The 115,343-nt window shown below is 50.5% G+C and carries 98 protein-coding genes, 1 tRNA gene and 1 pseudogene (2 of these 100 running past the window's edge); 49 read left to right on the top strand and 51 right to left on the bottom strand.

The annotated features are described in order from the left end of the window. Positions 1–396, bottom strand: the start of a protein-coding gene (locus tag OGY01_RS13215; protein WP_045440896.1) for an MFS transporter. Its footprint begins 846 nt before the window's first position; only the first 396 of its 1,242 coding nucleotides appear in the window; its start codon is at positions 394–396; the stop codon falls past the left edge of the window. 163 nt (positions 397–559) lie between these two features. Further along, positions 560–1,954, bottom strand: a complete 1,395-nt coding sequence (gene pheP, locus OGY01_RS13210; protein WP_045440895.1) for a phenylalanine transporter — start codon at positions 1,952–1,954, stop codon at positions 560–562. 385 nt (positions 1,955–2,339) lie between these two features. On the opposite strand from pheP, the gene OGY01_RS13205 reads away from it, so the two are divergent. From OGY01_RS13205 to OGY01_RS13195, 3 genes are all read left to right on the top strand, one after another. Then, positions 2,340–3,515 (top strand): coiled-coil domain-containing protein, encoded by a 1,176-nt coding sequence (locus tag OGY01_RS13205; RefSeq protein ID WP_045440893.1) that lies wholly within the window; start codon positions 2,340–2,342, stop codon positions 3,513–3,515. A gap of 613 nt (positions 3,516–4,128) precedes the next feature. Then, positions 4,129–4,707 (top strand): helix-turn-helix transcriptional regulator, encoded by a 579-nt coding sequence (locus OGY01_RS13200; RefSeq protein WP_048221898.1) that lies wholly within the window; start codon positions 4,129–4,131, stop codon positions 4,705–4,707. Positions 4,708–4,902: 195 nt separating this feature from the next. Then, the gene (locus OGY01_RS13195) at positions 4,903–14,241 is read left to right on the top strand and encodes an autotransporter-associated beta strand repeat-containing protein (RefSeq protein WP_286493208.1); all 9,339 of its coding nucleotides are present in this window, start codon (positions 4,903–4,905) and stop codon (positions 14,239–14,241) included. Between the two features lie 171 nt (positions 14,242–14,412). Here OGY01_RS13195 and OGY01_RS13190 read toward each other — a convergent pair whose 3' ends face one another. The 4 genes from OGY01_RS13190 to rclA form a co-directional block, all read right to left on the bottom strand. Beyond that, on the bottom strand, positions 14,413–15,180 hold the full coding sequence (locus OGY01_RS13190) for a putative bifunctional diguanylate cyclase/phosphodiesterase (protein WP_045440887.1): 768 nt from the start codon (positions 15,178–15,180) through the stop codon (positions 14,413–14,415). A gap of 102 nt (positions 15,181–15,282) precedes the next feature. Beyond that, positions 15,283–15,864, bottom strand: coding sequence for a helix-turn-helix transcriptional regulator (locus OGY01_RS13185; RefSeq protein ID WP_190284553.1), 582 nt, complete (start codon positions 15,862–15,864; stop codon positions 15,283–15,285). Between the two features lie 21 nt (positions 15,865–15,885). Then, positions 15,886–16,581: a flagellar brake protein gene (locus OGY01_RS13180; protein WP_048221901.1), complete on the bottom strand. Its 696-nt coding sequence runs from the start codon at positions 16,579–16,581 to the stop codon at positions 15,886–15,888. A gap of 649 nt (positions 16,582–17,230) precedes the next feature. Beyond that, positions 17,231–18,559 (bottom strand): reactive chlorine resistance oxidoreductase RclA, encoded by a 1,329-nt coding sequence (rclA, locus tag OGY01_RS13175; RefSeq protein ID WP_045440881.1) that lies wholly within the window; start codon positions 18,557–18,559, stop codon positions 17,231–17,233. A gap of 233 nt (positions 18,560–18,792) precedes the next feature. Here rclA and rclR point away from each other — a divergent pair, with 233 nt between their 5' ends. Further along, positions 18,793–19,647 (top strand): reactive chlorine-specific transcriptional regulator RclR, encoded by an 855-nt coding sequence (gene rclR / locus OGY01_RS13170; protein ID WP_048221903.1) that lies wholly within the window; start codon positions 18,793–18,795, stop codon positions 19,645–19,647. A 36-nt stretch (positions 19,648–19,683) separates the two neighbouring features. Here the strand turns inward: rclR and OGY01_RS13165 are convergent, their stop codons facing one another. The 4 genes from OGY01_RS13165 to OGY01_RS13150 all read right to left on the bottom strand — a co-directional run bounded on the left by OGY01_RS13165 (position 19,684) and on the right by OGY01_RS13150 (position 25,989). After that, complete coding sequence (locus tag OGY01_RS13165; RefSeq protein ID WP_286493207.1) at positions 19,684–22,827, bottom strand: CusA/CzcA family heavy metal efflux RND transporter; 3,144 nt, start codon at positions 22,825–22,827, stop codon at positions 19,684–19,686. Between the two features lie 11 nt (positions 22,828–22,838). Then, on the bottom strand, positions 22,839–24,131 hold the full coding sequence (locus OGY01_RS13160; protein ID WP_286493205.1) for an efflux RND transporter periplasmic adaptor subunit: 1,293 nt from the start codon (positions 24,129–24,131) through the stop codon (positions 22,839–22,841). Positions 24,132–24,208: 77 nt separating this feature from the next. Then, positions 24,209–24,556 carry a cation efflux system protein CusF gene (cusF, locus tag OGY01_RS13155; RefSeq protein ID WP_045440871.1) on the bottom strand — a complete coding sequence of 116 codons (348 nt, stop codon included), beginning with the start codon at positions 24,554–24,556 and terminating at the stop codon, positions 24,209–24,211. 50 nt (positions 24,557–24,606) lie between these two features. After that, complete coding sequence (locus tag OGY01_RS13150) at positions 24,607–25,989, bottom strand: efflux transporter outer membrane subunit (RefSeq protein ID WP_200010468.1); 1,383 nt, start codon at positions 25,987–25,989, stop codon at positions 24,607–24,609. A 195-nt stretch (positions 25,990–26,184) separates the two neighbouring features. Here OGY01_RS13150 and cusR point away from each other — a divergent pair, with 195 nt between their 5' ends. The 6 genes from cusR (at position 26,185) to OGY01_RS13120 (ending at position 30,770) form a co-directional block, all read left to right on the top strand. Beyond that, positions 26,185–26,868 carry a copper response regulator transcription factor CusR gene (gene cusR / locus OGY01_RS13145; RefSeq protein ID WP_045440867.1) on the top strand — a complete coding sequence of 228 codons (684 nt, stop codon included), beginning with the start codon at positions 26,185–26,187 and terminating at the stop codon, positions 26,866–26,868. Next, on the top strand, positions 26,858–28,309 hold the full coding sequence (locus tag OGY01_RS13140) for a Cu(+)/Ag(+) sensor histidine kinase (protein WP_286493204.1): 1,452 nt from the start codon (positions 26,858–26,860) through the stop codon (positions 28,307–28,309). Before cusR ends, OGY01_RS13140 begins: the two co-directional genes overlap by 11 nt. A 126-nt stretch (positions 28,310–28,435) precedes the next feature. Further along, the gene (locus tag OGY01_RS13135) at positions 28,436–28,762 is read left to right on the top strand and encodes a PcoE/SilE family metal-binding protein (protein ID WP_353622276.1); all 327 of its coding nucleotides are present in this window, start codon (positions 28,436–28,438) and stop codon (positions 28,760–28,762) included. A 381-nt stretch (positions 28,763–29,143) separates the two neighbouring features. Then, positions 29,144–29,635: a hypothetical protein gene (locus tag OGY01_RS13130; RefSeq protein ID WP_045440861.1), complete on the top strand. Its 492-nt coding sequence runs from the start codon at positions 29,144–29,146 to the stop codon at positions 29,633–29,635. A gap of 14 nt (positions 29,636–29,649) precedes the next feature. Beyond that, the gene (locus tag OGY01_RS13125; RefSeq protein WP_045440851.1) at positions 29,650–29,883 is read left to right on the top strand and encodes a membrane lipoprotein lipid attachment site-containing protein; all 234 of its coding nucleotides are present in this window, start codon (positions 29,650–29,652) and stop codon (positions 29,881–29,883) included. An 86-nt stretch (positions 29,884–29,969) separates the two neighbouring features. Next, positions 29,970–30,770, top strand: a complete 801-nt coding sequence (locus OGY01_RS13120) for an MBL fold metallo-hydrolase (protein ID WP_286493202.1) — start codon at positions 29,970–29,972, stop codon at positions 30,768–30,770. Positions 30,771–30,879: 109 nt separating this feature from the next. Here OGY01_RS13120 and OGY01_RS13115 read toward each other — a convergent pair whose 3' ends face one another. Together OGY01_RS13115 and OGY01_RS13110 are read right to left on the bottom strand one after the other, a co-directional pair. Then, entirely contained in the window at positions 30,880–33,324 is a 2,445-nt protein-coding gene (locus OGY01_RS13115; RefSeq protein ID WP_045440847.1) for a trimethylamine-N-oxide reductase 2, read from the bottom strand. A 21-nt stretch (positions 33,325–33,345) separates the two neighbouring features. Then, a complete protein-coding gene (locus OGY01_RS13110) occupies positions 33,346–34,440 on the bottom strand; it encodes a NapC/NirT family cytochrome c (RefSeq protein ID WP_286493201.1) in 1,095 nt (364 codons plus the stop codon). A 447-nt stretch (positions 34,441–34,887) separates the two neighbouring features. Between OGY01_RS13110 and uspF the strand changes: the two genes are divergently transcribed. Then, the gene (gene uspF / locus OGY01_RS13105) at positions 34,888–35,316 is read left to right on the top strand and encodes a universal stress protein UspF (protein WP_045440843.1); all 429 of its coding nucleotides are present in this window, start codon (positions 34,888–34,890) and stop codon (positions 35,314–35,316) included. Between the two features lie 148 nt (positions 35,317–35,464). Here uspF and OGY01_RS13100 read toward each other — a convergent pair. Both OGY01_RS13100 and OGY01_RS13095 read right to left on the bottom strand, forming a co-directional pair. After that, positions 35,465–35,541, bottom strand: a tRNA-Arg gene (locus OGY01_RS13100). Positions 35,542–35,580: 39 nt separating this feature from the next. Then, positions 35,581–35,760, bottom strand: coding sequence for a hypothetical protein (locus OGY01_RS13095; RefSeq protein WP_286493200.1), 180 nt, complete (start codon positions 35,758–35,760; stop codon positions 35,581–35,583). Positions 35,761–35,797: 37 nt separating this feature from the next. Between OGY01_RS13095 and fimW the strand changes: the two genes are divergently transcribed. The 4 genes from fimW (at position 35,798) to fimZ (ending at position 39,239) form a co-directional block, all read left to right on the top strand. Then, positions 35,798–36,391: a fimbria biosynthesis transcriptional regulator FimW gene (gene fimW / locus OGY01_RS13090; protein WP_045440839.1), complete on the top strand. Its 594-nt coding sequence runs from the start codon at positions 35,798–35,800 to the stop codon at positions 36,389–36,391. Between the two features lie 166 nt (positions 36,392–36,557). Continuing rightward, positions 36,558–37,283 carry an EAL domain-containing protein gene (locus tag OGY01_RS13085; RefSeq protein ID WP_284097051.1) on the top strand — a complete coding sequence of 242 codons (726 nt, stop codon included), beginning with the start codon at positions 36,558–36,560 and terminating at the stop codon, positions 37,281–37,283. 26 nt (positions 37,284–37,309) lie between these two features. Then, a complete protein-coding gene (gene fimY, locus OGY01_RS13080) occupies positions 37,310–38,014 on the top strand; it encodes a fimbria biosynthesis regulator FimY (protein WP_502873412.1) in 705 nt (234 codons plus the stop codon). A gap of 592 nt (positions 38,015–38,606) precedes the next feature. Continuing rightward, entirely contained in the window at positions 38,607–39,239 is a 633-nt protein-coding gene (gene fimZ, locus OGY01_RS13075) for a fimbria biosynthesis transcriptional regulator FimZ (RefSeq protein WP_045440834.1), read from the top strand. Between the two features lie 93 nt (positions 39,240–39,332). On the opposite strand, the gene sfmF is transcribed toward fimZ, so the two are convergent. From sfmF to fimA, 6 genes are all read right to left on the bottom strand, one after another. Then, positions 39,333–39,869 (bottom strand): fimbria assembly protein, encoded by a 537-nt coding sequence (gene sfmF / locus OGY01_RS13070; RefSeq protein ID WP_502873410.1) that lies wholly within the window; start codon positions 39,867–39,869, stop codon positions 39,333–39,335. Beyond that, entirely contained in the window at positions 39,862–40,869 is a 1,008-nt protein-coding gene (fimH, locus tag OGY01_RS13065; protein ID WP_045440830.1) for a type 1 fimbria D-mannose specific adhesin FimH, read from the bottom strand. Before fimH ends, sfmF begins: the two co-directional genes overlap by 8 nt. A gap of 4 nt (positions 40,870–40,873) precedes the next feature. After that, positions 40,874–43,495 (bottom strand): fimbrial biogenesis usher protein, encoded by a 2,622-nt coding sequence (locus tag OGY01_RS13060; RefSeq protein WP_286493198.1) that lies wholly within the window; start codon positions 43,493–43,495, stop codon positions 40,874–40,876. A gap of 7 nt (positions 43,496–43,502) precedes the next feature. Further along, positions 43,503–44,195 carry a type 1 fimbria chaperone FimC gene (fimC, locus tag OGY01_RS13055; protein WP_045440826.1) on the bottom strand — a complete coding sequence of 231 codons (693 nt, stop codon included), beginning with the start codon at positions 44,193–44,195 and terminating at the stop codon, positions 43,503–43,505. Between the two features lie 41 nt (positions 44,196–44,236). Further along, positions 44,237–44,770 carry a type 1 fimbrial protein subunit FimI gene (fimI, locus tag OGY01_RS13050; protein WP_045449483.1) on the bottom strand — a complete coding sequence of 178 codons (534 nt, stop codon included), beginning with the start codon at positions 44,768–44,770 and terminating at the stop codon, positions 44,237–44,239. A gap of 77 nt (positions 44,771–44,847) precedes the next feature. Then, on the bottom strand, positions 44,848–45,402 hold the full coding sequence (gene fimA, locus OGY01_RS13045) for a type 1 fimbrial major subunit FimA (RefSeq protein WP_045440823.1): 555 nt from the start codon (positions 45,400–45,402) through the stop codon (positions 44,848–44,850). Between the two features lie 574 nt (positions 45,403–45,976). On the opposite strand from fimA, the gene folD reads away from it, so the two are divergent. The 3 genes from folD (at position 45,977) to OGY01_RS13030 (ending at position 47,702) form a co-directional block, all read left to right on the top strand. Beyond that, the gene (gene folD, locus OGY01_RS13040) at positions 45,977–46,843 is read left to right on the top strand and encodes a bifunctional methylenetetrahydrofolate dehydrogenase/methenyltetrahydrofolate cyclohydrolase FolD (protein ID WP_045440822.1); all 867 of its coding nucleotides are present in this window, start codon (positions 45,977–45,979) and stop codon (positions 46,841–46,843) included. 1 nt (position 46,844) lies between these two features. Next, the gene (gene ybcJ / locus OGY01_RS13035; RefSeq protein WP_045440819.1) at positions 46,845–47,057 is read left to right on the top strand and encodes a ribosome-associated protein YbcJ; all 213 of its coding nucleotides are present in this window, start codon (positions 46,845–46,847) and stop codon (positions 47,055–47,057) included. A gap of 123 nt (positions 47,058–47,180) precedes the next feature. Further along, a complete protein-coding gene (locus tag OGY01_RS13030; RefSeq protein WP_200012255.1) occupies positions 47,181–47,702 on the top strand; it encodes a metal-dependent hydrolase in 522 nt (173 codons plus the stop codon). A 90-nt stretch (positions 47,703–47,792) separates the two neighbouring features. Here OGY01_RS13030 and cysS read toward each other — a convergent pair whose 3' ends face one another. Beyond that, complete coding sequence (gene cysS, locus OGY01_RS13025) at positions 47,793–49,178, bottom strand: cysteine--tRNA ligase (protein WP_048221915.1); 1,386 nt, start codon at positions 49,176–49,178, stop codon at positions 47,793–47,795. A gap of 172 nt (positions 49,179–49,350) precedes the next feature. Here cysS and ppiB point away from each other — a divergent pair, with 172 nt between their 5' ends. Both ppiB and lpxH read left to right on the top strand, forming a co-directional pair. Next, positions 49,351–49,845, top strand: coding sequence for a peptidylprolyl isomerase B (gene ppiB / locus OGY01_RS13020; RefSeq protein WP_003021875.1), 495 nt, complete (start codon positions 49,351–49,353; stop codon positions 49,843–49,845). 2 nt (positions 49,846–49,847) lie between these two features. Next, positions 49,848–50,570: a UDP-2,3-diacylglucosamine diphosphatase gene (lpxH, locus tag OGY01_RS13015; RefSeq protein WP_200041954.1), complete on the top strand. Its 723-nt coding sequence runs from the start codon at positions 49,848–49,850 to the stop codon at positions 50,568–50,570. 294 nt (positions 50,571–50,864) lie between these two features. Here the strand turns inward: lpxH and OGY01_RS13010 are convergent, their stop codons facing one another. From OGY01_RS13010 to OGY01_RS12995, 4 genes are all read right to left on the bottom strand, one after another. Then, positions 50,865–52,214, bottom strand: a complete 1,350-nt coding sequence (locus tag OGY01_RS13010) for a GntP family permease (protein ID WP_045440810.1) — start codon at positions 52,212–52,214, stop codon at positions 50,865–50,867. Positions 52,215–52,321: 107 nt separating this feature from the next. Next, positions 52,322–54,289: a xylonate dehydratase YjhG gene (gene yjhG / locus OGY01_RS13005; protein WP_200041953.1), complete on the bottom strand. Its 1,968-nt coding sequence runs from the start codon at positions 54,287–54,289 to the stop codon at positions 52,322–52,324. A 10-nt stretch (positions 54,290–54,299) separates the two neighbouring features. After that, entirely contained in the window at positions 54,300–55,205 is a 906-nt protein-coding gene (locus OGY01_RS13000; protein WP_144243052.1) for a dihydrodipicolinate synthase family protein, read from the bottom strand. Between the two features lie 4 nt (positions 55,206–55,209). Beyond that, on the bottom strand, positions 55,210–55,998 hold the full coding sequence (locus OGY01_RS12995; protein ID WP_045440798.1) for an IclR family transcriptional regulator: 789 nt from the start codon (positions 55,996–55,998) through the stop codon (positions 55,210–55,212). A 660-nt stretch (positions 55,999–56,658) separates the two neighbouring features. On the opposite strand from OGY01_RS12995, the gene purE reads away from it, so the two are divergent. Together purE and purK are read left to right on the top strand one after the other, a co-directional pair. Then, positions 56,659–57,168 (top strand): 5-(carboxyamino)imidazole ribonucleotide mutase, encoded by a 510-nt coding sequence (purE, locus tag OGY01_RS12990; RefSeq protein ID WP_045440795.1) that lies wholly within the window; start codon positions 56,659–56,661, stop codon positions 57,166–57,168. Continuing rightward, the gene (gene purK / locus OGY01_RS12985; RefSeq protein ID WP_045440793.1) at positions 57,165–58,232 is read left to right on the top strand and encodes a 5-(carboxyamino)imidazole ribonucleotide synthase; all 1,068 of its coding nucleotides are present in this window, start codon (positions 57,165–57,167) and stop codon (positions 58,230–58,232) included. Before purE ends, purK begins: the two co-directional genes overlap by 4 nt. A gap of 39 nt (positions 58,233–58,271) precedes the next feature. On the opposite strand, the gene OGY01_RS12980 is transcribed toward purK, so the two are convergent. Genes OGY01_RS12980 through OGY01_RS12965 form a run of 4 tightly spaced genes read right to left on the bottom strand, consistent with a single transcriptional unit; the run spans position 58,272 to position 62,926 of the window. Then, positions 58,272–59,165 (bottom strand): carbamate kinase, encoded by an 894-nt coding sequence (locus tag OGY01_RS12980; RefSeq protein WP_045440791.1) that lies wholly within the window; start codon positions 59,163–59,165, stop codon positions 58,272–58,274. 3 nt (positions 59,166–59,168) lie between these two features. Continuing rightward, entirely contained in the window at positions 59,169–59,978 is an 810-nt protein-coding gene (locus OGY01_RS12975) for an oxamate carbamoyltransferase subunit AllH family protein (protein WP_045440788.1), read from the bottom strand. Positions 59,979–59,989: 11 nt separating this feature from the next. After that, complete coding sequence (locus OGY01_RS12970) at positions 59,990–61,249, bottom strand: YlbE family protein (RefSeq protein WP_045440786.1); 1,260 nt, start codon at positions 61,247–61,249, stop codon at positions 59,990–59,992. A 9-nt stretch (positions 61,250–61,258) separates the two neighbouring features. Beyond that, positions 61,259–62,926, bottom strand: a complete 1,668-nt coding sequence (locus tag OGY01_RS12965) for an acyl-CoA synthetase FdrA (RefSeq protein WP_286493197.1) — start codon at positions 62,924–62,926, stop codon at positions 61,259–61,261. 316 nt (positions 62,927–63,242) lie between these two features. Here OGY01_RS12965 and allD point away from each other — a divergent pair, with 316 nt between their 5' ends. Genes allD through allE form a run of 3 tightly spaced genes read left to right on the top strand, consistent with a single transcriptional unit; the run spans position 63,243 to position 66,345 of the window. Further along, a complete protein-coding gene (allD, locus tag OGY01_RS12960) occupies positions 63,243–64,292 on the top strand; it encodes an ureidoglycolate dehydrogenase (RefSeq protein WP_045440781.1) in 1,050 nt (349 codons plus the stop codon). Between the two features lie 21 nt (positions 64,293–64,313). Further along, a complete protein-coding gene (allC, locus tag OGY01_RS12955) occupies positions 64,314–65,549 on the top strand; it encodes an allantoate deiminase (RefSeq protein WP_045440779.1) in 1,236 nt (411 codons plus the stop codon). Positions 65,550–65,559: 10 nt separating this feature from the next. After that, positions 65,560–66,345 carry a (S)-ureidoglycine aminohydrolase gene (gene allE, locus OGY01_RS12950; protein WP_045440777.1) on the top strand — a complete coding sequence of 262 codons (786 nt, stop codon included), beginning with the start codon at positions 65,560–65,562 and terminating at the stop codon, positions 66,343–66,345. Positions 66,346–66,423: 78 nt separating this feature from the next. Here allE and glxK read toward each other — a convergent pair whose 3' ends face one another. The 10 genes from glxK to allA all read right to left on the bottom strand — a co-directional run bounded on the left by glxK (position 66,424) and on the right by allA (position 78,272). Then, positions 66,424–67,572, bottom strand: coding sequence for a glycerate 3-kinase (gene glxK / locus OGY01_RS12945; protein ID WP_286493390.1), 1,149 nt, complete (start codon positions 67,570–67,572; stop codon positions 66,424–66,426). Positions 67,573–67,593: 21 nt separating this feature from the next. After that, positions 67,594–68,892 carry a uracil/xanthine transporter gene (locus OGY01_RS12940; protein ID WP_286493196.1) on the bottom strand — a complete coding sequence of 433 codons (1,299 nt, stop codon included), beginning with the start codon at positions 68,890–68,892 and terminating at the stop codon, positions 67,594–67,596. Between the two features lie 58 nt (positions 68,893–68,950). Continuing rightward, positions 68,951–70,312, bottom strand: a complete 1,362-nt coding sequence (gene allB, locus OGY01_RS12935) for an allantoinase AllB (RefSeq protein ID WP_045440768.1) — start codon at positions 70,310–70,312, stop codon at positions 68,951–68,953. A gap of 72 nt (positions 70,313–70,384) precedes the next feature. After that, positions 70,385–71,845, bottom strand: a complete 1,461-nt coding sequence (locus OGY01_RS12930; RefSeq protein ID WP_045440766.1) for an allantoin transporter — start codon at positions 71,843–71,845, stop codon at positions 70,385–70,387. A gap of 96 nt (positions 71,846–71,941) precedes the next feature. Further along, entirely contained in the window at positions 71,942–73,192 is a 1,251-nt protein-coding gene (locus tag OGY01_RS12925; RefSeq protein WP_502873409.1) for an MFS transporter, read from the bottom strand. A 68-nt stretch (positions 73,193–73,260) separates the two neighbouring features. Beyond that, complete coding sequence (glxR, locus tag OGY01_RS12920) at positions 73,261–74,139, bottom strand: 2-hydroxy-3-oxopropionate reductase (protein WP_045440763.1); 879 nt, start codon at positions 74,137–74,139, stop codon at positions 73,261–73,263. 98 nt (positions 74,140–74,237) lie between these two features. Further along, the gene (gene hyi, locus OGY01_RS12915; RefSeq protein ID WP_045440757.1) at positions 74,238–75,014 is read right to left on the bottom strand and encodes a hydroxypyruvate isomerase; all 777 of its coding nucleotides are present in this window, start codon (positions 75,012–75,014) and stop codon (positions 74,238–74,240) included. Positions 75,015–75,026: 12 nt separating this feature from the next. Beyond that, positions 75,027–76,808 carry a glyoxylate carboligase gene (gene gcl / locus OGY01_RS12910; protein ID WP_045440745.1) on the bottom strand — a complete coding sequence of 594 codons (1,782 nt, stop codon included), beginning with the start codon at positions 76,806–76,808 and terminating at the stop codon, positions 75,027–75,029. A gap of 84 nt (positions 76,809–76,892) precedes the next feature. After that, complete coding sequence (gene allR, locus OGY01_RS12905; protein ID WP_045440736.1) at positions 76,893–77,744, bottom strand: HTH-type transcriptional repressor AllR; 852 nt, start codon at positions 77,742–77,744, stop codon at positions 76,893–76,895. A 45-nt stretch (positions 77,745–77,789) separates the two neighbouring features. Then, positions 77,790–78,272 (bottom strand): ureidoglycolate lyase, encoded by a 483-nt coding sequence (gene allA / locus OGY01_RS12900; RefSeq protein ID WP_286493389.1) that lies wholly within the window; start codon positions 78,270–78,272, stop codon positions 77,790–77,792. A gap of 226 nt (positions 78,273–78,498) precedes the next feature. Here allA and allS point away from each other — a divergent pair, with 226 nt between their 5' ends. Both allS and mnmH read left to right on the top strand, forming a co-directional pair. Then, the gene (allS, locus tag OGY01_RS12895) at positions 78,499–79,425 is read left to right on the top strand and encodes an HTH-type transcriptional activator AllS (RefSeq protein WP_045440732.1); all 927 of its coding nucleotides are present in this window, start codon (positions 78,499–78,501) and stop codon (positions 79,423–79,425) included. 69 nt (positions 79,426–79,494) lie between these two features. Then, positions 79,495–80,589, top strand: a complete 1,095-nt coding sequence (mnmH, locus tag OGY01_RS12890; protein WP_286493193.1) for a tRNA 2-selenouridine(34) synthase MnmH — start codon at positions 79,495–79,497, stop codon at positions 80,587–80,589. A 54-nt stretch (positions 80,590–80,643) separates the two neighbouring features. Here mnmH and OGY01_RS12885 read toward each other — a convergent pair whose 3' ends face one another. The 6 genes from OGY01_RS12885 to ybbA all read right to left on the bottom strand — a co-directional run bounded on the left by OGY01_RS12885 (position 80,644) and on the right by ybbA (position 87,924). Continuing rightward, positions 80,644–81,303, bottom strand: a complete 660-nt coding sequence (locus OGY01_RS12885; RefSeq protein WP_045440727.1) for a methionine ABC transporter permease — start codon at positions 81,301–81,303, stop codon at positions 80,644–80,646. Then, a complete protein-coding gene (gene sfbB, locus OGY01_RS12880; protein ID WP_045440724.1) occupies positions 81,296–82,312 on the bottom strand; it encodes a virulence-associated ABC transporter ATP-binding protein SfbB in 1,017 nt (338 codons plus the stop codon). The genes OGY01_RS12885 and sfbB overlap by 8 nt, the downstream gene beginning before the upstream one ends. Before the next feature lie 62 nt (positions 82,313–82,374). Continuing rightward, positions 82,375–83,205: a MetQ/NlpA family ABC transporter substrate-binding protein gene (locus tag OGY01_RS12875; protein WP_200012250.1), complete on the bottom strand. Its 831-nt coding sequence runs from the start codon at positions 83,203–83,205 to the stop codon at positions 82,375–82,377. A 301-nt stretch (positions 83,206–83,506) separates the two neighbouring features. Continuing rightward, complete coding sequence (locus OGY01_RS12870; protein WP_045449479.1) at positions 83,507–84,640, bottom strand: porin; 1,134 nt, start codon at positions 84,638–84,640, stop codon at positions 83,507–83,509. Positions 84,641–84,826: 186 nt separating this feature from the next. Then, the gene (gene ybbP, locus OGY01_RS12865; RefSeq protein WP_200012248.1) at positions 84,827–87,241 is read right to left on the bottom strand and encodes a putative ABC transporter permease subunit YbbP; all 2,415 of its coding nucleotides are present in this window, start codon (positions 87,239–87,241) and stop codon (positions 84,827–84,829) included. Further along, positions 87,238–87,924 (bottom strand): putative ABC transporter ATP-binding protein YbbA, encoded by a 687-nt coding sequence (gene ybbA, locus OGY01_RS12860; RefSeq protein ID WP_045449477.1) that lies wholly within the window; start codon positions 87,922–87,924, stop codon positions 87,238–87,240. The genes ybbP and ybbA overlap by 4 nt, the downstream gene beginning before the upstream one ends. Between ybbA and tesA the strand changes: the two genes are divergently transcribed. From tesA to OGY01_RS12845, 3 genes are read left to right on the top strand one after another with little or no spacing between them, the layout of a single operon-like run. After that, the gene (gene tesA / locus OGY01_RS12855) at positions 87,895–88,518 is read left to right on the top strand and encodes a multifunctional acyl-CoA thioesterase I/protease I/lysophospholipase L1 (RefSeq protein WP_045449476.1); all 624 of its coding nucleotides are present in this window, start codon (positions 87,895–87,897) and stop codon (positions 88,516–88,518) included. The two genes, ybbA and tesA, sit on opposite strands and share 30 nt — an antisense overlap. A gap of 28 nt (positions 88,519–88,546) precedes the next feature. Further along, the gene (locus OGY01_RS12850; RefSeq protein WP_225760599.1) at positions 88,547–89,317 is read left to right on the top strand and encodes an SDR family oxidoreductase; all 771 of its coding nucleotides are present in this window, start codon (positions 88,547–88,549) and stop codon (positions 89,315–89,317) included. Between the two features lie 59 nt (positions 89,318–89,376). After that, positions 89,377–90,231: a co-chaperone YbbN gene (locus tag OGY01_RS12845; RefSeq protein ID WP_045440715.1), complete on the top strand. Its 855-nt coding sequence runs from the start codon at positions 89,377–89,379 to the stop codon at positions 90,229–90,231. A gap of 66 nt (positions 90,232–90,297) precedes the next feature. On the opposite strand, the gene fetB is transcribed toward OGY01_RS12845, so the two are convergent. Together fetB and fetA are read right to left on the bottom strand one after the other, a co-directional pair. Then, complete coding sequence (fetB, locus tag OGY01_RS12840; protein WP_045440713.1) at positions 90,298–91,077, bottom strand: iron efflux ABC transporter permease subunit FetB; 780 nt, start codon at positions 91,075–91,077, stop codon at positions 90,298–90,300. Next, positions 91,064–91,741, bottom strand: coding sequence for an iron efflux ABC transporter ATP-binding subunit FetA (fetA, locus tag OGY01_RS12835; protein WP_225760598.1), 678 nt, complete (start codon positions 91,739–91,741; stop codon positions 91,064–91,066). The genes fetB and fetA overlap by 14 nt, the downstream gene beginning before the upstream one ends. Before the next feature lie 227 nt (positions 91,742–91,968). Here fetA and OGY01_RS12830 point away from each other — a divergent pair, with 227 nt between their 5' ends. Genes OGY01_RS12830 through OGY01_RS12815 form a run of 4 tightly spaced genes read left to right on the top strand, consistent with a single transcriptional unit; the run spans position 91,969 to position 96,192 of the window. Next, positions 91,969–92,886 carry an SPFH domain-containing protein gene (locus tag OGY01_RS12830; protein ID WP_045440701.1) on the top strand — a complete coding sequence of 306 codons (918 nt, stop codon included), beginning with the start codon at positions 91,969–91,971 and terminating at the stop codon, positions 92,884–92,886. Then, on the top strand, positions 92,883–93,341 hold the full coding sequence (locus OGY01_RS12825) for an NfeD family protein (RefSeq protein WP_045440699.1): 459 nt from the start codon (positions 92,883–92,885) through the stop codon (positions 93,339–93,341). The genes OGY01_RS12830 and OGY01_RS12825 overlap by 4 nt, the downstream gene beginning before the upstream one ends. A gap of 20 nt (positions 93,342–93,361) precedes the next feature. Further along, positions 93,362–95,506, top strand: coding sequence for a PA5441 family protein (locus OGY01_RS12820; protein ID WP_284097041.1), 2,145 nt, complete (start codon positions 93,362–93,364; stop codon positions 95,504–95,506). Beyond that, complete coding sequence (locus OGY01_RS12815) at positions 95,476–96,192, top strand: DUF3142 domain-containing protein (protein ID WP_284097040.1); 717 nt, start codon at positions 95,476–95,478, stop codon at positions 96,190–96,192. Before OGY01_RS12820 ends, OGY01_RS12815 begins: the two co-directional genes overlap by 31 nt. On the opposite strand, the gene cueR is transcribed toward OGY01_RS12815, so the two are convergent. Then, a complete protein-coding gene (gene cueR, locus OGY01_RS12810) occupies positions 96,189–96,599 on the bottom strand; it encodes a Cu(I)-responsive transcriptional regulator (protein ID WP_286493192.1) in 411 nt (136 codons plus the stop codon). The two genes, OGY01_RS12815 and cueR, sit on opposite strands and share 4 nt — an antisense overlap. Positions 96,600–96,891: 292 nt before the next feature. Here cueR and OGY01_RS12805 point away from each other — a divergent pair, with 292 nt between their 5' ends. From OGY01_RS12805 to OGY01_RS12775, 7 genes are read left to right on the top strand one after another with little or no spacing between them, the layout of a single operon-like run. Further along, positions 96,892–99,039: a TonB-dependent receptor plug domain-containing protein gene (locus OGY01_RS12805; protein WP_286493191.1), complete on the top strand. Its 2,148-nt coding sequence runs from the start codon at positions 96,892–96,894 to the stop codon at positions 99,037–99,039. 2 nt (positions 99,040–99,041) lie between these two features. Beyond that, the gene (locus OGY01_RS12800) at positions 99,042–99,878 is read left to right on the top strand and encodes a heme/hemin ABC transporter substrate-binding protein (protein WP_284097038.1); all 837 of its coding nucleotides are present in this window, start codon (positions 99,042–99,044) and stop codon (positions 99,876–99,878) included. Positions 99,879–99,884: 6 nt separating this feature from the next. Then, entirely contained in the window at positions 99,885–101,222 is a 1,338-nt protein-coding gene (gene hutW, locus OGY01_RS12795) for a heme anaerobic degradation radical SAM methyltransferase ChuW/HutW (RefSeq protein WP_286493190.1), read from the top strand. Positions 101,223–101,234: 12 nt separating this feature from the next. Continuing rightward, positions 101,235–101,729: a heme utilization cystosolic carrier protein HutX gene (hutX, locus tag OGY01_RS12790; protein WP_045440686.1), complete on the top strand. Its 495-nt coding sequence runs from the start codon at positions 101,235–101,237 to the stop codon at positions 101,727–101,729. After that, a complete protein-coding gene (chuY, locus tag OGY01_RS12785) occupies positions 101,729–102,352 on the top strand; it encodes an anaerobilin reductase (RefSeq protein WP_045440683.1) in 624 nt (207 codons plus the stop codon). Before hutX ends, chuY begins: the two co-directional genes overlap by 1 nt. Before the next feature lie 51 nt (positions 102,353–102,403). After that, on the top strand, positions 102,404–103,396 hold the full coding sequence (locus OGY01_RS12780) for a FecCD family ABC transporter permease (protein WP_286493189.1): 993 nt from the start codon (positions 102,404–102,406) through the stop codon (positions 103,394–103,396). Further along, entirely contained in the window at positions 103,393–104,163 is a 771-nt protein-coding gene (locus tag OGY01_RS12775) for a heme ABC transporter ATP-binding protein (RefSeq protein WP_045440679.1), read from the top strand. Before OGY01_RS12780 ends, OGY01_RS12775 begins: the two co-directional genes overlap by 4 nt. Before the next feature lie 144 nt (positions 104,164–104,307). Here OGY01_RS12775 and OGY01_RS12770 read toward each other — a convergent pair whose 3' ends face one another. Beyond that, positions 104,308–105,042, bottom strand: a complete 735-nt coding sequence (locus OGY01_RS12770; protein ID WP_286493188.1) for a phage integrase — start codon at positions 105,040–105,042, stop codon at positions 104,308–104,310. Between the two features lie 24 nt (positions 105,043–105,066). On the opposite strand from OGY01_RS12770, the gene OGY01_RS12765 reads away from it, so the two are divergent. The 5 genes and pseudogenes from OGY01_RS12765 to OGY01_RS12745 all read left to right on the top strand — a co-directional run bounded on the left by OGY01_RS12765 (position 105,067) and on the right by OGY01_RS12745 (position 110,163). Further along, complete coding sequence (locus tag OGY01_RS12765) at positions 105,067–106,011, top strand: DNA adenine methylase (RefSeq protein ID WP_286493387.1); 945 nt, start codon at positions 105,067–105,069, stop codon at positions 106,009–106,011. Further along, positions 106,011–106,274: a hypothetical protein gene (locus OGY01_RS12760; protein ID WP_286493187.1), complete on the top strand. Its 264-nt coding sequence runs from the start codon at positions 106,011–106,013 to the stop codon at positions 106,272–106,274. Before OGY01_RS12765 ends, OGY01_RS12760 begins: the two co-directional genes overlap by 1 nt. Positions 106,275–106,282: 8 nt before the next feature. Continuing rightward, positions 106,283–108,913: pseudogene (locus OGY01_RS12755) on the top strand (replication endonuclease). A 258-nt stretch (positions 108,914–109,171) separates the two neighbouring features. After that, positions 109,172–109,576 (top strand): hypothetical protein, encoded by a 405-nt coding sequence (locus OGY01_RS12750; protein ID WP_023230948.1) that lies wholly within the window; start codon positions 109,172–109,174, stop codon positions 109,574–109,576. Continuing rightward, entirely contained in the window at positions 109,573–110,163 is a 591-nt protein-coding gene (locus OGY01_RS12745) for a hypothetical protein (RefSeq protein WP_286493186.1), read from the top strand. The genes OGY01_RS12750 and OGY01_RS12745 overlap by 4 nt, the downstream gene beginning before the upstream one ends. Positions 110,164–110,206: 43 nt before the next feature. Here the strand turns inward: OGY01_RS12745 and OGY01_RS12740 are convergent, their stop codons facing one another. Then, positions 110,207–110,482 (bottom strand): Ogr/Delta-like zinc finger protein, encoded by a 276-nt coding sequence (locus OGY01_RS12740; protein WP_286493385.1) that lies wholly within the window; start codon positions 110,480–110,482, stop codon positions 110,207–110,209. Between the two features lie 47 nt (positions 110,483–110,529). Then, the gene (locus OGY01_RS12735) at positions 110,530–111,591 is read right to left on the bottom strand and encodes a phage portal protein (protein WP_286493185.1); all 1,062 of its coding nucleotides are present in this window, start codon (positions 111,589–111,591) and stop codon (positions 110,530–110,532) included. An 88-nt stretch (positions 111,592–111,679) separates the two neighbouring features. On the opposite strand from OGY01_RS12735, the gene OGY01_RS12730 reads away from it, so the two are divergent. The 3 genes from OGY01_RS12730 to OGY01_RS12720 all read left to right on the top strand — a co-directional run. Next, complete coding sequence (locus OGY01_RS12730) at positions 111,680–112,168, top strand: hypothetical protein (protein WP_286493184.1); 489 nt, start codon at positions 111,680–111,682, stop codon at positions 112,166–112,168. 248 nt (positions 112,169–112,416) lie between these two features. Beyond that, positions 112,417–114,918, top strand: coding sequence for a copper-exporting P-type ATPase CopA (gene copA / locus OGY01_RS12725; RefSeq protein WP_286493183.1), 2,502 nt, complete (start codon positions 112,417–112,419; stop codon positions 114,916–114,918). A 99-nt stretch (positions 114,919–115,017) separates the two neighbouring features. Continuing rightward, a protein-coding gene (locus OGY01_RS12720) for a TraB/GumN family protein (RefSeq protein WP_048221929.1) crosses the window boundary here: on the top strand, positions 115,018–115,343 show its beginning. It continues 469 nt past the right edge of the window; 326 of the gene's 795 nt are visible here — the first part of the coding sequence; the start codon lies at positions 115,018–115,020; the stop codon falls past the right edge of the window.

Genomic DNA, 115,343 nt, shown 5'->3' with positions numbered 1-115,343 from the left:
GATATTGTTGGTCAACGCCAGCGTTGGCATGTAGCACAACGTGTAGCCAAACAGCAGACCAATCAGCAGTGCGCCGTTTTGCGCCACCAGCGCCTGCGGCACAAACCAGAGGATCGCAGCCCCAGCAAGGTGCATCACCGCCATCACCTTTTGCGAAGCAAAGAAGCGATCCACCAACATCCCCAAGACAAACGGCGACAAAATCGAGGCGATTGGTCCGGCGGAAAACGCATCACCAATCAGCAGAGACATGTTGTGCTGGCTCATCACCAACCCCAACGTGACAGACCAGCTTCCCCAAATAAAGAACTGTAAAAACATCATTAGCGAGAGCCTCGGCACCAGCAGTCTGTACCGTACGCTCTGTTTTCCACTACTTTCGGTTGTCGACACCATTTTTTGCCTCACCTTTAAAAAGTAATCGATTACAAACAGGTTCAAATAAAAAGTAATCGATTACAAAATAAAGATCCTGTGAAGCGATTCAGAACTGCGAGTTCAATCACGATAAAGATCGAGAGATGACCGATCTCATCATCAGGATGAGATCGGTTAGCGATTAGCGGGCTTTACGGCGCAGCAGTTTGAAGGCAACAAACAGGAACAGGATCCATGCCGGCAGCAGCATGGCCGACAAGCGCATATCATCCATGGTACACATCAGCACCAGGATCAAAGCAAGGAAGGCAATACACAGATAGTTTCCGACCGGATATAACAGCGCCTTGAACTGGGTATCACGCCCCTTGCGACGCATCGCCGCACGGAAACGCAGATGCGCCAGACAAATCATAATCCAGTTCAGCAACAGGGTCGCAACCACCAGCGCCATCAGCAAACTAAACGCTTTTTGCGGCAGCACGTAGTTGATCAATACCACCAGCGATGTGATAGCGCCGGAAAGAATCAATGAGTTAACTGGCACGCCGCGACGGCTGACACGGGTTAGAAACTTCGGTGCATTCCCCTGTACCGAAAGGCCAAACAGCATACGGCTATTGGAATACACGCCACTGTTATAGACCGACAGCGAAGCTACCAGGATAACGAAGTTGAGCGCTGAAGCCACCACGTTGCTGTCAAGATTATGGAAAATCATGACAAACGGGCTGCTGTTTGATTTCACTTCCACCCAAGGATACAGCGCCAGCAATACCACCAGTGAGCCGATGTAAAACAGCAAAATACGATACACCACCTGGTTTACTGCTTTCGGGATACTTTTTTGAGGATCCTGTGCTTCAGCCGCTGTAATGCCGATCAGCTCCAGTCCACCAAAAGAAAACATAATCACTGCCAGCGACAGGATCAAACCATTCCAGCCGGTAGCAAAGAAACCGTTGTAGCGCCAGAGATTATCGATGCTCGCATGTTCACCGCCGTTGCCGGAAAACAGCATCCATATACCAAAACCAATCATGCCGATAATCGCCAGCACTTTAATCAGTGCGAACCAGAATTCCGTTTCACCATACAGACGAACGTTGACCAGATTGACGGCATTGATAATAACAAAGAAAGCGGCGGCCCAAATCCAGGTCGGGACATCGGGCAGCCAGTACTGCATGTAGATCCCGGCTGCGGTAAGCTCCGCCATGCCGACCAGTACAAACATTACCCAGTAGTTCCAGCCAGACAGAAAGCCGGCAAAGGGTCCCCAGTATTTATAGGCAAAGTGGGCAAACGATCCGGAAACGGGTTCTTCAACCACCATTTCGCCCAACTGACGCATAATCAGAAACGCGATTATTCCGGCGACACCGTAGCCCAGCAGGACCGCAGGTCCCGCCATCTGAATTGCCGGGCCAATCCCCAGAAACAGGCCCGTGCCAATTGCGCCACCCAGCGCAATTAATTGAATATGGCGGTTTTGCAACCCCCGCTGAAGCGTCGGTTCATTAGTCGACGCGGCATCGGACACACTAGTGTCAGATGCAGTTGACGCGTTTTTCACGCCCTACCCCTGTGTGGTTTTTATTGAAGGGGCTTCTTTTAACATTTCAACCTGGTTGTCGCAAGGCGCAATCGTTTGGATACGCCGGGCTGCCTTAACTCAACGCGCCGGGGCTCAGGATAAAAAATCAGAAGTCATCGCTCACGAAAATCTTCAATACCAGAGTTCGCGCAGCTTGCGGACGATATAAAAGATGAAACGAGGCTTTGAACACCCGAACAAATGCGCGTTACTGCCGCTTTTTTATAATTACCGTGAATTATTCTGGACGAAAAGGCATCGCAGGCCACAGAATGCGCTTTACTGTTTTTCCAACATTTTCAAACGGGTGAACCCACTCTGGTATCGGTCACTCGTTTTTGAGCCACGCCAGGCAACGACTGTCATGAATAAGATCATTAAACGACTCGAAATCGTCAAAAGCGCCATCGAACTGGAAGATGAGGAGATTATTTTCCAGCAGCTGGCACATCTGAAAAATGAACCATTGGCAGTCATTCCTGGTGCGATAGTACAGGCTATCGAAGAGCGACGTTTCAACGATGCCCTACGCGAAATTTCCGGCTGGTTACAATCTCAGCGAGCGGTATCAACGTGGCAAGACCCTGGCATCGCAGCCAGTAAACTCGAGCTAAAAGCGCTCGAGTCACAACTGCGAGACCTTATTGATAAGCGCAACACACACATTCAAATCCTGGATGAATTTAACGACCTGTACCATCTTCGCCTCGGGCCGTTAATGAGCCGGATTCTGGAACTGCGCAAACAACTGGCCGCCAGCGCACTGCGCAAACAGGAAGCGGAGAGAAAACGACGGGAAAAAGATTATCAGTCCTGCCAGCACTATATTTCACAGGCCGTTGATCAACTGGCAAAACTCAAGCAGCACTGGGTGAACCTGAGTTCTGACTCCCGTGAGTCCGTAGAAACCCGTCAGCGTATTCAGCAACAAACTGAGCTTATCACCGCCCTGCTGGCAGAAATCCGTGAACTGGAAAACGATTTTTCTCGTCAGGACGACAGCGCTACCCGGCAGGCTCAGGAAGAGGCCAGCCATGAATATGATGAATACCAGGAACAACAGCAGGATGCTCAGCATCGCTTTACCCGCGATCAGCGGCTATCTCCGAATGAACGTAATGAGTTAAAACGCCTGTGGCGTCAGGCCAGCCGGCTTTGCCACCCGGACGTCGTGGCAGATGATTTAAAAGAAAAGGCACATCAGATGATGGTGCAGCTTAATCAGGCGCGACAAAATGCCGATCTGGCAGCCGTTCGGGCATTGCTTACCCAACTGCAAAGCGGCCTTGAACCAATGATGGCAAGTGACCGACTGAACGATCTGGAGCATTTACGCAGCAAAATACAGCAGCTCAGAGAGCAAATTAGTGCTCTGCTCAAAGAGATTACCGAACTGGAAGCTGAAAACGCCTGGCGCCTGGCCACTTCAGTGACGGATAAAGAGGCTTATTTTTCAGATCAACAACGGGCATTAACGGAGATCCGTAACACGCTGGAAGTACAGGTACAACAAGTGGAACAAGAGCTGTTGGCCAGTTGAGGATTCTCGGGTTGCGTGATGAACACAGTGGTGATGGCATGAGTGATTTGCGCATTAAGCACGAATAGCTCATTTTGACATTAAACTTTAAGATTTACATAAAACTAAGGATAAAATCATAAAATATAAATAATTAAAGACATTTAATTCAAATATGACAATATTTTCATCTACCAACAACCCTCATACTTTACTGCCCTGACGCTGGTTAAGAATTCTCTCACCCCCTTCCCTATCTATTAAGAACACTACATATCTTATTGAATTAAAAAGATTTTTATAAAACAGCCATCTATAACCCTAAGAATCCCCTGTCTTTGTCACACTGGCTGACAGGAAACCTCGACGATTCATAAGCGAAATCTATCAATCATCTGCTCAGAGGTGAAATAAACGATTTATCTTAAATTTTCACAAAGAGTAATATCTACTTTAAGAATAGTTAATTATTTAAATCAATACAGAGAATATCTGTTAAATCCGAATAAATAAGGATGCGTTCAAACCGAAGAACGGAATACGAAATTTAATTAACACTTCACGCGTCGTAAAAAACTCTTTTTTAGCATAAAAAAGAGGCGATTGCTTGCACCAAAATTTCAAGGAGATCGTTATGTCTAAGGCTGTTTTTTTGGGTGATTCAATTTACCCCTGGCTAGGCATGCGAGAAATCCTACGTGGCTCATCATTATTAATTGATATCGCGTACTTTTCCTCACAGACGCTTTCTGCCGTCAACAAGCTATCTCATGAAACAGATTGCATCATTATTAACCCCGGCAATTCAGATTTATTAAAATATGCCCGGATTATCCGCAATATGGCTTTACATCCCTCCACGAAAATTATCGTTCTGGCAGATGAAGTCACCTTCTCTATATTTCAAACTGTTTGCGGGATGAACATGCAGTTTCTGGATCAAGACGCCAGCCTTGATCAGCTACTGCATACAATAACTCGTATCACACAAAACAAAAAATCACGCAATATCAAAGAACTGAACAATAAAATTACAGCTAACGAATTCAACGTAATGATGATGCTTGCCCGAGGCTGGTCGCTGACACAAATCGCCGGAGCATCACAAAAAAGCGAAAAAACTATTGGAGCGTACAAAAGCAACATCGCCAGAAAACTCGGTAAACATAATACCCGGCTAAAGTACACCATCTCCCACTATAGCCAGTCGTAACTTACTTATTTAAGGATATTGATAACGGTTATTTTTTAAGAGGCTTACTTTCGGCTCTTTTTTTATTCCGCATAGCCCGGAAGGGGTCTCTATTTCCGAAAATTAATTTACCCGGTAGCACACCCGCGTGCCAACCATAGCCAACAACTCAACGTAATAACACATGCAATACAGAAATGCAGACGAGGGTTATATATGAACAAGGTTTACAGCATTATTTGGAACGCGGCGCTCGGTATCTGGGTTGTCGTTTCCGAATTAACCAAAGGTAAGAAAAAAAGCAGTTCGCGTAAAACTGTCGCGGTACTCGCGGCTACAGCCTTAATTAGCACCTCGCCACTCGTAGCGGCGGATGACATCGGCAACCATGATATTTCTGTCGATTATAATAATATTGTCATTCAACCTGGTACAAATGACGACGTTCACAATGATGGCTTCCTCTACCAGAACACCACTAACGGTGCGGTGTTAAACGTCACTGGCGCATTGCCGAAGATTGAGCAAGGCCAAACCGGCCTTGTCGAATCGGCGACTATTGAGCAGTTGCTAGAGCAAAAGAAAATCACCCTCACGGCGACCATTGGGGGCGTTACCACTCCGATTACAACCGTTGAAGAACTGGAAAAGTATTACTACAACCAGCCGACGACGACGCCTGCTCAGGATGACAAAATCACCGTCATTGACCCTGCATTACAAACCCCGGCAGATATGCAGGTCTACAACACCGATGAACTGGTTCACTATCTGACCGAAACCCCGTTAGAAGGCATTACGTTAAACACCTACGACGCAGCCCTTTCAAAAATCTATAACAACTTTGGCATTGCGCAGGCCAGCAACGGTTCGACGGCCAATCTGAACATTGGTAACGATCAGAAAAATGCCCGTGATGATGAAAACACCATCAAACTCCTGGCTAAAAACAGCTCGTTACTCGAAGCCAGCGGCGCAGATAGCAAGGTTAACTGGATATCCGACAACTACATCTCATTTGGCGCCGCCCCCGTTGTCCCGAATAAAAGCTTTAACGGTTCTCAGACAATGGACCAGTTCGGCAAAGTGTTGACGATCGATACCTACGGATACGACAGCGAAGGGAATGCGGTGAAAACCGGTACCCAGGAGTTCGATATCACCAATACCGAAGAGCTTGGCGACCTTAATGACTGGCTGCTGGGCGAAAGTGATACAACGGTCTTAAATGCACAAGGGAACAAGGTAAGCCAGCTGCAACTGATGCTGGACGCCAATCGCGCCACCATGTCGCTCAAAGATGTTGAAGACTGGTATGCGAAGTTGATTACCAGCGTTTTACAGTCCGATACGGTAACCGGCTCGGTTGACTGGGACTATAAAGTCTGGACTGATGGCGAGGGTCATACTAATAACGCCACGATCGGTAATACCGAGCTGCACGCTGTCTACGCACATGGCGCGGGCGCAACAGGCACTGTGACACAAGATTCTGTACTGGCGGTAGACGGCAGCATTAATGGCGTGATGAAAGGCACGGAAGGTGCCGTTATTACGAACCAGGGCTCCCTCAACGTACTACGTACTTCCACAGGCCACAGTCTGGCGATTGGTATGCTGGCGGAAAACGCTACGGCAACCAACACCGGTACCATCAACTCCGGCTTGTTCATCGATAAAGATGGGCGACAGGCTCTGAATAGCTACGGCGCTATCGGTATGCAGGGCAAAGGGGCCAGTACCGTTACCAACGATGGCATCATTAACCAGGCCATCACGACGAATAACTATGGCACCGCCTCAGCTGCCAACCCATGGGATACCAACACCACGGTAACAACGCCAATTACGCTGGCCATCGGTATGCAATTATCGGGGAACTCTACCGGGGTTAACAACAAAACCATCAATATTGTGGACGGTAACGCCAACGGTGCCTCTTTCGGGAAAGGCACAGCCTACGGCGTTGAAGTAACTGATGGCGCAACCTTCACTAACAGCGCTGGTGCATCTATTTATCTGGGCCGTGATGGTTCCAATACCTCTCAGGATGTTGCGATGGCTGGCGGGTCAAACCTTAGCGCCGGCATCCACGCGCGAGGGACTGGTACCGTGACTAACGCGGGAGATATTACCCTCGGTACAGGCGTACGTAATGCTGCAGGTATTCTGGTTGCTGGTGCGGCCGGGAATGTCATCAACTCCGGCAAAATTTCGGTTAATGGTAAGACATCCGGGCTACCAAACTACGGGATGTCGGTACATAACAGCGGCGCCAATGCGGGTCAAACTATCCGTAATGATGGCGAGATTAATGTTAACGGCAAGAATAATATCGGCATTCATGTCCGCGCAGACAGCACGGATGCCAAAGTGACCACCAGCCAGGCCGGTCAAATTACGGTGAACGGTGAAGGAGGAACCAATGAGCGAAACTACGCCATTTGGGTTGAAGGCTCCTCCAGCAAGCAGGCAGTTGCTGATATCTCTTCCGGCATTACGCTGAATGGTACCGGGGACATCGGCGTTCACGTTCGCGGTAGCGCAACGGCGAATATTAATAACGACAGTAGCCCTGTGTTTAACAGCACCGATCAGATAGGCTATTATTTGTACGGTGCCAATGCGGTCGCTAACATTGGCAAGACGGAGATGAATGATAATGGCCAGACCAATACCACTATCTTCCGTATTGCTGAGGGCGCTAAATTTGCCGGTAACAGCAATGATCCGGTAACCGGCACGGCTTCCGATCTTAAACTGACACTCAGCGGTAAGAATTCTGTTGGTGTACTGGGTACCGGGAATAATACCCTCGTTCAAACAGGTGAAGCGACGTTCAACGTCGGTGGTCAAGGCGCATCGGCCATTGTGATTGAAGGCGGTGCAAGTGGTAATATCAGCGATAAAACCACCATTAATTTGACCGGTGTCGAAACCACTGCCGGCATCGTCGACGGCCAGGCGCATAATTTAAACGGCTCCAACCAGGGCAACCCTGTCGAAACCACCCTCATCTCTGACGCCAGCATCACCTCCGAAGCCAGCGGGAACAAGGTTATCGCGTATGTAGCGAAAAATCTGGGGAATATTATTCTCAACGCGAAAGCACTGGTGGATCTCGACAGTATCGACAGCATCGGTGTCGATGTGCAACAGGGCGGACGTTTAACAAATAACTCGTCCAACGCTTTACATGTCAGTAACGGTATTGGCGTACGCGCCTCCGGCTCTGATGCGCAGATCAAAAGGCTCGGACAGATCAAGGTCGACGATGGTACCGCTGGCGTTCTGCTGACAAACGGTGCCGTACTGGACATTACCGCCGCGGCCGGTGACTCCATCATCACGAATGGCACCGCCGACGGTATTCGCCTGGATGCCGGTGCAGGCTCTCTGACAGCCAAAGGGGTTTCCATCAGTGCCTTGGGCACTGGCGCGGGGATCCAGAACGACGCCAACAGTAGCGACATTACGCTCAATGATGTCACCATTAATGCCAACGACGGCTCAGGTATCCGTACCAGCGTTGCGCTGAATGTAAAAGACGGTGCGGGCAATAAGCTGAATGTCACCGGCAGCGGTACCGGTTTTGCTTTTGAAGAACGCGACGGTAGCGCTGTGAAGGGCGATCTGAATATTGGTACGGGTTACACCGTGCTCGTCCATAACGCAGCAGGTAATGCCACAGGGAGCGGGATCCGCGCCAATACCAGTGGTAATGTCACCACCAGCGCCGACATTACCGTTCAGGACAGCACGGGTGATTCAGCCGTTATCGCGAAAAATGTTAACTCTCTGACCAACAACGGGAAAATCATCTCTAATAGCGTCAATGGTCCGGTGATTGATGCCAGTGGCGCTAACGGTAAAACCATTACCAATACGGGAACTATCCGCGCCGCCAGCGACACAGCCGTGGCAATTCAGTCCGGTAACGGCAATGACACCATCAATATCAACGGCGTTGAAACGGTAGGTGTCATCAATACCGGAGCTGGCACGGATACCGTTAACTGGTCGAAAGGCACCTTTGCAGGTGAGATGAATTTCGCTGGAACCAGTGGAAGCAATAAAGCCAATATCGGTAACGTCGAGCTGGGCAATACGCGCCATATCATCACCGCAGCAGGTGCAGGTAACGCCCTCACCTTTACAGATACGCATGGCACGGGTGCCAAAATTGGCAGCCTGGGCAGCGATAATCTGGGCACAGGCACGAATATCGGTACCGGTTGGGACTCACTCACGCTTACCGGCTCTCAGGCCGATATGCGCATCGTGGATCGTCTGACACTGGCGAGCGAAACGATCGCCGTTAATAACGGGGCAACGCTGCGCACTGGCGACCACGGTGAGTCCAGCAGTAATGCCGCCACCATTGGCGATTACAACATCACTACTAACAACGCTGCCAGCAAAGTCATCTTTGATACAACGGGCGACAATAACCAGGCTCAAATCTATAACGGCATCATCAGCGGCAGCGGGAATTTTGAACGTGCGGCGGGCGGCACTACGATCTTCACCGCCAACAACACCTATACCGGATCCACCACCATTGATCAGAGTGGCACGCTGCAGTTAGGTTCAGGCGGGAATACCGGGGAAGTCAGCGCAGTGTCGAATATTCTCGACAACGGCATACTCACCATTAATCGTGCCAATAACGTGCTGCTTAACGGCATCATTTCCGGTATTGGCGCGCTGCAGCAAATCGGTGGCGGGACTACGCGTCTGGGCGGGAACAATGCCTATAAAGGTGATACTACCGTCACGAGCGGGGCTCTGTTGGTTAATGGTAACCAGAGTGCTGCTACTGGCATAACCACTGTCAGCAACGCTGCCACACTGGGTGGTAACGGTGTGATCGGCGGTCACGTGGTGATGAACGATGCCTCGACAATCAGCGCCGGTGACGGTGGCGCAGGCACGTTATCCATTAACGGCAGTTTGCAACTCGGCAACAAAACAACCTCCGCCTTCGAGCTGGGTCAGGCCTACACGCCTGGCGGCAAACTGAACGACCTGATTAACGTTACGGGCGATCTGCAACTTGACGGTACGCTGGATGTCACCACTTCGCAGGGCGGTAATTTCGGACCGGGTGTATACCGTATTTATAATTACGGCGGCACGCTAGATAACCAGGGGCTGGATCTGGGCGCGATCCCGGACAGTCAGGATAAGAGCAACGTTTTTGTCCAGACCTCTATCGATAAACAGGTAAACCTGGTTAACGCCAATGGCGTCACCCTGCAATTCTGGGACGGTGCGACCGTCAGCCAAAGCCACGGCGCAACGGGTATCGAAGGCGACAGCAAAATTGACGGTGGCGATGGTAAATGGATGGCGATCGGCAACCAGGGTGATAACAACTGGACGACGGCAACCGGCGAAGGCAACGCACCATGGGCACAAAAATCTTTCGCCGTGTTCACGGGCAATGCCGGTACGGTAACCGTTGATAAAGCTGCGGGTGAAGTCAACTTCTCCGGGGCGCAGTTTGACGCTGATGGCTATGTCGTCAAAGGCGATGCGCTCAACGCCTATGCCACCACAGAAAATGCGACGCATGCGGGTCAAACACCCGGGACTGGTGAACTGCTGCTGCGCGTAGGGGCCGGCGGCGCGGGGCAAAATTACACCGCCACCATAGAATCCATCATCCGTGAAGCCAGCACTAGCGATAAGCTAACACTGGTGAAAACGGACCTTGGTCGTCTGATCCTGAGCGGCGACAACGAGTATCGTGGCGGTACACGAATTGATGGCGGTACGCTGCAAATTTCTTCTGACAATAACCTCGGACAAAGCGGCACAGGTCTGGAGATCAACAACGCTTCGACATTGCAATTAGGCGCGGATCTAAGCACCGATCGTACCATCACGCTGGGTGCGAATACCGATGCAGAAGTGTTTGACCTGAACTCACATCACTTCACCCCAACCGGAGATATCACCGGTGATGGCAAACTGAAAATCACCAGCAGTACAAGCGATGCGGGCAGTACCCTGACGCTCGACAGAGCAAACAGCTACAAAGGGGAAACCGAGGTCGCAGGTACGGGCAATGCTAACAATGTTACCGTCAACGTAAGCAAAACCGGCGCATTTGGTAGCAATGACAGCAGCACAGTTACCGTTAATAAAGGCGCGACAGTTAACGTTAGCGGGACGGATACCAGTCTGCAATCGCTCACCATGAACATTGCCGACAGCCTGCTAACCCTGGCTGACAATGTGACAGCCGCGAGCGCGAAGCTGAATCTGACCGGCAAAGCGAAAGCAGTATTAACTCAGGATTCCACTGCAGGTGACGCAACGGTTAACGTCGGGAAAGACAGTACGCTGGCGCTGGAAGACAACACCAGCGGCGGCAGTGCCGATGTGACCAACAGCGGATTGATGACCTTTGCTGACCTGGCGATGGCAGAAAACGCTGTCGTCAAAAACCAGGCTGGCGGTATGGTCGACATCAGCGCGGTAAACAGCGCAACGTCTATCGGTTCGCTGTCTGGCGCAGGTAACGTTGAGCTGGGTAATAAATCCCTGTCTCTGGGCAATCTGAACTTTGATGACACTATCAGTGGTGTCATCAGCGGGAATGATGGCAACCTGGTGAAAATCGGTACCGGCACGTTAACGCTGGAAGGCGACAACACCTATACCGGCACCACGGATGTCAATCAGGGCGTGCTGCTGGTGAACGGTAATCAGTCCGCCGCAACAGGTCAGGTCACCGTGAAATCCGGGGCTACGCTCGGTGGTAACGGTATTATCGGCGGTGCAGTCGATGTGCTGGATAACGCCCATATTACCGCCGGTGCAGCGATCAACAGCGTGGGTAAACTAACGACTGGCTCTCTGACGCTCAGTGATAACGCCCAACTGGATTATCAGTTTGGTCAGGCTTATACCCCAGGCGGGGCCTTCAACGACCTGATTGATGTGAACGGTGATCTGACGCTTGACGGTAAACTCAACATTGAGACATCGCCAGGCGGAAGTTTCGACGTTGGTGTCTATCGCGTCATTAACTACACCGGTACGTTAACCAACAACGTGATGGACATTGCTAACGCGCCGGAAGCTGCAGACAGCCTGTATGTACAAACCTCGGTGAAAAATCAGGTCAACCTGGTCAACCATGCAGGACTGACACTGCGCTTCTGGGACGGCACCGGCGGTGAGAATGGCGAACTGAAAAACAACGGCGTCATCAACGGTGGTGACGGTATCTGGCAATCCAGCCAGGGCAACGACAACTGGACAACCGATGAGTCCACACCAGAAGGCGCATTAAACGCACCGTTTACCGATGCCGCATTTGCTGTCTTCCAGGGGGAAGCAGGCAACGTTACCGTTGATAACAGCAAAGGCGACGTGATCATCAGCGGTGCGCAATTCGCTACCGATGGCTATCGCGTAGGTGGTGAAGCCATCACTACCGATACGGCCGATACGTTGATTCGCGTCGGCGATGGTACTGTAGACGGTATCAACTACACCGCGACCATCGACAGTGTGATTCGCGGAACCGGTGGTTTGAACAAAGGTGATCTCGGAACGCTGATCCTCACCGGTGACAATACCTACAGCGGTGGAACCACCATTACGTCTGGTACGTTACAAGTGGCTGGTGATACCAACCTCGGGGCGGCAGATACCGGGATCACCTTCAATGGCGGTACGCTGAAATATGGCGACGCATTTGATACCGCGCGTCAGGTCACTCTGGAATCCGGCGGCGGGACATTCGACACAAATGGGTATGATGTTTCTCTGCTGACGGAAGTCGAAGGTTCCGGTCAATTGACCAAAACCGGTAAAGGCATACTGACACTGACGCTGGACAATACCTACACCGGCGGTACGACTATCGAGCAGGGCGTGTTGCAACTGGGTAACGGCGGTAATATCGGCAGCGTACAGGGGGATATCGTTGATAACGGCATTCTCAATATCGATCGTGCCGATACGCTGGCATTAACCAGTAATATCAGCGGCGAAGGCCAGTTGTATCAAACAGGCAGCGGCACCACTGTTCTGCAAGGTTCCAATACCTACAGCGGAGCGACCCTGATTGCCAACGGCGTACTCGAGGCAGGTAATACCGATACCCTGAGCGCAGCATCACACCACTATGTTGCTACAGATACCGCGCTGAATACGCAGGGTTACAACCAGACGGTGGCAGGACTGGATAACGGCGGTGATGTATCGCTCCGTGGTCAACAGGTCGGTTCAACCATAACTGTCAAAGGGGATTACCGTGGTGAAAATGGTACGTTGCAAATTGCTGCAGCGCAGAACACCAGCGGAACAGGCATTGCGGATCGCTTGATTATCGATGGCGGTCAGGCCAGCGGCAGTACCCTGCTGGATGTTGACGGTTCCGGTCTGGGCGCTCCGACAGTTGGTGATGGTATCGAAGTGGTTACCGCGATCAATGGTGCAACTACCACGGCGCAAACCTCACAGGATGCATTCCATCTGGCCAGCGCGCACATGGCTGCGGGCGCCTTTGAGTACCAGTTGCATGCCGGGAACACACAAGGCCAAGGAGAAAACTGGTATCTGAGAAGCGAATACCGTCCGGAAACAATGCTGTACTCCGGCCTCGCCAGCGTCGTTCGTCAGGGAGACATCAGCCTGTTGGGTAACATGCACCAGCGAATGGGGGATGATGTTAAACCGGGTATTGATGAAGACAACCGCGCCTGGGCCAGAATGATCGGTTACTCCGGTAAAACCAAACTGGATGATGCGGCAGGTACGCAAACCAGTTCACATACCACGGGTATCCAGGTCGGCGTCGATATGTATGCCACTGAAAGCTGGAAAGCCGGTATGTATGCCAGCGTTCTCGACATTGACAGTAACGTTCAAGGGACGAAAACGGGGAGCAATGGTAAAGGCGGCAATATCGACGACAACGCATTTTACGTCGGCGGTTATGCTACCTGGTTCTCTGACGATGGTATGTACGTCGATAACGTCCTGCAGTACGGTAACCATAAATCCCGTCTGTCCGCATCAGGTAATAATGGTTCATATAGCGTGAGAGGCAATACCCTGACGGCTTCGACGGAAGTGGGTAAATCATTCCGTTTAGGCGCCAGTGCCTGGAGTCTTGAACCGCAGGCGCAGTTGATCTACCAATACAGCGACTTCGACAACAGTACGCTGGATGGCGAAACCAAAACGAAGGTTAATCTGGATACCGCAGATTCATTTACCGCTCGTCTGGGTGTGCGCCTGGTCGCCGACTACGATACCAACCATGGCAAATTCCAGCCTTATGGCCGGGTAAACGTCTGGCAGGGTCTGGGTTCAAAAGACAAAACGCACTTTAGCAACGCGGTCGCAACCACTACGCTGGAATCATCACAGCAGTACTCCAGTACTGAAGTTGCAGCCGGCCTGAGCTGGTCTATCGACAGGAATTTGCAGGTCTACGGTGAACTGGGAACCCAATTCAGCAATGGCAGCAATAAGTCGCAGGTTGAAGCCCCGGTGAATGCATCGATTGGCTTTAAGAAATCGTTCTAACCCAGCATAAACTTAGCCAGCCTCCTGTTTTCACAGGAGGCTTTTTATGCCCGCTGACTATCAGTTCTACAGGTATGGAGCGGGAAGTTAAAACGAATGTTGCGAGCAGGCCGGATAAAGCGTCAGCGCCGCCATCCGGTGAAAATCAGGGGGTAATGAGACATTGACAGGTTAACGGTTATTTTGCGTTAACAGTGCGGGGATCTCTTCGGCCATTACCGGAGGAGAAATAAGAAAACCTTGAATTTTATCACAGCCAATATGCTTCAAACGTTCTAACTGCGAGGGAGTTTCCACCCCTTCCGCCAGCACCTCAATACCAAAATTGTGTGCTAATGAAATAATACCTTCGACGATCTTTGTTGATCGGGTGTCCGGTTCAATTCCTGCGACAAATTCTTTATCAATTTTTAAGGTATCAAAAGGATATTTCAACAGGTAATTAAGATTAGCATGCCCGGTGCCAAAATCATCCAGAGCTAACTTCACCCCTATCGATTTCAACTCTGTCATATTTTTAGCTGCTATATGGCAGTCACGCAAAGGTGAGGTTTCCGTGACCTCTATTTGGCATCGGCGGGCCGGGAGTCCGCAAGCAGCAAGGTTTTGCCTGATACGTTGGGGTAAAAGGGGATCGCAGAACTCAAGTGCGGAAATATTTACTGATAACGAAAGGGGATCGGGCCAGGCTGCTGCAACGTCCCACGGAGGATTGGTAACCATATCTTCAATTGAAAATATATTGCCGCGGTCTTCCAGTAGCGTAATAAAAACATCGGGAGAAATCATGCCCATTTGCGGACTATTCCAACGCATAAGTGCTTCAAACCCGCTAATTTTCTGGGTGGGCAAGTCAAATATAGGCTGATAAACCATATAAAGCTGAGTGGTATTCACCGCCTTTTCAAGCGCATTTAGCAGCTCACTGGAATTTAACATCCCCCCTTCCCCCTTTGTAACCATATAAATTAAAAACCAGTTAAAGTCACTCCCAGGTTGTATCTACTTTTATGCGTGTGATATCAGAAAAGAACGGATAGGTTAGGGTAAAAAAGACAAACTATGTGTAAACCTGACAATCAACTTGTTCAAATCAGATGTATTGCTCAGCCCCAGTTTGGTGACGGCCTTCATCTTGTGAGCCTGAATAGTTTTATAATTCAGGCTAACTAACTCCGAAATTTCTCTGGCTGTATAACCATTTACCAGCAGATTCAGAATCTGCTGCTCTCTTTCGGTTAATCTTTTTTGCGAACGATACAGTCGGGGATTCCATTTCCCTACTGCTAACGTGGCTAATTGAGAAAAATCACGCAATGAAGACTTTTCAGTCAAGACAATCACTTTCTCAATATATAATAACTCAACACATAATTTCGCCACCAAACTATCGGCAACAATCACGATAACGTTATTATAAAATTTAAATCTGTTTTTATTCAAATACTGCACAATTGCGGAACATGGCTGTTCATTGTTAATGATATTAAAAACCATGGTTTGATGCTGGCCCAATGATGATTGATGCAACATGTCCTCAAACTGGTAGGTTTTGATCGGTACATGTTTGCTTGTCAGATAGGCGAACATACCGTTGCCTACAAAATTATCACTGCCACACATCAACATCCTGTTCACCATTCCTTATAAACTTCTGATCTTGTTACTCATTAAAAATTTGATGATTATTTTCTCAACTTCTGCCTCTTCACGACGGTTCCTGAAATCAAACCCGCATGAAATCTGATAGCAGGAATACAATTGATTATCCTCATCAAATTCGTTGATCATGACGACATCAATAACTTTTAAATCAAGCTGTAAATTTCCAAACGTATCAAAATCCAGAGAGGCACCTTTAATCACTGCATCTTTATAAAGAAAACGTGCATTCACATCTTTAACAATTAATGCGCAACCGCCCTGTGAGATGTTTTTTATCTTAAATGAGTAGTTTTCTCCGTTTTTGTAACGACCAAAACAGAAAAAATCATAGCCCTTCAAAAAAGAGAACCGCTGATTCTGTCGCTGCTGGGCAAAGAAAATCATATCCGGGATGGCATAAGATAATCCTGCCTCCGCACCTGCTGTCGGACTCTTTTCGAGTCTGGCGCTGAATTTGATAATCCCGCTATCGCTGTGCAGGATAAAGTATTGGACCTTTTCAGGGATGATGTCTTCGTGCCAGGAAATCATAAAGTGTTCAAAATCAATCTTTTCTAACTGCGTGATAACACTGCTGTTTTCACATAAGACTTCCAGCTTCGTCTTCTTGTGCAACTCCTCACGAAGGATGGCGATGATTTCAAACTTGTTTTCCTTGGCTAATCCAAAACTCATACAAAAACCCTTATTTCCATATTTAAGATATGTCTCGGTCTCAGTCTCGATTACCGACAAAACACGAGATCAGCATCCACCCCTGGTGCTTAATAACCTTAGTGGATTCCATGTCAAACTGTTGATGCGAACTTAAGTTTTTAACTATCTTTAATCTTACATTGATATGTAAAAACGTTTGATGAGAATTAATTCTAGCTGAAGCCAGGCCTAAAACCATGTGAAGTTGCGCATCAATAATAACAAAAAAGAATAAGAAACAAATCTATAATTCCATTTAGAGATAAAAATAACGTAAATTTAGCCGGGTATAATAGATAACAATGGGTGGGCAAGGCGGAACGACTAAGCTGAGCGCCAGCTATGGTTTAATCGCTGACAGGAAAATGGATGCTTACGGCGTTATATCATTAGCAAATGAAATAATCATGATGGATTATTTTAATAAAGCGAATGATTAATATTGCAGGCGTGTAAATAAATTTAACTTAAGTTAAAAAAGGCCAGCATTAAGCTGACCCCGGTAATTACCGTATTAAACTATAATGGCATACTATCTTACAGAGGGTATAACGTTAGAAAATAAGTACTACTGATTAATTTCTGTCCGGGCTGAATGCAAAATCCCCCTTAAGGCAGATCCCTGGATTTATGACTTTATGAGAGAAAAAAGATCGTTGAGTGATTCACTCATCGTCGGGTGCGTAAATATTTGATCACGCAATACGGTATAAGGTAACCCTGCATCCATAACGGTTTTGACGATATTAATCATCTCATGAGAGTCCGCACACAGTAGTGATACTCCCAATATACGTTGAGTGTTTACATCAATCACGGCTTTGAGGACGCCGCGTGTATCATCCATCACCCGCGCTCGTGGGATTGCCGCGACAGGTAACGTTACCACCTGGACCGTTGCCCCGCTGGCACGAGCCTGTTCTTCACTCATCCCTACACGAGAGAGCGGCGGCGTCATAAAAACGGAATACGGCACATTCTGGCGATCGCCTGAATTGCGTAAACCTTCGCCAAATAAGCTGTCGCGGACAATGCGGAAATCATCCAGTGAAACATAGGTAAATTGCAAACCACCGGTTACATCACCCATCGCCCAGATGTTATCTGCAGAAGTCCGCAGATATTTGTTCACAATAATCCCACCGCGCTCGTTCACATCCACCCCGGCGTTCTTTAGCTGTAGATGCTCAGTCGCGGGTTTTCGCCCTGAGGCAACCAGCAGCGCATCCACAGTTCGGAGACCTTCCGGCGTCTGTAGCTGCACCATGCCGTCATGGGACGATACCGACTGTACATTGGCGTTGAGAATTAATTCTACGCCCTGGTCACGCAAAATTTGGGCGATGGCCTCGGCGATATCCCGATCTTCACGCGGTAAAAACAGCGGTGCCGCTTCAAAGATTGTTACCTGGCTGCCAAAGTTGGCGAACATGGACGCGAACTCGAGGCCAATATATCCCCCGCCCAAAATACCAAGACGCTGTGGGCGCTGCGTCAGATTCAACAGCCCGGTACTGTCAAAGACTCCAGGAGTGTCGGACAGGCCTGCAATATCAGGAATAATTGACTGCGCGCCAGTATTGATAAAGATCTTCTCGCCGCGAACCTCGAGTGTTCCGGTCGGCTGAATCACCCGCACGGTATGGTTGTCGATAAACTCAGCGCGCCCTTCAATCACATCCACATTGTCCAGATCAGCGAGATTATGGAAGTTTTTATCACGCAAGAAGCTCACAACAGAGGCTTTACGCTGCATCGCTGCGGCAAAGTCATGCTGCAATTCAGCATCATGCACCAGGGTTTTGGTTGGAATGCAGCCGATATTGATACATGTTCCACCGTACATAGTATTGGACTGCTCGATGATAGCCACCTGCCAGCCCTTTTGTGCCAGGGCCGCCGCCAGCGTCTTACCCGCTTTACCAAAACCAATAATGATTGCCTGGTATTGATTCATGCCGTCTCTCCGCAAAGTCACTGTTCATTTGTTAATCCAAAGTATACGGAGCGATATGCCAGAAAAGCCTATCCATAACGCGATTGTTTTTGTCCAATCGTCTAAACAGCAATAAATAACTTACTCAGTCGATATATTGAAAATACACTAACTATTTGACATTAATAATTTAATATAAAAGTATGTTATTAGTGCTGCCATCCCCCAACAATAAAAATTGTTCAGGAGTCTTTATGGATACCCTTAGCCGATTACTGATGCTTAACGACCCGCAGGGATCTATTGATAAAAATTGCCTGCTCAGCAGAGACTGGCAATTGCCACACGCTGCGGGCGAATTGTCAGTTATCCGCTGGCACACCGTGACCCAGGGGGCTGCCCAACTGGACATGCCTGATGGAACCTCGTTTACGCTTCGTGCTGGTTCGATTGTGATCCTTGCGCAAAACTCAGCGCATCGGCTTTGCCAGTCTGGTGAGGAACAAACGCATATCGTCTGCGGCAGTTTACGGCTACCGCCCTCCTCTCGTTATTTTTTAACCACGCTGCCGGAAGCACTAATACTGGCACCGGATGAAAATAGCCACGTCGGCCACTGGCTCAGGGCGATGATTGTGCTACTTCAGGAAGAATCCTCAACCGACCTGCCGGGATCGGATGTGGTATGCAGTCAGCAGTGCGCAACGCTGTTCACACTCGCCGTTCGGCAATGGCTGACACAGGCTACGCCCGCAAAGAACGTACTAAGTTTGTTGTTGCACCCCAGACTGGGGGGCGTGGTTTTCCTGATGCTGGAATCGCCCGCGCATCCCTGGACTGTGGAAGAACTGGCACAACGCGCGCATATGTCGCGGGCTAGTTTCGCGCAGTTATTCCGCGAGGTCTCAAACTCTACGCCACTCGCGGTATTAACCACATTACGTCTGCAATTCGCCGCTCAGATGTTGTCACGTGGCTCTCAGCCACTGATTGTCATTGCCGAATCGGTAGGCTATGCCAGCGAGTCATCGTTTCACAAAGTCTTTCTCCGACAATTCGGTTGCACGCCGGGAGAATACCGAAAACGGGTAAAAGCGCTGGAGTCATAGCGCGCGCCCCGGTCAGAAGCACGCGCTTTCAGGACGCTATTTCTGAGAGCGATGTCGATGTAGCCACATCAGTTTATACGCCGCAGGAATGATAAACAGCGACAATAGCGGCGCGGTTATCATGCCGCCAATCATCGGCGCGGCAATACGACTCATGACTTCCGACCCGGCCCCTGTTCCCCACAATATTGGCAATAAACCGGCAATAATCACCGCCACGGTCATCGCCTTGGGACGAACACGAAGTACTGCCCCGTGGTAGAGCGCTTCATCCAGCTTATCCGCTGTAAAAGTTTGTGGATTTTCCAGAGCCGGTTCGGCTTCTATGGCGTGACGCAGGTACATCAACATCACTACGCCAAACTCAGCGGCTACTCCCGCCAGTGCGATGAATCCGGTTCCGGTCGCTACCGACAGATGGAACCCCATCCAGTAGAGGAACCAGATCCCCCCCACCAGCGCAAATGGCACGCTGGTAATAATCAGCAGCGCCTCTCCAACGCGACGGAATGCCAGATAAAGCAGCACGAAAATAATCATTAGCGTCATCGGTACCATCAGTTTTAGCTTATGGCTGGCTCGCTCTAAAAGCTCAAACTGACCGGAGAACGCCACGCTGGTCCCCGGCTTTAACTGTACATTTTCGGCGATCGCTTTTTTTAGATCGTTAACCACCGAGACCATGTCGCGATCGCGTGCGTCGATATAGATCCAACTGGTGGGCCGTGCATTCTCGGTTTTCAGCATCGACGGTCCGGAAACGACCTTCACATCCGCCACATCAGCCAACGTGATCTGCTGTTTCATTGGAGTCAAAATCGGCAGTTGACGCAACGTTTCAGGGCTATCGCGGAAGCTTTGCGGATAGCGCAGATTGATCGGATAGCGTGCAATCCCTTCAACCGTTTCCCCCACCATGGCGCCCCCCACTGCCGAGGTAATAAACAGCTGCACATCACCTACGGTCATGCCATAGCGCGCGGCCTTCTCACGGTGAATATCCACACTGAGATAGCGACCACCTTCCAGTCGCTCCGCCAGTGCCGAAGCCACACCTGGTACGGTTCTGGCCACTTCTTCGATTTGCTCAGCCGTGGCGTCAATATCTGACAACACGGTCCCCGACACCTTAATACCGATTGGGCTTTTGATCCCTGTGGAAAGCATATCGATACGGTTACGAATCGGCGGCACCCACAGATTTGCCAACCCAGGCAAGCGTACGGTTTTGTCCAGCTCCTCGATGATTTTGTCCATCGTCATCCCCGGACGCCACTGATCCTGTGGCTTCAGTTGGATCGTAGTTTCGACCATCTCCAGCGGCGCGGAGTCAGTTGCCGTTTCAGCCTTGCCGGTCTTACCAAACACGCGCGCCACTTCCGGAACTGTCATGATCAGCTTGTCGGTTTTTTGCAACATGTCCGCCGCTTGCGCCGCCGAAATCCCCGGCAGTGTTGATGGCATATACAGCAGGTCACCTTCATTAATCTGCGGTAGGAACTCGCCACCGACTTTATTAATCGGCCAGATAACCGTAAGAATCGACAGCACCGCCACCAGCAGGGTGGTCTTCGGCCAGTGCAGTACTTTCAGCAGTAGCGGATGGTAAATACGAATCAAGAAACGGTTGAGCGGATTACTACTTTCCGCCGGAATTTTGCCGCGGATCCAGAACCCCATCAGGATCGGGATCACCACGATTGCCAGAAACGCCGCCCCCGCCATGGCATAGGTTTTGGTAAACGCCAGCGGCCCAAAGAGCCGTCCCTCCTGCCCCTCAAGGGTGAAAATGGGAATAAACGACAGAGTAATAATCAGTAAGCTAATAAACAGCGCCGGACCAACTTCTACCGAGGCGTTAGTGATCACCTGCCAGCGTGTTACGTTATCCAGCTTTTCACCCGGATGCTGATGTTCCCACTCTTCCAACCGCTTATGCGCGTTCTCAATCATCACGATCGCGGCATCAACCATCGCGCCAACCGCGATGGCAATCCCACCAAGCGACATAATATTGGCGTTCAGTCCCTGAAAATGCATCACGATAAATGCAATACACAGGCCCAGCGGGAGAGAAATAATCGCGACCAGTGCCGAGCGGATATGCCACAAGAACAGAGCACAAACCAGCGCCACGACGATAAACTCTTCCAGAAGCTTGTAGCTCAGGTTATCAATCGCACGATCAATTAGCTGACTGCGATCGTATGTTGTAACTACCTCAACGCCTTCCGGCAGGCTGCTTTTTAGCGTTTCAAGTTTGGTTTTAACGGCAGAGATCACCTCACGCGCATTTTTACCTGAACGCAGAATGACGACTCCGCCAGCTACTTCGCCTTCACCGTTCAGCTCAGCGATCCCACGACGCATTTCCGGTCCGATTTGTACGCGCGCAACATCACGCAGGTAAACCGGCACGCCGTCTGCCCCTGACTTCAGTACAATGTTATTGAAATCATCGAGTGTTTGCAGATACCCGCTGGCCCGAACCATGTATTCCGCTTCCGCCATCTCCACGGAAGAACCGCCCGCTTCCTGGTTAGACGCATCCAGCGCAGACTTCACTTCAGACAAGCTGATGCCATATTGCGTCAGCTTCATTGGGTCAATAACGACCTGATACTCTTTGACCACTCCCCCAACCGAGGCGACTTCCGCCACGTTAGGGATGGTTTTCAGTTCATACTTTAAAAACCAGTCCTGAAGAGAACGTAATTCGGCCAGATCGTGTTTTCCGCTGCGATCCACCAATGCATATTCAAATATCCAGCCAACACCCGTGGCATCCGGTCCCATTTCCGCACTGACTCCCGCAGGCAATTTCCCCTGCACCTGGTTGAGATATTCCAGGACGCGGGAGCGCGCCCAGTAAGGATCAGTGCCATCTTCAAAAATGACATATACGTAGGAGTCGCCAAACTGCGAAAAGCCACGGACTGTTTTAGCCCCCGGCACTGACAGCATGGTGGTGGTCAGTGGGTATGTAACCTGGTTTTCAACAATTTGCGGGGCCTGGCCGGGGTAGCTGGTTTTGATGATCACCTGAACATCAGAGAGATCCGGCAAAGCATCCACGGGCGTGTTGATGATGGTCCACGTTCCCCAGATGCTGAGAAATAACGCCCCCATCATCACCAGAAAACGATTAGCTACCGAGCGACGGATAATCCATTCAATCATTTGTCATATCCTCAGTGTGCATGGGTCGCCGGAGCGGGCATTGCTGCGGCATCTGGCGCATCACTTTGCCGGGCCCGCATACGATCCAGCGCACCGGAGATATTCGCCTCAGAGTCAATTAGGAACAGACCGCTGGAAACGACTTTTTCACCTTCAGCCAGACCAGAGCGAATAGCCGTTAGCCCCTGAGATTCATGGAATACCGCAACCTGCTTCGGTACAAACCGTCCTTCGTTATCAACGGTGATCACCCGCTGCTCCGTGCCGGTATCAATCAGCGCTTTAGATGGGACAAGCAACATCGGTTCACTTTGCGTTTTCAACTTCAGATAAGCATTCATCCCCGGTTTAAGCGCCTCGTCAGGGTTATCAACCTGCAAACGTAGCTGGAGAGTTCGTGTGGTAGCATCGACGCTCGGCAGAATGCTCCACTTGCTGATGGTAAAGGGTTTATCAGGCCAGGCTGGCACGGTGATAGAAAACTGCGAGGCATCTTTAAGCAGCCAGGCGATAGACTCCGGGACCGACGCGCTGACCCACACCGGATCCATACCCTGAATTTTCGCCACAACATTGTCTTTTGAAATGTTCATGCCGGTACGCAAATCAAATGCGGTAATCACCCCATCAATAGGTGCTCTCAGGGTGAAGCGTGTCTGAATTCTGCGGGTAGATGTTAAACGCTGAATGTCCGCCTCTGGCATACCGGCCAGACGTAACCTTTCCAGAATACCTTCAACCTGTGTGGCGGTACCGCCGGTCTCACGTAACAGCAGGTATTCACTCTGCGCCTCAACCCAATCCGGGATTGTCAGGTCGATTAGCGGCGCGCCTTTTTTAATTTTGTCACCCACGGTGAGCGGATAGACCTTTTCGATAAAACCAGCGGAACGCGCCTGCACAATGACAAACTGATATTCGTTATAACTGACGTTTGCTGGAAATGTTTGCGCATACAGTAATGGCCCACGGCGCACAGGTTCCGTTTTTAATCCCAGATTCTGAGTCTGAGTCGGATCGATACGCACTCCCGGCGCAGAAGCGCTCGCAGTCTCTTCATCGGCATACTTCGGGATCAGATCCATATCCATGAACGGCGATTTACCTGGCTTGTCAAAGCGTGTATTCGGATACATTGGGTCATACCAGAACAGAACTTTACGGGCTTCTTTTGGCGAAGGTGACGCTGTATCGGCTGAAACGTTTGCTGATGAAAAATAGGTATAAACACCGACAGAAATAATCCCACCGGCAATCATGCCTGCGAGTATAAGCGCGGTATTTTTAATTTTTAAAGACGCCATAGTGATTTCCATTGCGCGAGTGTCTTACCCGTGTGCAAAACAACCCGGGTAAGAGCAGAAGAGACCTGCGGACTTCGTTATTTACTGATGTGAATATCTCGTAAGACAGAGAGATTTCCCTGCTGCACAAAAGTAAACGCCACTTTATCGCCTGGCTTAATATCATCAGCACGTGTATCTGAGACTTGCGTAAAACGCATCGTCATTGCGGGCCAGTTCACCGCCGGAATAGGCTCGTGTTTAATGGTGATTTTTTTATTTTCTGTATCAATAGATTCAATCACACCGGTTGCGCTAATTGTTTGTTCCTGTTGAGCCGTTGGCTCCATATTCATCATGGAACCATGCTGATGCTCATTTGCCTGAGCATTAAACATAACCACAGATAAAAAACTAAACAGAGCGGCTTTGGCGGTAATATTCATAAATCATTCTCCTGACAGTTTAATGCAACTTAAATATGACGAATATAGGGTTATTCCGCCCAACCGCCGCCTAAGGCAGCAAACAGTTTAATTTCATTAACCTGTTGGGCGTAATTAAGATCGAGCAGCGATTGCTGCGTTGCGAATAAAGAACGTTCCGCATCCAGCACCTCGATATAGCTCACTGCACCATTCTGATAAAGTGCTCTGGCGCGTTGCAAAGTGATCTGCAGGGACTCCAGATAGCGTTGCTGGGCGGTAATCTGATCGGCGAGGCTTTGACGTAACGCCAGCGCATCAGCCACCTCTTTAAACGCGTTCTGAATTTTTTGCTCGTAATTTACTACCGACTGTTGCTGGCGAATTTCTGCCAGATCGAGATTTGACTGATTACGTCCGGCGTTAAAAATCGGAATATCGATTTTCGGGACAAAGTTCCACATGCCGCTGGCGGCATTAAATAAGCTGGAGAGGTCGCTGCTGCTGGCGGATACTGAACTGGTTAGCGTAATTGACGGGAAAAATGCCGCTCGCGCAGCGCCAATATTGGCATTTGCCGCCATTAAAGCATGCTCAGCTTCCATAATATCTGGCCGCTGGAGCAGTATTTGCGAAGGGAGCGCTGGCGGCAACGTCACTGCTTTAATATCGCCATGGCTGCGCGACCGATCGTCTGGTAATTTTCCGTAGGTTCCGAGCAACAGCTGCAATGCATTATTCGCCTGCGCCAGTTCACCTTTACGTTTTGCGATATCGCTGCGCGTACTTTCAATCACGCCCCGAGCCTGTTCCAACGCCAGAACATTGGTGCTTCCGGTTAATAACTGTTTCTCGACAAAGGCGTAAGAACGCTGATAATTTTGCAGCGTTTCTTCCGCAATTTTCAGCTGCGCATAAGCCAGACGCTGATTGAAATAACTTTGCGATACATTGGAGATTAACAGGATATGCACCGCCCGACGTGCTTCTTCACTGGCAAAGAAGTTCTGCCGGTCGGCTTCACTCATATTTTTTAGCCGACCGAAAAAGTCCAAATCGAAACTGAGATTCAGCCCGGCCTCAAATTCCCGGTTAGTGCTGGTATCGCCTTTTAATTTTCCGCTATACGTGCCGCTGGAGCCTGCATTAATCTGCGGATAACGGTCAGCATCCGTCACGCCATATTGTGCCCTCGCTTCCTGAACCTTGAGGGTTGCCATGCGTAAATCACGGTTATTGAGCAGCGCCTCACCTATCAACGCCTTTACCTGCTCGTCCACAAAGAAGGTGCGCCACCCCGTATCCTGATACCCCGCTGGTGCAGAAACCAGCGTGTTCTGGCTTAAGGAGAATTGCTGCGGCACCGGCAAGGCCGGGCGCTGATAGTCCGGAGCCAGAGAACAACCGGCGAGAACAAAAATAGCGCTGAGGGTAAGAAGTTTAAATTTGCACATAGCTCTTCTCGTCCGGACCGGACTGATAACCGTAAAATGAGTGTGAATTTATCGACTTGTACCTTACCTAATTGACTCTGTTTAACCGGTGACAGGTAAATGACAAAACTGTCATTTTCCCAATAACTCATTGCTATCCGATCCGGCTCCTCTAGAATTGAAAACCCGCACAGCCAGTGCGTGAAGGAGAATGTGATGAAGATTTTGATAGTCGAAGATGAGAAAAAAACTGGCGAATACCTGACCAAGGGCCTGACAGAATCAGGTTTTGTTGTGGATTTAGCAGATAACGGTCTGAACGGATATCACCTGGCTATGACCGGCGATTACGACTTGCTCATTCTTGACATCATGCTGCCTGACGTAAACGGCTGGGATATTGTACGTATGCTGCGCACCGCCAACAAAGGTATGCCAATCCTTCTTCTCACTGCGCTGGGTACGATTGAACACCGGGTCAAAGGCCTGGAATTGGGTGCCGATGACTATCTGGTTAAACCGTTCGCTTTTGCCGAGCTTCTGGCGCGGGTCAGAACGCTGTTGCGACGAGGGGCTGCGGTGATTGTTGAAAGTCAGTTTCAGGTCGCGGACTTAATGGTTGATCTGGTCAGCAGAAAAGTGACCCGCAGCGGGACGCGCATTACCCTCACCAGCAAAGAGTTTACGCTGCTCGAATTTTTCCTTCGCCATCAGGGTGAAGTCTTGCCCCGGTCACTTATCGCTTCTCAGGTCTGGGATATGAATTTTGACAGCGACACCAATGCGATTGATGTCGCCGTTAAACGGCTGCGCGCCAAAATTGATAATGATTTTGAACCGAAGCTGATTCAGACCGTGCGCGGCGTGGGGTATATGCTTGAGGTACCGGATGGTCATTAAACGATTGCAACGCCCTTTTTCGCTGGCAACGCGTCTGACCTTTTTTATTAGTCTGGCCACTATCGCCTCGTTTTTCGCCTTTGCCTGGATAATGATCCACTCAGTGAAAGTTCATTTCGCCGAGCAGGATATCAATGACTTAAAAGAAATAAGCACCACGCTGGAACGCATTCTTAATCATCCCGACGAGCCGGAATTTCGACGACTGGAAACATTAAAAAACGTGGTTGCTGGATATTCAAACGTCATTATTTCACTTGAAGATGCCAATCAAAAAGCGATTTTCCATTCGCCAGGTGCGCCGGATCTCCGCCAGTTTATCGCCAGCGCTAAGCCGGATAAAAATGCCCATAGTAATAACGTCTTTTTATTATCCGGCCCAATGCTGCATTCACAGGAACATGCCCACGGGCAAAAAATGTCCTCCAACTGGCGAATGATTCGTTTGCCAATTGGCCAACTACCTGACGGAAAAGCAGCCTATACGCTGTATATGGCATTATCGATAGATTTTCATCTGCACTACATTAATGACTTGAAAAACAAACTGATTATGACGGCATCGTTGATCAGCATGATGATTATTTTTATCGTGTTGTTCGCTGTTTATAAAGGCCACGCACCAATCCGTAACGTCAGCCGCCGAATCCAGAATATTACCTCTAAGGATCTCGACGTCCGCCTGGATCCACAGGCTGTACCTATTGAACTGGAGCAACTGGTAGCTTCGTTTAACCATATGATTGAACGAATCGAGGATGTGTTTAAACGTCAGTCCAATTTCTCAGCAGATATTGCCCATGAGATCCGCACCCCAATAACCAATCTGGTCACGCAGACGGAAATTGCGCTCAGCCAGCCCCGCAGCCAAAAAGAGCTGGAAGATGTGCTCTATTCGAATCTTGAAGAATTTGGTCGAATGTCGAAGATGGTGAGCGACATGCTGTTCCTGGCGCAAGCGGACAATAATCAATTGATCCCGGAAAAGACTGCACTAAGTCTGGCGGATGAAGTCAGCAAAGTATTCGACTTTTTTGAAGCGTGGGCGGAAGAGCGTGAAGTCAGTTTGCGTTTTGAAGGCCGCGCGTGTTGGGTATCCGGCGATCCTTTAATGTTACGCCGGGCCATGAGTAACCTTATTTCTAACGCCATACGTTACACCCCAAAAGGCGAGTCTGTGACTGTGCGGGTGAAAGAGGCTGATGGGCAGGTACAGATTATCGTCGAGAATCCCGGCCCCCCCATTGCCGCAGAACACCTCCCCCGGCTCTTCGACCGCTTCTATCGGGTGGACCCATCGCGACAGCGTAAGGGCGAAGGTAGCGGTATTGGACTGGCTATTGTGAAATCAATCGTCACTGCTCATCAGGGCAAGGTCTCTGTGACATCTGACCCACGCGCCACCCGCTTTATATTGACGCTACCAAAACATGCGATTTAATCATCTGCAATGGCGCTGAGGCACCATTGCAGATTTATTCTCTGACACAACCGTCATAATCCTGTCACGTCGTTGAGCGTACCTGTTTATTATAATTCTCTCCGTCAAACCAAACCGGAGAATATGATGAATAAAATATCGTCTTTTTTAGCTATTGCATTTTTTATCTCAGCTGGCGTTAATGCGGCAGAATCTTCAGGAACCCATCAGCAAGCGGCAACGGCTCATCAAATGATGAATAACAGCGATGCTCCAGCCCATCAAAAAATGGCTCAGGCACATGAGATGCAGGCGTATAACAGCAAATCCAGGCAGACTATTGCTCCATCCTTCTCACAAATGAATGAACATGAACAAGCGATGGTCGTTCACCAGTCGATGAATAACAGCCATTCATATTCACATGAACTGCAGGCAGAAAAACACCGTGAACGTATCCCGACACAGGGATAATTGATACCAGTCTTTTGAAAAAAAAACCATAATAACAATAGGTTACAATCACAAAACCGCCCCTTCACAGGCTTGTCTATCAACAGGCCTGTATTTTCGTTTATCCTCACCGAATTATTAATGTCAATATTAATATTCTATTAAACTCCTCATTAAAAAGTAAAATAACACCTGAGACATAAACAACTTGTATAAAATACGTAAACATCCAGCTCATGATGTTGCTTTTATCAATAACAACAACCTTCCGATGAATATAAATTAGGAATCCCCCTGGTATGTTTTATTAATATTTAGTGGGAGACTGCTTCCGTCATAAACATGACGTAAAGAAAGTTAGTATTCCTATAAATAAATTCAATGATGATAGTGAGTAACAGAATGAAAAAACGTCTGCTGGCCGTCTTTGTCCTGGGTCTGACAACCGCCACCACTGCATGCGCAATTACTCCTGCAATGCAGAAAAAATATGAACGCTCGGGCTGTACGCAGATGAGCGAACTCAACGGCTGCGATGTTAATAAATCCTATGAGTGGAATCGTGATCATGGATTTATCGACAACACAGAAAACCATCAGAATCGACATCACCGACATGGTGAAGATCAGCCGCGCAATCATGATCAGGCCGGAATTTATGGCAAGTTCTCCGGGAATTACGTTGCAAATTTTGAGAATGGTCAGCGCAGTGTAGATATTCACATCGAAGACTCCACCGTCTACGTAAATGGTAACGAAGTGCGTGATATCAATACTTATAAAGATACGATGACCTTCCGTGTTGGGTATTCAACATACACCATTAAAGCGAATGGTCGTGGTAGCTGGATTGATCCTGATGCCGGTAACGCTGGCAAAATTGTGCGTGAATAACGGATTACACCATAATGAAAAAGCTGATATCCGCAATGGTCATCATGGCCAGCCTGTCAGGCTGTGCTGAACATCCGTACCTTTCTGCTGCCGCCGCTGGAGTCGGTGCTGCAGCTGTTGCTACGGCAATAGCTAACCACAAAAATCACGAAAAAGAGCATGACCGCCAGGAGCGTGAGCAGAGAGAAAACCAACATGCATGGCGGCATAATCACCATCATAACGATGATGACAACCGCTACTATTAACGCTGATTAATAGCAAAGAGCGCTGAGATCACAGCGCTCTTAAATTCCGCGCGTTACAGTATGGCGCTTTAACGCTGGAGTCAGCCATGGCTTTAACCATCACAGTGTTGCTGGAAAACAGGCGCGCTGCCGGTGCAGAAACAGCATTGCAGGCAAAACCAGGGCTCAGTCTGTTAGTCCAGGATGAAACGACCACAATTCTGTTTGATACCGGGCCGGACGATAGCTTTAAGCTTAATGCCGCGCTGATGGGCGTAGACCTGTCTCAATTAACGGCTACGGTACTCTCACACGGTCATTATGATCACTGCGGCGGCGTGTCCTGGCTGGCGGACAACACTCGCGTCATCTGCCATCCCCAAATAGCCTGTGAGCGTTATTCTGCAATATCCCTTTTTGGATATACCTCAAAAATCAAGAAATTATCACGCGATAATGATTACTCTCGCCTCAGTATGGAGTACACCCAGGAACCGCTATCCATCAGCGAACGCTTTCTGTGGTCTGGAGAGATAAGCGTTCCCACACCGCGAGCCTATGGTGTTATTCGTGAGCGCACCATGCGACAGGACTACATCACCGACGAAGGTGTATTGATTTATAAATCTGATCGCGGCTTAGTTATTATTACCGGCTGTGGGCATCGTGGGATAGAAAACATCGTACGCCATTGCCAAAATATAACCGGAATCACGAAGATCCACTCCCTGATTGGCGGCTTTCATCTACGTTGTGCTTCGCCGTATAAACTATGGCAAGTCCGGCAATTTCTGAATAAACAGAAACCAGAAAGACTCCTTGGCTGTCATTGTACCGGATCGTGGGGGCGCTTGTGGCTACCTGAAATAAGCGCACCTGCAACTGGGGATGTGATTGTTCTGGAGTAGATATTCATGACTGCAGATACAGATGCAGCAGCAAGAATGCGGCCAGAAAGATTAGGGCTTTAAAACGGGAACCTTGCGGTTCCCGTTTGACTTAGCAGCACAGGCGAACCTAGATGGTTACGATTTCAGGTTCATCAAATACGGTCAGTTTTGGTGCTTCGCCAGTATATTTTTCCGCGTATACCAGGCTTGTGTTCCCCGCACAGCCATTCGCCAGTCTTGAGGTTGGAATGTCCGCAGTCAGTACGTTAGCACCGCCATTTTTACAAATACCATTCTCAATATCAGGCCAGGCACCTTCGTGGATACAGATGATCCCTGGTTTGATCCCGTCGCTGACGTGCGCCCCGACCAGCACCTGTCCACGATCATTCCAGACACGCACCAGATCTCCCTCGGCGATACCTCTCGCTTTTGCATCATCCGGATGAATAGTCACCGGCTCACGATTTGCAATAGCGTATTCTTTACGCAGCGAAGCGTAGTTCAGCTGGCTGTGCAGGCGATGTGCCGGATGCGCCGTTAGCAGCTGTAGCTGATCCTTATCCGCAGACCCTTTCCACTCATCCGGTTCAATCCACGAAGCATGTGGCGGACAGTCTTTATATTTGTAGCCTTCAATAGTTTTCGAGTAGATTTCAATCTTACCGCTTGGCGTTCCGAGTGGATTCATAACCGGATCATTGCGGAAATCAGCATAACGCACATATTTGTTGTTCTTTTCGTTCTCACGCATTTCGATCAATTTATTCTGCTGCCAGAACGCATTGAACTGAGGCATGGCAACGCGCTGGGCACGGGCGGCTTTTTGCGCAACATCATAGAATTGCTTCAACCACGCCATTTCATCTTTGCCTTCGGTATAGACCGCTTTTCCGCCAGGCTTAAGCATTTCAGCGAGATCGGCAAACACATCAAAGTCATTACGTGCTTCAAACTGCGGTTCAATAACCTGCTTCATCGGCACCAGATGCTGGTTGCTGTAATCGCCGGTCATGGTCAGGTCGTTGCGCTCAAACGATGTAGTGATGGGCAGAACAATATCGGCATGTTTAGCCGCAGCAGTCCAGTAACACTCGGAGATAACAACCAGTTCTGGCTTCTGCCAGGCTTTAATTAAACGATTTGTATCCTGGTGATGGGTAAAGTTAGCGCCACCAGCCCACCAGATCATTTTGATCTCCGGGAAGGTCTGCTCTTTACCATTGTGCTGATATTTTCCACCCGGATTCTCCAGCGCTTCGACAATTCGCGCCACGGGAAGATTTGTCACGGCATCGGAAACCGCCCAGTCATTTCCAGCTGACGAACCGCCTTCCACTTTGGCCGAGATAGCCGGTAATACCCCACCAGTACGTGTCGGGTTCCCGCCATTGGAGTAATGATAGGAGAAGCCGAAGCCACCGCCTTCTGTACCAATTTGCCCCAGCATCGCCGCCAGTGTCACCAGCATCCAGTGTTTTTGCTCACCATATTGCTGGCGCTGAATCCCCCAACCTGCCATAAGCATGGTTTTGTTACTGGAGAAAATTTCCGCCAGCTTCTCCAGTTGTTCTGCAGGTACACCACAGACGCCTGATGCCCACTCAGCAGTTTTCTCAATATTGTCGCTCTTGCCGAGCAGGTATTCCTCAAATTGCGGATATCCGGTGGTGTATTTTTCCAGGAACGCTTTGTCATGGAGATTTTTCTTCACCAACGTATGTGCAATACCCAACATCATGGCGACGTCTGTCCCCATATGCGGTGCAATCCAGGTGGCATTATCACCAAAGAATTCAATTGTTTCTGAACGCATTGGATCGATAGCGATAACGCTTTTTCCTGATTTTTTCAGCAGATTGAAATACTCGAGTCCTTGTTCATCCGTACTGCTCCAGGCAATTTTTAACGTATTGAGCGGGTTCATTCCCCACAACACCACGACCTGGCTGTGCTCGAGTACCATTGGCCAGGTAGTCTGTTGTTCATATACCTCAACCGAGCCTACAACGTAAGGCATGATGACCTGGGCCGCTCCGGTTGAATAATCCCCGGTATGTCCGGCGTATCCCCCAGCCATACTCATGTAACGTTGCAGTAAGGTTTGCGCTTTGTGCAGCACACCACTGGAGCGCCAGCCATAAGAACCAGCAAACACTGAAGCCGGGCCATAGCTGCTACGGATCCGGCTATGTTGTTCATGAATGAGTTTCAGCGCCTGCTCCCAACTGACACGCACGAAAGGATCGCTCCCTCGTTTGCCATCCGCTTTACCTGGGTTTTCCAGATAGCTTTTGCGCACCATCGGATATTTCACGCGGATATTGGTATGTACCTGGTCGGGCGCGGTTTGCTGCAATGAGTTAGGCACCGTTTTAGGCAATGCGCCTTTTGAAGAAACAACTTTGCCGTCTTTAACTTCCACATACACCGCTCCCCAACGTGCAGCTGTCAGGATTGCCCCACCATTTTGGCCTTCAGCCCAGGCTGGCATCGGGATCACCGAAGAAATCGCCATAGTCCCGGTTGCCGCGCCAGCCGTCTTGATAAAGTCACGTCTTGTGAGTTTCATGATTTCTCCTGGTGTTATCGCTTATTTATTTATGTCTTTTGCGTTGTACTGGAAGTAACGGCTCAGGATATCCAGTTCGTTTTCACTGATGTTGGTGCGAGCGCCCATCCCTTTTGCCACTGAAGGCCAGGCATTGAGCGTAAAATGGTTCGCAGGAATAGGCGCATGGCAACCTGCGCAGTACACATTGTCGAGTTTGCGAGCGTAGTCCCACATTGGCTCACGACTGGCGAGAGCAGAACCACTCCACTCTCCCTGTAGAGCCACGTCCCGCCATGTATTACCGTAATCATCGGTTTTCCAGTCGGAGAGAATGTTAAGTGACTGCTGTCCCTTTTCACTTAGGCTGGCCAGAATTAAACGCTGACCTGCTGCGTAGTAAATCACCTGTTCAGTTCCCTGCATCTGGCTTCCACGGATCTCAACCAGCCGCGAGTTTTCTGTCGATTTCAACACCTGCATTTTTGTAGCGGGATAGACAGTTCCCAAATCACCGAGTGCGGTATTAGTTACGACATAAAGCTCTTTTGCCGTAGCAGGAGTGGAGGCCGACTGTGCTTCAAGTCCTTTGAGAGCGCTGTCATCCATTTTGATTTCAGGTGGGAAGTGGGCAACGCCCTTGTGGCAATCAATACAGGTTTGCTTTTCCTGAATGCCCATTTTATGCATTTTTTGGGCATCAGCGCTTTGCGCTTCAAGATCCATCGCGTCCATACTGTGACAGCTACGGCAGGTAGCAGAATCATTGGCTTTCAGCTGTGCCCAGACGGTTTGTGCCATCTCCAGTCGATGTTCTTCGAATTTTTCCGGAGTATCGATTTTTTTGGTAACAAACTGATGATAAACATCTTTTGTTGCTCGCAGCTTAGCGACGAGGAAATCCAGTCCACCTTCCGGAATATGACAATCCGCACATTCTGCCCGAATTCCTCTTTTGTTCTGAAAATGAACCGATCCTGTATATTCCTCATATGGTGCCTGCATCGTATGGCAAGACAGGCAAAATTCAGTGCTCGAAGTTTTATGCAATGTCCATTGCCCAGCTAAAACAATAACCACACCAAGAACAATGCACAGCAGCATCGTCCAGAGGATGGTTTTATTTATTTTTCTCATTTTAAATTCCCACAAGACACCTACTCTTTAATGGGTAGACAATAATTATACTAAGTCTATTACTTATTGATATTTATCAAGCGCAGAAGGAAATGAGAATCAGCATTCAGGCAAATTTGAAGACCGTCGCATATTTGATAAGAACAAAATAAAAATATATGGTTTAGTTAAAAATCAATGACTTAACAAGGATTATAAGTTTAATAATCTATTATTTAATAAAATGTCAGAGTAAAAGGCGGGAAAAGCAGCACTGAGATGAATATAAGCTCTGGACGTCATTCGTTATATAAAAAAATATACAATGAAATGATGTAAAAAAGAAAGAAGTTCGTCGCATTATTTTTCATAGAGATTTATTCACAAAACCTTGATCTGGTCACTTCTTATACAGAACATAAATTCGCTACACTCAATACAGAGGTAAACAAACAGGAGGTGGTGAATATGTATCGCTCAATTCTGGTGCCGATTGATATCTCTGAAGCCGATTTAACTCGCCATGTTATTCCTCAGGTAAAGGCGCATGCCAAGACCGCCAAAGTCCATTTCTTAGCTGTTATACCTACCGTACCGTTCTACGCATCGCTGGGGCTGGCCTACTCCAACGAATTTCCAGACAGAAGCGGCCTCCAGGCCAAGGCGACCGAAAAGCTGGAAGAAATAATTAAACAATTCAATATCCCCACCGGCAGGACTCAGTCCCATGTGGTTTATGGTCCGCCAAAAGATCAGATTCTCAAACTGGCGGAAGCAGTGGATGCCGAACTCATCGTCATCGCTTCACATAAGCCAGGTTTTAGTACCTATCTGCTGGGCTCAACGGCGTCAGCCGTGGTTCGCCATGCGAAATGTCCCGTACTTGTTGTGCGGTAATTCTGGCGGAGTAATAATCAAAAACGGGAGCCAGCAAGCTCCCGTTTTACATTCTTAATACATCCAAATATTTCCAGAAAAAGTAAATCGCAATCCGGCTGGTTTAATGCTGTGGATGCAACAGGAGTAAGGGGTGATTTTGTCGAAATGGTACGCCCTGTAGGATTCGAACCTACGACCTACGGCTTAGAAGGCCGTTGCTCTATCCAACTGAGCTAAGGGCGCATTGTGAAGTGATGACTTCATGCGGATGAAACGCGTGAATTATACGGTCAGTGCCTGCTGAGTCAATGCCTTTTGTTCTGGTTGCTGACGAAGTGTACGAATGTTGATTTTTTCCGTACATACACAGGTATCCAGGAAATCACCTGGTAAGAACTCAGGCACCGTAAAGCCTCGTTTAAGGTTAAATGTATTTAGAAAATTAATGATTTTGCTTAACATTCTCCTATCCCCTCCCCTGCGGTTTAGGACCTCTTTAATGTTAAGTATCGCCATCAAAGAAGAAAATAGTCACTTCGAACATGGACTGAAAATCATTATTACCCGCCTGGCAGCTCAGTGGCATCAGGAGATTTGCTTCTTACCAGTCGAAGATATCGATCGCGCGGATATCGCATTTATATCGCTGGACGAAGATTGGGCAAGCGCAGGATGTTACCAGGTTCCTGTCCACACCCGACGCCAGCATCGGGTCGTCATTTGTAATGAACACGATAAAGATAAACTGATGTTTAGGCCCTGCCTGTACATGCTGCCACTGATTTACCGGGAAGATGATGTCGAAGAGATAACCAGAAAAATGGTGCTCATTTTACAAAAACGCGCGCTCCGACACAGCGTACCAGCCACTGTCTGTCACTACTGTACCACCCGCAATTTTTCCATTGCAGAACGCCAGTTCTTAATGTTCCTGGCCAGCGGTTACACACTGGCTGAAACAGCGCACCTGCTCTCAATCAGCGACGTCCAGGCCAAAGCGACTCGTCGAAGTATTATGAAAAAGCTACATGTCAAAAACGATCAGCAATTCTTGAGATACATCAGGGCTAATCTGAGTTTTCTGCAAAACTAGAGAGTTTCTCATTGATTGTTTTTTTATTGCGAAATGTCTCATCAGTAATTAAGTATCGGCGCCTACTGTACCGATTTCTATGCTGCCACAATGCCCTATGTATATTATTTCCGGGGAAACAAAAGGACACACTCGGTAATATTTACTCAGCTCCCGGGGGGATATCGTGACACCGAGCCTGTTATTATGGAATGATAAATCTGAGCGTACTGTAGTTTCCTCAAAAAACAGCGATGCAACCCCTCTGCAATTCGCGCTCAAATGTGAGCCAATTGTAGATTTGTCTACCGCATGCCGCTACGGTTTTGAAGTTCTCACGCATCTTCCCGCCCACATAAACAGCGAAGAATATTTCACTCAGCTGTCCTTGCAGCGCAGACAGAACCTGTTCTTCCAACAAGTTACCAACGTCAGACACTTTCGACAGGATCAACATTACTCGTTGAATTTACCCATGAAGGCCTTGGCGGATTGGCCATTTTTTCATGCCCAAATTACGTCTTATCCTCCAGGACTCATCATTGAAATACAGGATCCGGAAACTTTTCTCTCTCTCAGCGCATGCCAACGCACAACTGTGTTAGACGCAATTCAACGCGTTGAAACCTGCGGTATCCCCATCTGGTTGGATGACGTTAATGAAGACCTGATGGCAGCATTCATCGCAGCTAAATGGCACCTGTCAGGTATTAAACTGGATAAAAATACCTTTTGGGCAGTGAGTAAAATTCCTGGCAAACTCCATCAACTCATTCAGATGGGGAAAAAAATTGCGGATCTGGTGATCATTGAAGGTATTGAAACCGAGAAGCATAAGAAAATTGCCCTTCAAGCTGGCGCAAATCTGGGTCAGGGATATTTATGGCCAGCAATCTATCCAGACAAAGCATAATAAAAACGGAAAGGAAACAGGAAAGGATGCGCAGGGAACGACATCGCCGTTTACGAAAGACTGACTGTACCCATCAATATCATCACTGTACGCCACAGGTTTTTGACAGGATTGAATATCTTGCACAAAAACTCAATTACACATTACCGGGCGATACTATATCTCAGGCGATTATCACAGCCGATTACTATCTCGCCTATACGCTGAATCGTTATTTATTTTCTGGTACACGCACTGCTGTCTTTCAGACTATTGACTCAGCCCAAAACTGCCTGCAGGCCCCAGGCTTTCGTCAGTTGGTCGTTGATATGGACGGCATTGTAAGTTCTTATTTCGATACCCTCGAATGCCTACGCCAACTCGCCAGACAGCGAAATGACATACAAATTTTTTTATTACTTGCCAGTGAAAACCAGAGCTTGAGGAATTTTATTGCAATGTCTGGGCCGTTTTATATCCTGTCACGTCGCCAGCATCTCCCAGACCTGCGTCACGCTTTATTATCTCCAACTTTTATTCGAGCAGAACGCATAAGTCAGGCTGACTGGGAGATGGTTTCATTACTATTACAAGGTACCTCCTTAAAGGAAATTGCTCATTTGCAGAAGCAACCGTATCACCGCATTATCTATCGACTGAATCAACTGATTACGCATCTGGGATTGCCTCATCGCCAACGTTTTTTGCATCTGATACATCGGTTGGATGTTACCTCCCCTCATTTTATTTAACATCTTAACTTGCTGTGATATAAGATTTTTTAAGAAATTACTTATTACAAACTAAGAAACAATGCGTTAATTTCACAATTTCTTAATATTTACAACTATTCCTGGTATTATGTTTACCGTGCATAATCAGCTAAGCCTTACGGATTCTGTGCTTAACTCGTCATAAATGAGCTTCATATTCTTCTTAACAAACCCTAAACAATTAGTGGGTTGTGTTGTTTTTAGTATTTAAAAAAATTTTTCAATCTGCCATAATTCAAATAGCAGGAAAATAATACCAATAGCCATTAACATACCCGAATCTTTCAGAATATCCTAACAGGCATTAATAAGTTATGTGTCGTAAGTCTTTTCCGAAAGAGCAGAGCAGGTATAATCACTACTGTCTTCTGATTATTTGCAAATTTTTCCTGGTGTGAAATGGATATTCCACAAACTCATTGTTCTGATAAAGAGCAACCGAATAAACAAGGATGAAACAATATTTATTCGGTTCTCCTCCAAGAACAATTGATGGCTATTTGACAATACTAATAACGCCTGATGTTTTATCAAAATCGCAAGATACACGAACAGTTTGAGGCATACTAAAATGAAACCAGCATCCGTTATAATTATGGACGAACACCCTATTGTCAGAATGTCTATAGAAGTACTGCTCGAAAAAAATAGTAATATCGAGGTTGTCTTGAAAACAGATGACAGCCGCGTGGCAATAGACCACTTGCGTACGTATCCTGTTGATCTGGTAATTCTGGATATTGAACTACCAGGTTCTGATGGGTTCACGTTACTCAAAAGAATAAAATCTCTGCAGGAGCAAACCCGGGTCCTTTTTCTGTCCTCAAAGTCTGAATCTTTTTATGCAGGACGCGCTATCCGCGCCGGAGCAAATGGTTTTGTCAGTAAAAGAAAGGATCTGAATGATATCTATAATGCGGTAAAAATGATTTTATCAGGATATTCATTTTTCCCCTCTGACACCCTTAACTTTATTAATAACATTAATATACGAAAAGGAGTTCTGAATGACATGCCACTTTCCAATCGTGAGGTGACGGTTTTGCGGTACCTCGCAAACGGCTTATCCAATAAAGAGATTGCTGAACAACTTTTACTCAGCAATAAAACCATTAGTGCTCACAAAGCCAATATCTACTCCAAGCTTGGCTTGCATACCATTGTTGAGCTTATCGATTATGCGAAAATGCACGAACTAATGTAATAACACTCCCGGCGAGATGTCGTTCGGGAGTGTATTATCAGTATGTGCCGTAAATAATTCGAGTTGCAGGCAGGCGGAAGGTAACAGGTTAATTTAATTATAGTTAATCATAAACGTAGCATCTGCCCTGGCGAGCCCTGGCTGTACCCCTTCCGCTAAAGCAATATAGTTTGCGAAAAAGGTCAACGTGGCATTGCCATTTTCGTCAATGCTCACAGCCTGACTGGCCTGTTCCAGAGGCAATCGCGTACGGTCGCTGTCGCGCAGCTCGATCGCTACCTTTTGCGCCATTACCGCATCATCCAGCGCCAGCAAGCTTGTTCCCGCCGCAGGGGTACCAGAAAAGGTTATTGACGCAGACCCAGGCGGACAACCCTCAAGTTTTAGCGTGAAAGAGACCGGTTGAGTGGTATCACCAGTGGTTTTCAACTGTTTTGTTGGCCATTTGCCCAATTCAACGGTTTTGTTACTGTCACTGGCAATCGCCACACAGGTAAAATCCACCACATTGCCACGCAGCTCAATATTGATCTCACCCAACGAAGTGTCCGCCCAACACTGGGAGCTAAATGACAGAACAGACACCATCACGATAAGTGTACGAATCACTCTTTCTCGCGCCTTAGTCATAGTCCACTCGCAGATATCCACGGGCAGTGAATGGCCCTTCTGTCGGTTTATTGCCCGTCACGCTGACCGGCCACGCCCGAATCCCAACGCTCGCAGCGGCGTTATCATCAAGACGAAACGGAATAGTACTGGACAGATTATTGGGCGTCAGTGGTACGCCACTGCTGTCAGCAACGATGAAGCCTAAATCCGGGTTATCCGATACCATCATCTGGCCGGAGGCTTTCTCAGCTTCTACGCGCATGGACAAATAGGCTTGTGCTGCCACGTTGGTGCATTTAATAGCAACCGTTTTAGTCTGCGGATTTATACCTTCCGGTCGATTACCCACCCCTGCCTTGCTAAATAGCGAGGCGCCAATATCGCCAAAGTCAAACTCTACAACCTGCCCGGCATTCACTTCGCAGTTTTGCGGTACTTCTACCTTCCCGCTATAGCTGATGGTGTAAACCGGTATACTCAGGGCATCACCGGTACTGGTCGTGACATAGACGCTGAACATAGTTTGCCGCGGGATCGGCACCATGTTAATGAATGAACGAATCACTTTTAATTTGAATACCAGTTTTGAATCCATCACACCAAACGGCTTCTGATTTGGCACGTTAGGGTGAGTCCCCATACGGATGTAATTACGCGGCGGATAAAATAATCCTGCGTGGCTGTCGGTAATACTCATTGCCCCCAGCAGGTAATCATTGAGTTTCAGATACTGGAAGCCACCTTCCGTGCTTTGGACAGGAAGTTCAGTCACATAGCTTCGATAGGTATAATCAACATGCGTTCCTGCCGGACAGGTTGCATTGACGCCAACCCAGCCGGATTTTTCCGGTAACGTCACCACCTGTCCTGGTCGATTATTACTGCTATTGAAGACATTCGACAGATCGTAAAAAACATCTGTTGGCGTGCCAGTAGAATTCTGGCAAACCGTTGCCGATGCCGAATTAGCCAATAGCAGTAAAGCGCCCCCCAGTAACAAACCCGTTTGTCGTCTCATTGTTTTAATCCTGTCGTCCCGACGCGCGTTCGCATGTCACATTAGTGAGCGTTACCGCCTGTTTCAGACTCTCTTCAGGCAAGGTATAACGCGCTGTGCAACGCGCATTTGCTCCTTCCCCCCATTGGATCAACAATTCCCCTTTCAGCGGCAGCCCGCTCAGGTATATTTGCCCATCTTCGCCCACCATGCTGGTAACACCGCTTATGGATTCACGTACCACCGAGCCGAATGGCACAGGTTTTCCGGCAAGCTTCGCCGTCATAAGTGCCCGCACGCCGATACGTGTATCAAACGCCGCACGAACCAACGCCCCCTGCGTCGGCACCACGCTGCTAACGTTATTTTCTACATCGGTATTGTTGTTCATTGAATTGGTATCGAGCGCAACACGGTTGTAGCGGTAGACGGTGGCATACGGCATAACCGCATAGCCGCGCCAGTCGGTTTGAACACCTGTCTGGTTCTCTATCCGTACGCCCTGAGCGCCCGGTGCTTTAATCAGGACATTGGTATCACCCAGCGGCTGGCTAAGGGTAATGCCGTCCGCATGTCCTACAACGCCGCCGGAAAGTTGCCAGTTATAGTCATGCTGATCGCGATCGTAGTTATATCCCACGCCCAAGGTGCCATAAGCCGCCTGCCAGTTCGCGCTGGCGCTTCCGCTATAACCATTGGTGCTGCTGTGTCCCTGATTCACGCTATAGCTCAGATTACGCCCATCCAGCAACGTACCGCCGATACCGCTCTGCCAGCTATTTTGTCCGTTGCTGTTGCGGTTCGCATTAAAGGTGGCGTAGGTACGATCGAGCGCGTTATCACGCGAGTAGCGTCGTCCGGTCAGCAAGCTGAACGGCACCGACATATTGAACGCCAGAATGCGATCGGTATCGGAGATCCCTACCGATTCGTTCCACGACCAGGAGAGCGAATAGCTAATTCCCTGCCAACCGCTGGCATATCCCAGTTGATACCAGGTGTTGGTATCTGAGGTATTCCAGTATGTTTGCTGGCTACCCGAAACATACAGCGACCCGTAATCCCCCAGATTCTGCGAGATATTGATCTGGAACCGGCCCTTTTTGCTGTAGCTCAAATTGTGATAGCTCTTCACTTCCGGAACTTCGTGGCGATTACCCTCGCTGTCGTATTCGTACTCATAGCCTTCCATACTGCGATAAGCCACATCGTCGAGGGTATAGAACCCACGCGTCGAATAGCGATATCCCAGCAACTGGAAGTTGGTACCAAAATTGTTCAATGACTTCGCGTACAGAAAACGCAGAGATTGTCCCTGATGCGTGCTGTCATCCGCCAGTTGGCTACGCGCATGGGTTAAATCGACGGAGACCGCGCCCCAGTCTCCCAGATTTCTCCCTGTTCCCAACACTACCGAACTGTAGCGTGACGCCAGTTGCGTACCACCATAGGCGGTATAGCCTTCAGGCAGCCCGGCGATTAGCGTCCCCTGGAAGAAGAACGGTGAATCCTGCTGGCTATTTCCACTCCGAAAATCCCCGGCGACCAGATCATACTTAATGCGCCCTTCACGCTGTAACAGCGGAACCGTGGAGTACGGCACCGTATAGCGTTGCTGACTACCATCTCTTTCATCCACCGTCACCTCAAGGTCACCGCTGGAGGACGTTGGGTTCAGATCGGTAATAGAGAAAGCTCCGGGTGACACATAACTTTGATAAATAACGTAGCCATTCTGACGAATGGTTAGCTTCGCTGCGGTACGCGCAATCCCGCGCACGGTTGGAGCATATCCCTGCAAACTGTCAGGATACATACTGTCTGACGAGTAAAGGCGCGCACCACGGAACCCGACGCTGTCAAAAACGTCATTGCCGGTGTTGCTGTCGCCCATCACCAGTTCGCCCTTTAGCGGAATAATGGAGCGCTGAAGCCATGTGCCTATATTTTTCCAGCTTTGCGAGTGGTATCCGTCACCTTTGGAATAGCTCCACGCACCATTGTTTCTAAGCCGCCAGGGACCATAATTCAGGCCACTCAACATACTTAAAAAATAGCTGTCAGAGTCACTCCCGCGGCTACCGGTGAAACTGTAGTTAACAAGCGCGGCGGGGATCCCCTCATCCCACTCATCTGGTGGAATGTAACCGCGTGCACTGTTCAACATCGAGGCCTGCGGCAGACTGACATTTAAGCGCAGAGTAGAAAAATCAAAGGTGATTTCGCTGCCAGGGATCGCCGCAGGCAAATTAATGCATGTGTTGTTTGGGTCCTGATTGAGTTCTGGAAACGCGGCAATATTGACGCCCAGCCGCTTAATCCAGTCGAGACCAAAGCACGGCATCAGCCCCCCGGATTTATCACCCGTCTTTTCCGTACTCGGTGCAAAATGAATATCCTGAGTGGCGATAAATTCATCATTGCGCCAGATATCTACGCGATAGACGCCTTCTGGCTGATGATTGCCTTTTTCAAAACGTGACAAATCCGCTACGGATGCCGTATCTGCAGATAAAAATGCAGGATTAAAATAGCTTTCTCCGTAGCTCAACATCGGAAAGAGCGCTGCCAGCGTGGACAACGCCACACCCGCCAGCGGTGGCGTAAACCCCGGTAACAGGCCAGGTAAATACGTTGTCTTGTTCATCGCTTTCTCAACGCACGCTAACCGTTTTGGCAGTGGTCACTGCGCCGTAATCATTGACCGTCTGGAACGTCACATTTCCCTGAGCGCCAGCGGGCAAAAGGATCTGCGTATCGTTCTTAGGTGCCACCATGACGTTATCAACCTTCGTTTTTCCTACGTTAAGGTTGACCAGCGTGACGTAATACGCCGACGGATTCGTGATTTTCAGGTGGTTGCCGGAACGAGAAAACTGCAGCATGCCGGGTGCATCTTCCGATATATGCGAAAGATTATTCGGTCGGACAAAGAGTTTGATACGCGACAGGATCGCCAGTTGCAGAACGTTTTTACCCTCAAGGCTGTTTTTATTTACCGACGGAATCGCCTTCACATTCATCCAGAACAGCGACTCGCGATCTTTAGGCAGCGGTTGACCGACATAGATGATACGCAGCGTATTTTCACTTTTAGGTTCGCTGACAAACAACGGTGGCGTGACAACAAATGATTTGTCTTTAACGCCAGCGCTGTTTTCAATCCATGAATTAACCAGGTAACGCTCTTTTGTATCGCTATTACTAATAGCCAGAGAAGTTTGTTTGGCTTCGGCAGGATAAATAACACGAGTTGCGCCTAATGCAATTCCCCCGGCAGCTTGTGCACCGGCAACTGAAAATAAGGCCAGTAAAATGATAACGCCTGATTTTAGATAATTAAACATAGCTACAAATACCTTTAGTGCGATTATCGTTGGGAGTTAAATCAGGGATACACCAACGTAAACCACACATCTGAACGAAGCGTTCCCGGCGTAATATGTTCCGAGACAGCCCGATAGCGAGCGGTGAAATGAAAAGTCATCTCTTGCGTTAAAATCGGAGCGTAATGAAGCGGCAGCGCATTCGGGATAATTTGCCTTTGCCCTTCATCAAATAATGCCAGACCGATCCCCGAAGCCGCAGAAGCATCGCCGCTGGCCAGGAAAACCTGCGGATCTTCTGCAGGAGTCACTCCGGCAAAGGCAATCCCAACATGGTCATAAACATCGGAACTGCACGACGTTAACCGCAGCGAAAATGGTACGCTGGTAGAGGCAAAGCTTCCCGGTTCGGCAAATGCATTCGTGCGATATTGCCCCATCTGCACCCGCAAACTCTGGCTGTCGGTGGCGACCGTACAAGCCCCGTTGACAAGCTGCCCACGCAGGTGAAGGCTACCGCTTTCCAGTATTACCGTCTGTGCAAACGCAGGCAGTACGCAGAGCAATCCAGCCAGCGCCATGCCTTTCCTTATCATCTGCCACATCCCTCTTCATCCCCGGATATTGCCTCATCCAGTGAGGCGATCATCTTCCTTGTGCAAATCAGAACGGCTTATTCGTACTTCATGATGAAGGTGGCATCAGCATTTGCCTGACCTGGCGTTGTGCTTGCTACAGTCGCTTTATAACGCGCAGAGAAACGCAGGGTGTTAGTACCTTCAACCAACGCCTGGGCAGTAGAGAAGGTCGCACCATCAGGCTTCAGTGCAGTGGATTTACTGTCAAGAATTTCGATACCTACGCCAGTCGCCGTGGTGCTGTTATCCGAGGAAGACACAGCCAACAGACTGTTGTTGGTGAGGTCCGACTGACCAGAGAATGCAACGGCAGCAGTAGCTGCAACTGTTGGGTCGCAGTCGTTCAGCACGATGGAGAACGGAATTTGTGCTGTGGTATCACCAACAGCAGCAAAGCTGGCGGTACGATACTGTCCTAAAGTAACAATCTGATCGGCTGACTGAGTACTTACCGCACAGGCTGCATTGACCAGTTCACCTTCAAAGTGAACGGTACCACCGCTAACACTTACCGGATCTGCCGCTACCGCTGACCCGGCAACTAACATCAGGCTGGCAATAACAGAAGAGGTTATTAATTTACGTTTCATGGAGTTCCCTTGAATTACACACATCCGGCTCCAGCATCCTGCGGGATCCGTTTGAATCATTATCGACATTAAATGTCAGGCAAATTATCTCTGCATCCTGTAAAGATATATATCGTAAAAGAATTAGCTAACCTTTTACTCCCACTATCCCGAGCCGTAAGTTCACTAATTTATCTTCACGAATATGACAATTCGTCACAGGGATAAATTAAACATTTCAATTAATGAAAAATACCTGCAAATCCTTTAAATGCACCTGGCTAATTCTTAATGGGATCCAGGAAAAATCTGTGTAAAAATACGTTGAATATACTCATAATGGGACGTAACAGTCTGGTTTCTTAAGCATTAACCATGAAAACATCAGGGTGATGAATTGTTTAATTAACGTTAATTTTAATTAGCACGCGCACTATTTATTCCGCTGGATCCTGTGTCTTGCGCCACCCTGCTCTCTGACAGTACTCCCGCAATCGCACGTAAAATCGCAAACGAAAACTGACAGCACGCCCCGCTTCTGACAAAATAGTCACATCCCCTTCGGTTTAACGTAACAGACGGAATCCTCTCTCTGATGGCAGCAAAGATTATTGACGGTAAAACGATTGCGCAGCAGGTGCGCTCTGAGGTTGCTCAAAAAGTTCAGGCACGCTTAGCGGCTGGATTACGCGCCCCAGGATTAGCTGTTGTGCTGGTAGGTAGCAACCCGGCTTCGCAAATTTATGTAGCAAGTAAACGCAAAGCCTGCGACGAAGTGGGGTTTGTCTCCCGCTCCTATGACCTGCCTGAAACCACCAGCGAGGCGGAGCTTCTTGAGCTGATCGATACGCTCAATGCGGATACCACCATCGATGGTATCCTGGTACAGCTGCCGTTACCGGCGGGTATCGACAACGTTAAAGTGCTGGAACGCATTGCGCCGGATAAAGACGTCGACGGGTTCCACCCGTATAACGTCGGACGCCTGTGCCAGCGCGCGCCGCGCCTGCGCCCGTGTACCCCGCGCGGAATAGTGACCTTGCTTGAGCGTTACAACATCGACACCTATGGCCTGAATGCCGTGGTTATTGGCGCATCAAATATTGTTGGTCGCCCGATGAGCATGGAACTGCTGTTGGCGGGTTGTACTACCACGGTCACCCATCGGTTCACCAAAGATCTGCGTCGTCACGTTGAACATGCTGACCTGCTGATTGTAGCCGTCGGCAAACCTGGCTTTATTCCCGGTGAGTGGATCAAAGAAGGTGCAATTGTGATTGATGTCGGCATCAACCGTCTGGAGAATGGCAAGGTTGTTGGCGATGTGGTGTTCGACGATGCGGCTGCGCGGGCATCGTACATCACACCAGTACCCGGCGGCGTAGGCCCAATGACTGTCGCAACACTTATCGAAAACACGCTGCAAGCGTGCGTTGAATATCACGATGTAAAGGAAGTTTAAGATGGCCACATTTTCACTGGGTAAGCACCCACACGTTGAACTCTGCGATTTGCTGAAGCTGGAAGGCTGGAGCGAAAGCGGTGCCCAGGCAAAAATTGCCATTAGCGAAGGGTTAGTGAAGGTCGATGGTGCAGTGGAAACGCGTAAACGCTGCAAAATCGTTGCCGGACAGACCGTCAGTTTTGAAGGTCACAGCATTAACGTCGTCGCGTGATCCCGAGTGCCGGATGCGGTTTACACCTTATCCGGCCAGTTTTCTCCATTGTCAGGTAACTGACTTCATCATCTCTTCACAGTAAACTTCTAACATGTTGTTTTCTCATTCGAAGTGAACCTCATGCCAACCATTATTACCCACGCTGCCGTTCCGATTTGTTTAGGTTTAGGCCTGGGACTCAACGTTATTCCACCACGTTTACTGTTCACCGGGATCGTACTGGCGATGCTACCGGATGCGGACGTCCTGTCATTTAAGTTCGGCGTCGCCTATGGAAACGTGTTTGGCCATCGCGGATTTACCCACTCGTTGTTGTTTGCCTTTGTCGTACCGCTGCTCTGCGTGATGATTGGCCGACGATGGTTTAAAACCGGCTTGATTCGCTGCTGGCTATTCCTGACAGTTTCACTGCTGTCGCATAGCCTGCTGGATTCAGTCACTACCGGTGGCAAAGGTGTAGGCTGGCTTTGGCCATGGTCAGATGAACGCTTCTTTGCGCCGTGGCAGGTGATTAAGGTCGCGCCGTTTGCGTTGTCACGCTATGCCACGCCGTACGGATATCAGGTCATTATCTCGGAACTAATATGGGTATGGCTGCCGGGATTGATAGTGATGAGTTTATTGTGGTGGCGCAGACGTTAAAAAGCCGGGTGGTGACTAACACCTTACCCGGCCTGAGAGCGGCTCATATTTTCCAGGCTGGATAAGCGTCATCGCCATCCGGCAATACGATTATTTACGACGCCAGGTGGTTCCCTGCGGACCATCTTCCAGCACAATCCCCATCTCGTTCAGACGGTCACGCGCAGCATCAGCTGCCGCCCAGTCCTTCGCTTTACGGGCATCTAAACGCTGTTGGATCAACGCTTCGATTTCAGCAACTTCACCGTCATCCGCCTGTGCGCCACTTTGCAGGAACACTTCCGGCTCCTGCTCCAGCAGTCCCAGAACACCGGACAGTTTACGCAGATGTGAAGCCATCGCGTTAGCTGCAGCCATATCTTCGCCTTTCAGACGGTTAACCTCACGCGCCATATCAAACAGCACAGAGTAGGCTTCCGGAGTATTGAAGTCATCGTTCATGGCTTCAATGAAACGCGCTTCAAAGGCTTCACCACCGGCTGGCGCAACGGATTTATCAGTACCACGCAGCGCAGTGTACAGACGCTCCAGCGCTGAGCGAGCCTGTTTCAGGTTCTCTTCGCTGTAGTTCAACTGGCTACGATAGTGACCGGACATCAGGAAGTAGCGAATGGTTTCGGCATCGTAGTATTTCAGAACATCACGTACGGTAAAGAAGTTGCCCAGCGATTTGGACATTTTCTCGCGGTCAACCATCACCATGCCAGAGTGCATCCAGTAGTTGACGTATTCACCGTCATGCGCGCAGGTGGACTGAGCGATTTCATTTTCATGGTGTGGGAACATCAGATCTGAACCACCGCCGTGAATATCGAAATGGTTACCCAGCTGTTTGCAGTTCATTGCCGAGCACTCAATGTGCCAGCCAGGGCGGCCCGCGCCCCACGGCGACGGCCAGCTCGGCTCACCCTCTTTGGACATCTTCCACAGAACGAAGTCCATTGGGTTACGCTTCACATCGACCACATCAACGCGAGCACCCGCCTGCAGTTGATCCAGATCCTGGCGCGACAACTGGCCGTAATGCGGATCGGTGGGTACGTCGAACATCACGTCACCATTATCCGCCACGTAGGCGTGACCTTTAGCAATCAGTTGCTCGGTGATTTCAATAATTTCAGCGATATGATGTGTCGCTCGCGGTTCGAGATCCGGACGCAGAATATTCAGCGCGTCGAAATCCTTATGCATTTCCGCGATCATTCTATCGACCAGCGCCACAAAGCTTTCGCCATTTTCATTAGCGCGCTTAATGATTTTATCATCGATATCAGTAATGTTACGCACGTACTTCAGCTTGTAGCCGAGAAAGCGCAGATAGCGCGCCACGACGTCGAAAGAAACAAAGGTACGCCCGTGACCAATATGACAGAGATCGTAAACGGTAATACCACACACGTACATGCCGACTTCCCCGGCATGAATAGGTTTGAATTCCTCTTTTTGGCGCGTCAGTGTATTAAAGATTTTTAACATCGAAGATTCCGTGTAGACGTGTGTGGATAACAAAGCCCTATAATACCTATAAATTGGCCTCGAAGCAGCACACTTTGCAAGGTGATCGAACCTTGCGGTTATGCTATAACAAGCCCCTATATGTGACCCTGACCAGGGTCGAAGCACTACTCTATCGGAACAGGATGCAAAAATGGTTACTTTCCACACTAATCACGGCGATATCGTAATCAAAACTTTTGATGATAAAGCGCCTGAAACAGTTAAAAACTTCCTGGACTACTGCCGCGAAGGTTTCTACAACAACACCATTTTCCACCGTGTGATTAACGGTTTCATGATCCAGGGCGGCGGTTTTGAGCCAGGCATGAAACAAAAAGCCACTAAAGAAGCGATCAAAAACGAAGCCAACAACGGTCTGAAAAACACTCGTGGTACGCTGGCAATGGCCCGTACTCAGGCTCCGCACTCCGCGACTGCCCAGTTCTTCATCAACGTTGCAGACAACGACTTCCTGAACTTCTCCGGCGAAAGCATGCAGGGATGGGGTTACTGTGTGTTTGCTGAAGTTGTCGAAGGAATGGACGTGGTTGATAAAATCAAAGGCGTTTCCACTGGTCGCAGCGGTATGCACCAGGACGTACCAAAAGAAGACGTTATCATCGAAAACGTGACCGTCAGCGAGTAATCGTGGCGACACTGTTTATTGCAGATCTTCACCTCTGCACGGAAGAACCGGCGATCACCGCCGGTTTTCTGCGTTTTTTATCCGGTGAAGCACGCCAGGCTGATGCGCTGTACATTCTTGGCGATCTCTTCGAAGCCTGGATAGGCGACGACGACCCCAATCCCCTGCATCAGCAAATCGCCGCCGCGATAAAAGCGCTGGCTGATTCAGGCATCCCCTGCTTTTTTATTCACGGCAACCGAGATTTTCTGCTCGGCAAACGTTTTGCCCGTGAAAGCGGCATGACCCTATTGCCGCAGGAAAAAGTGCTCGATCTGTATGGCCGAAAAGTATTAATCATGCACGGAGACACCCTGTGCACCGATGATACGGGCTATCAGGCTTTTCGCGCCAAAGTTCACCAACCCTGGTTACAAACTCTGTTTCTTGCCATGCCTTTATTTATTCGCCAGCGTATTGCCGCGAAAATGCGCGCCAACAGCAAAGCCGCTAACAGCAGCAAATCACTGGAGATCATGGATGTGAATCCACAGGCCGTCGTTGCCGAGATGGAAAAACATCAGGTTCAGTGGCTAATTCATGGTCATACTCATCGCCCGGCAGTTCATAAACTGACCGCCAATAAACAACCCGCTTTCCGCGTGGTTCTCGGGGCATGGCACACTGAAGGCTCAATGGTCAAAGTCACCCCAGACAATGTCGAACTGATCGCTTTCCCGTTTTAAATTATCGCGACCATTTGCTGTAACGTTTACTACACAACGTGATAATGCAAAGCAGAAGCGTCCTTCCACAATAATAAAAATGCCCTGTCGTGTTTAAGATAGTGCGTATGGCTGCTTCAGCATCAATATCCAGGCCCCCTCTTTTCCCAACGAAACGACAAAGACACCGACCGTTAAATCTGTGAGTTGGCATATAAGATAAGGCGACAACCAGAAGGTCTGAGTTTTGTCTTGTTGTTGTGAGATACAGGGGAGCCAGTAAACCGGCAAAGCGGTTCACTGGCGAACACACTATTATAAAATAATGCTGGCAACCAGAATAAACAGCAACCCGCATATGGATAATAGGGTTGACATCAGCGTCCATGACAACAGCGTCTCTTTGGTGGTCAGACCGAAGAAGTCTTTGATCATCCAGAAGCTGGCGTCGTTTACGTGGGAGCAAATACAGGATCCCGCACCGGTAGCCAGTGTAATCAAGGCCAGGTTGGTATTAGGATGTACCGCCAGCAGCGGAATGACCAGCCCGGCGGTAGAGATCGCCGCGACGGTGGCAGAACCCAGACAAATACGTAAGAATGCGGCTACGCCCCATGCCATCAGGATCGGGTTGATATCCATGCCCGACACCAGGGTGGAAATATACTGACCGACGCCAGAGTCGATGAGAACCTGCTTGAATGCACCACCACCACCGATAATCAGCAGCAGACCGGCAATACCCGCAATCGCTTTCCCGCAGGAATCCATCAGGTCAGGGATTGTTTTCCCACGGCCCAGTCCCATGGTATAGATCGCAAACAGCAGTGAAATCAGCATGGCGATCGTCGAGTTACCTAAGAACAGCATCACGTTGTAGAACAAGCCTGAGTCCGCGGCGCTTTTGGCATGGGCCATCTGGATGATAGTGACTACCGCCATCAGGATCACTGGCAGCATTGCCGTGAGAAAACTGATCCCAAAGCCAGGCATTTCGCTTTCGCTGAATCGGCGGGTTGCACCCAGGGAGGCAATATTACCCTCTTTTTTAAAGGCGTCCGGAATAATGCGCTGGCAGAATTTATTCAGCACCGGGCCGCAAAGAATAAAGGTTGGAATGCCGACAATAATACCGTATATCAATACCAATCCTACATCCGCACCATATTCACGGGCGATCACCGTCGGGCCGGGGTGAGGTGGTAAAAAACCGTGCGCGACCAGCAAACCGGAGAGCATCGGCACACACATAAACATCGGCGATATTTTGGCTTCACGGGCAATAGCGAATAAAATAGGTACCAGAAGGATTAAACCGACTTCAAAAAAAAGTGCAATACCGACAATAAATGCTGAACAGACTACCGCCCAGTCAAGTTTATTTTTCCCGAAATAATTCAGCATGGTCAGAGCTATTCTCTGCGCACCACCCGCGTCAGCCAGTAATCGACCGAGCATAACGCCGAATCCGAATATCAAGCCAATATGTCCCAGCGTACCGCCAAGACCAGACTCAACCGAGGTTACGACTTTATTCAGTTCCATTCCACTGGCGATGGCGACAGCAATCGAGACAATAATTAAAGATACAAACGTATTAAGCTTAATTTTTATAGTCAAAAGCAGGAGTAAGGCAATCCCTGCCACAACGATAATTAGCGGCATAATGTCCTCTCATTGTAGGGTAACGACCCCTAATAATCTGGCTACGCAAATGATTTATAACGCGTAGTCAAATTATTAAGGTGTCTGGATTTTTTTATTTTTTACTATCAGTTCTTATTAATATAATCTCGCAGCGCAGCACCGATTTTATTCACATCATAAATACAACCCATCCATGTGCCGCCGCTAACTGCCTGGAGCATTGCCCAAAGCCGGGTATCATCGGGCAGTTCAGGATCAGGAAGTAAATCCTGATGACTGAGTCTGGCGTTTAATATTGCTGTTGCCTCCTCCCTTGAGGGTAATTTTTCATCGTTACGGGTTCCGAGGAAATTGACTTCGCCCTGAAGCTCGCGGCAATCAATTTTAATTTCGATAATATCTCCAGTGCGTAATTTACCGACTGGTCCTCCGGCCAGCGCTTCTGGCCCCACATGACCTATACACGCGCCAGTGGAAACGCCCGAGAAACGCGCATCGGTAATCAGTGAAACATGCTTACCGTATGACAGGTGTTTCAGCGCGCTGGTAACCTGGTAGGTTTCCTCCATCCCGGTACCGGAAGGACCAACACCGATAATGACCAGAATATCGCCCGCTTTAATTTTGTCGTGCTTGATATCGTAAATTGCACTTTTCTCGGACAGATAGACCTTCGCCACACCTTTATGGTAATAGACTCCCTGATCATCAATCACCGATGGATCGATGGCTGTGGATTTGATCACTGACCCTTCCGGAGCAATATTACCCACTGGGAAGGTAATTGTTGAGGTTAAGCCACGTGCCTTCGCTTGCTGCGGCGACATGATCACCTCGTCAGCGTCGATCTGTTCTTGTTCGCGCAGTAGTTGTTTGAATCGCTGTCGGCGTTCTGAGTGCTCCCACCAGTCCAGGTTCTCCTTCAGTGTACTGCCGGTTACAGTCATAACGTCTTCATGTAGCAATCCAAGATTGCGCAAATGCAGCATCACTTCCGGCACACCGCCCGCCATGAAGGCATTAACAGTTGGATGGTAAATAGGGCCATTGGGCAGCACACTCACCAGTCGGGGCACCCGCTTATTGATGCGGATCCAGTCGTCAACGGTTGGGATATGGCAGCCTGCCTGATGGGCAATCGCCGGGATGTGGAGCAGCAGGTTTGTCGAGCCGCCAAACGCCGCATGGACAGTCATCGCATTCTCAATCGCTTTATCGGTGAGTATCTCCCGGGTGGTAATGCCTTGCTGGCACAGGTTCAACGCCGCCCTTGCGGAAGCTCTGGCGATCTCCTGCCACACCGGCTCACCAGAAGGGGCCAATGCCGAGTGCGGAATCGCCAGCCCCAATCCTTCGGCCACAACCTGCGATGTCCCGGCAGTACCCAGAAATTGACAGCCACCTCCGGATGAGGCACAGGCCTTGCAGCCGGCACGGCGTGCGTCCTGTAGTGATAACTCACCATTAGCAAAGCGTGCGCCTATAGTCTGCACCTTACCGTTATCTTCCCCATCTCTTGCAGGTAGCGTCGCACCACCAGGCACCAATACCGTCGCTTTATCATGCTGCGCGGCGAGTGCCATCATGGTAGCCGGAAGCCCCTTGTCACAGCTAGCCACGCCAATGACTGCTTTCACATCGGGCAGAGAGCGGATAAGACGGCGCATCACCATTGAGGCATCGTTACGGTACGGTAGCGAATCAAACATCCCGGTCGTGCCCTGCGTGCGTCCATCACAAGGATCGGAGACATACACAGCATAGGGCAAGGCACTGTTCGCTTTAATAACCTCAGCCGCCGCTTTCATCTGGATATCCAGCTCGTAGTGCCCCTGGTGCAGCGCCAGTGCAACAGGCTTACCGTCTGCGCCGCGTAAGCCACCGAGCGTACTGAGCAGTAAAATACCATCCCGATCCAGCTCATCCGGAGACCAGCCCATTCCGGCATTCATGGTCATACCAAACAGATCCCCACTCGGGCGGTTGATTAACATCTCCGCCGTCAGCGGCAGTTCACCATCAGGGCCATTGGCGTGCGTTCTGACGGTGTAGATATCGTGACTCTCGTCAGCAAAAATATTGCGTACAGACATGAGATTCTCCTCAGACAGGTAAAATACCCTGAGCAACCAACAGTGCATGGACTTTTTCTTTGGCTTCTTCTGACACCTCAAGAATTGGCGGCAAGCAATAAGTCTCTACTGGTAACCCTACGCATTGCATACCGTATTTGATTAGCGAGACAAACGGCGTTTCCAGAGCGTAAATAGATGGCAGTTGCAGTAGCTTTTTGTTCAGGTTGGCGGCGGTTGCCAGATCACCTTCGCGCCAGGCACGGTAGATACCAACGGAGAGTTCCGGTGCAAAGTTAGCGCTAGCTGAAATCGCGCCGTCCCCCCCTAACAGCAAGGTGTTCAGTAAATGGTCGTCATAGCCGCAAAATACAGAAAACGACGGGCGCACTGACTTAACTGCGTTAATCATCGTGCGCAAGTGACCGACACTGTCGATGGTGTCTTTGATGCCAACGATATTCTCATTTTGCAAGGCCAAACGTTTCACTGTCTCCGGGGTTAAGTCCTGGCCCGTCAAATCCGGAAAGTTGTACAGGATTACCGGCAAAGTGACGCTACGAGCGATCTGCTGGTAATAGTCGTCAAGATTTCGTGACGCGACCTTCCAGTAGTAAGGGTTGATGGCGACGACACCGTCAGCACCGCAGGATTCGGCATGCCGCGCCAATTTGACCGCTTCATCAGTGGAAGGCGAACCGACGCCAATCAATACAGGAACCCTCCCACCAACAACGGATATGGCTTCTTCGGTGAGCGCCATGCGCTGGGCGGTATTCATCTGGCTAAATTCACCACCGGTGCCAAGGTAAAACAGCCCGTCGACTCCTTTATTAATCAGGAAGTCGGCAACCTGGCGCATTGCCGTTTTATCAATGGTTCCGTCACGATGAAACGTACTGGATACCGGTGGAATAATGCCGCTGAATTTTTTCATTACTTCAATTTCCTTTTCGTAAATATTCATTTTCGCTTATGTATCCCAGTCCATATGATATTTGCCCGGCACACTTTCGGAGCAGTTCCAGATAACCGTCGATCTTATTTCCTGAGTAAACCACCGGATCGCCTGATAGCGAGATCGCATAATTAACCCGGTTATACATATTGAATACAGGCATACTTAAACATACTGCACCATAGGTCGATTCTTCGTTATCTATGGCCCATCCCCGAAGCCGCGTTTTTTGCAGTTCTTCCAGAAATAATTTTTTATCAGTAAATGTATTGCGCGTATGTGGAGTCAACGTAAGAGCATCTAAAAAATAATCCAACTCTTCTCTCGTTTTCCAGGCCAATAACGCCTTACCCAGTGCGGTAATATGTAATTCAAGTTTTTTGCCAATCCAGCTTTTGCTGGTCGGCACCGAATCCGGGCTTTCAATCTTGTCAAGATAGATAGCAGAATAGCTCTCCATCGCGCCCAGATGACAAACCAGGCCGCTTTTCAACGACAGCTCCTGCATTGGCCGCTTCGTCACTTCAAAAATATTCTGGCGGTGCAGTGCCTGACATCCCAGTTCGTAGTTTTTTATCCCCAGTGAATAATGGCCATTTTTATTTTTAATTAAGAAACCACATTCCACCATCACATTCAGTAAATTAAGCAGGCTACTTTTGGGATACTGAAATTTTTTTAATAATTCCATATAACTCGCCACACCTACCCACGCAATATGGGTTAATATTTTTTCAGCACGGACTAATGAATTACACCCTTTGCGAACCATAATGGCTCCCTCTTGCTATTGGAATAAATGATATCGGCATTGTGTAGTGGAAAATATACCTTGTTCAACATGCTGAACCGTAATAAGGCGATTAAATGTGATCCTGTGCTCAATTTGAATAGCAGAATTATCGTACCGACATTCGGTGAATGCGAATGGATGCCAAATACGAAATTGTGTTATCAAGGCATGGTGGCGTGTGAGCGACTGAAAGAACGATCCGCAGGTTGCACTATTCATAAAAAATTGTTTTTACAGGGTCGGTATCTTTAGCACTGCTACTTTTGTAAGCGATACCGCTGGAGAATGTCCGCTTCGCGCCCCACGATGACACCTTTATCTACGCGCTTCTCAAAAAAGAGTGGAAAGAAGTAACTAAGCCACCGATATATGCACGCTCCTCGCCGACATAACGAAGAAACGCACTTTGACCGGCGGCTAATAACAAAACCCAATGCTTCAATAACCGAAAATCTGCCAATTCCCTACAGCCCAGCGTAACGGCCTGTTTGGCCATGAAAAATCTCCCAGTAAACCCTCAAGGGGATTACATCCAGGCGTTAACATTTCGCTGCGCAACCGTTTTCCTTGCTTGTATATCATGCTATTCTCTCTCGCCTCGAAAGCAGTGTGTTTCGCACCACAGGAGTTTTAAGACGCATGTCTTCCCGCAATAATCCGGCGCGTGTCGCCATCGTGATGGGGTCCAAAAGCGACTGGACTACCATGCAGTTCGCCGCCGAAATCTTCGAAATCCTGGATGTCCCGCACCACGTTGAAGTTGTCTCTGCTCACCGCACCCCCGATAAACTGTTCAGCTTCGCCGAGAGCGCAGAAGAGAACGGCTATCAGGTGATTATTGCCGGTGCAGGTGGTGCAGCACATCTGCCTGGCATGATTGCGGCGAAAACGCTGGTACCTGTTTTAGGTGTTCCGGTACAAAGTGCTGCCCTGAGCGGCGTAGACAGCCTTTATTCCATCGTGCAGATGCCGCGCGGCATTCCGGTTGGCACGCTGGCGATTGGCAAAGCGGGCGCAGCAAATGCGGCACTGCTGGCGGCGCAAATTCTGGCAACCCACGATAAAACGCTACACCAGCGTCTGATCGACTGGCGTAAAGCGCAAACCGATGAGGTGCTGGAGAACCCGGACCCACGAGGTGCGGCATGAAGCAGGTTTGCATACTTGGTAACGGTCAGCTAGGACGCATGTTGCGTCAGGCAGGCGAGCCGTTGGGCATTGCAGTCTGGCCTGTTGGCCTGGATGCCGAACCTGCGGCCGTCCCCTTTCAGCAAAGCGTGATTACCGCTGAAATTGAGCGCTGGCCGGAAACCGCACTCACTCGCGAGCTGGCCCGCCATCCGGCGTTTGTTAACCGCGATGTGTTCCCGATTATTGCCGACCGTCTGACGCAAAAGCAGCTTTTTGACAAGCTCGGTTTGGCGACCGCGCCGTGGCAACTGCTGGCGGATAATAGCGAGTGGTCTGCAATATTCGACAAACTGGGTGAACTGGCAATCGTGAAGCGTCGTGTCGGCGGCTACGACGGTCGTGGTCAGTGGCGTTTACGCGTCAATGAAACTGAACAACTTCCAGACGACTGCTACGGCGAATGCATTGTCGAACGAGGCATAAACTTCTCAGGTGAAGTGTCGCTGGTGGGCGCTCGCGCTCATGACGGCAGCACAGTCTTCTATCCGCTGACCCATAACCTGCATCAGGACGGCATTCTGCGTACCAGCGTGGTATTTCCGCAAGCCAATGCGAAACAGCAGGAACAGGCTGAAGCGATGTTGTCCGCTATTATGCAGGAATTGGGCTATGTCGGCGTAATGGCGATGGAGTGTTTCATCACCCCGGAAGGCTTGCTGATTAACGAACTGGCCCCGCGCGTACACAACAGTGGGCACTGGACGCAAAACGGCGCCAGCATCAGCCAGTTTGAACTGCACCTGCGCGCCATTACCGACCTGCCATTACCCACGCCGGTAGTGAACAATCCTTCGGTCATGGTGAATCTTATCGGTACTGACCTGAACTACGACTGGCTGAAGTTGCCACTGGTGCACCTGCACTGGTACGACAAAGAGGTGCGCGAAGGCCGTAAGGTCGGTCACTTGAACCTGACGGACAGCGATACCGCTCGCCTGAGCGCAACGCTGGAAGCACTCATTCCCCTTCTGCCGCCGGAATACGCCAGTGGGATTATCTGGGCGCAAAGTAAGCTGAAGTAACACGAAACGGGTGTCGTCTATTCACGCCACCCGTAATAATTACATGCTGATACAGGTGCCGGCTTTACCTGCAAGCGTGTCCTCAATACGTGACAACGCGCCAATCCAGGCCGGTTTGCCACGCCGCTTCACGTACCCGCTTACCGCTGTCACCTTCGGCCCCATCGCCCCATCCGCTTTCGCAAACGGAGCCAGTTCATCGGGAGAAGCCTGGCGAATAGCACGTTGCTGCGGCGTCCCCCAGTTCTCATACACGGCATCTGCATCGGTCAGGATGACCAGACCATCTGCATCAATCTGTTCAGCCAGCAACGCCGCTGCCAGGTCCTTATCAATGACAGCTTCAGACCCGACTCCTTCGCCAGTGACGGGCACGCCGCCCCCCCCGCTGCAAATCACCACATGCCCTTCTTTAAGTAAGAGCTTAATGGCATCACTTTCTACGATCTGGCGAGGTTCTGGCGAAGCGACAACACGTCGCAGGTATTTTCCGTCACGCTTCATATGCCAGCCGTAGGTAGCTTCCAGTTGCGTTTGTTCTTCGGGCGAATACACCGGGCCGATAAATTTTTCCGGTGACATAAACGCAGGATCGTCCTCGGACACCACAATACGGGTTAACACCGTGGTGACTGGCGGCATCTCCGGTTCTGCGGTCAGGCTCTGGGCCAACATATAACCAATCATGCCCTGCGTCTCGGCCACCAGCACATCTAATGGATAAGGCTCGACCTCCTTCCAGGCAAGATTCTGTAACGACAGCAGGCCAACCTGCGGCCCGTTGCCATGTACGATAGCCAGGCGGTACGAGCGCGCCAGACGCGCCAGGGCGGGTACGGCGCTGGCAATATTACGATATTGATTTTCTGCCGTCAGCGCCTCGCCGCGCTGCAATAATGCGTTGCCACCAAGAGCAACAACCAGCGTTTTCATTCCCTATCCTTCTATGATTTGTTGTCCAATCCAGAACCCCAACAGGGTGTCTGCGCCGGAGGTATGCCCAAGCGCCAGCAGCGAATTTATCGCTGCGTCCAGCCTTTCCTGGCGACGCAGAGCATGGGTGAAGTGGAGTAAAGGTGAAGCAAAGTACCCTAGCGCCGCGTAGCGCAAATAGGTCACGCTAACCACAGTCGTCGCCTGCTCAAGGTTGCCGGAATCATCAAAGAAACGGTGCCCGGAGTTCTTATTTAGCGCGCCGAAATACCAGGCCGCCAGCAGCATACCGGTCAACGTGTCATCATGACTGGGCGTTAAACCGGGCCCTTTGCCTAACCACTGCCGCCAGTCTGTCGGCAACCCCGCAAGCGCCGAGAAGAAGCAGTGGCGGAACTGACGTAGCTCGGGGCACAAAGGCAGGTTTGCCGCCAGCATTAATGGCCCGAACAATCCCGTTTCCTCGCCGCGATCCATCCAAGCGAGTGCAAGGCGCGGGGAATGTGGGCGGTAAGTTATTCTCAACGAACAGCAGCGCCGCGGCTGGCACAGCAAAAATGGCCCCAACTGGATCCCCCCAGGGACAGCCAGAGGGGTTTCACTCCCACGTAACGCCGTACGCAGCGCATCAAAGTCATGCGTACGGATCACCCATCCTCCCGGACTAAAGCCGCTCCCCTGGCGGTGCAACGTCAACAATGCGCCGCTTTCGGCCACAAGATTAATCGCGCGCCGCCAGATGCCAGACAACTGCCATGACTGGCGAAAATCCGCAGACTGCTGGCTGCCCAGCAGAGGATGGATGATCATCATGCGCGCCCCTTTTAGCTAATGCCCATGCTTTCAGCCAGCGCTTCCAGGGCCAACTCAAAGCAGGCCAACGGCGCACGGACGGTTCCCGCGCCAATCTGGCCAATACCGGCCTCTTTATGCGCAATACCGGTATTGATCAGCGGTGTAATCCCTGTTTCGACCACGCGACGGATATCGAGCCCCAGACAGGCCCCCTGGAAATCCCAGCCGGGGATCTGCAATTGCATATTGCGCTCCAGGTAGATTTCCGCCATCTCTTCGGAGACGGATTTTGCGGCTTCCATCCCGCCTGCACCGACAAAACGCGTTACGCCTGGTGCGGCGATCATCGCTGCTCCGCCAATGCCAAACGTTTCGGTGATGGCGCTATCGCCCATATCCGGGTTGGCCTGCTCCTGCGAAAAACCAGTAAAGAACAGTCCCTGCGGTGTGTTAACAGGTGCAGTAAACCAGCGATCGCCAAGTCCGCTCACGCGAATACCGAACATGTCGCCATTACGGGTCATCGCCGTCACAATACTGCCAGAACGCACCTGCGCTCCGGCGTCCATTGCCGCTTTGCAGTAAGCCATCGCCAGGTTGAGGAAAAACTGGTCGGTTACGCTAAGAAAATCCATCACCTCAGCAATCTGCTGCTTATCATGTTCCAGGCGGGCAATTAGCGGCGCCAGCGTACGCATCAACAGGGCTGAAGAGGCAATGTTGCGCTGATGGAACTCATCGCCCATCGTAATGCCCTGCGCCATCATGGCGGTCAGGTCAATACCCTGCTCCAGGGTGCTCAGCGCTGCGCTTAAGACCGGCATCAGAACATCACGCATCCAACGTAAACGCTGCTGGACATCCTCTCCATACGCGCCGAAACGCATCACCTTGCCGATACCTTCGTTAAGGTTGCAGTAAGCCCGATTCCCTTCAGTGATGTTTTCCACCACCAGCATCGGCATGCTGGCAGAAGTGATCCCGCCCATTGGCCCCACGGCATTAACGTGATGGCAAGGTACAAAATTGACTTTTCCCTGCTCCAATAATGACAGCGCACTCATTTCATCATTGGCCCACCCTTCAAAAAGACATGCACCAATGCAGGCCCCTTTCATCGGGCCGGTCATCTCTTGCCAACGCATTGGCGGTCCCGCATGAAGCAGCGTTTTTCCTTCATTGAGTTCGCTGATTAACAAGGACGCGGGTTGCACATCCAGCCAGTGCGGACGCGCACGACGAATTTGTTCGATTACTGCAGCATTGGCTTGCGCCACTGATGTAAACATTGGAACCCCTTATTGCAAACGTTCTAATAAACGAGCCAGTTTTTTATTACCGCCAGCGACAGGCGCCCACTGGTAATGCACCACCGGCTTTTCTGCCGCCTGTAAATCCAGCGCAAAACTGCGTAACCCGGCATTAATAACCGCTACTTTTTCCAGTAGCGAAGGTGCGGATTGATGAGATAACGGTTGAGATGGTCGAATCAGTTCGGCGGCAAGCAGTGTTGCCTCAGGGAGCGAACTCACCACGGCAATTCCGGCATCTTCCAGCGTAGCGATTTGCAATGAACGACACTGCGGGTCACCTTCTGTGCCGGTCACCGTCGCAATCGCAATCAGCGGTTGCTCGATGTCTCGGGCAGCACATGCCTTTTGCCAGGCCTGAACCAGTGACGCAGCCGGATCTACCGTCGCGCCGTAGCCAATCACGACATCTACCAGTAGCACCCGTATCTGCGGCTGCGAGCCGAGATCCGTAATAAGCTGATTACGTAACGCAGGGTCGATCATCGGATGCGGCCGCCCGACGGTGTAAAAATCATCCCCCAGATCGATAATCTGATGCCCGGCAGCATCCAGCATCATGCCGTGATGATGCTGCGCATCCGTAGCAACGTTCAGGTGTGCGGCCAGCAGTCCCGCGGCTTCGGCAGCCAGCGTTCCTCCGGTATACAGCCCTCGAATCAGCCCATCTCCCGTGCCAGCAAGCGCACAGCGTCGCGCCTTGACGCGCGCCAGTAAACAGGCGAGACGGGCCGCATCATCAAGGGTCGATGCAAACCAGACGTTCTCATCACGGTTCGCAGTGCAGGTGTAACCTAAAAACAGGGCCACAACGGGTTTTCCCGTGGCTTTCATCGCCGTGACAATACGCTGACGAACCGCTTCCGCCGGTGGTTTAGACACAAAAGCCAGCACCTGGCTTTTATCATCTGCACCGAGCATCTCCAGCGCGGTAAATGCGCTAATCCCCCCCACCTCAGCGCTCAGGTCGCGTCCGCCCAGCCCGATGGCGTGAGTGATGCCTTCCCCAGCCAGCGCTATCTGTGAACAGAGCTCCTGGATCCCTGTGCCGGAGGCGCCTATCACACCAATATTGCCTTCCGGCATTACGTTGGCAAAAGCCAGCGGCGTACCGGCGATCATGGCGGTTCCGCAATCCGGTCCCATCACCAGCAGACCTTTATCTTGTGCGCGGCGCTTGAGATTGATTTCATCTTCCAGCGTGACGTTGTCGGAGAACATCATGACGTTCAGGTTACGATCCAGCGCTTGGTTCGCCAGCTCTGCCGCGTATTCGCCAGCAACAGAAATTAACGTCATATTCGCGTCAGGCAGTTTCTGACACGCGCTTTCCCAGCGTCTGACCTGCAGAAGCGTTTGGCTCCCTCCGGTTGCCTGCGCCAGCTGCTGCAGCGACTCATCCAGTTGTTGCAAAATGGCCTGCGTAATACTCTCATCCGCCGCTTCAGTACGAATAGCCACGCAAATATCATTCGGCGTCGCCTGATTAAAATCGTCATGCCAAAACCCGGTCGTTTCCAGCAACGATTTATTCGCCGGCGTTCCCATCATGACCGATACATCGTCTACATTTTCGGACTCACTCAGCTTGCGTGAAATAATCATTAAACTGACAGAGTCCTGAAAACACCCTTTTTTAATAAAGGCGTGGATCATAACAACCCCTTAATAATTGCACCCATGGCAATTGCACGAGTAGTGTTAATGTGGAACTCAAGGTATATATCCAACATCACAAATAGAGTGACTGGCATCACACACAGATTATTAGCAAAAGAATTTTAATAACCACAGGAGGATTACATGTTATTTTTTAACGGCATTATTTATTTAAAAAGAAATGGCAAATCAGTACCGATTATCAAATAAATTCTAACTATATTTTTTTGTGTGTCTGGATCACATAATCTATTTATATTCCCGGTATGTTAACGGCAGTCATGCTTCACACCGTCGTTAAAAAGGAAGACAGATGAAAATCAGTCGGGAAACACTCCACCAGCTTATCGAGAATAAGCTTTGCAAGGCCGGACTAAAACGTGAGCACGCCGCAACGGTTGCCGAGGTATTGGTGTATGCAGATGCCAGAGGTATTCACTCTCATGGTGCCGTACGCGTTGAATACTATGCCGAGCGCATTTCAAAAGGCGGCACCAACCGCGAACCCACATTTCGTTTTGAAGATACCGGTCCCTGTACAGCGATTTTGCACGCCGATAATGCCGCCGGACAAGTCGCAGCAAAGATGGGTATGGAGCATGCAATTGAAATTGCCAAAAAAAATGGTGTCGCCGTTGTCGGCATTAGCCGAATGGGACACAGCGGAGCCATTTCTTACTTTGTGCAACAAGCCGCTCGCGCAGGCCTGATTGGCCTCTCCGTTTGCCAGTCCGACCCGATGGTCGTACCGTTCGGCGGCGCGGATATTTACTACGGCACCAATCCGCTAGCCTTCGCCGCACCAGGGGAAGGCGACGATATCATGACCTTTGATATGGCAACGACGGTGCAGGCCTGGGGCAAAGTTCTGGATGCTCGCTCACGCAATGAACCGATCCCGGATACCTGGGCTGTCGATAAAGATGGCGCGCCTACAGCCGATCCTTTTGCAGTCAATGCGTTGCTTCCCGCCGCCGGACCAAAAGGCTATGGTCTGATGATGATGATCGATGTGTTATCCGGCATCCTGTTGGGATTACCGTTTGGTCGCCAGGTCAGTTCTATGTATGAAGATCTACATGCCGGACGTAATTTAGGCCAACTGCATTTAGTGATTAATCCCGAGTTTTTCTCCTCCAGCCAATTATTTCGTCAGCATCTCAGTCAAACCATGCAAGAGTTAAATGCTGTTACTCCTGCACCTGGTTTTAAACAGGTCTATTACCCCGGACAGGATCAAGATATTAATCAACGCAATGCTGCGGCCCATGGCGTCGACATTGTTGACGATATTTATCAATACCTGATTTCCGATGTTCTCTATATCAAGTCATACGAAACAAAGAATCCCTTTGCACAATAATTATTGAAACAGGAATTTCATATGATCAACCATTTTCGTCACGCAATAGAAGAATCCCTTCCCTGGCTCTCTTCCTTTGGCGCAGATCCTTCCGGTGGGATGACGCGCTTGCTGTATTCGCCAGAATGGCTTGAAACACAACAGCAATTTAAAAAGCGTATGGATGCCAGCGGCCTGGAAACGCGCTTTGATGAAGTGGGCAATTTATACGGTCGCCTGCGCGGGAGCGAATCCCCGGAACAGGTCATTTTAAGCGGCTCGCATATTGATACCGTCGTTAATGGCGGCAATCTTGACGGCCAGTTTGGCGCGCTGGCGGCGTGGTTAGCGATTGACTGGCTTAAGACTACCTACGGCGCGCCGCTGAAAACGGTCGAAGTGGTCTCCATGGCAGAAGAAGAAGGCAGCCGCTTCCCGTATGTCTTCTGGGGCAGTAAGAACATTTTTGGGCTGGCGAATCCCGATGACGTCCGCGACATCCAGGACGCCAAAGGCACACGTTTTGTTGATGCGATGAACGCCTGCGGCTTTACTCTCCCCGCCGAACCGCTCCACGCTCGCACTGACATCAAAGCCTTTGTTGAATTGCACATCGAGCAAGGGTGCGTACTTGAAAGCAATGGTCAGTCCATCGGGGTCGTCAGCGCGATTGTTGGACAGCGTCGCTATACAGTAACGCTGAACGGCGAATCCAACCATGCGGGTACAACACCGCTAAGCTACCGTCGCGACACCGTTTACGCCTTCAGCCGTATCTGTAGCCAGTCGATTGAGAAAGCCAAAAAACATGGCGATCCTCTGGTACTGACCTTTGGCAAAGTTGAGCCGCAGCCAAACACTGTCAACGTGGTGCCAGGAAAAACGACCTTCACCATCGATTGCCGTCATACCAACGCCGAAGTGCTGCGTGATTTTACTCAGCAACTGGAAAATGACATGCGCGCCATCTGCGACGAAATGGATATCGGCATTGATATCGATTTGTGGATGGACGAAACGCCGGTTCCGATGGATAGCAAACTGGTCGCCACCCTCACCAAACTGTGTGAAAAGGAACAGCTGAACTATCGCGTGATGCACAGCGGCGCGGGCCATGATGCGCAGATTTTCGCGCCCCGTGTGCCGACCTGCATGATATTCATGCCCAGCATTAACGGTATCAGCCACAACCCCGCTGAACGCACAAATATTAACGACCTTGCCGAAGGGGTCAAAACTCTGGCATTAATGCTTCATCAACTTGCCTGGCAGAAATAAGGAGTCAACAATGGGATATCTGAATAACGTCACGGGTTACCGCGATGATTTACTGGCTAACCGCGCAATTGTAAAACACGGTAACTTCGCCCTCTTAACCCCCGATGGACTGGTTAAAAATATCATTCCGGGTTTTGAAAACTGTGACGTCACCATCCTCTCAACGCCAAAACTGGGCGCGTCGTTTGTTGATTATCTGGTGACGGTACATCAGAACGGGGGCAACCAGAGCGGTTTCGGCGGCGAAGGCATTGAAACGTTCGTTTATGTTATTTCCGGCAAAATTGAGGCAAAAGCGGAAGGTAAAACATTCGCTTTAACGCAGGGTGGATATCTGTATTGCCCGCCAGGCGAGCTGCTCACCTTTAGCAATGCCCAGGCTGAAGACAGCCAGCTGTTTTTATACAAACGTCGTTACATACCAGTAGCGGGCTATGCGCCTTGGCTGGTCTCCGGTAACGCCAATCAGTTAGAACGCATCCATTACGAAGGCATGGATGACGTGATTCTGCTGGATTTCCTGCCTAAAGAATTGGGCTTCGATATGAATATGCACATTCTGTCGTTCGAGCCGGGCGCCAGCCACGGTTATATCGAAACGCACGTCCAGGAACACGGGGCTTATATTCTTTCAGGCCAGGGCGTTTATAACCTCGACAATCAGTGGATCCCTGTGAAAAAAGGCGACTACATCTTTATGGGCGCTTATTCCCTGCAGGCCGGATACGGCGTGGGTCGTGGAGAAGCATTCAGCTACATCTATTCCAAAGATTGCAACCGGGATGTTGAGATCTAACGGCGTACAGCCCGCCTGATACTTTTTTATTTAGCTATGTTGGGTTTTGCCACGGTATATACCGTGGCTTTTTTATGCTTAACGCAGAGTCACCGCCTGACCCAGTTTCATCGCACAAGCGATATTACGCGCGCAGTGATAGAGATTAGTTTCGCAGCTCGCCAGCACTTCTGCTAACGGCGCGAGTCGCGGCAGAATACTGAATACCGCATCGATACCATGGCTGTGCACCACCTCTACGCCTTCGCCCAACACCCCAGCAATACCAATAACAGGAACGTGATGCTGCATGGCCACCGACGCTACCCCGATTGGCGCTTTGCCACCGACCGTTTGCGAATCAATACGTCCCTCGCCGGTGATAACCAGCGCCGCATCTTTGATTGCCCGCTCCAGCTGTACAGCCTGCAGCACAATCTCAATGCCGGGTTTCATGCTGGCCTGCAAGAAGATAACCGCAGCAATCCCCATTCCTCCAGCCGCTCCGCCGCCAGGCATCTGAGCAACATCCTCACCGGTCAGGGTTTGCAGCACACGGGCATAGTTGAGTAACCCTTCTTCCAGCATCTCAACCATCTCAGGCGTCGCCCCTTTCTGCGGGCCAAATACTCTTGCAGCGCCGCGCGGACCAACCAAAGGGTTGTCTACGTCACAGGCAACGTCAATGCGACATGCTTTCAGCCGCGGATCGCACTGTTGCAGGTCGATGCTCGCCAGACATGACAAGCTACCACCCCCCGCGCTCAATGACGCCCCTTGCGCGTCAAGAAACTGCACGCCAAGCGCCTGGGCCATCCCCATACCGCCATCAACCGTCGCACTCCCGCCAATACCAAGAATAATATGACGAATACCGGCATCCAGCGCATGGCGAATCAGCTCGCCGGTGCCGTAACTTGAGGCCAGTAGAGGATTGCGTGCCTGCGGTTCGACCAGCATCAGTCCACTCGCCGCCGCCATTTCAATAATGGCGGTCTTTCCGTCACCTGTCAGGCCATAAAATCCCATGACCTTTTCCTTCATCGGCCCGCAGACCTCCACAGAGACAACTTTTCCTCCCGTCGCCGCCACCATTGCATCCACAGTACCCTCTCCGCCATCAGCCACCGGCAAACAAATATATTCTGCATCCGGGAATATGGCTGAAAATCCGGCTTTAATTGCCTGGCAGCATTGGTCAGCGCTTAAGCTCTCTTTAAATGAATCTGGCGCAATTACAATTTTCATCATCAATCCTTTTTCATCATGTTATTTAATGCGTTCCCATGGAATGAGATTTTCCATAAGCACCGCCAGTAAAATCCCCACCAGCAAGCCATTGCTCAGTAATGGCCGAATAGTCAACGGAAGATCATGTAAATAAACCGGAGGCAGCCCCATCAAAAAAATGCCGACAAACAGCGGGAGCGCCAGTCGATAAATATTGCGTGCGGTAAATGTGATTTGCTGGCTAAAAACCAGACCGGAATAGAGCAGAGGAAGATAAGAAACCAGCATCACGGCACTGCTGATCGCCAGTGGAATGGCGCAAAATAAACGGGTTAGCGGCGTAACCATTGCCACGAATAAACATAATACGCTGCCGCAAATAAATGATTTTCGCGAGCTGTCGCCGGTCTGTGTTAACAGACCGATAGAAGAGACAAAAGGTGAAAATGGAATCACGGCTAAAGGCACTGTCACCAGCGTCATAAAACCGGAAATAATAAAGCTGCGGCGATAACGCGAGTTGCTGGAGCCTTGCTGCGCATAAAAGACGTCCGTGCCGCGCACCGCGCCATAGGTATTACTGATATTCACCAGACCGGTGATAACGGCCGTCAGAATAATGCCCGGTAACAGTCTGCCATGGCTACCTAACGGGAACCACTGCCAGCTTAATTCGCTGGATGGCAGGGATGCTGATGGGAAACAAAATCGCCAAAGTCCCCACCCCACTACCGCCCCAACCAACAGGGCATAGCGCGAGATCCGCTGCGGTAAAAAGATGATCATCGCAAGGATGAAGCACATCACGCCTACTGCCAGGCTAAAGGGTGCCAGTTGAATTTTGACGCTGGTATCCGCAATGCCAAAGGGCAACCCCAGCATGCCCTTAAAAAAGATGGTGGTCAGCTGCGCGCCGAGCAGCAGCATAAAAAAAACCATCACCGTTGGGGTAAAGAGCCGGGCTAATCGATGCCCCAGGCCACTAAAGCCGATAATCATCGTCAGAACAGCGGAAATCACAATTCCAACGGACAGGCTGGTGGCGATATCATTGAGCGGTGTTCCGCGTGATGCCTCAGCCAGCGTAATCGTCAGTATGGTTCCCCACCATAAACCGGTTGGTCCTTCCATAATGGCGCGGCGATGGCCACAAATCACCTGCGCAAGACAGGCCAGAGACGTCGTTAAAAAAGCGTACTGCGTGAGCATTAGCAGATTGCTCACAGGGAGATGAAAAGCAGAAACCAGCGTTGGCGGGACCACAACCGTATTACAAAAAATAAAGAAAAACCACTGAAAGCCGGACAACAAACTTTCGCGGTTAATAACAGGAAGCATACTCATACCTTAGAATAAAGAATGCCCGCCAACATGACGGGCATTAATTCACATCACATTATTGTTGATGTTTAAGGATAAATTGACCTTTTGGCGATACCGGGAAACCTTGCTCGATGTCATAAATAACATCACCACGCAGAATAGTTTTCGTAATGCGCGCGCCAATCGTCCGGCCTACATAAGGGCTGACTTTGTGGCGATATTCCAGGTCTTCGTTCTTCAGAACGTATTTGCTGTCCGGTTGAATAAAGACGAAGTCGGCATCTTTACCCGGGGCGATACGTCCTTTCTGCTTCAGACCAAAAATATCGGCAGCGTTGGTTGCCATCAATTTAGCGAACAGCGGCAGCGACATACCGCGTTTTTGCACGGCTTCATCAAACATAACGTCCATGCAGCTCTGCAGTCCGGCAATGCCGCCCCACGCCTGCATGATATTGCCGGCCTTCATTTCCGGTGGGCATGGAGAGTGGTCAGAAACCAGGCAGTCAATCTCGCCGTTAAACAGCTTTTCCCACATCCCTTCCTGATTTTGCAGATCGCGGATCGGCGGAGAACATTTCGCCAGGGTGCCAATCTCTTCAAACTGATCGGTATCCAGTACGAAATAATGCGGGCAGGATTCGCAGGTTACATCCTGACCTTCCTGACGGGCACGGGTCACTTCCTCCACGCCTTCCGGGCTGCTGATATGGCAGACATGCAGGCGACAACCGGCGACTTTCGCCAGATACAGCACGCGACGAATCGCTTCCACTTCGGTAAATACCGGACGTGAGGCCACATAATCATGCGCCGTCACGCGACCTTCGCGTTTAGCCTCCTCGCCAAGCTCGTCGCAGATGAGCGCGTTTTCGCAATGCACCAGTACCGTCTGGTTCATTTCCGCCAGTTTCTGCGCGCCTTTAAAGAACTGCCAGTCGTTCACGTCGCGGAAATCATTATCGATACCGCGGTCGCCACAGGTGGCAACGAAGCATTTGAAACCGACGACACCGATGTCATCCAGCTCGTGCAGACGATCGAGGTTGTAAGAAACCAGACCGCCAAGCTGCGCGGCATCAATGGTCAATTTGCCTTTGGCCGCATCAAATTTCAGTTCGATGGTTTCACGATCCACCGTCGCGGGTAGCTGGTTGAGAGGCATTTCGATCATCGTGGTGATACCGCCTTTTGCCGCGGCACGCGTCCCCGTCTCATACCCTTCCCAATGGGTACGACCCGGCTCAGAGATATGGGTATGCGCATCAACCATGCCTGGTGAAACCACCAGACCCGTCGCATCCATGACCTGCTTCGCCTCACCCAGATTCTCGCCAATGGCGGCGATTTTTCCAGCCTGGACGGCAATATCAACAATGCGAGCTTCATTTTCTAAAATAACAGTACCGTTCTTAATAATTAAATCAAAAGACATAACGAACTCCTTGTATGGATACAGATAATTTTTATACATAACTCACGCTTAAATAAGCGCTTACTGACTTCATCACATCTGCCCTGTGGCTTTTTGCGCTCCGGCTGATTCAGCAACCGATTTTTTCTTCAGCAAGGCATAGGCAACAAATGCGACAATAACGCCAACAAACCACGACACTCGCGATAACGGTTCGAGTAGAGGAATAAATTTACCTCCCAGTGAAAGAATGACTGCCACTAACGTTACGGAGAAGGCTGTCAGATTAAATCCGTTTTCATAATATTGGTAATCACCGCTGGCGGTATATAATTCATCAAGATTAATTTTTCCACGCATCACGACAAAATAATGCGCTAACATAACCCCAATAACAGGGCCAAGCATCCCGCCGATAATATCCAGAAACAGATAAATACTGCTCTGATTTTCCATTAATTTCCACGGACAAATCAGCAAACTAATAATACTGGCGATCAACACACCGTTTTTATACGTTAACTTAGTAGGTGCAATAGCGGCAATCTGATAACCAGCAGGAATAATATTACCGGTAGCGTTCGTAGAGATTGTAGTCATCAAAATAACCAGTACCGCAAAAAACGAGGCAAATAAACTGTCCCAACGCTGCACGATATCCAGCACATTCCACGTATCCATTCCGTAATGAATACTGGCACCGGCGATTATGCACACGCTGGCAATGGCAAACAGCACGTATGCGACAATGAGCCCCAGCGTCTGGCCCAACGCTTGTTCACGAAATGAATGGGCATTTTGCGTGAAATCGGATGCACTCACCGCCGGAGCGGCCCATACCGCAACAACCGCGTTGATAACAACCAGAAACAGGAATCCGCTGTTGCCCGCCTTTTGCACGCCGCCAGGAATGTAGTCCAGAATCGGTCCAATTCCTACCAGGGATATCGCCCAGATAGCCATCCCGCCGAATACAATATAAATACAGGGGTTGAGGATTGCGGTAAATTTATTTAATACCTTACCACCACCAAAACCAATACCGACATTAATGAGCCAAAAAATAAGAAATGTAATCAGCCCCGGCAGAGAAAGCCCTAATAAGGTAAAGTCACCGCCCAGCGTTAAAAAACCTGGCCATATCTTGCCAATCAGAATAAGAAATGCCAGCGATCCAGCGTAACATTGCAGACCGAACCACATAATTGCTGCAATCCCCCCTCTCAAGAGTCCCGGGAAGAGCGCTCCGCGTACGCCATACGAGCCACGCAGAATCATTGCAAAAGGTACACCGTATTTACTTCCGGCTGCACCGTTCATTACCATAACTAACGCAATAAAAAATGCACTAATAATAATAGCCAGCATGATGCTGAATGTGGAAAGTCCAAGAATAAAGAACCCGCCAACCATAACGTAATTAGGTACGTTATGCACAGAACCCATCCATAATGTAAAATAGTTGAATGTTTTCCAGTTTCGTTGCTCGGCTGTTTTTGGTAATAAGTCGTCACTATAACCACGTTGTTGATATAGATCTCTTTGATGTTCCATAAATCCCTCTGGTCACGTATCGGATAACGTTGTAATGGGTTTAGCTATGCGGAACAAAAACAATAGAAAATAAGTTAAATAGTTTTAATTATATTTTTATGCTGAAGCAATGACTGTCGTTGCTTTCTTTTTATATAATGTAACGGCCGCAAAAATAAGCGTTCCGGTAACAACCAAACAGGCGGAGATAACAAAACTTATTTCTTTAGAGCCCGTCAAATCAGAAATAAATCCGGTTAATGTTGGCGCAATAACCGCTGAGCTCATGCCAAAGAAGTTAAACAGGCTAAATGCTCTGCCCAGCGTTTTTGATGACGCTTGCTCAGAAACAAAGGAGATCAGAATCGGATCCACCGCCATTTTTCCCAGTAAACCGTACAGAGTCAGGCTGACCATCAACATGGTAGTATTCGGCGACAACACCGTAAATACCAGCATTGCGGCGGCCATGATCTCCAGACCAAGAATGACGTTGACTTTGCTGTTGCGAAACTTATCGGACAGATGGCTAAAGAATAATGCGCCAGGGACACCCACCACGGCGACTAACGCCGAGGCCACCCCAATCGCGCCGCCATCAAATCCTCGTTCAGTCTGCAGATAAGACGGAAGCCAAGTCACGATCAGGTAATAGCCATAGCAGGTACAGAAGTAGAGGAAGTACACGCTACATAACAGACCCGAAAATAGTGGCGGGCTCTTCTCTTCTGACGCCGTTCCCGTTTGAATTTTCTGATCTGCAGTAGGTACTTCATTTTTTGCCTTACCACGGATAACCAAAGTGAATATGCACAGCATCACCACCAGAATGGCAGCAACCAGGAACAACACATTTTGCCAGGCCATGTTCATGCTTTTTACCAGCACGCTGGAACCGATTAATCCGATCCCCATCCCAATTGCAGAGCCACTATTAATAATGGCATTTGCCAGTGCCCGACGAGCCTGTGGGACATTTGCCGAAGAGAGTGAATACGCTGAACTAAAGAAAGAGGCGCAGCCCGCTCCCGCCATTAGCGAACCAGCATAGATCATCACCAGTCCAGTGGCTTTTGCAATACTCAGCGTACCAATAATAAACAGCGTAAACCCACACATCAGCATAATTTTCTGGCCAAGCTTATCTACCAGAATTCCGCAGGGAATTTGCATGCTGCAATAGGCGAAGAAATAAAAACTGGCAATGGCGCCTATTTCAGCGTTGCTGACATTACCCAGCGATGCCTGAATCTCAGGATAAATAGGTGTGAGCACGGTGCGATATATCCATATTGCTACCCAACCCAAACTCATTACAACGACAATCTTCTTCCAGTATTCGATACCGGATTTATTCTTTTCACTCATGACATGCACCTTTCCAAAGTGTGTCTGATTAAAATGTATCGCTGCAGTGAGCGCAGCGATACAAATGATCATGATAATTTATGATTTGCCATTAATTCCAACGCCTGAACCATTGCCGAGTGATCTAACTGGCTCCCGCCATTCGCGGCACAGGTATTAAATAATTCCTGACAGGTTGCCGTATTAGGCAAATTCAATGACAGAGCCTTAGCGCTTTGTAATGCAAGATTAAGATCTTTTTGATGCAATGCAATTTTGAAACCAGGCTCAAAGGTGCGCTTGATCATACGCTCACCATGTACTTCCAGAATACGAGAAGAGGCAAACCCGCCCATTAATGCCTGACGAACGCGAACAGGATCCGCGCCAGCTTTCGAAGCAAAGACTAACGCCTCTGAAACAGCTTCAATATTTAAGGCAACGATAATTTGGTTAGCCACCTTACAGGTTTGACCATCACCATTACCGCCTACCAGCGTGATATTTTTACCCAGAATATCAAACAGCGGTTTGACCCGTGCAAATACATCTGACTCACCGCCAACCATAATGGACAAGGTACCTTCGCGAGCGCCAATTTCCCCGCCAGAGACGGGCGCATCGAGGTAATCCCCGCCCAACTCATTAACCTGTTTCGCAAAACGTTTGGTTTCGATAGGAGAGATAGAACTCATATCGACAATGGTTTTTCCCTGCAATGCGGTTTTGGCACAACCGTGTTCGCCAAAAAGCACTTCTTCCACCTGCGGCGTGTCCGGAACCATTATGAAGATGATGTCTGCAAAATCAGTTACCTGACACGCAGTTTCAACATTAACTGCCCCCAATGACAGCAATTCGTCCGCAACCGGACCAATGGTCGTGACATGTAATTGATGTCCGGCGCGAGCCAGATTAATCGCCATTGGCGAACCCATAATACCCAGGCCAATAAATCCCAGTTTCATTTTAACCTCTTATATCTCTGTCGATTTTCCCGAATTCAGGCAACACAATCCCCTTCCAGCAAAGTGGAAAAATGGCGTTACCTGAAATTCCTTAAAAATTATCGATATTGATTAATCCACGATAATCCCGCTTCGGTGGTGGTCAATGGTTTATATTCGCAACCAATCCAACCGTCATAACCTGATTTATCGATAAACTTAAAAATAAAGTCATAATTAATTTCGCCAGTCCCCGGTTCTCCGCGACGAGGGTTATCAGCAATTTGCAAATGACCTATTTTATTTGCCCACGTGGTCATGGTCTGGGTTAATTCCCCTTCCATACGCTGCATATGGTAAATGTCATACTGAATCTTGATATTATTGCAACCGACGCTATCGATTAAAGCCAGCGCCTGCTGGGTCCCGGTGAGATGGAATCCAGGAATATCAAAATGGTTGATCGGCTCAATCAGCAATAAAATATCTTCTTGCGCTAACATATTTGCCGCATAGCGCAGGTTTTCCACCAACGTCGGCTGGATCTGTTCGGCAGAAAACCCCGCAGGCGTTTTCCCTACCAGACAATTGATCTTCTTATTGCCGAGCCCCTTCGCATAACGAACAGCCGCCGCGACACCATCGCGAAATTCTTCTTCGCGACCCGGAATACAGGCGATACCGCGTTCACCCGCCGCCCAGTCTCCGGCAGGAAGATTATGCAGCGTATGCTCCAGTTGATTGGTCTGCAGTTTTTCCTTTAATACATCAATGTCGTAATCGTAGGGAAACATAAACTCTACGCCACGAAATCCCGATTGTGCCGCTTTATCGAAGCGTTCAAGAAAACTGTATTCCAGAAACAGCATGGAAAGATTGGCTGAGAAACGTAACATCTGTCACCCCTTCTATTCGTATTTCATAAAACAGGTTTCGGTTGGCGCATCCATCGCACCGTCGGCAATCTCTTCAAACTCGGTTACATTATCCAGCTCACTGCCCATAGAGATGTTGGTCACGCGCTCAAGGATCACTTCGACCACAACCGGAACGCGGTACTGCGCCATCAGAGCTTTGGCTTGTTCAAATGCCGGAGCAAGATCTTCAGGTTTAAATACGCGGATGGCTTTACAGCCTAATCCCTCAGCCACTTTGACGTGATCGACGCCATAGCCGTTTACTTCGCTGGAGTTGATATTTTCGAACGCCAGTTGCACGCAGTAATCCATATCAAAAGCGCGCTGCGACTGGCGAATCAGGCCGAGATAGGCGTTGTTGACCAGCACATGGATGTAAGGAATGTTGAACTGTGCGCCCACCGCCAGTTCTTCGATCAGGAACTGGAAGTCAAAATCACCGGAAATCCCAACAACGTTACGCGTTGGGTCAGCCACACAAACCCCTAATGCCGCCGGCAGCGTCCAGCCAAGAGGGCCAGCCTGACCGCAGTTGATCCAATGACGGTCCTTAAATACGTGCAGCATTTGCGCAGCGGCAATCTGAGATAATCCAATAGTCGTGACATAGCAAACATCGCGACCAAAGGCTTTATTCATTTCTTCATAAACACGCTGTGGTTTTACCGGGACATTATCGAAGTGGGTTTTACGCAGTAATGTGCGTTTGCGTTGCTGACACTCAGCAACCCAGGTATTCCGACATGGCAAACGACCCGCCTTATGCATCTCCTGAGCCACGTCAATCAGCTGTGTCAGTGCAGCTTTAGCATCGGAAACAATCCCCAAATCTGGACACAGAACACGTCCAATTTGCGTCGGCTCAATATCGATATGAATGATTTTTCGCCCTTCGGTATATTTCGCGACAGAACCCGTGTGGCGGTTAGCAAAACGGTTACCAATACCGAACACCATATCAGAGGCCAGCAGCGTGGCATTTCCGTAACGATGCGCCGTTTGTAAGCCCACCATCCCCGCCATTAGCTCATGATCGTCCGGGATACATCCCCACCCCATCAACGTAGGGATTACCGGAACGTTGATCAGCTCAGCAAAGCGCTGCAACAGTTGAGAAGCATCGGCGTTAATGACGCCACCACCCGCAACAATGACCGGACGCTCTGACTGAATCAGCATTTCCACCGCTCTCTCAATCTGCATCCGGCTTGCAGTTGGTTTGTAAACAGGCAACGGCTCGTACATGTCAGGATCGAATTCGATTTCCTCTACCTGCACATCAAACGGTAAATCGATCAACACCGGGCCTGGACGACCGGAGCGCATCAGATGGAACGCCTGCTGCAATACGCGAGGTACTAAAGCCGCCTCACGCACGGTGACAGCCATTTTACTCACCGGCTTAGCAATCGACTCAATGTCCACCGCCTGGAAATCTTCTTTATGCAAACGGGCTCGCGGCGCCTGACCGGTAATACATAAAATAGGAATAGAATCGGCTGATGCGGAATATAACGCGGTAATCATATCGGTTCCCGCCGGGCCTGAAGTGCCCAAGCAAACACCAATATTGCCTGCCGTCGCACGCGTATAGCCTTCCGCCATATGGGAAGCGCCTTCAACATGACGAGCCAGAATATGACGGATGCCTCCATGCTTACGCATTGCGGAATAGAACGGGTTAATTGCCGCTCCTGGAACCCCAAATGCGGTGGTGATACCTTCTTTTTCCAGCACATACATTGCCGCGTCAACGGCTCTCATTTTTGCCATTTTCTTTCTACCTCTATTTATTGGAAAAATTTTCCAACATTGAAAAAATCCAAAAAAGTCCCGCTCCTCTGAGCGGGTTGCGACTTAAGCTACGGGGGCTTTTAAACCCAGCGCCGTACTGATATCTCGTGCAGTATCCCGTACCAGCTCCCCCTGACTGATAAAACGATCTTCCGTCAGTCTGGATGCGGGGCCCGAAATAGAGATGGCAGCGACTACGCTGCCTGCATCGTCATAGATAGCTGAAGCGATGCAATTCAATCCGATAACATGTTCTTCATGATCAACGATATATCCCTTCTCACGCGCCTGTTCCAGGTTCCGGAGCAGAGTCGGAAAATCCACCAATGTCGTTGGCGTAAACTGCTGTAACCCCGTTTTGACGACAATGTCCATCAGCTCCTCTTCCATTAGCGGATAAAGCAGCGCTTTCCCCGCCCCGGAAGCATGTAGTGGCATTCGACTCCCCAAAGGTGCGCACATTCTTACCATTGATTTGCACTCCTTCTGACCAATCAACACCGCTTCAGTACCATTGCGAATCGCTACGTTGACCGTTTCACCAGACAACAGCATCAAGCGTTGCATAAAAGGTCCGGCTACCGACAGGACATCGCGGTTATGAATATACGCGGAGCCTACATTGAATACGCCTAAACCGATATGCCACCAACCTAACTGGCTGTCCTGATAGACAAAATCAGCACCCTGTAAAACTTTCAACAGGCGAAAAGTCGTGGAGAGCGGTAAATCCAGACTGCCGGAAATATCGCTAACTGACGAACTGCCTCCACTTCTTTCGAGATACTGCAAAATCGCAATGCCTCTCTCAAGCGCCTGAGCGCCTTTCTGCGCAACCGGCTCCGCCTGTCCAGGCCTGCCGCGCCGTCTTACTTCCGTCTCCACTACGTTTACTCCGGCCCAAAATATGAGCATAAACAATGAACAATATGCGCATATTAAGCAAGAAGGCCGATAGCGTCACGCAAAACAGAGTTCATATGCCGGGATACTTTCAACATCGCAATTATCGCTACCACCGCGATCGACGGTCAGAAAATCGGTCACGGTTTGCCAGGCAAACAGCGGGTGATGCCAGACATTTCGGTGGTAATTCACGCCCTGTTGGCCATTGGTGATAAAGGCTCTTAAGGTGGAAAGGTCAGGTTTGTCCTCGCCGAGTGCGACAATCACCACAAACGCTTCGCCATTCATAGGCATAAATGCCTGAGTGCCTAGCGGGTGGCGCTCCAGCTCATGCACAACAATGGGCACCGCCGCCGGTTGCGCGCGGTTGATACTGATGAGCGTGCGATCCTGCTCAAGGATCTCCACATTGGCCAGGTCGTGATAACGTTCAACGAGCCCATCATTGATATGAAAAAAATCACGTTTGTGCGTTTCTATGACATCGCCATAAACGCTGAACGTGTGCTGATTTAACGGTAATACCTCTAGTTTCATCATCATTTCCTTGTAACTGAATTCCGCTGAACCGCAGTCAGAACACTTACGGCTTCAATACCATGCAATCTAAAACCTTCGTGATTTAACATCAACACAAAAATTGGAAAAATTTTCCAAAACTAGATTTAGACCACAATTTAAACAAGGCCATTATGCAAAAATACTTATAAATCAGAGATCAAGAAATCAGGCTTGTAGAAGATCATTAAGGGAGTAGCTGACGATGTTTGACCCGGAAACACTGCGTACCTTTATCGGCGTCGCCGAAACGGGAAGTTTCTCCCGGGCGGCAGATCGCTTGTGTAAAACCACGGCCACCATCAGTTACCGCATTAAGCTTCTGGAAGAAAACACCGGCGTCGCGCTGTTTTTTCGCACCACCCGAAGCGTGACGTTAACCGCCGCAGGTTCTCACCTTCTTACCCAGGCAAAAGACTGGCTCGCCTGGCTGGACAGCATGCCCAGCGAATTACAGCAAGTGAACGACGGCGTAGAGCGCCAGGTGAATATTGTGGTCAACAACCTGCTGTACAGCCCTGAAGCCGTCGCTCGCCTGTTATCCTGGCTTAACGCCCGTTACCCCTTTACTCAGTTTCACTTTTCCCGGCAAATTTATATGGGCGTTTGGGATTCACTCTTATACGAAGGATTCTCGCTGGCCATCGGCGTCACCGGCACGGAACCGATGGCGAACACCTTTACCCTCGATCCTTTGGGTTCTGTTCAGTGGCGATTTGTCATGTCGGCAGATCATCCCCTGGCAGACGCCAGCGGCTCATTAACAGAAGCGCAGTTGCGCCGTTTTCCGGCAATTAACATTGAGGACAGCGCGCGGACCCTGACCAAACGGGTCGCATGGCGTCTTCCCGGTCAAAAGGAGATCATCGTCCCGGACATGGAAACCAAGATTGCGGCGCATCTTGCAGGCGTGGGTATTGGATTCGTTCCGCAGCCGCTCTGCCAACCGTTACTGGATAGCGGCCAACTGGTCAGCAGTATCATCCCGACCATGCGTCCCCCCTCCCCCTTAAGCCTCGCGTGGCATAAGTTTGGCGCGGGTAAGGCCGTAGAAGATATTGTGGCGCTGTTTACCCAGCGAAAACCGGAAATCGCCGGATTTTTAGCAATTTTCAACAATGCACGCGATTGAAAATCAAGTCATCCTCTCATTTGGCGCGTAAAATAGTACGCAGGATGATTTGAGGTTTAGTGTTCTACTATGCAAGACAGACAAACAAAACAGGACTATCGTGCGATTCTGCTCGCCGGTACGCCTTTAATCGATGTACGCGCGCCCGTCGAATTTCAACAAGGTGCCATGCCTGGTGCAATTAACCTGCCTTTAATGGATAACGAGGAGCGTACCGCGGTCGGCATCTGTTACAAGCGTCAGGGACCGGAAGCGGCACTCGCGCTTGGGCATCAACTTGTCAGTGGTGACATCCGTCAACAGCGGATGAAAGCCTGGCAAGATGCCTGTCGTCTACATCCTGAGGGATATTTATGCTGTGCGCGCGGCGGTCAGCGCTCGCATATTGTGCAGCAATGGCTGCGCGAATCCGGCATCAATTACCCATTGATAGCAGGCGGGTATAAAGCGCTTCGGCAGGCGGCGATGCAAGTGACCGAAGAACTGGTACAAAAACCCATCATCTTAATTGGCGGCTGTACCGGGAGCGGTAAAACGCAGTTGGTGCAACTGCAGCCGAACGGCGTGGACCTCGAAGGTCTGGCGCACCATCGCGGCTCTTCTTTTGGTCGCACGGTAGAACCCCAACTGAGCCAGGCCAGTTTTGAAAATCTGCTGGCGGTCGAGATGCTGAAAACCGATAGCCGTCAGGACCTGCATCGCTGGGTGCTGGAAGATGAAGGCCGCATGATTGGTGCCAATCATTTGCCCGAATGCTTGCGTGAACGCATGGCTCAGGCATCCATTGCGGTGGTGGAAGATCCCTTTGAGCTGCGTCTGGAACGCCTGCGTGAAGAATATTTCGTGCGCATGCACCACGATTTTACGCAAGCTTATGGGGAAACCCAGGGCTGGCAAGAGTACAGCGAATATCTGCACCACGGTCTGTTCGCTATTCGCCGTCGTCTGGGGTTACAACGCTTCACAGAGCTCACCGCATTGCTCGATGTTGCTCTGACGGAACAGCAGACTAATGGCGGTACCGATGGTCACATGGGCTGGCTGGTGCCATTACTCAACGAATATTACGATCCGATGTATCGCTATCAGCTGGAAAAGAAAGCCGCAAAAATTGTTTTTCGCGGCACATGGCAGGAGGTTGCCGACTGGGTTCAGACGCAGTAATAGAATTCGCATGCCGGGCTTAGCTACGCTTGCCCGGCCTGTTATTAGCGCGTATTAATGCCTGTCACGCTTGTCGGCACGTTTCGCCAGCCAGTCGCCAAATACCTGTACGACCTGCACCAGAATAATCAGTGCCACCACGGTGACAATCATCACCTGGGTTTCGTAACGGTAATAACCGAAGCGAATAGCCAGGTCGCCAACGCCACCGCCGCCAACAATTCCGGCCATTGCGGAGTATCCAATCAAACTCACCAGCGTTATCGTCAGTCCACGCAGCAGACCCGCGCTGGCCTCCGGTAACAGAACCGTACAGATAATACGCATCGGGCTGGCGCCAAAGGCTTCTGCCGCTTCAATGATTCCTTTATCAACCTCACGCAGCGCGCTGTCCACCAGCCGGGCATAGAACGCAATTGCCGCAACAGAAAGCGGTACCGAAGCCGCAATCGGTCCGATGGTATTACCGAGCAGAAACTGCGTTAGCGGCAGCAACAGCACCAACAGGATCACAAACGGCACCGATCGGATGATATTCACCAGCACGGAGCTGAGCAGATAGACAAAACGGTTCTGCCAGAATAAATGCCTGTCAGTAACGAAAATGAGAAAGCCCAGCGGCAGACCGCCAATAATCGCCAGCACCGTCGAGATGCTAAGCATCTGGAAAGTTTCATTGAACGCCAGTGTCAAATCCGGCAATAAATCATCCACGAATCACCTCCACCTGTGCAGTACGTTGACGAATATGTTCCACGGCGGCATCCACCGCGCCAGGATTATGCGGTGCAGTCAGTTGCACCACTAAGATCCCCAGCGCACGCTCACCGATATACTCAATTTTGCCGTGCAGGATATTCACCGCTACACCAAACTTTACCGCCACTTCAGACAACACCGGCTGTTCTGCCGAGTCGCCGATAAACAAGATTTTCAGCAATTGACCGGGCAGATGTTCCCGCAGCCGTTCCGGGAGCGTCAGATTGAGCGTATGCGATACCAGTTGCTGCGTGAAAGCATGCTGCGGGTGGGCAAAGACATCAAACACTTCGCCTGTTTCCACCACTTTCCCGCCTGACATCACTGCCACACGATCGCAGATAGATTTGATCACGTTCATTTCATGAGTGATCAGCACGATCGTGATCCCCAACTGTTGGTTGATCTGTTTGAGCAGAGCCAGAATAGTGGCTGAGGTTTCCAGATCCAAAGCAGAGGTGGGTTCATCGCACAGCAGCACATCCGGGTGGTTGGCAATAGCGCGGGCAATGCCAACACGCTGCTTTTGCCCACCACTAAGTTGTACGGGATAACGGTTAGCCTTATCGGACAGCCCAACCAGTGACAGAATTTCCGTCACGCGCGGTCCGATTTTACTGCGCTCCCACCCGGCTGCTTTCAGGCTGAAGGCGACGTTTTGCGCAACGGTTCGGGTATGCATCAGATTAAAGTGTTGGAAAATCATTCCAATACGCTGGCGGGCCTTACGTAAATGCCCCCCTTCGAGCGCAGAGATTTCTACTCCGTTAACCTTTACGCTTCCCTGACTTGGGCGTGTTAAGGCGTTCAGGGTGCGCAAAAGCGTACTCTTTCCCGCACCGCTGGTACCGACAATGCCAAATATCTCACCCGCGCCGATACGCAGGCTGACGTCATCAACCGCCCTTGTTGACGGCCCACGGCCTGCGGTGAAATCCACGCAAACCTTATCTATCTCAATCATAGCCACCTCAGAAATGCGAAAAGGGCAGTCATCGCTGCCCTGTTAAACCTTTTGCGCAGCGATTATTTGGCTGCCGACATCCATTCCGGTTTCTGGAAGGCACTGTAGATATTTTTCGGATCGTCAATCACCGCACGATAGGCCGGAGATTTCACCGCCTCAACAATATCTTTAGCGAACGGTTTATCCGCATCTTCAGTGCGTACCGCGATGATATTTTTCAGGTTCTCATCCAGATGTTCTTGCTTAATGGCACTGGAGAGATCCAGTTTTGCCGCGACAGCAAAGTTGCCGTTGACCAGCGCCCCGGTTACGCCATCCAGCGTACGCGGCAGTTGCGCGGCTTCCAGCGGCTTAAAGATCAACCCCTTCGGGTTGCTGGCAATATCGCGCTCGGAAGCTTTGGTCGGATCGATATTGTCTTTAATGGTGATCAGATCGATTGATTGCAGGAAGCGCAGACCACGAGCCAGGTTGGTCGGATCGTTTGACAGGGTGATGACATCCCCTTTCTTCAGCTCATCCAGGCTTTTGATTTTATGCGAGTAAAAACCCATTCCGGCCGTAGGGACCACAATGAGCTTGCTCAGTTTCAACTCTTTATCAGCGGTGAATTTGTCAAAATAGAGCGAGTGCTGGAACAAGTTAGCGTCAATGCTACCGTTGGAGAGTGCCATATTCGGCTGGACATAGTCACTGAATTCGCGCACCACTACCTTGTAGCCTTTCTCTTTCAGCGTCGGGGCAATGGCCTGTTTCACCATATCACCATATGGACCCGGCGCAACACCGAACACGATGGTGTGCGGATCGCTATTCGCATGAGCAAACTGTAATCCACAGGCCAACAACAGTACCCCGCTCGCGACGCGTAAACTCTGACGCAATCCCATAACTTCTCCATTTTAACGTTGTGATGTAATGTCCCACGCCGTTCATGCGGCGTTGTTTTTTTTGGCCTGCTTAACAGGCTGATTCTTAACATGACACAGATCACAGCCTGCTGTCCTTGAAATTATTTCATGATGTTGCGAAGTATGTCGTTGAATGAGTAAGGAAGGCGCTTATGCAAGTTTCAGGAATGAATAGTTGAAAAACGAAAAAGCCGGATAGCATCATCCGGCTTATAGGCGGTGCCTGGTCAAATACCCGATTAGCATCGCACCATCGGGCATCTGTTTTAGCAGGGCGTTCTTAGAAATCGTAGCGCAGACGCACCAGGTTCATGTCGCCCAGGTTGTCGGTGCTGGAGGTAAAGACGTGTTCGTAATCCACACGGAAACCATAATCCAGCTGGAAGCTGATACCCAACCCATTGTCGGTACGCAGATAGTTACGACCATTCACGTATTCGATACGGTCGCCCATGAAGTAAGGCTGGATGGATTTAACCGCATACTGACCAACCGGGAATGTGTAACCAGCAAAGTATTCCAGACCCCATGCGTCACCAGCAAAGTAGTCGTTAACCGATACTTTTTTGGTGGTCATGAAGTTTTGGTACCAGCCGCCACCCAGTGAGAAGGTCCAGTTGTCCGGTTTCCAGCTCAGTGCGGTACCAACGATGTTCTGATCGTAAGTTTTGCTACTGTTGCCGCGCATTTCCGCACGGGTATAGTTCCACGCGGTACCCCAGGTTAAGTCATCAGTGATGTGGTAATCCACGCCCAGAGAGCCACCACCTTTACGCTTGTAGCGCAGGCCGTTATTCGGGTTGTAATCATCGCTGAACAGATAAGAAGCGTAGAGATCAACATCCCCAACAGCTTTCTTATACTTCAGAGACTTACGCGTGCGATATGAGCCATCGTAGTCGCCATTAATACCGTTACCTGGCGCCTGACCGATCATGTCGTAGTCCCAGATATCCGTTTTCGCACCGACCACATCATAGTAAATGCTGTTCTGTTGACCGAAGGTCAGTGTACCCCAGGTCGCGCTTTTCAGACCGGTGTACAGCATACGACGCGTGGTATCGTTGGCGCCGTCAGCGTAGTGATTATCCCAGTTGAACATGGCCGGGAAGTTAACGCCCAGCTCGTAGTAGCTCACCCAACTGATGTCATCAAACAGATAGTAGTCAGCAGCAAAGCGGAAACGCGTGCCGCCGTCAAAACCATTACGTTTGTAACCATTCTTACCATCATCGCCAGCCATATTCTGGAACTGTGGACGAATACTCCCGCCGACGGTGAAGTTAAGACGGCTCAGCGGATTGCCCGCCTGCGGATCTTGTTTCAGGACCGTGATTTCCGCCTGAGAAGCGAAAGTCGTTAATGCCACTGCTGCGCCGATCGATACCGCCAGCGCTGTTTTTTTTATAGTCATGGTTTTACCTTGATAGATAGCCTGCCAATTATTCAGCATGCAAATATTAACTTTTATTAACCCTGTCGTGTTGGCGGTTTTTTATTGATTTGTGCTGTTAAATATCAAGGAGTTATCAATTTGTGCCCTATAGAAAAAAATACGCACCGATATAAAAAACCGGTGCGTAATCATCACTGAAGTGAATTAATTACTGAATTGTCGGAAGAGTGCTTTACCTTTTAACAGGCGTGCGCCGAGCCATCCGCCACATAATGAGAGCAGCAGCGCCCCGCAAAACGGCAATACTACCCACAGTCGCCAGTCAGGTTCCCATGGGAAGTCAAAGACTTTGGTTTGCAGAACCGCCAGCGCCGTTTCAGCACCAATGGCCGCCACCAGCCCGGAGACCATCCCCAGCATGGCGAACTCGCACCACAGCGTGGTACGCAAAAGTTTCTTACCCGCCCCGAGCGTACGCCAGACCACCAGTTCCTGATGACGCTGGCGCATCCCGACCTGAACCTGGGCCAGGAGCAACAACATGCCGCAGGCAGTTACCAGCACTACCATCACCTCCAGCGCCCGACTAACCTGCTGCAGAACCTGACCAACCTGCTTGAGGATTGCGCCGATATCCAGCAGGCTGACGGTCGGAAACTCGCGATTAAGCTGTGTCAGCATGCCGTTACCGTTCTCCCAGCGAAAACTGGTCAGCCAGCTTTGCGGCTGTCCGTCCAGTGCGCCGGAAGGAAAGATAAAGAAGAAGTTAGGCCGCAGACTTTCCCAGTCCACTTTGCGCAGGCTGCTGACCGTGGCACTGAAATCCTGGGTATCCCCCATAAAGGTCACACGATCGCCGAGCTTCACGTTCAGCCGTTTTGCCAGCCCCTCCTCCATCGATACCTCACCAGCTTTTGGCGGCCAGGTTCCGGCGGTAATCGGGTTATGATCCGGTCGGGTATCCTGCCAGGTCAGGTTCAATTCACGGTTGAGCGCTTCATCCTGATTGCCCTCGGTCGCCTTATCATTAATTGCCGTCAGACGCGCCCGCACAATCGGGTAGAACGACTCAGGAATTATCTGATGCTCAGACAGGAAACCCTTCAGCGGTACAACCTGTTCAGTCGCGATATTGATAAGGAAGTAGTTCGGGCTTTCCGGCGGCATTTGCTGCTGCCAGCGATCGAGCAGATCGCCACGCAGTACCAGCAACAACGCCAGCAGCATAAAGGAGAGTGAAAAGGCTGAGAGCTGGCTCAGCGTTGACCAAGGCTGACGCAACAGTCGGCTGACCGCTAAACGCAGCGGCAGCGAGGTTAACGTCATGCCACGCAGCACGTTGAGCAGCATCCAGCCCAGCACGCCGCACAGTAGCGCCAGTACGACCGCACCAGCCAGCACCGCCCACAGCAGCATACTGCCACCCATCAACCCCGCGAGGAGCGCAACAACAACAACCGAAACCAACGGGAGATAAAATTTCAGCGGCCAGACATTTGCCACCACGTCACGGCGCAGCACCCGCAGCGGCTGCGTGGCCAGTAACAGACGATAAGGACGTAGCCCCACCAGCAGAGAGATAACAGTCATGGTGCCTAATGCCCACAGCCATGGCCACAGACTGGCTGGCGGCAATTCGCCGGGTAATACGGGCCTGAGCAACACCACCAGAACACGCTCAAACAGTAGCCCACATGCTCCGCCGGTTATGCCAGACAGCGCCAGTACCATCAGCCACTGTCCGACAATCAATTTACGCAACTGCGCCCTGCCCGCACCGAGCGTTTTCAAAATCGCCACCAAATCGTACCGACTGCGGCAATAATGACTCATCGCCACCGCAACGGCGGCAACCGCCAGCAGCAACGTTAACAACGCCGACAACAGGAGGAACTGCTGCGAGCGTTCGAGCGATTTCCCTAACGCCCCTTCATCCTGCTCCAGCCCGTACCAGCGTTGTTCCGGCTTTAGCTGCGGCAACAGCCATTGCTCATACCCTTCCAGTTGCTGCGGCGTACCGCCAAATTTATAACGCCATGTCACGCGGCTTCCCGGCTGGACCGCGCCAGTTTTTGCAACATCCGCCATATTCATCATCAGGCGTGGCGCTATCTGGAACGGGTTAAAGCCGGAATCTGGCTCCTGTACCACTTCTCCGGCAATATGCAGGGTGACGTCACCAACATCGATGGAATCACCGATTTTTAAATTGAGCAGCGCCATCAGGCGCGGAGCCAGCAGTACAGATCCTGGCTGTGGTTTGAGTCCCGGAGGGTTGGTTTGCAAATTACCATACATCGGGTAAACGTCATCCACCGCTTTGACATTCGCCAGTTGCGGAGTATCGGCCGCAAAGGTCATAGTAGCGAAGGTCAGCTGTTCGCCCACCTTCAGGCCACGTTGACGCGCCTCATCAATCCATGATGTTGGCACTTCCCGCGAGCTTTGTAGCGCCCGGTCACCCGCCATAAACTCGCGACTTTGCTGACTCAGCCCTTTTTCCATACGGTCGCTGATGTTGCCCAGCGCCAGCACGCAGGCCACCGCCAGACTCAGCGCCAGCCAGACGATTAATAATGAAGGTGAGCGCCATTCGCGCCAGAACCAGCGTGCGATCATGCCTCCTCCTGCAACTGCCCGTTCACCAGACGTAAACGCCTGTCACAGCGTGCCGCCAGTTGCGGATCGTGAGTCACCAGAATCAGAGTCGTGCCGTGTTCACGGTTGAGGGAAAACAGCAGATCGGCAATTTTGTCTCCGGTTTGTCGGTCCAGGTTGCCTGTTGGCTCATCGGCAAACAGTACGTCAGGGCGCCCGTTAAACGCCCGCGCCAACGCCACGCGCTGCTGCTCACCGCCTGAGAGTTGAGCAGGAAGGTGGTCGAGACGTTTCCCCAACCCCAGTTGCTCAAGCAATGCTTTCGCACCGTCGCGGCTTTTCCCGCTATTTTCCCCCCGCAATAACGCGGGCAACTCAACGTTCTCCAACGCATTCAGGGTTGGAATTAACATGAAGGACTGGAAAACAAAACCGACATGCTTCGCCCGCAGTTGTGCCCTGGCCTCTTCATCCATAGTATGCAACGGCTGTCCTACCAGGCAGACTTCTCCGCCAGAGCCATCGTCCAGACCGGCGAGGATTGCCAGCAGTGTCGATTTTCCCGAGCCCGACTCGCCAATCAACGCAATGGTCTCGGCGCGTTTGACAACCAGTTCAACTCCGGTAAGGATGGATAGCTCGTGATCACCCTGACCGACGGATTTCTTAAGATGATGAACTTCAACAATGTTTTCCGCTGGCATTTGCCCTTCCTGTTCCTGGTCCTGTTAACGTTCCGCGCCGCCGCAGCGGACACGTTATTAATTCTGGGTGACAGCCTGAGTGCCGGATACCGTATGTCAGCCAGCGCGGCGTGGCCAGCGCTACTCCATGATAAATGGCAAACCAAAACATCTGTGGTGAATGCCAGCATTAGCGGCGACACCTCACAACAGGGTCTGTCCCGTCTGCCCGCATTACTGCAACAGCATCAGCCTCGCTGGGTGCTGGTAGAACTTGGCGGCAACGACGGGCTACGCGGGTTTCAACCTCTGCAAACCGAACAGACTCTGCGCAAAATATTGCAGGACGTGAAGGCCGCGAATGCCGAACCGTTATTGATGCAAATTCGTCTGCCGGCAAACTACGGTCGCCGTTATAATGAAACCTTTAGCGCTATTTATCCAAAGCTTGCCAAAGAGTTTGATATTCCTCTGTTGCCCTTTTTTATGGAAGAGGTCTATCTGAAACCCCAGTGGATGCAGGATGATGGTATTCATCCAAATCGTGACGCCCAGCCGTTTATTGCCGACTGGATGGCGAAACAACTCACTCCTTTAGTTAACCACGACTCGTAAATCAACGGAGATCCTGACAGGTAAAGTTATGCAAAAATCGGTCTTAATAACAGGATGTTCCAGCGGTATCGGCCTGGAAAGCGCGCTTGAGCTAAAGCGCCAGGGTTTTCAAATTCTGGCAGCCTGCCGTAAGCCTGACGATGTCGCACGTATGAATGGCATGGGATTCACCGGCATATTGCTGGATCTGGATTCGCCAGAAAGTGTGGATCGTGCTGCCGATGAGGTGATCGCCCTGACCGATAATCGTTTGTATGGGATCTTTAACAACGCAGGATACGGCGTGTATGGTCCGCTGACCACTATCAGCCGTGAACAGATGGAACAACAGTTTTCCGCCAACTTCTTTGGCGCGCATCAGCTCACTATGCGCCTGCTGCCTGCCATGTTACCGCATGGCGAAGGGCGGATTGTGATAACCTCTTCAGTAATGGGATTAATCTCCACGCCTGGACGTGGGGCGTACGCCGCCAGTAAATACGCGCTGGAAGCATGGTCCGATGCACTGCGCATGGAACTACGCCACAGTGGAATCAAGGTCAGCCTGATTGAACCCGGCCCCATACGTACCCGTTTTACCGAAAACGTTAACCAGACCCAGAGCGATTCTCCTGTCGAAAACCCCGGCATTGCCGCGCGTTTTACGCTGGGCCCTGAGGCTGTTGTCGCCAAAGTGCGCCATGCTTTTGAAAGTGATAAACCGAAACTGCGCTACCCCGTCACCCTGGTGACCTGGGCAGTTATGCTGCTGAAACGCCTGTTGCCAGGTCGCGTAATGGACAAAATTTTACAGGGCTGAGTTGAAGCCAGCACGTCTGCCCCCATGTAAAAACAAATAGACGAATAGAGAGTGACTCCATGTCCGTACAAAATATTGTCAATATTAACGAATCTAACCTGCAGCAGACCCTTGAACTGTCGATGACCACACCGGTCCTGTTCTATTTCTGGTCTGAGCGTAGCCAGCATTGTCTGCAACTAACGCCGGTACTGGAAAGTCTTGCCGCGCAGTACAACGGTCAGTTTATTCTCGCCAAACTGGACTGCGACGCTGAACAGATGATCGCCTCCCAGTTTGGCCTGCGCGCTATCCCAACGGTATATCTGTTCCAGAACGGTCAGCCGGTAGACGGATTCCAGGGGCCGCAGCCGGAAGAAGTCATTCGCGCACTGCTCGATAAAGTGCTCCCAAGTGAAGAGGAGCTGAAAGCGCGCCAGGCCATTGAGTTTATTGAAGCCGGCAATCACGCCGAAGCGCTGCCTTTGCTGAAAGAAGCCTGGCAGTTATCTAACCAAAGCAGCGAAATCGGCCTGCTGCTGGCAGAAACACAAATCGCGCTTAACCGTTCGGAGGATGCCGAAGCGGTACTGAAAACCATTCCGTTGCAGGATCAGGACACCCGTTATCAGGGGCTGGTCGCGCAGATTGAACTACTGAAACAAGCGGCAGATACGCCGGAAATCCAGCAGTTACAGCAGCAAGTAGCGAGCAACCCTCAGGATGCGGCACTGGCAGCACAGTTGGCGTTACAACTGCACCAGGTCGGACGTAACGAAGAGGCGCTGGAACTCCTGTTCAGCCACCTGAGAAAAGATCTTGCGGCCGCAGACGGTCAGGCACGTAAGACCTTCCAGGAAATTCTCGCTGCGCTGGGAACCGGTGATGCGCTGGCATCGAAATATCGTCGCCAGCTGTACGCGTTGTTGTACTAATCTGCGTGATTTTGCCCGATGGCGCTTACGCTCATCGGGCCTAGAAAAAACGCATCCGGCATCACATCACGGCTTTTTCAAATGCGTCACCACCAGTTGGTGGCGCGAATTGTAGAATTTCCGGTAAGTGAGATAACAGGCAATAATGGTCGACAGGCTGGCGGTAGAAAGCAGCATAAAGGTCACCATTATCTGATACTTAATTGCTTTTACCGGATCGATACCAGCAAAGATCAAGCCCGACATCATCCCTGGTAAGCTCACCAGTCCCACAGTTTTCGCTGAATCGATCGTCGGGATCAATGACGCACGAATGCTGTCGCGAATAAGCGGCGCAGACGCCACTTTCGGCGTGGCACCGAGGCTCAATTTCTCCTGGATTTGCTGCTGCTCGCTGTTAAACCGCTGCCCCAGGTTGTTGTAACATAACCCGACCGCCACCATCGCATTACCTGCGATCATGCCGGAAATTGGGATCACCTGCATTGGCGCGAATTCGATGGAACCGGACAGAACCAGAACAGCCAGCGTCACTCCCGCTCCCGACGTAATGGCGATAAACGACGAGATAAAGGCTTTATCAATATATTTACTGCGTTTTTGCGCGTTATACGCAGCGTTAAAGCAGATAAACAGCACCATCACTAGAGTCAGAATGCTGTGGTTAACGCCAAAGATATATTTCAGCACATAGCCGACGATAATAAGCTGGATCACCGCCCGGCAAACGCTCCAGAGAATATCTTTTTCCAGCGCCAGTTTTTCTTTGTGACTAATCAGTATCGCCACTACCACCAGCATCATCGCTAACGCCAGTGATTCATTGGTAATATTATGCTCGTTCATTGCTTGCTTCCTGCATCTCTCCGGCATGCGGCTGAAGGGTAATGATATTATCCGCATGATTAATTTCATCTTTGTCGTGCGTAACCCACAGCACTGCGATATTTTTCTCGCGAACGTAGCGGTGAATTAATTCATTCACGTTGCGTTTATTGGCCTCATCCAGTGCGCTGGTTATTTCATCCAGCAGCAGGATTTTAGGCAGAAACTGCAAATTGCGAATTAATGAGATACGCTGTTTTTCGCCTCCGGAGAGTTCATTAATATTTTTTTTGAGGATCTCCTCAGGCAGTTCAAAGCGGGCCAGATCGGCCAGAAACGCATCAGGTTCAGGACGTTTATTGCGGATTTGCCACGGGAAAATAAGGTTATCGTAGACAGTATCGCCAAACAAAGCGGGGGTTTGCGCGCAATAAGAGACCTGCTGACGATAAGCTTCGGGTTTGAGGGTAGTTATCTCCTTTCCCTCAAAAATAATCTCACCGGCACTCGGGCTAATTAACGACGCCACAATCTTCAGTAACGTACTTTTACCGCAGCCGGACTGACCGGTAATCAGCTTAAATTCCCCGGCGTTGAGATTAAAACTGATGTTATTGAGAATTTTCGTCGTTCCCGCCTGCCAGGCGACATTTTTTAACTGAAGCAACATTCTGCTTTCTTCCATTACAGATCCCTTTTTTACATCTTTCGTGCAGACAGTCTATACCCAAAATAATTCGAGTTGCATGAAGGCGGCAAGTGACTGAGGTGAACGAACGTAGCTAACGCACATGCAACTTGAAGTATGACGGATATATCCCTGTAATTTATTATAGGGGAGCCCACCCTGATTAATCGGGTATAATTTGATTAATCAGGTAGTAAAGGACAGCACAACAGGAGGTTTCATCAATGCTCATTTTTATCCCCATTCTCATTTTTGTCGCGCTGGTAATCGTCGGCGCAGGCGTCAAAATCGTCCCGCAGGGATACCAGTGGACAGTGGAGCGTTTTGGCCGTTACACCAAAACCCTGCAGCCAGGCTTAAGTCTCGTGGTGCCCTTCATGGATAGAATTGGTCGTAAGATCAATATGATGGAGCAGGTTCTCGATATCCCGTCGCAGGAAGTTATCTCCAAAGATAACGCCAACGTTTCTATCGATGCAGTGTGCTTTATTCAGGTGATCGACGCGCCGAAAGCAGCATATGAAGTCAGTAATCTTGAACTGGCGATCATCAACCTGACCATGACCAACATTCGTACCGTTCTCGGCTCCATGGAGCTGGATGAAATGCTCTCCCAGCGTGATAACATCAACACACGTCTGCTGCATATCGTTGATGAAGCCACCAATCCCTGGGGCATCAAAATCACCCGAATTGAGATCCGCGATGTACGCCCACCGGCTGAACTTATCGACGCGATGAACGCCCAGATGAAAGCGGAACGTACCAAACGCGCCTACATTCTTGAAGCCGAAGGGATCCGCCAGGCGGAGATCGTCAAAGCGGAAGGTGAGAAGCAGTCGAAAATACTGAAAGCGGAAGGTGAACGCCAGTCCGCGTTTTTACAGGCAGAAGCGCGCGAACGTTCCGCCGAAGCCGAAGCTCGCGCAACTCAGATGGTTTCGGAGGCGATTGCCGCCGGGGATATTCAGGCGGTGAACTACTTCGTGGCTCAGAAATACACCGAAGCGCTGCAACAAATCGGTTCGTCAAATAACAGTAAAGTGGTGATGATGCCACTGGACGCCAGCAGCCTGATGGGCTCAATTGCCGGCATCAGCGAATTAATTAAGGACAGCGCCAGCGAACGGAAAAAATCATGATAGCGATGATTCTGGTTCACCCACATATCTTCTGGCTTAGCCTCGGTGGTCTGTTACTGGCCGCCGAGATGCTGGGCGGTAACGGTTATCTGCTGTGGAGCGGCGTAGCAGCGGTGATCACCGGTCTGGTGGTCTGGCTACTTCCGCTCGACTGGGCGTGGCAGGGTGCGATGTTCGCCTTGTTAACGTTGCTGGCAGCCTGGCTGTGGTGGAAGTGGCTGGCAAAGCGCGTACAGGAGCAGAAACCAGCTGACAGCCACCTCAATCAGCGCGGGCAGCAGCTGGTCGGTCGCCGGTTTATTCTGGAGACCACGCTGGTGAATGGTCGCGGGCATATGCGCGTTGGCGACAGTTCCTGGCCGGTCAGTGCAAACGATAATTTGACTGCCGGTACGCAGGTCGAAGTGGTTGCCATTGAGGGTATCACCCTGGTTATCAAAGCCGTATCACAATAAATCATACAGGAAATAAGATTATGGTCAGGAAGACATCCCTCGCTCTAGCCCTTTGTTCATTGTTGGCAGGAGCCCCTCAGGCATTTGCTTCTTTTGATATGGAAGATTGCAAATGGAGTGATGACCACTGTCTGCTAAAAGGTATCCCGGTATTCAGCCCGCAAAACGACAGCCGGGATAACCTGCTGCGATTGTTAAGCCAGGAAAAATCATTCGCCCTGCCCGTTCAGTCAATGCCTGAGGATATCACCCGCTCCCGCGATTTCTATTTTGCGTATCACCCGCAGTGGGATGAAATCACGTCGCCAGCCGCCGCTACGCCGGAGCAACGTGCAGATGACACGCTTGCTCGCCAGATGGACAAGCTGCAGATCGCCGCCGAAGAGATAAATGCCGACGGCACAGAGAATGAAAACCGCCATGTTTCAAATAACAGGGACAGCGTCAGTCAGTTTTTTGCCGCGCTACTGGCCGATACCTCGTTAACGGTTGAACAACGCCAGGCGTTAGCCCGGGCGCGGCTGGGGTTATTGTCCGGCGCGACCGGCGAGCAGATTACGTCCTCCCTCACCTCAATCCCAGCCGATTCATCCGCGCAACAGTATAAAACCTATCTGATCGCCGCCGCGCGTTTCTATGAAGGCGACTACGTCAATGCGGAACAGAATTTCACGCAGCTTGCCACCAGCGATCGTCCGTGGCTGGCAGAAACCGCGCAATACATGTTGATGCGCACGGCGCTGAATAAAAGTAGTCAGAACAGCGTCGGTGAATACGGTGATTTTGATATCGCCAGAATCAACCGCCAGGATGCCGCTCAGGCACAGACTCTGGCACAAACTTATCTGCAACACTTCCCGCAGGGACTTTACGCCGATTCTGCGCGCGGTATGCTGCGCCGTATTAACTGGTATCTGCAAGCGTGGGCGCCGCTGGCAACACAGTATGAGCAAGGCTTCCAGCAGGCAGCCGACGCACCGCAACTGCGTAACACGGTCATCGAATACGATAATGTTTTTGGCATGCAGTTCCTGGAGCAATCTGCAGTTGAGACCTTTCCTGACGCCCCATGGGTCAGCTATATCGAACTGCTGCGCGCCCTGCGACTAAACAACGACGACAAACCGACGCTGACTCAGGCGCAGCTCGACGCCAGCAAGCCCGTTTTCGAGAAGAGCGGAAAACTGCCGCTGTGGCACAACCTGCAACTAAATCTGTGGATGGCGACAGGCAACTACACAGCCATTGTTCAGGCAGTAACCCCGGCGCAGAAACGCCCCGCAAACGATACTCTCGCCTTCAGCGAACAGGTGCTTTATGGCGAAGCACTGATGGGGCAAAAGCAGTGGTCTGCGGCGCGTGAGTTCTGGCAGCAACTATTGAAACATAGCCAGAATAACGAACAGCAACAATATGTGCAGGCTAAACTGGCGGCAACGCTGGTCTACAGCGGCGATGTGGCGGCAGTTTTCGCCCCGAACAGCATGGTTACAAACCTGCGTTTTCGTTCACAGGTGCTGAAAACACAAGCCTCTCCTGAACTACTGCGCCAGCAGGCAACCCACGGACCAAATAATGAAGAGCGTACCATCGCGCTGCATACGCTACTGGTGCGGGATTTAACCGAGAATCGCTTTGGCGACTGGCTGAATGACAGAAAACTTGCCAGCGCAATTACGCAACCGGTATCCGCAGATGCGTTTGCTGATGTCAATCTGAACACCTTTGACTGGAACGGCGATGCCGCTCAGGCCGGTTACGCATGCCGTAGCCTGACTGAAACAGTCACAGTGCTAAGCAAAAAAGCGGATGATGCCCACGCTCTGAACTGTCTGGGTGAGTTTTTCCGTACCACGCAAACCCGTGTTGATCTGTGGGCAAACAGTACAGGCAATGATGTGCTGGAAGTGGCAATTTCACGTAAAGAACCGTTCGGTCAGTACGACAGACAGCGCTACTATCAGCAGGTTATCGCTGCACCAAAAGCGGAACTCGAGGATAAAAGCTTTGCGTTGTATCGCGCCATCATGTGCTATGCACCATCAGGTTCGAACGAATGCGGTGGCGCAGAGGTGGATAAATCACAGCGTAAAGAGTGGTTCACGCAACTGAAGACACAGTATCCAGGAAGCCCGTGGGCGCAAAAACTCAAATATTACTGGTAGCTGCGCTGCTGGCCGGACAGGTACAGGCTACGGAAATTGTCACCGCCCGCGACCATCCGGCCTTCTGGTTGTGGTCAGGAGTGAAAGCCAGCAACGAACTCCAGAACGCGCAAACGGTCTATTTGCATCAGGGTGAAGTAGTCGCTCAGTCAGGGGAAGTAATCTTTCAGCGGCTCGGCTTGCCGGTCAGTCGTCTGACATTTCCAACAATCTGGCTGACCGTACGCTTCACCACCCTCGACGTGCCGGAAGAGATTCCGGCGCGTATCATACGGCTGTTGCAACGCTGGCAGTCTGCAGGGAATCACGTCGTCGGTTTGCAGGTTGATTTTGACGCCGCAACTCATCAGCTCACGGATTACGCTCACTTTCTGCGTCAGCTTCGCCAACAGTTACCGCCAGAGTTCGCCCTTGGCGTTACCGGGCTGCTGGACTGGGCGAAAACCGGCGATATCGCCACGCTGAACGCATTGCCGGTCGATGAACTGGTAGTTCAGAGCTATCAGGGACGTCACACTGTGGCAAATTATCAGGCGTATTTGCCCGCGCTCATCCGGTTACGCATACCATTTAAGCTTGGGCTGGTGCAAAACGGTAGCCGGGATCCGCAGGCTGAAGCTCAGCTTGAAAAATCCCCGTGGTATCGCGGTACGGTAGTATTTATGCTCAATCCCTCTCGCCGCTAAACCTTTGCTTTGTGATGACAACAGCCGGAGAGATTATCAATAATTGGACATTCGGCGCTGTCATCGCCAGGGCAACTGTTTGCCAGCGCCAGCAAATGTCCCCGCATCGCCTGTAATTCGCTGATATGCCGTTCGATTTCAGCCACCTTCTCGAGAGTACGTTTTTTTACATCTGCGCTGTGACGTGCCGGATCGTTAAACAGGTTCACCAGCTCACCGCACTCTTCGAGATTAAACCCAACCTGCCGCGCTTGTCGCAACAACGTCAGTTCATTCAGATGTTGCTGGGTATAAGTGCGGTATCCGTTCTCGCTACGCAGCGGCGGAGTCACCAGCCCTTTGTCTTCATAAAAGCGAATAGCTTTACTGGTTAATCCGGTTTTTTTCGCCACATCACTAATATTCACATCATCCCCCACAGCTCTCTCAATGCAGAGCCACATTATAGCCCAGATTGCAGTAATCCCTTATCCGGCGAAACGCCCCAACAGGTACATCAACGATTAATTTAAAAAGCCAGCCTATTCACAAGGTTATGCGCCATCCCGATCACAATTCCACCCGCATCAACGATACAAAATTGATTCAAATCAAAAGATGTATTGGTTTTACACCTTTGATATTGAACATCTGGATACAATTTTATATACAAACGCGAATGATAATGATGATCATTAACATTCAATAAAAGGTTCTCTTATGTTGCCACGGATTAGCCAAAGGCCGTTTATTCTTTCAGCTCTGACATTATGTGTTTCAGGGGCTGTTTCAGCATCGACAACTACGACCACACACACATCAGCATCAGCCGACGACACGGTGATCGTCACGGCAAACCGTTCGGAAAGCAGTCTCTGGGAAAGCCCGGCGACGATTCAGGTTATTGACCGCCAGACGTTGCAAAACTCCACCAACGTTTCTATTGCCGACGATTTAAAGGATATACCCGGCGTTGAAGTCACTGATAATGCCCTTGCAGGCCGAAAACAAATCCGCATCCGCGGTGAAGCCTCTTCACGCGTACTGATACTCATAGACGGTCAGGTCGTCAGCTACCAGCGCGCCGGTCAAAACTACGGCGCTGGCCTGCTTATTGACGAATCAGCCCTGGAACGTATCGAGGTTGTCAAAGGCCCTTACTCCGTACTCTATGGTTCGCAGGCTATTGGCGGGGTGGTGAACTTTATTACGAAAAAAGGCGGCGATAAGCCCCTTGCCGGGAGCATTAAAGCAGTCTACAACTCCGCGACGGCAGGATGGGAAGAATCGGCAGCCGCCTGGGGTAGCATTGAAAATTTTGATTACCGTATCAATGGTAGCTATTCCGATCAGGGCGATCGCGATACGCCTGACGGAAGGTTATCGAATACCAACTTCCTCAATAACGGCCAGGGCGTCTGGCTTGGCTATAACCTCGATCGCCATAAAATCGGTCTGTCACTCGACCGTTACAAACTGTCCACACAAACCTGGTTTAACGATCCGGAAGGTCAGTTCGACGACTTCAGCGTCAAAATACCTAAACTGGAACGCGAAAAAGTAGGTCTGTTCTATGACTACGCGGCAGACGGGGATTACCTGAAGAAAATCCATATTGACGCATACAATCAGACGATAGAGCGTAAGTTTGAGAACCGGGTCAAAACCACTCAGGTTATTCCCAACCCAGCGATCAAAGCGCTGACGGTGAATAAGCAGACTTATACCAACGATAAACAATACACCCAGGGTGTCACGTTTCAGGGAAATATCTCCCTTCCGGCGAACAACGAACTGGTCATTGGTACTCAGTATCAACACGACAAAGTGAAACAAGACACAGACGGCAATACGCGTCAGACGGCGGCGACTGGCAACTTTGATACACAAACCCGGACGCTATCTCATATTGAAGCCGAACAAAGCAACACCTCTTTGTTTGCACAAAACGACTGGCGTTTTGCCGATAACTGGACGTGGACCGTTGGTGCTCGCCAATACTGGCTCTCTTCAAAACTCAATCGTAACGATACGCAAACGACGCAAAGCAGCGGAACCACATGGCAATCAGCAGGAGGAAACTCAGTACATGACGATGAACTGGTCACCTCTACCAGCCTGCGTTATTCCGGCTTTAAAGATCTCGAGCTACGTGCAGCCTATGCGCAGGGTTATGTCTTCCCGACGCTCACTCAGCTGTTTATGCAGACATCTGCGGGTGGCAGCGTCACCTACGGTAATCCAGACCTGAAAGCGGAACACTCCAATAACTATGAGCTGGGAGCCCGTTATAAAGGGGGGATGTGGCTGATTGACGGCGCGATTTACTATTCAGAAGCCAAAGACTATATCGCCAGCCTGGCTTGTGCCGGCAACCCCGTGTGCAAAGGCAATAGCAACTCTTCACGAGGAGGCTATTTCTACTACGACAACATCGATCGCGCCAAAACCTGGGGCATGGAGTTAAGCGCAGAGTACAACGGATGGGCAGTATCCCCCTATCTGAGCGGCAACATTATTCGCCGCCAGTATGAAGGCGACACCATGAAAACCTGGGATACCGGCGAACCAACACTGACTGGACGCGTGGGTCTGAAACATACCTTGCTGCTGAATGCCGCTAACGTGACCTCAGATGTGTTTATCCGCGCGGCCTCCAGCGCCAAAGATAACACCGGAAGTACGGAAATAAATTATCCGGGCTGGGCAACGCTTAATCTCGCCTTCAATACCGAATTCGGTCCGCAGGATCAGTATCAGGTCAATCTGGCACTCAATAACCTGACCGATAAACGTTACAGAACCGCACATGAATCTATTCCGGAAGCGGGTTTCAATGCCGCGGTTGGCTTTGCGTGGAATTTCTGACAATGAAGAAACTCATTATTGGTTTACTGAGCCTCGCCTGCATCTTCAACGCGCAGTCCGCCGAACGTCTGGTGGCGGCGGGCGGATCGCTGATCGAACTGATCTACGCCATAGGTGCCGGGAACTACGTGGTTGGCGTCGATGAAACCACCTCTTATCCGCCAGAAACTGCAGCGCTTCCACATATCGGTTACTGGAAGCAACTGAGCAGCGAAGGCATTTTATCGCTGCATCCGGATAGCTTTATCACCTGGCAGGACGCTGGCCCACAGATCGTACTGGATCAACTGCGGGCACAAAAAGTGAATGTTGTCACCTTGCCGCGTGTACCGGCCACGGTTGAGCAGATGTACGCCAATATCCATGAGCTGGCAAAAACACTGCGAATGCCTGAACAAGGCGATGCGTTGGTCAAGCGTATTCATCAGCGTCTGGATCGCGTTCAGCAGAGTGTGGCGGCAAAAAAAGCGCCGGTTAAAGCCATGTTTATCCTCTCCGCCGGTGGCAGCGCGCCACAGGTCGCCGGGAAAGGCAGCGTTGCCGATGCCATTTTGACGCTTGCCGGGGCACAGAATGTCGCCTCACATGCCCAGTATAAAAGCTACAGCGCAGAGTCGTTGATTGCCGCAAATCCGCAGGTCATCGTCGTGACGTCACAAATGGTGGATGGCGATCTTAATCGTCTCAGCGCTATTGCCGGTATTACCCGCACCGCCGCCTGGAAAAATCAGCGCATTGTGACGATAGACCAGGCGCTGATCCTGGGCATGGGTCCTCGCGTCGCTGACGCGGTTGAAGCGCTACACCAGCAATTCTGGCCACACGAAAGGGATTTATAAAGAAGTATGAAAACTCAAGACACGCTGGATCTCACCCCACATTTTGCTCTGGAGGGAAACCAACCATTTAAGGATCGCCGCGCCACGATGCCGTGGCGCGGGGCTATCCCTGTTGCAAAAGAGTTGTTGTCACAAACCTGGCAGAATGTCATCAGCCAGACCGTCCCTCCACGTAAACGACTGGTGTACCTGCATATCCCCTTTTGTGCAACACACTGTACTTTCTGCGGTTTTTATCAAAACCGGTTTGAAGAAGATCACTGCACTCGCTATACCAACGCACTATTGCGTGAAATAGAGATGGAGGCCGACAGCCCATTACACCAGTCAGCACCGATTCACGCCGTCTATTTTGGCGGCGGTACACCATCGGCGCTGTCGGCACGGGATCTGGCCAGAATCATCACTGCGCTGCGTGAAAAGCTACCTCTGGCTCCGGATTGTGAAATAACGATTGAAGGTCGGGTACTCAACTTTGACGATGCCCGAATCGATGCCTGCCTGGATGCCGGGGCTAATCGGTTTTCGATCGGTATTCAGTCTTTTAATAGTCGGATCCGCAAAAAAATGGCCCGAACCTCAGATGGCCCAACCGCCATTGCATTTATGCAAGGGCTGGTTCAGCGGGATCGTGCTGCCGTGGTATGTGATCTGCTGTTTGGTCTGCCGGGACAGGACGCAAAACTGTGGGGCGAAGACCTGGCAATCGCACGTGATATCGGTCTCGACGGTGTTGACCTCTATGCACTAAACCTCATTCCTAATACCCCTCTTGGCAAAGCGGTTGAAACCGGACGTACGACCGTGCCCTCCCCAGCCGAGCGCCGCGATCTCTATCTACAGGGCTGTGAATTTATGGATAACGCGGGCTGGCGCTGCATCAGCAACAGCCACTGGGCGCGTACAACGCGCGAGCGCAACCTGTACAACCTGCTGATTAAACAGGGGGCCGACTGCCTGGCGTTTGGCTCTGGCGCGGGGGGATCGGTTAATGGCTACTCCTGGATGGTCGAACGCAATCTGACCACCTGGCATGAATCCATTGCCGCCGGGAAAAAGCCGCTAATGATGATGAGGCGTACCGCCGAGCGCGGTTTCCAGTGGCGACATACGCTACAGGCAGGCATTGAAACAGCCCGCGTCCCGCTGGATGAACTCACGCCTCATGCTCAGAAACTACTCCCCTTACTGAGCCAATGGCACCAGGCTGGCCTGACGCACGATGCCAGCACCTGTCTGCGCCTCACCAATGAAGGACGCTTTTGGGCAAGCAATATTTTACAGTCCCTTGATGAGCTTATTCAGGAACTTAACGCACCGCGTATTGCGGTAGAGCAACCATAACAGGAGTGATTTATGAGCCATGTCTCTTTACAGGATTTTTTAAAAACTGAGCCGGACGGTACGCTGGAAGCCATCGCCGCCCAGTACAACACCACGCTGCTGGAAGTAGTGAAAAACCTCCCTTCCTTGACGCTGGTTTCCGGCGATAAGTTTGATACCGTCTGGGAAACGGTCAGCGAATGGGGAAAAGTCACAACCCTGGTCCATACTGCTGATGTCATTCTGGAATTCACTGGCGAACTGCCATCCGGATTTCACCGTCACGGCTACTTCAACCTGCGCGGGAAAAAAGGAATGACCGGTCATATCAAGGCAGAAAACTGCACGCATATTGCCCTGATTGAACGCAAATTTATGGGTATGGACACCGCGTCCATCCTCTTCTTTAACCAGGCGGGTAGCGCAATGTTCAAGATATTCCTCGGCAGGGATGAGCATCGCCAGCTACTGGCCGAACAGGTCAGCGCCTTTCACGCGCTGGCTTCAACGCTAAAGGAACTTGCCTGATGTCTCCATGGCTTATTTTCGGCGCGGGTGGTAACGGTGTCGGAGCAAAAACACTTGAACTGGCGCTGGCAGAACAACGCCCGGTGATTGCTGTTATTCGCAACGCACAGGTTGCTGCCGGATTACAGGAAAGAGGTGTGCAGGTTTTTATTGGCGATGCCTGCGATAGCCAGGTAGTCGCCTGCGCCTGCCGCGCTGCAGGTCCACATGCCACGCTGATCTCCTCAATGGGCGGCACTCAGGATTATCTGGCGCACAGAACCGTGATTGATGAAGCCGAGAAAGCGGGCATCAAACGGATGATCCTCGTGACATCGCTGGGCTGCGGTGACAGTTGGCCTTTTTTATCCGCCCGGGCAAAGGCCGCCTTTGGTCAGGCTGTACGGGAAAAATCGCTGGCTGAAAGCTGGTTGCAAACCAGTCAACTGGACTACGCCATTCTCCGCCCTGGCGGACTGCTTAATGGTGAAGCAACAGGCAAGGCGCAGCGAATACAAGGCCAGGAGTGCCACGGGTTTGTAATGCGTGCGGATGTTGCCGCACATATTCGCGAACTGGCCAATGCGCCTGCACTTAACAATCAGATCTACAGTCTGGTTGAACCTGAATTGAAACCTGCGTAATCCCCTCGCGGCGCGGGAGCTCCGCGCCGCAAAGACGTTATGGAGTTTTGCGTGCTCAAGGACTCACTTTCGTCCGTCAGCATATTGACGGGCCTGTCACTATTATTGCTCGCGCTGATGCTTTTCGGTGCCAGCCAGGGAGCGCTGAACATTAGCTTCAGCGCTCTGTTCGATGAAGAATATCGTGATATCTGGTTAAATATTCGCCTGCCGCGCGTCTTACTGGCCGTCCTCGTTGGTGGTGCGCTGGCAACAGCAGGTGTCATCATGCAGGGACTTTTTCGCAATCCGATGGCCGACCCTGGTCTGCTGGGCGTCAGCAGTGGCTCTGCGCTAATGGTTGGCATCGCGATTGTGATTCCGTTTTCGTTCCCTGTTGTGCTGGTGCTGTATGAGCAGATGATTTTTGCCGTTGCAGGCAGCATGGTGGTTTGCACGATAATTTTCCTGATAAGCCAGCGCCACCACCACGGCGGTATGATGCAACTGCTGTTAGCCGGGATCGCCATCAATGCCCTGTGCGGCGCAGCAATCGGCGTGCTGAGTTACATTGGCGATGAACAGCAGTTACGCCAGCTGACACTGTGGATGATGGGTAATCTCGGGCAGGCGCAGTGGCCAACGCTGCTGGTAGCCAGCTCCTTTGTACTTCCTGCCGTTGTGGTAACCGCCTGTCTCGCCGGAACGCTAAATTTGCTGCAGTTAGGTGATGAAGAGGCACACTACCTGGGAGTGAACGTAAAACGTAAACGGCAACAACTGCTGTTGCTAAGCTCACTGCTGGTGGGCGCAGCCGTTTCGGTGAGCGGAGTGATTGGCTTTATTGGTCTGGTGATTCCACATCTGATCAGAATGACCACTGGTGCCGATCATCGCTGGCTTATTCCCTGCTCCACACTGGCAGGCGCATGTTTATTACTGGTTGCCGACACCCTGGCCCGTACATTGGTGCAGCCAGCAGAAATGCCCGTCGGTTTGTTGACCAGCCTGATTGGCGGGCCATATTTTCTGTGGCTGATACTGCGCAGCCGGAGGGTGTCATGATTATCGCCGAGAATCTGGTTTACAGCATTCATGGGCGTCGACTCACTGATAACGTCTCTCTGACGCTACCAGGCGGCGAAATCATCGCCATACTTGGTCCCAATGGAGCAGGGAAATCAACGTTGTTGCGTCAGCTCACGGGTTATCTGAAGCCACAAAGTGGACGCTGCTCGCTGCTCGGCAAACCGCTGAATGAATGGTCAATAACCGAGCTGGCAAAAACTCGCGCGGTGATGCGCCAGAACAGCCATATGGCGTTCCCGTTTAGCGTTCAGGAAGTCATTCGTATGGGCAGGCATCCGTATCGCACGCGCAACACGGGTGATGAAACTGACCATATCATGAACTTATGTGATTGCCAGAACCTGGCTACCCGCGACTATCGACACTTGTCGGGAGGAGAGCAGCAGCGAGTACAGTTAGCGCGTCTGCTGGTACAGCTTTGGGAGCCGGAACCTGCACCAAAGTGGCTGTTTCTGGATGAACCTACTTCCGCACTGGATATTCACCACCAGCAGCACCTTTTTCGTTTACTGCGGCATCTGGTACGTGAACGGCAGTTTAATGTCTGCTGCGTACTGCATGATCTCAATCTTGCTGCACGCTATGCCGACCGTGTCGTGCTGATGGAACACGGCAAGATAGTCGATAACGGTAGCCCGCAGGAGGTACTGAAACAGCAGCCGTTGAATGCGCTTTACGGCGCCGATCTCACGGTGATAAATGAACCGGCAAATCAAACGCCACTCATCGTCCTCAATCAATAACTTACCGGGAACGCCGGTCGCTGCGTTCCCGACTTTCTGCCTTTTTTCATCTTTTCTAAAAACTCCCTTGACCTTCCCCTTGCTGGAAGGTTTTCAAGAAGCGCAGTACCGCAAGGCACTGCGCCAATTCAGTATTTTACAGACTTAACTAACCCTCAAAACCCCCATATCGCCTCCAGAGTGTGGACACAATGTGGACATTCCACTAAGAGGATTGTAGCTCACTGCATCCAGTAAATAGTCCGGTGCGAAGTGAGCATAAGTCATAGTTTGCGAAATATCGGAATGTCCCAGAATACGTTGTAAAGCAATAATATTTCCGCCCTTCATCATGAAATGCGTTGCGAACGTATGGCGTAGCGCGTGCGCAGCCTGCCCATCTGGCAAGTTGGGTTTAGCCTCTTTCATGCGTAGGCGGAAAGTTTTATAACTGACGCGAAACAACCTTCCCGACTCCCGAATTTTTACTATCTTTGCAATATCATCTGATATGGGAACAGCTCGTCTTTCACCATTTTTGGTGATAGTAAACATGACCCTGTTTCCGACGATATTTTCAGCCTTAAGCTGATAGGCTTCACCCCACCGGGCACCGGTCGCCAGTAACAGAACGGCGATTCGGTAATAATCACCAGAGCAAAGAGACAGCAACCGATCCACTTCCGATTGTGTGAAATATGACATTTCTGTTTTTGGCTCTTTCAATGCTGAAATTGCCGCAACAGGATTTTCACCGTGAAACTCGTCAATCTCTGCCATCGCTTTAAACACTCCACTTAGCGCAAAAAGGCCGTGATTAATCGTTGAAGCCTTGATCCCCTGCCCCAGTCTGTATGCCCGGTAATCGATAAGGCACCGTGCATCAATCTGGTAAATCATGGGATCCCCCATAAAGGTCGTGTTATTCCCGATCTACTCCAGCACTTACCTAAAGCAGACTGCCTGATCGAACCGTTCGTCGGCGGTGCTTCTGTTTTTCTGAATACCGAATATCGTCGTTATGTTCTGGGCGATATCAACCCGGATTTAATCAACCTTTATCGCCAGATCACTCATTGGCCTGATGAGGTGATCGATTATGCCCGTTATCTGTTTAAGGCTTATGGGGACAAGGACGGCTATAAATGGGTCCGTGATGACTTCAACGACCGCGCCCGTGATTGCATGGCCCCGCACAATATGTTTGAGAATGGGCCGGACGTTGGAAAGGTTGTTCGCGCTGCTCAATTTCTTTACCTGAATCGCCACGGTTATAACGGGGTTGTGCGCTATAACCGCCAGGGCGGATATAACGTTCCGTTTGGTAAACACAAATCCCCGCCTTACTTCCCGGAAGAACAGATCCGCTTGTTCTCTGAAAAAGCAAACGACACAAAAGCGATTTTTCTTTGCAGCTCATTCAAGAGCACCATCAAAGTAATGACCAGTCCCGACACTGTCATTTATTGTGATCCGCCTTACCTCCCTGAAAGTGAAACCGCGAACTTCACTCAATACCACATCACCCCATTCGGTAAGAAAGAACATCACCAGCTTGTTGCCGCCTTGCTGGCAGCAAACCACGAATGGGGTGCGCCAGTTGTTATTTCTAACAGCGATACACCAGAAACCCGCGAGATTTACCAGCCTTTCAATCTGCATGAAATCAGCATGCAGCGTTCTGTCAGTGCCGACAAAAACAACCGCAATAAAGCCAGAGAGGTGATCGGCGTTCTCAAAGTGTGCAGCGTCAACGGTCGCGCAGTCGATGGTGGCTGTGGTCATTGCCCGGACGCGCTGGAGTGCATGGGGTCGCACGCGTTCGGGCTTGAACCCCGCGAACGATTTGTTGATGAGGAAGCATTCTGATGGCTACTGTTCTGGAATTTATTGGATTTGACCCCGCCAGCCCGGACGGTGAAATCACCGCGACTATGGTTGTTGAGCGCATCCACGACCGCTGGCAACTGGGAAGCATCTGGTTGGTTGAGTTCGACGCTTTTTATGACGGTGTTTGTATTCGCGACACGGTAGCCTTTTCCACTTACACCGGAGCACTAAGTTTCCGGCGCGGCAGTCTGGTTTCGCTCGCTGTTGATCCAGGTTATTGCAGCGATGATTTACCGTTCTGAGGGTTACCATGACTGATTTCGCATGGCCTTGGAACGCACCGCGCCCAGCCGTTGGCCCGTACATCTACGAGCCGAAAAAAATCGCCCCGCTTGCCGGGGCGGTGGCGCATCATCCAGCCGTTGAAAAACATATCGACCGGCTTTTCAAACGTGCCGGTTATAACCCTGGTGAAGTTCGCAACCGTGACGCGCTGATCCTGTCGCTGGAGCGATACGAACCGCGCGGCATTCCACTGGCTACCCATCAGAATTTTATCCGCAAGGAAAGTGAGGCGGCCAAAGCTGCGTCGATGGCCTGGGCGAATACGCCGGAAGGCGTCGAGGCCCGTTTAGTATCAGAGCCGTTCTTCATTCGCGAAGTCTGGCGCAAAAAAATTGAATGGTTACGCGCCAATCGTGAAGCCAGACACATTAATGATTTTCTTATGGGGACCGTGAAAAAATCATTGCTGCGTCTTGATGCTGTCCGTATCCGGCAAGGGGTCGCGACGGATGTCGCCAGCGAACTGGCCGCATACTGGCGGGGGCGCTGGCAACGACTGGCAGATTTTACCAAACGGTAAGCACTGAGCGCCACGAATGAGATAGCCAGCCGCATGGCGGAAATGTTTGAAACAGAATGCACAGCGCTGGGGGTGCAGGTTGAGACGATGAGCAATGACGATCTCGACTGGCTATATTGGCACCTGGGCCGCGAGGCGTTGTCTTTGCGTGTAGTGCCTCCTGCGTGGCGCGGTGAATGGGAACGCGAACGCATCTTCACCGCCATTTTGCGTATGTCATCACCGGACTGGTGGGGCCGTAAAATCTGGCGCTTGCGTTGTGACTGGCGCGAAAACCAGTTACGTGCGACGGGTGCCGTGCATAAAAAAGCCCATCCCTATATCAGCGCGTCGAGCCTGATTGAGTGGCAGGAGCAGCGCCGCAAAAACCGCGATTTCTTCAAAAGCCATGAGCTCGTTGATGAAGACGGCAACGTCTCGTCACTTGAGGAAATGATTAACAAATCCACATCTAACCCGGCTATTCGCCGTCATGAGTTAATGGCGCGTATGGCTGGTGTTGAGCTTGTCGCACAACAGTGCGGGGATGTGGGCATCTTCCTGACCATTACCTGCCCTTCGAAATATCACAGCAATATTCACTCAGGGCACAATAACGGCAAATGGAACCATACGACGATTGCCGAGGCGCAGCGGTATTTATGCCGCGTCTGGAGCCGTGCGACTGCCAAGCTAAAGCGCGAAGAATTGCGCCCGTATGGGTTCCGGGTGGCGGAGCCACATCATGACGGAACACCACACTGGCACGCGTTGCTGTTCATGCCAAAAGCGGAAGTCAAAGCCACTATTGCGATCCTGCGTGCTTACTTTATTGCAGAAGACGGAGACGAGTTAGGCCGGAATACAGGTGCCCGTTTCAAGTCAAAAAAAATTGATCCCAGCAAGGGATCTGCAACGGCGTACATTGCTAAATACATTTCAAAGAATATTGATGGTCACGCCCTTGCCGGTGAACTTGACGATGAAACGGGCAAGCCGCTGAATGAAACGGCTAAGTATGCAATGGCGTGGGCATCCCTTCACCGTATCCGTCAGTTTCAGCCCATCGGGCAGCCACCGGTCACGGTTTACCGCGAATTGCGCAAACTGAGCAATCAGGTGACGCCCCAGAAGAAAATAGCGAACACCTTCAAACGCGGTGCCCCGTTACTTGCAGATCCTGACATGGACGCAGTTTGCGCCGCTGCGGATGTGGGATGTTTTGCAACCTATATCATCCGTCAGGGTGGTGTTCTCATCCCACGTAAAGACTACGTTGTCCATCTAGCGTACCAGCCCGCCGATGAGATGAACCCTTATTGTGAGATCCCCGAAAAGGTTTATGGCGTCTGGTCGCCGCGTCTGGGGGAAGTTTCGCGCATTTGCACCCGTCTGGTTAAGTGGAAAATCCGCGCTAAATCCAGTATCACCACCGGGGCTAAAAACGGCCCCGGTCAGGGTTTTGACCTTTTGCCGTCGCCAGCCGGCGACGCTTGGAGTTCTGTCAATAACTCTACGGAAGACGAAAAAATCACCGATTTTTCACTGTCAGAAATGGCTGTGCCAGCTGACGGAGAGTTAAAGACAGAAGATTCAGACGATGAAATCGTCGATTTTGAAGATATGGACCAGCCAACGCGGCGCAAATTGATGCGGCGACTACGTGAAACACCATTCAAAAGGCGGCAAAACGGATCACCTTATGAGCCAGGAAGCGAATTAGATGTCGCCTGGCGTTCTGCCGTTGAAAAAACCGAGGCCAGATCGGCGGCTGAAAAAGCCAGGCGGGCAGCGCTTGCCCCTGCGGTTGCCAGTCTGCTGGCTGATGCGGCGTTGTGTTCGGTTGAGATTTCAGAGATTCAGGCCGTTTCGCTGTTAATGGGGAGTCGTATGGAGATTGGCGGCAAAGTTTATCAGGCCAGTGCTGACGGCCAGTTGATAACGCGTCAATTACCTGATGAGTCACGGATGGTGAATAAATTATGGGAACGTCTGCGGGATAACCACGGCATTGATGCCACGCAGCTGCGGTTTGATCCGGTCGGGGAGTATCAAAAAATGCTGGCGGATGCGGAAGGTCGCCACCCAAAAGAATGAATGCAATCGCGCTGGCCGTCGCAACGAGTTGCGTCGGTTGGCGTGATTCTGCGGGTGCGGGCGGCAAAGAGCCCGCGTGAAAGAGTCAGATTTAGAGGAAACCTATTGAATATCAATTAAAATTGCGTCAGACCTTATTAGAAGGTAGATAGATGTTCTTCAAGGATAGCAATCAGTTTTTATTGCAAGCTTAATCGTTAAACGTCAGACTTCTAAGCCCAAAGTTGATTTTTATGCCCTCAATTAGACGAGGTTAAGATGTTTGATCGGTTGGCTGCAAAGTCACAAAGTTCGGTCGAAAAAGTAACCGTTAAAAACGTTATGAATCCACTATTGTGGATATGTGGATTGGTATCAATCCCTTCATTGGGCGTGATTTTTTGGTCCAAAGGGGCAGAATCCTGGGTGGTCGATTTTCTAGCTATAGTTCCACCTACCGCAAGTATCATTTTTTACGGCTATTTTGCTCTAAGAAGCCCTGATAGATTGCAATCTGAAGGGTATCAATTAAAGAAGCAAGTCATTGAGTTGATAGAGGAAAAGGGTTCTATTGGACCTATAGACGCGCGTAGTTTAGAGGTGATATCAAATCCTGATTTGATCAGACTTGAATCTCATCCAAAACCTGAAGAAGAAATTGTTATCAATAAGGAGTCAGAGTGAATAAGCTCTACATTTTTAACTACTCCGATACAGCTGGTTCGCGCGAAGATGTAAAAAAATGGCTCGACCAGGAAGAAAAGGTCACTACATGGCGATATGATTTGCCACATTGCTTTTATGTGATTTCAAAAGCTAGTGCGAGTGAGCTAAGCAAATCCTTTATTCAGTTTAATGGTAAGAAAGGACGTCATTTATTCGCTGAAATCACTGACAATCGTCAAGGTCTATTGACAACGAAAAGTTGGTCCGTAATGAGAATGAGGAGATATACAACAGACGATTTGACTGTTAACGACCTCCTTTACAAAGATGAGTATGTCGATACTGCAACTGACGTTTCTGACGACCCAAAAGTTATTATGTCAGATAGTAAGCGATTGAATAGGAATGAAAAATATGAGGTCCTTCATTTCTTAAATGCACTGACAGGGAAAAATAATTCTAAGTTGAATCAGAAGGTCAGGAGGATTTGTGAATGGATGATTCATGAGCACTTACCTTCCGACATACAAAGCACCAAGAAAATCCGCACCTGGATTGCTGATAACTATGTGGAACTTTCTAAATCATACCCTCATGATGATTGAATATCCCCAACATTGAAAAAAGCCCGCTTTGCGCGGGCTTTTTTTATGCCGTCTGGCCGTTGAGCAGGTCCAGCGCGAATTGACGTTCTTCCGGCTTGAGCCGGTCAATCAGAAATTTAACCAACTTGTTGCCGGTCAGCCCGCTGGGGCTGAGGGTATGTGAAAACTGAGCGTTAAAAACAAAGGTGTAGCCGCATTCAACTTCTGTGCAGGCGCAGTATAAATCAGCCAGTTTTTTGTCTTTCCAGTCAGATTTACGAATGATGTCCGGTGAGCCGCATTCAGGACATTTAATTTTAAAAACTCGCATGTTCACCATCCCGCACGCCATTGCTAACAATGGGGATGATTTTAACTTAACTGCGCTCATTTTTCGCCCTTTTCGGTGGTAATTGCCGGGATATCCACGTCAAAAACCAGGTGCAAGTGTGCGGGGATCTCCGGGTCATTGTTGATGCCGTTCATTAGCTTGCGCTGCAAGGGGATAACTTCATCCTTGCGATAGGTTGTGCGGGCAGTTTCAGGGTTGCCCATTACAGAGCCGTTAGTCGGGATGATACCCGCCAAGCCAGCGGGGAAACGGTGGGCGGTAAAGATATCCTGCGCGGTGATCCCTTTGATGTTGGCGAATTCATCCTTTGCGCTGACTTCGCCCACTGGCATGATTTTAACCCCTTCCGGGTCGCCCTTCGGGATGTTGATAAACATATTGCGGAAGTTACCCAGCCCTTTGGACTGGGCGATCTTCTCTTTGATTTCGTTTTCCATTTCCAGCGTGAGATTGGGATCGCTGGTATAGAGAATAAAGCCCATGTGCGCCCCGTTATTGTAGTAACGGCGCCGGAAGATGGTTGCCTCACTGTTGAGTAACACTGAATGGATGCCGCCGATATAGTCAGGCAGGCCATACACCTGCTGGCGCGGGTCGTACATTTTAAAGAAGACGATGTCTTCCGGGTCATAGATAAGCGCTGGCCCTTCCTGCAAAACAGCAAACGCCCCGTCTTTCCGGCAGCGCAGATACAGCGACGGCAACGGCAGCAGGTCGATCACTTCCCCGAATACGTTACGAATTTTCAGGATAGCGACGTCACCAAAGATCAGGTAATCAAAGACAGCCTGTTCGACCTGGTCAGGCGTCAGGCCGCCGCCGATGTAGCCACCGGCCACCATATTGCGCCGTGCATACAGCACCCCGCCGTGCTGGCCGTTAAGGTTCGGCAACTGGGCCAGCGCCAGGCGATCAATCGGAAGTCGCCAGTGGTCATACTCATTGTCATACCAGATATTGTGATAATCCGTGCCGGTCGTCAGGATGGGTTCGGGTTCGCCAAATGTGATCACGCTTCCGCGCCCTGGCGTGAAGGATTCAACCTTGTTGCCGGTCATGGACCTGAATTTTTTATTATTACGCTGTTTCTTTGTCATGCTGCTTGTCGCTATGTTTTCAGGTTTTGCAAAACGCAGCGATAGTGATATAGAAAATGATCAAAGGGTTTGATTAGTGGGGATTGAAATGGAATTAACAAGTTTACACATTGGCTTGATTGCTGCTGCTGGCTCTCTAATTGGGGTGGCAGCAACAGCTTGGGTCAACTGGAAGATTGCACAAAACAACCGTATAAAGGCGCTTTACGAGTGGCGTAGGGACAAGTTTTTATCACAATCATATGAATTTTTGGATAAATTTAGAGAATGTACGGTTAGTAACAACAGAGATAGTAAGCAATTCGATCCCAATATCATTACAGAAATGGCGATAAAAAATTATGCGAGCTGTGATCAGAAAGCCTTTCAACTCTGCTTACTTATGTCAGAGGCGACAAGATTTGAATTCCTTGAGAAATATAAACATTTGAAAGTTTCAACAGCAATGAAGACAGATAAAATGCACTGGGATTTTGTATCTGGAGATCATTACTCTTACTTTGGCACACCAGAGGATTATACCGAACTTAATGAAGTCATATCCCTGTTACACAATGTACTGGAAGAAATGAAGTGAAACCGAGATTTTATAAACTGGTGGTTTAAGGTTTGATCTTTCCATCCACTCAATATGTACAAAAAAAGCCCCGCTCATACGCGGGGCTTTGTCTTTGTAATGTGGACACTTTTTTCGAAGTGTGGACGCTATGTGGACGCTGATTTTAAAAATCCCTTTCAATCAGCAATTTAAACGCTTGACCTTCCCCTTGCCGGAAGGTTTAACCTTTATCACAGTCAGTTAATCCCGTAAGAAAGGAGTTTGTTATGTCTCAAACGATCGACCTGACCCTGGACGGTTTGTCCTGTGGTCATTGCGTTAAACGCGTAAAAGAAAGCCTGGAACAACGTCCGGACGTTGAGCAAGCGGATGTCACCGTGACTGAAGCGCACGTCACTGGTAGCGCCAGCGCTGAAGCACTGATTGAAACCATCAAGCAAGCCGGTTATGGCGCAGAGTTAAGCCACCCAAAGGCTAAACCGCTGGCGGAGTCATCAATCCCGTCGGAAGCGCTGGCAGCGGTCCCTCCTGAGCTTCCGGCAGCTACGGCTGAAGATGACAGCCAACAGTTGCTGTTAAGCGGCATGAGCTGCGCCAGCTGTGTCTCTCGTGTACAAAATGCGTTGCAAAACGTACCGGGCGTCACGCAGGCACGGGTGAACCTGGCGGAACGTACTGCGCTGGTCATGGGCAGTGCGTCCGCCGAACAATTAGTTCAGGCCGTGGAAAAAGCGGGCTACGGCGCAGAAGCCATTGAAGATGATGTTAAACGTCGTGAGCGCCAGCAGGAAACAGCCGTTGCCACTATGAAACGCTTTCGCTGGCAGGCTGCGGTCGCACTACTGCTGGGCATACCTGTCATGGTATGGGGAATGATTGGCGATAACATGATGGTCACCGCCGACAACCGCAGCCTGTGGTTGGTAATTGGCCTCGCCACGCTCGCCGTAATGGTATTTGCAGGCGGCCATTTTTACCGCAGCGCGTGGAAAAGCCTGATGAACGGCACCGCGACAATGGATACGCTGGTGGCGCTGGGTACAGGTGTGGCATGGCTCTATTCCATGAGCGTTAACCTCTGGCCACAATGGTTCCCGATGGAAGCGCGACACCTCTATTATGAAGCCAGTGCGATGATTATTGGTCTGATTAACCTCGGACATATGCTGGAAGCGCGCGCTCGTCAGCGCTCCTCTAAAGCACTGGAAAAACTGCTCGACCTCACCCCACCAACAGCACGCGTGGTCACTGAGGAAGGTGAAAAAAGTATCCCTCTGGCAGATGTTCAAACAGGAATGCTATTGCGCCTGACCACTGGCGACCGTGTTCCGGTAGATGGCGAAATCACCCAGGGTGAAGCCTGGATGGATGAAGCCATGCTGACCGGTGAGCCGATCCCGCAACAAAAAGGAGAAGGCGACAGTGTCCACGCGGGTACCGTGGTTCAGGATGGCAGTGTACTGTTCCGTGCCAGTGCCGTTGGCAGCCACACCACGCTGTCACGCATTATTCGCATGGTGCGTCAGGCACAAAGCAGTAAGCCAGAAATTGGCAAACTTGCCGACAGAATCTCCTCCGTATTTGTGCCGGTTGTGGTGGTCATCGCACTGGTAAGTGCCGCTATATGGTACTTCTTCGGTCCGGCGCCGCAGATTGTATATACGCTGGTCATTGCCACCACCGTACTGATTATCGCCTGCCCTTGCGCGCTGGGCCTGGCAACGCCGATGTCAATTATTTCGGGGGTCGGTCGTGCCGCAGAGTTTGGCGTCCTGGTACGTGATGCCGATGCACTACAACGTGCCAGCACACTTGATACCGTCGTGTTTGATAAGACCGGGACGCTGACCGAAGGTAAACCGCAGGTTGTTGCCATCAAAACGTTCGGTGATATCGATGAAGCTCAGGTGATACGTCTGGCAGCGGCCCTTGAACAAGGTTCCAGCCACCCGCTGGCCCGCGCAATTCTGGACAAAGCCGGTGATGCCGTGCTGCCACAGGTGAATGGCTTCAGAACGCTGCGCGGATTAGGGGTCAGCGGCGAAGCGGAAGGTCATTCACTACTTCTGGGGAACCAGGCCCTGCTCAATGAACAACAGGTTGTCACCACAGCAATGGACGCCGAAATCACAGCACAGGCCTCTCAGGGTTCAACCCCTGTGCTGTTGGCCATTGACGGGAAAGCGGCAGCTCTGCTGGCAGTACGTGACCCACTGCGCAGTGACAGCGTGGCGGCACTTCAGCGTCTGCACCGCGCTGGGTATCGTCTGGTGATGCTCACAGGGGATAACCCGACCACCGCCAACGCCATTGCTAAAGAAGCGGGTATTGATGAAGTGATTGCGGGCGTCCTGCCTGACGGCAAAGCCGATGCGATTAAACGCCTGCAAAGCCAGGGGCGTCAGGTTGCCATGGTTGGTGATGGTATTAACGATGCACCCGCACTGGCCCAGGCCGATGTGGGGATTGCGATGGGTGGCGGTAGCGATGTCGCCATTGAAACCGCAGCAATTACGCTAATGCGCCATAGTCTGATGGGCGTTGCGGATGCGCTGTCAATCTCGCGGGCGACGCTGCGTAACATGAAACAAAATCTGCTCGGCGCATTTATCTACAACAGCATCGGCATCCCCGTTGCCGCCGGGATCTTGTGGCCCTTCACCGGAACCTTGCTTAATCCTGTGGTTGCCGGTGCTGCGATGGCGCTCTCTTCGATTACCGTAGTGAGCAACGCTAACCGATTACTGCGCTTTAAACCCAAAGAGTAATCGCCTTGCCGGATACCATTAGCAACACGTATCCGGCATTTCACTCATTGCACCTTCCATGACCACGCGCTAGCATGAGATTTTTCAACGGGAGGTCGTATGGATCTGTTATACCGGGTAAAAGCATTATGGTCTGCACTACGCGGCAACCATTATACCTGGCCTGCCATTGACATCTCTTTGCCCGGCAATCGCCATTTTCATCTCGTGGGTAGTATCCATATGGGCACCCGCGATATGGCCCCACTCCCGGCAAAACTGCTCAAAAAACTTCGGCAAGCAGATGCCTTGATCGTTGAAGCCGACGTTTCCGGCAACGATTCCCCTTTTAGCGATCTCCCCTCCTTTGCGCCGCTTGACGAGCGGATAAGTGAAGATCAACGTCAGCAACTGCATAAAATTACCGATGAACTGGGTATTTCCCC

Origin of the sequence: Citrobacter sp. Cm038 (assembly GCF_030333105.1) — a bacterium.
Taxonomy (GTDB): domain Bacteria; phylum Pseudomonadota; class Gammaproteobacteria; order Enterobacterales; family Enterobacteriaceae; genus Citrobacter; species Citrobacter murliniae.
This window is presented reverse-complemented; position numbering and strand designations above follow the sequence as displayed.

What these genes read in the sequence shown, in the direction of transcription:
- OGY01_RS12775 (WP_045440679.1), top strand. Translation starts at nt 103,393, where the DNA reads ATGATTATCGCCGAGAATCTGGTTTACAGCATTCATGGGCGTCGACTC.
- gcl (WP_045440745.1), bottom strand. Translation starts at nt 76,808, where the DNA reads ATGGCAAAAATGAGAGCCGTTGACGCGGCAATGTATGTGCTGGAAAAA.
- chuY (WP_045440683.1), top strand. Translation starts at nt 101,729, where the DNA reads ATGTCTCCATGGCTTATTTTCGGCGCGGGTGGTAACGGTGTCGGAGCA.
- OGY01_RS12925 (WP_502873409.1), bottom strand. Translation starts at nt 73,192, where the DNA reads ATGAGTGAAAAGAATAAATCCGGTATCGAATACTGGAAGAAGATTGTC.
- uspF (WP_045440843.1), top strand. Translation starts at nt 34,888, where the DNA reads ATGTATCGCTCAATTCTGGTGCCGATTGATATCTCTGAAGCCGATTTA.
- OGY01_RS12965 (WP_286493197.1), bottom strand. Translation starts at nt 62,926, where the DNA reads ATGATCCACGCCTTTATTAAAAAAGGGTGTTTTCAGGACTCTGTCAGT.
- OGY01_RS13200 (WP_048221898.1), top strand. Translation starts at nt 4,129, where the DNA reads ATGTCTAAGGCTGTTTTTTTGGGTGATTCAATTTACCCCTGGCTAGGC.
- copA (WP_286493183.1), top strand. Translation starts at nt 112,417, where the DNA reads ATGTCTCAAACGATCGACCTGACCCTGGACGGTTTGTCCTGTGGTCAT.
- glxR (WP_045440763.1), bottom strand. Translation starts at nt 74,139, where the DNA reads ATGAAACTGGGATTTATTGGCCTGGGTATTATGGGTTCGCCAATGGCG.
- rclR (WP_048221903.1), top strand. Translation starts at nt 18,793, where the DNA reads ATGGATACCCTTAGCCGATTACTGATGCTTAACGACCCGCAGGGATCT.
- ppiB (WP_003021875.1), top strand. Translation starts at nt 49,351, where the DNA reads ATGGTTACTTTCCACACTAATCACGGCGATATCGTAATCAAAACTTTT.
- hutW (WP_286493190.1), top strand. Translation starts at nt 99,885, where the DNA reads ATGAAAACTCAAGACACGCTGGATCTCACCCCACATTTTGCTCTGGAG.
- OGY01_RS12930 (WP_045440766.1), bottom strand. Translation starts at nt 71,845, where the DNA reads ATGGAACATCAAAGAGATCTATATCAACAACGTGGTTATAGTGACGAC.
- OGY01_RS12740 (WP_286493385.1), bottom strand. Translation starts at nt 110,482, where the DNA reads ATGGTGAACATGCGAGTTTTTAAAATTAAATGTCCTGAATGCGGCTCA.
- OGY01_RS13140 (WP_286493204.1), top strand. Translation starts at nt 26,858, where the DNA reads ATGGTCATTAAACGATTGCAACGCCCTTTTTCGCTGGCAACGCGTCTG.
- yjhG (WP_200041953.1), bottom strand. Translation starts at nt 54,289, where the DNA reads ATGTCTGTACGCAATATTTTTGCTGACGAGAGTCACGATATCTACACC.
- OGY01_RS12940 (WP_286493196.1), bottom strand. Translation starts at nt 68,892, where the DNA reads ATGCTTCCTGTTATTAACCGCGAAAGTTTGTTGTCCGGCTTTCAGTGG.
- OGY01_RS13115 (WP_045440847.1), bottom strand. Translation starts at nt 33,324, where the DNA reads ATGAAACTCACAAGACGTGACTTTATCAAGACGGCTGGCGCGGCAACC.
- hutX (WP_045440686.1), top strand. Translation starts at nt 101,235, where the DNA reads ATGAGCCATGTCTCTTTACAGGATTTTTTAAAAACTGAGCCGGACGGT.
- allS (WP_045440732.1), top strand. Translation starts at nt 78,499, where the DNA reads ATGTTTGACCCGGAAACACTGCGTACCTTTATCGGCGTCGCCGAAACG.
- OGY01_RS13095 (WP_286493200.1), bottom strand. Translation starts at nt 35,760, where the DNA reads ATGTTAAGCAAAATCATTAATTTTCTAAATACATTTAACCTTAAACGA.
- hyi (WP_045440757.1), bottom strand. Translation starts at nt 75,014, where the DNA reads ATGTTACGTTTCTCAGCCAATCTTTCCATGCTGTTTCTGGAATACAGT.
- OGY01_RS13195 (WP_286493208.1), top strand. Translation starts at nt 4,903, where the DNA reads ATGAACAAGGTTTACAGCATTATTTGGAACGCGGCGCTCGGTATCTGG.
- fimH (WP_045440830.1), bottom strand. Translation starts at nt 40,869, where the DNA reads ATGAGACGACAAACGGGTTTGTTACTGGGGGGCGCTTTACTGCTATTG.
- fetA (WP_225760598.1), bottom strand. Translation starts at nt 91,741, where the DNA reads ATGGAAGAAAGCAGAATGTTGCTTCAGTTAAAAAATGTCGCCTGGCAG.
- OGY01_RS12980 (WP_045440791.1), bottom strand. Translation starts at nt 59,165, where the DNA reads ATGAAAACGCTGGTTGTTGCTCTTGGTGGCAACGCATTATTGCAGCGC.
- OGY01_RS13000 (WP_144243052.1), bottom strand. Translation starts at nt 55,205, where the DNA reads ATGAAAAAATTCAGCGGCATTATTCCACCGGTATCCAGTACGTTTCAT.
- OGY01_RS12820 (WP_284097041.1), top strand. Translation starts at nt 93,362, where the DNA reads ATGGTCAGGAAGACATCCCTCGCTCTAGCCCTTTGTTCATTGTTGGCA.
- allR (WP_045440736.1), bottom strand. Translation starts at nt 77,744, where the DNA reads ATGCTCATATTTTGGGCCGGAGTAAACGTAGTGGAGACGGAAGTAAGA.
- OGY01_RS12850 (WP_225760599.1), top strand. Translation starts at nt 88,547, where the DNA reads ATGCAAAAATCGGTCTTAATAACAGGATGTTCCAGCGGTATCGGCCTG.
- OGY01_RS12800 (WP_284097038.1), top strand. Translation starts at nt 99,042, where the DNA reads ATGAAGAAACTCATTATTGGTTTACTGAGCCTCGCCTGCATCTTCAAC.
- cusR (WP_045440867.1), top strand. Translation starts at nt 26,185, where the DNA reads ATGAAGATTTTGATAGTCGAAGATGAGAAAAAAACTGGCGAATACCTG.
- ybbA (WP_045449477.1), bottom strand. Translation starts at nt 87,924, where the DNA reads ATGCCAGCGGAAAACATTGTTGAAGTTCATCATCTTAAGAAATCCGTC.
- OGY01_RS13030 (WP_200012255.1), top strand. Translation starts at nt 47,181, where the DNA reads ATGCCAACCATTATTACCCACGCTGCCGTTCCGATTTGTTTAGGTTTA.
- OGY01_RS12825 (WP_045440699.1), top strand. Translation starts at nt 92,883, where the DNA reads ATGATAGCGATGATTCTGGTTCACCCACATATCTTCTGGCTTAGCCTC.
- sfbB (WP_045440724.1), bottom strand. Translation starts at nt 82,312, where the DNA reads ATGATTGAGATAGATAAGGTTTGCGTGGATTTCACCGCAGGCCGTGGG.
- purK (WP_045440793.1), top strand. Translation starts at nt 57,165, where the DNA reads ATGAAGCAGGTTTGCATACTTGGTAACGGTCAGCTAGGACGCATGTTG.
- OGY01_RS12805 (WP_286493191.1), top strand. Translation starts at nt 96,892, where the DNA reads ATGTTGCCACGGATTAGCCAAAGGCCGTTTATTCTTTCAGCTCTGACA.
- OGY01_RS13130 (WP_045440861.1), top strand. Translation starts at nt 29,144, where the DNA reads ATGAAAAAACGTCTGCTGGCCGTCTTTGTCCTGGGTCTGACAACCGCC.
- fimI (WP_045449483.1), bottom strand. Translation starts at nt 44,770, where the DNA reads ATGATAAGGAAAGGCATGGCGCTGGCTGGATTGCTCTGCGTACTGCCT.
- OGY01_RS13180 (WP_048221901.1), bottom strand. Translation starts at nt 16,581, where the DNA reads ATGAGTTTTGGATTAGCCAAGGAAAACAAGTTTGAAATCATCGCCATC.
- sfmF (WP_502873410.1), bottom strand. Translation starts at nt 39,869, where the DNA reads ATGACTAAGGCGCGAGAAAGAGTGATTCGTACACTTATCGTGATGGTG.
- OGY01_RS13185 (WP_190284553.1), bottom strand. Translation starts at nt 15,864, where the DNA reads ATGTGTGGCAGTGATAATTTTGTAGGCAACGGTATGTTCGCCTATCTG.
- OGY01_RS12770 (WP_286493188.1), bottom strand. Translation starts at nt 105,042, where the DNA reads ATGATTTACCAGATTGATGCACGGTGCCTTATCGATTACCGGGCATAC.
- allA (WP_286493389.1), bottom strand. Translation starts at nt 78,272, where the DNA reads ATGAAACTAGAGGTATTACCGTTAAATCAGCACACGTTCAGCGTTTAT.
- OGY01_RS12995 (WP_045440798.1), bottom strand. Translation starts at nt 55,998, where the DNA reads ATGGTTCGCAAAGGGTGTAATTCATTAGTCCGTGCTGAAAAAATATTA.
- OGY01_RS13160 (WP_286493205.1), bottom strand. Translation starts at nt 24,131, where the DNA reads ATGGCGTCTTTAAAAATTAAAAATACCGCGCTTATACTCGCAGGCATG.
- glxK (WP_286493390.1), bottom strand. Translation starts at nt 67,572, where the DNA reads ATGAAAATTGTAATTGCGCCAGATTCATTTAAAGAGAGCTTAAGCGCT.
- OGY01_RS13165 (WP_286493207.1), bottom strand. Translation starts at nt 22,827, where the DNA reads ATGATTGAATGGATTATCCGTCGCTCGGTAGCTAATCGTTTTCTGGTG.
- ybbP (WP_200012248.1), bottom strand. Translation starts at nt 87,241, where the DNA reads ATGATCGCACGCTGGTTCTGGCGCGAATGGCGCTCACCTTCATTATTA.
- OGY01_RS12975 (WP_045440788.1), bottom strand. Translation starts at nt 59,978, where the DNA reads ATGATGATCATCCATCCTCTGCTGGGCAGCCAGCAGTCTGCGGATTTT.
- OGY01_RS13010 (WP_045440810.1), bottom strand. Translation starts at nt 52,214, where the DNA reads ATGCCGCTAATTATCGTTGTGGCAGGGATTGCCTTACTCCTGCTTTTG.
- OGY01_RS13120 (WP_286493202.1), top strand. Translation starts at nt 29,970, where the DNA reads ATGGCTTTAACCATCACAGTGTTGCTGGAAAACAGGCGCGCTGCCGGT.
- OGY01_RS12750 (WP_023230948.1), top strand. Translation starts at nt 109,172, where the DNA reads ATGTTTGATCGGTTGGCTGCAAAGTCACAAAGTTCGGTCGAAAAAGTA.
- fetB (WP_045440713.1), bottom strand. Translation starts at nt 91,077, where the DNA reads ATGAACGAGCATAATATTACCAATGAATCACTGGCGTTAGCGATGATG.
- OGY01_RS13110 (WP_286493201.1), bottom strand. Translation starts at nt 34,440, where the DNA reads ATGAGAAAAATAAATAAAACCATCCTCTGGACGATGCTGCTGTGCATT.
- OGY01_RS12730 (WP_286493184.1), top strand. Translation starts at nt 111,680, where the DNA reads ATGGAATTAACAAGTTTACACATTGGCTTGATTGCTGCTGCTGGCTCT.
- allE (WP_045440777.1), top strand. Translation starts at nt 65,560, where the DNA reads ATGGGATATCTGAATAACGTCACGGGTTACCGCGATGATTTACTGGCT.
- OGY01_RS13060 (WP_286493198.1), bottom strand. Translation starts at nt 43,495, where the DNA reads ATGAACAAGACAACGTATTTACCTGGCCTGTTACCGGGGTTTACGCCA.
- OGY01_RS13150 (WP_200010468.1), bottom strand. Translation starts at nt 25,989, where the DNA reads ATGTGCAAATTTAAACTTCTTACCCTCAGCGCTATTTTTGTTCTCGCC.
- OGY01_RS13190 (WP_045440887.1), bottom strand. Translation starts at nt 15,180, where the DNA reads ATGTTAAATTCCAGTGAGCTGCTAAATGCGCTTGAAAAGGCGGTGAAT.
- allB (WP_045440768.1), bottom strand. Translation starts at nt 70,312, where the DNA reads ATGTCTTTTGATTTAATTATTAAGAACGGTACTGTTATTTTAGAAAAT.
- OGY01_RS12760 (WP_286493187.1), top strand. Translation starts at nt 106,011, where the DNA reads ATGGCTACTGTTCTGGAATTTATTGGATTTGACCCCGCCAGCCCGGAC.
- OGY01_RS13205 (WP_045440893.1), top strand. Translation starts at nt 2,340, where the DNA reads ATGAATAAGATCATTAAACGACTCGAAATCGTCAAAAGCGCCATCGAA.
- rclA (WP_045440881.1), bottom strand. Translation starts at nt 18,559, where the DNA reads ATGAATCAATACCAGGCAATCATTATTGGTTTTGGTAAAGCGGGTAAG.
- OGY01_RS12830 (WP_045440701.1), top strand. Translation starts at nt 91,969, where the DNA reads ATGCTCATTTTTATCCCCATTCTCATTTTTGTCGCGCTGGTAATCGTC.
- OGY01_RS12735 (WP_286493185.1), bottom strand. Translation starts at nt 111,591, where the DNA reads ATGACAAAGAAACAGCGTAATAATAAAAAATTCAGGTCCATGACCGGC.
- fimA (WP_045440823.1), bottom strand. Translation starts at nt 45,402, where the DNA reads ATGAAACGTAAATTAATAACCTCTTCTGTTATTGCCAGCCTGATGTTA.
- allD (WP_045440781.1), top strand. Translation starts at nt 63,243, where the DNA reads ATGAAAATCAGTCGGGAAACACTCCACCAGCTTATCGAGAATAAGCTT.
- mnmH (WP_286493193.1), top strand. Translation starts at nt 79,495, where the DNA reads ATGCAAGACAGACAAACAAAACAGGACTATCGTGCGATTCTGCTCGCC.
- OGY01_RS13135 (WP_353622276.1), top strand. Translation starts at nt 28,436, where the DNA reads ATGAATAAAATATCGTCTTTTTTAGCTATTGCATTTTTTATCTCAGCT.
- cysS (WP_048221915.1), bottom strand. Translation starts at nt 49,178, where the DNA reads ATGTTAAAAATCTTTAATACACTGACGCGCCAAAAAGAGGAATTCAAA.
- folD (WP_045440822.1), top strand. Translation starts at nt 45,977, where the DNA reads ATGGCAGCAAAGATTATTGACGGTAAAACGATTGCGCAGCAGGTGCGC.
- cusF (WP_045440871.1), bottom strand. Translation starts at nt 24,556, where the DNA reads ATGAATATTACCGCCAAAGCCGCTCTGTTTAGTTTTTTATCTGTGGTT.
- OGY01_RS13125 (WP_045440851.1), top strand. Translation starts at nt 29,650, where the DNA reads ATGAAAAAGCTGATATCCGCAATGGTCATCATGGCCAGCCTGTCAGGC.
- allC (WP_045440779.1), top strand. Translation starts at nt 64,314, where the DNA reads ATGATCAACCATTTTCGTCACGCAATAGAAGAATCCCTTCCCTGGCTC.
- fimW (WP_045440839.1), top strand. Translation starts at nt 35,798, where the DNA reads ATGTTAAGTATCGCCATCAAAGAAGAAAATAGTCACTTCGAACATGGA.
- OGY01_RS12875 (WP_200012250.1), bottom strand. Translation starts at nt 83,205, where the DNA reads ATGGGATTGCGTCAGAGTTTACGCGTCGCGAGCGGGGTACTGTTGTTG.
- OGY01_RS12870 (WP_045449479.1), bottom strand. Translation starts at nt 84,640, where the DNA reads ATGACTATAAAAAAAACAGCGCTGGCGGTATCGATCGGCGCAGCAGTG.
- OGY01_RS12845 (WP_045440715.1), top strand. Translation starts at nt 89,377, where the DNA reads ATGTCCGTACAAAATATTGTCAATATTAACGAATCTAACCTGCAGCAG.
- fimZ (WP_045440834.1), top strand. Translation starts at nt 38,607, where the DNA reads ATGAAACCAGCATCCGTTATAATTATGGACGAACACCCTATTGTCAGA.
- ybcJ (WP_045440819.1), top strand. Translation starts at nt 46,845, where the DNA reads ATGGCCACATTTTCACTGGGTAAGCACCCACACGTTGAACTCTGCGAT.
- purE (WP_045440795.1), top strand. Translation starts at nt 56,659, where the DNA reads ATGTCTTCCCGCAATAATCCGGCGCGTGTCGCCATCGTGATGGGGTCC.
- OGY01_RS12970 (WP_045440786.1), bottom strand. Translation starts at nt 61,249, where the DNA reads ATGTTTACATCAGTGGCGCAAGCCAATGCTGCAGTAATCGAACAAATT.
- fimY (WP_502873412.1), top strand. Translation starts at nt 37,310, where the DNA reads ATGCGCAGGGAACGACATCGCCGTTTACGAAAGACTGACTGTACCCAT.
- tesA (WP_045449476.1), top strand. Translation starts at nt 87,895, where the DNA reads ATGAACTTCAACAATGTTTTCCGCTGGCATTTGCCCTTCCTGTTCCTG.
- fimC (WP_045440826.1), bottom strand. Translation starts at nt 44,195, where the DNA reads ATGTTTAATTATCTAAAATCAGGCGTTATCATTTTACTGGCCTTATTT.